The 114868-nt window shown below is 34.8% G+C and carries 131 protein-coding genes, 8 pseudogenes and 1 riboswitch (1 of these 140 running past the window's edge); of the genes and pseudogenes, 44 read left to right on the top strand and 95 right to left on the bottom strand.

The features are described from left to right. Positions 1-784, bottom strand: the 5' portion of a protein-coding gene (locus ACUXEY_RS03835; protein ID WP_429600784.1) for an alpha/beta hydrolase. It extends 134 nt beyond the left edge of the window; 784 of the gene's 918 nt are visible here — the first part of the coding sequence; its start codon is at positions 782-784; its stop codon lies beyond the left edge, outside the window. A gap of 168 nt (positions 785-952) precedes the next feature. On the opposite strand from ACUXEY_RS03835, the gene ACUXEY_RS03830 reads away from it, so the two are divergent. Continuing rightward, the gene (locus ACUXEY_RS03830) at positions 953-1498 is read left to right on the top strand and encodes a TetR/AcrR family transcriptional regulator (RefSeq protein WP_429600785.1); all 546 of its coding nucleotides are present in this window, start codon (positions 953-955) and stop codon (positions 1496-1498) included. 72 nt (positions 1499-1570) lie between these two features. Here ACUXEY_RS03830 and ACUXEY_RS03825 read toward each other — a convergent pair whose 3' ends face one another. The 6 genes from ACUXEY_RS03825 to ACUXEY_RS03800 all read right to left on the bottom strand — a co-directional run bounded on the left by ACUXEY_RS03825 (position 1571) and on the right by ACUXEY_RS03800 (position 7153). Then, on the bottom strand, positions 1571-2596 hold the full coding sequence (locus ACUXEY_RS03825; RefSeq protein ID WP_088092234.1) for an S-layer homology domain-containing protein: 1026 nt from the start codon (positions 2594-2596) through the stop codon (positions 1571-1573). Positions 2597-2680: 84 nt separating this feature from the next. Continuing rightward, positions 2681-2932 carry a hypothetical protein gene (locus tag ACUXEY_RS03820; RefSeq protein WP_048526595.1) on the bottom strand — a complete coding sequence of 84 codons (252 nt, stop codon included), beginning with the start codon at positions 2930-2932 and terminating at the stop codon, positions 2681-2683. A 112-nt stretch (positions 2933-3044) separates the two neighbouring features. Beyond that, complete coding sequence (locus tag ACUXEY_RS03815) at positions 3045-4577, bottom strand: fatty acid--CoA ligase family protein (protein WP_461300133.1); 1533 nt, start codon at positions 4575-4577, stop codon at positions 3045-3047. A gap of 161 nt (positions 4578-4738) precedes the next feature. Continuing rightward, positions 4739-5167 carry a hypothetical protein gene (locus tag ACUXEY_RS03810; protein WP_461300132.1) on the bottom strand — a complete coding sequence of 143 codons (429 nt, stop codon included), beginning with the start codon at positions 5165-5167 and terminating at the stop codon, positions 4739-4741. A 252-nt stretch (positions 5168-5419) separates the two neighbouring features. Further along, complete coding sequence (locus tag ACUXEY_RS03805) at positions 5420-6409, bottom strand: lipoate--protein ligase (RefSeq protein ID WP_000897268.1); 990 nt, start codon at positions 6407-6409, stop codon at positions 5420-5422. Between the two features lie 9 nt (positions 6410-6418). Next, positions 6419-7153 (bottom strand): MBL fold metallo-hydrolase, encoded by a 735-nt coding sequence (locus ACUXEY_RS03800; protein WP_429600789.1) that lies wholly within the window; start codon positions 7151-7153, stop codon positions 6419-6421. Positions 7154-7333: 180 nt separating this feature from the next. Here ACUXEY_RS03800 and yhfH point away from each other — a divergent pair, with 180 nt between their 5' ends. Continuing rightward, entirely contained in the window at positions 7334-7462 is a 129-nt protein-coding gene (gene yhfH / locus ACUXEY_RS03795; RefSeq protein WP_000567010.1) for a protein YhfH, read from the top strand. 39 nt (positions 7463-7501) lie between these two features. Here the strand turns inward: yhfH and ACUXEY_RS03790 are convergent, their stop codons facing one another. Further along, positions 7502-8515 (bottom strand): LacI family DNA-binding transcriptional regulator, encoded by a 1014-nt coding sequence (locus tag ACUXEY_RS03790; RefSeq protein WP_000103726.1) that lies wholly within the window; start codon positions 8513-8515, stop codon positions 7502-7504. A 197-nt stretch (positions 8516-8712) separates the two neighbouring features. Here ACUXEY_RS03790 and ACUXEY_RS03785 point away from each other — a divergent pair, with 197 nt between their 5' ends. Then, positions 8713-9654, top strand: a complete 942-nt coding sequence (locus ACUXEY_RS03785) for a helix-turn-helix transcriptional regulator (protein WP_461300131.1) — start codon at positions 8713-8715, stop codon at positions 9652-9654. A gap of 92 nt (positions 9655-9746) precedes the next feature. Further along, positions 9747-10247 (top strand): DinB family protein, encoded by a 501-nt coding sequence (locus ACUXEY_RS03780; protein WP_166703619.1) that lies wholly within the window; start codon positions 9747-9749, stop codon positions 10245-10247. A gap of 118 nt (positions 10248-10365) precedes the next feature. Here ACUXEY_RS03780 and ACUXEY_RS03775 read toward each other — a convergent pair whose 3' ends face one another. The 3 genes from ACUXEY_RS03775 to ACUXEY_RS03765 form a co-directional block, all read right to left on the bottom strand. After that, positions 10366-10875 (bottom strand): GNAT family N-acetyltransferase, encoded by a 510-nt coding sequence (locus ACUXEY_RS03775; protein ID WP_429600792.1) that lies wholly within the window; start codon positions 10873-10875, stop codon positions 10366-10368. Between the two features lie 91 nt (positions 10876-10966). Next, positions 10967-11272 (bottom strand): DUF2087 domain-containing protein, encoded by a 306-nt coding sequence (locus ACUXEY_RS03770; protein WP_429600793.1) that lies wholly within the window; start codon positions 11270-11272, stop codon positions 10967-10969. A 36-nt stretch (positions 11273-11308) separates the two neighbouring features. Next, complete coding sequence (locus tag ACUXEY_RS03765; protein ID WP_429600794.1) at positions 11309-11524, bottom strand: hypothetical protein; 216 nt, start codon at positions 11522-11524, stop codon at positions 11309-11311. Positions 11525-11864: 340 nt separating this feature from the next. Between ACUXEY_RS03765 and ACUXEY_RS03760 the strand changes: the two genes are divergently transcribed. Further along, complete coding sequence (locus ACUXEY_RS03760; RefSeq protein WP_429600795.1) at positions 11865-12575, top strand: hypothetical protein; 711 nt, start codon at positions 11865-11867, stop codon at positions 12573-12575. Positions 12576-12665: 90 nt separating this feature from the next. Here ACUXEY_RS03760 and ACUXEY_RS03755 read toward each other — a convergent pair whose 3' ends face one another. Beyond that, on the bottom strand, positions 12666-15269 hold the full coding sequence (locus tag ACUXEY_RS03755; RefSeq protein WP_461300130.1) for a YhgE/Pip family protein: 2604 nt from the start codon (positions 15267-15269) through the stop codon (positions 12666-12668). Positions 15270-15484: 215 nt separating this feature from the next. Further along, entirely contained in the window at positions 15485-16057 is a 573-nt protein-coding gene (locus ACUXEY_RS03750) for a TetR/AcrR family transcriptional regulator (RefSeq protein ID WP_327957915.1), read from the bottom strand. Positions 16058-16383: 326 nt separating this feature from the next. Between ACUXEY_RS03750 and ACUXEY_RS03745 the strand changes: the two genes are divergently transcribed. Next, entirely contained in the window at positions 16384-17238 is an 855-nt protein-coding gene (locus ACUXEY_RS03745) for a hypothetical protein (RefSeq protein ID WP_353841396.1), read from the top strand. A gap of 113 nt (positions 17239-17351) precedes the next feature. Here ACUXEY_RS03745 and ACUXEY_RS03740 read toward each other — a convergent pair whose 3' ends face one another. Then, entirely contained in the window at positions 17352-17651 is a 300-nt protein-coding gene (locus ACUXEY_RS03740) for a hypothetical protein (RefSeq protein ID WP_461300129.1), read from the bottom strand. A gap of 101 nt (positions 17652-17752) precedes the next feature. Next, on the bottom strand, positions 17753-20119 hold the full coding sequence (locus ACUXEY_RS03735; protein ID WP_461300128.1) for a DUF6359 domain-containing protein: 2367 nt from the start codon (positions 20117-20119) through the stop codon (positions 17753-17755). A gap of 241 nt (positions 20120-20360) precedes the next feature. Here ACUXEY_RS03735 and ACUXEY_RS03730 point away from each other — a divergent pair, with 241 nt between their 5' ends. Next, entirely contained in the window at positions 20361-21713 is a 1353-nt protein-coding gene (locus ACUXEY_RS03730) for a DUF4026 domain-containing protein (protein WP_461300127.1), read from the top strand. A 39-nt stretch (positions 21714-21752) separates the two neighbouring features. Here ACUXEY_RS03730 and hemY read toward each other — a convergent pair whose 3' ends face one another. From hemY to ACUXEY_RS03710, 4 genes are all read right to left on the bottom strand, one after another. After that, positions 21753-23174, bottom strand: a complete 1422-nt coding sequence (hemY, locus tag ACUXEY_RS03725) for a protoporphyrinogen oxidase (protein ID WP_461300126.1) — start codon at positions 23172-23174, stop codon at positions 21753-21755. 19 nt (positions 23175-23193) lie between these two features. After that, positions 23194-24129, bottom strand: a complete 936-nt coding sequence (hemH, locus tag ACUXEY_RS03720) for a ferrochelatase (RefSeq protein WP_461300125.1) — start codon at positions 24127-24129, stop codon at positions 23194-23196. Positions 24130-24143: 14 nt separating this feature from the next. Beyond that, positions 24144-25190: a uroporphyrinogen decarboxylase gene (hemE, locus tag ACUXEY_RS03715; protein WP_461300124.1), complete on the bottom strand. Its 1047-nt coding sequence runs from the start codon at positions 25188-25190 to the stop codon at positions 24144-24146. Positions 25191-25367: 177 nt separating this feature from the next. After that, positions 25368-27485 (bottom strand): transglycosylase domain-containing protein, encoded by a 2118-nt coding sequence (locus tag ACUXEY_RS03710; RefSeq protein WP_461300123.1) that lies wholly within the window; start codon positions 27483-27485, stop codon positions 25368-25370. A 128-nt stretch (positions 27486-27613) separates the two neighbouring features. Here ACUXEY_RS03710 and hmoB point away from each other — a divergent pair, with 128 nt between their 5' ends. Then, entirely contained in the window at positions 27614-28117 is a 504-nt protein-coding gene (gene hmoB / locus ACUXEY_RS03705; protein WP_002150035.1) for a heme-degrading monooxygenase HmoB, read from the top strand. Between the two features lie 148 nt (positions 28118-28265). Here hmoB and ACUXEY_RS03700 read toward each other — a convergent pair whose 3' ends face one another. The 6 genes from ACUXEY_RS03700 to ACUXEY_RS03675 form a co-directional block, all read right to left on the bottom strand. Continuing rightward, positions 28266-29684, bottom strand: a complete 1419-nt coding sequence (locus tag ACUXEY_RS03700) for a PH domain-containing protein (protein WP_461300122.1) — start codon at positions 29682-29684, stop codon at positions 28266-28268. Further along, positions 29677-30153, bottom strand: coding sequence for a PH domain-containing protein (locus tag ACUXEY_RS03695; protein WP_461300121.1), 477 nt, complete (start codon positions 30151-30153; stop codon positions 29677-29679). The genes ACUXEY_RS03700 and ACUXEY_RS03695 overlap by 8 nt, the downstream gene beginning before the upstream one ends. Positions 30154-30226: 73 nt before the next feature. Continuing rightward, on the bottom strand, positions 30227-30523 hold the full coding sequence (locus ACUXEY_RS03690; protein ID WP_429600806.1) for a protoporphyrinogen oxidase: 297 nt from the start codon (positions 30521-30523) through the stop codon (positions 30227-30229). Positions 30524-30772: 249 nt separating this feature from the next. Further along, entirely contained in the window at positions 30773-31762 is a 990-nt protein-coding gene (locus ACUXEY_RS03685) for a hypothetical protein (RefSeq protein WP_429600807.1), read from the bottom strand. Positions 31763-32417: 655 nt separating this feature from the next. After that, positions 32418-32807: a hypothetical protein gene (locus tag ACUXEY_RS03680; protein WP_461300120.1), complete on the bottom strand. Its 390-nt coding sequence runs from the start codon at positions 32805-32807 to the stop codon at positions 32418-32420. Positions 32808-33173: 366 nt separating this feature from the next. After that, on the bottom strand, positions 33174-34766 hold the full coding sequence (locus tag ACUXEY_RS03675; RefSeq protein ID WP_461300119.1) for an S-layer homology domain-containing protein: 1593 nt from the start codon (positions 34764-34766) through the stop codon (positions 33174-33176). A 280-nt stretch (positions 34767-35046) separates the two neighbouring features. Between ACUXEY_RS03675 and ACUXEY_RS03670 the strand changes: the two genes are divergently transcribed. Further along, the gene (locus tag ACUXEY_RS03670; RefSeq protein WP_461300118.1) at positions 35047-35430 is read left to right on the top strand and encodes a hypothetical protein; all 384 of its coding nucleotides are present in this window, start codon (positions 35047-35049) and stop codon (positions 35428-35430) included. A gap of 74 nt (positions 35431-35504) precedes the next feature. Here ACUXEY_RS03670 and ACUXEY_RS03665 read toward each other — a convergent pair. The 7 genes and pseudogenes from ACUXEY_RS03665 to ACUXEY_RS03635 all read right to left on the bottom strand — a co-directional run. Continuing rightward, positions 35505-35648, bottom strand: a pseudogene (locus ACUXEY_RS03665) (CPCC family cysteine-rich protein); the annotation flags it as partial. A 22-nt stretch (positions 35649-35670) separates the two neighbouring features. Next, complete coding sequence (locus ACUXEY_RS03660; RefSeq protein ID WP_429600814.1) at positions 35671-37122, bottom strand: PH domain-containing protein; 1452 nt, start codon at positions 37120-37122, stop codon at positions 35671-35673. Beyond that, complete coding sequence (locus ACUXEY_RS03655; protein WP_461300117.1) at positions 37115-37591, bottom strand: PH domain-containing protein; 477 nt, start codon at positions 37589-37591, stop codon at positions 37115-37117. Before ACUXEY_RS03655 ends, ACUXEY_RS03660 begins: the two co-directional genes overlap by 8 nt. 79 nt (positions 37592-37670) lie before the next feature. Continuing rightward, positions 37671-37838 (bottom strand): hypothetical protein, encoded by a 168-nt coding sequence (locus ACUXEY_RS03650; RefSeq protein WP_000783807.1) that lies wholly within the window; start codon positions 37836-37838, stop codon positions 37671-37673. Positions 37839-37840: 2 nt separating this feature from the next. Continuing rightward, positions 37841-38422 carry a TetR/AcrR family transcriptional regulator gene (locus ACUXEY_RS03645; protein ID WP_061672948.1) on the bottom strand — a complete coding sequence of 194 codons (582 nt, stop codon included), beginning with the start codon at positions 38420-38422 and terminating at the stop codon, positions 37841-37843. A 201-nt stretch (positions 38423-38623) separates the two neighbouring features. After that, positions 38624-38920, bottom strand: a complete 297-nt coding sequence (locus ACUXEY_RS03640) for a hypothetical protein (protein WP_001137435.1) — start codon at positions 38918-38920, stop codon at positions 38624-38626. Positions 38921-38934: 14 nt separating this feature from the next. Beyond that, complete coding sequence (locus ACUXEY_RS03635; protein ID WP_461300116.1) at positions 38935-40182, bottom strand: lipase family protein; 1248 nt, start codon at positions 40180-40182, stop codon at positions 38935-38937. 62 nt (positions 40183-40244) lie between these two features. On the opposite strand from ACUXEY_RS03635, the gene ACUXEY_RS03630 reads away from it, so the two are divergent. The 3 genes from ACUXEY_RS03630 (at position 40245) to ACUXEY_RS03620 (ending at position 41435) form a co-directional block, all read left to right on the top strand. Further along, positions 40245-40574, top strand: coding sequence for a DUF1433 domain-containing protein (locus ACUXEY_RS03630; RefSeq protein ID WP_097907656.1), 330 nt, complete (start codon positions 40245-40247; stop codon positions 40572-40574). 110 nt (positions 40575-40684) lie between these two features. Next, the gene (locus ACUXEY_RS03625; protein ID WP_461300115.1) at positions 40685-41002 is read left to right on the top strand and encodes a hypothetical protein; all 318 of its coding nucleotides are present in this window, start codon (positions 40685-40687) and stop codon (positions 41000-41002) included. Between the two features lie 115 nt (positions 41003-41117). Then, positions 41118-41435, top strand: coding sequence for a hypothetical protein (locus ACUXEY_RS03620; RefSeq protein ID WP_127813678.1), 318 nt, complete (start codon positions 41118-41120; stop codon positions 41433-41435). Positions 41436-41504: 69 nt separating this feature from the next. Here ACUXEY_RS03620 and ACUXEY_RS03615 read toward each other — a convergent pair. Further along, positions 41505-41735, bottom strand: a pseudogene (locus tag ACUXEY_RS03615) (peptide ABC transporter substrate-binding protein); the annotation flags it as partial. A gap of 167 nt (positions 41736-41902) precedes the next feature. On the opposite strand from ACUXEY_RS03615, the gene ACUXEY_RS03610 reads away from it, so the two are divergent. Then, the gene (locus tag ACUXEY_RS03610; protein ID WP_071729444.1) at positions 41903-42226 is read left to right on the top strand and encodes a hypothetical protein; all 324 of its coding nucleotides are present in this window, start codon (positions 41903-41905) and stop codon (positions 42224-42226) included. A 55-nt stretch (positions 42227-42281) separates the two neighbouring features. Here ACUXEY_RS03610 and ACUXEY_RS03605 read toward each other — a convergent pair. Then, positions 42282-42607, bottom strand: a pseudogene (locus ACUXEY_RS03605) (lipase family protein); the annotation flags it as partial. A 64-nt stretch (positions 42608-42671) separates the two neighbouring features. Here ACUXEY_RS03605 and ACUXEY_RS03600 point away from each other — a divergent pair. The 4 genes and pseudogenes from ACUXEY_RS03600 (at position 42672) to ACUXEY_RS03585 (ending at position 44343) form a co-directional block, all read left to right on the top strand. Beyond that, a pseudogene (locus ACUXEY_RS03600) lies at positions 42672-43005 on the top strand (hypothetical protein). A 258-nt stretch (positions 43006-43263) separates the two neighbouring features. Beyond that, positions 43264-43584 (top strand): hypothetical protein, encoded by a 321-nt coding sequence (locus ACUXEY_RS03595; protein ID WP_202283694.1) that lies wholly within the window; start codon positions 43264-43266, stop codon positions 43582-43584. Positions 43585-43694: 110 nt separating this feature from the next. Beyond that, entirely contained in the window at positions 43695-44015 is a 321-nt protein-coding gene (locus tag ACUXEY_RS03590; protein WP_461300114.1) for a DUF1433 domain-containing protein, read from the top strand. A gap of 64 nt (positions 44016-44079) precedes the next feature. Beyond that, complete coding sequence (locus ACUXEY_RS03585; RefSeq protein WP_461300113.1) at positions 44080-44343, top strand: hypothetical protein; 264 nt, start codon at positions 44080-44082, stop codon at positions 44341-44343. Between the two features lie 129 nt (positions 44344-44472). Here the strand turns inward: ACUXEY_RS03585 and ACUXEY_RS03580 are convergent, their stop codons facing one another. After that, a complete protein-coding gene (locus ACUXEY_RS03580; RefSeq protein WP_098133216.1) occupies positions 44473-44772 on the bottom strand; it encodes a hypothetical protein in 300 nt (99 codons plus the stop codon). A 13-nt stretch (positions 44773-44785) separates the two neighbouring features. Further along, a complete protein-coding gene (locus ACUXEY_RS03575) occupies positions 44786-46018 on the bottom strand; it encodes a hypothetical protein (RefSeq protein WP_461300112.1) in 1233 nt (410 codons plus the stop codon). 59 nt (positions 46019-46077) lie between these two features. Between ACUXEY_RS03575 and ACUXEY_RS03570 the strand changes: the two genes are divergently transcribed. Both ACUXEY_RS03570 and ACUXEY_RS03565 read left to right on the top strand, forming a co-directional pair. Then, positions 46078-46398, top strand: a complete 321-nt coding sequence (locus tag ACUXEY_RS03570; RefSeq protein WP_461300111.1) for a hypothetical protein — start codon at positions 46078-46080, stop codon at positions 46396-46398. Further along, entirely contained in the window at positions 46385-46648 is a 264-nt protein-coding gene (locus ACUXEY_RS03565) for a hypothetical protein (RefSeq protein ID WP_461300110.1), read from the top strand. Before ACUXEY_RS03570 ends, ACUXEY_RS03565 begins: the two co-directional genes overlap by 14 nt. Positions 46649-47285: 637 nt before the next feature. On the opposite strand, the gene ecsC is transcribed toward ACUXEY_RS03565, so the two are convergent. From ecsC to ecsA, 3 genes are read right to left on the bottom strand one after another with little or no spacing between them, the layout of a single operon-like run. Further along, positions 47286-47993 carry an ecs operon protein EcsC gene (gene ecsC / locus ACUXEY_RS03560; protein ID WP_461300109.1) on the bottom strand — a complete coding sequence of 236 codons (708 nt, stop codon included), beginning with the start codon at positions 47991-47993 and terminating at the stop codon, positions 47286-47288. 13 nt (positions 47994-48006) lie between these two features. Next, positions 48007-49218, bottom strand: coding sequence for an ABC transporter permease EcsB (ecsB, locus tag ACUXEY_RS03555; RefSeq protein WP_001089118.1), 1212 nt, complete (start codon positions 49216-49218; stop codon positions 48007-48009). Further along, positions 49211-49954, bottom strand: coding sequence for an ABC transporter ATP-binding protein EcsA (ecsA, locus tag ACUXEY_RS03550; RefSeq protein WP_001292603.1), 744 nt, complete (start codon positions 49952-49954; stop codon positions 49211-49213). The genes ecsB and ecsA overlap by 8 nt, the downstream gene beginning before the upstream one ends. A 559-nt stretch (positions 49955-50513) precedes the next feature. Here ecsA and ACUXEY_RS03545 point away from each other — a divergent pair. From ACUXEY_RS03545 to ACUXEY_RS03535, 3 genes are all read left to right on the top strand, one after another. Further along, positions 50514-50948, top strand: a complete 435-nt coding sequence (locus ACUXEY_RS03545; RefSeq protein WP_001016833.1) for an HIT family protein — start codon at positions 50514-50516, stop codon at positions 50946-50948. Positions 50949-51133: 185 nt separating this feature from the next. After that, the gene (locus ACUXEY_RS03540; protein WP_087957636.1) at positions 51134-51496 is read left to right on the top strand and encodes a YtxH domain-containing protein; all 363 of its coding nucleotides are present in this window, start codon (positions 51134-51136) and stop codon (positions 51494-51496) included. A 298-nt stretch (positions 51497-51794) separates the two neighbouring features. Further along, a complete protein-coding gene (locus ACUXEY_RS03535; RefSeq protein WP_000834920.1) occupies positions 51795-52352 on the top strand; it encodes an HTH-type transcriptional regulator Hpr in 558 nt (185 codons plus the stop codon). A 5-nt stretch (positions 52353-52357) separates the two neighbouring features. Here the strand turns inward: ACUXEY_RS03535 and ACUXEY_RS03530 are convergent, their stop codons facing one another. Further along, positions 52358-52693: a DUF1878 family protein gene (locus tag ACUXEY_RS03530; protein WP_000383646.1), complete on the bottom strand. Its 336-nt coding sequence runs from the start codon at positions 52691-52693 to the stop codon at positions 52358-52360. A 118-nt stretch (positions 52694-52811) separates the two neighbouring features. Here ACUXEY_RS03530 and ACUXEY_RS03525 point away from each other — a divergent pair, with 118 nt between their 5' ends. Together ACUXEY_RS03525 and prsA are read left to right on the top strand one after the other, a co-directional pair. Beyond that, entirely contained in the window at positions 52812-53006 is a 195-nt protein-coding gene (locus tag ACUXEY_RS03525) for a hypothetical protein (protein ID WP_048656387.1), read from the top strand. A 423-nt stretch (positions 53007-53429) separates the two neighbouring features. Then, complete coding sequence (prsA, locus tag ACUXEY_RS03520; RefSeq protein ID WP_429600821.1) at positions 53430-54293, top strand: peptidylprolyl isomerase PrsA; 864 nt, start codon at positions 53430-53432, stop codon at positions 54291-54293. Positions 54294-54370: 77 nt separating this feature from the next. Here prsA and ACUXEY_RS03515 read toward each other — a convergent pair whose 3' ends face one another. After that, the gene (locus tag ACUXEY_RS03515; RefSeq protein WP_086409445.1) at positions 54371-54616 is read right to left on the bottom strand and encodes a cytoplasmic protein; all 246 of its coding nucleotides are present in this window, start codon (positions 54614-54616) and stop codon (positions 54371-54373) included. Positions 54617-54895: 279 nt separating this feature from the next. Between ACUXEY_RS03515 and helD the strand changes: the two genes are divergently transcribed. Both helD and ACUXEY_RS03505 read left to right on the top strand, forming a co-directional pair. Then, on the top strand, positions 54896-57232 hold the full coding sequence (helD, locus tag ACUXEY_RS03510) for an RNA polymerase recycling motor HelD (protein WP_429600823.1): 2337 nt from the start codon (positions 54896-54898) through the stop codon (positions 57230-57232). 81 nt (positions 57233-57313) lie between these two features. Next, entirely contained in the window at positions 57314-57877 is a 564-nt protein-coding gene (locus ACUXEY_RS03505; RefSeq protein ID WP_166703647.1) for a hypothetical protein, read from the top strand. Positions 57878-57971: 94 nt separating this feature from the next. On the opposite strand, the gene ACUXEY_RS03500 is transcribed toward ACUXEY_RS03505, so the two are convergent. The 3 genes from ACUXEY_RS03500 to ACUXEY_RS03490 are packed head-to-tail and all read right to left on the bottom strand — an operon-like array spanning position 57972 to position 60190. Next, the gene (locus ACUXEY_RS03500) at positions 57972-59237 is read right to left on the bottom strand and encodes an FtsW/RodA/SpoVE family cell cycle protein (protein WP_461300108.1); all 1266 of its coding nucleotides are present in this window, start codon (positions 59235-59237) and stop codon (positions 57972-57974) included. A gap of 7 nt (positions 59238-59244) precedes the next feature. After that, on the bottom strand, positions 59245-59652 hold the full coding sequence (locus ACUXEY_RS03495) for a PadR family transcriptional regulator (RefSeq protein WP_461300107.1): 408 nt from the start codon (positions 59650-59652) through the stop codon (positions 59245-59247). A 4-nt stretch (positions 59653-59656) separates the two neighbouring features. Further along, positions 59657-60190 carry a sigma-70 family RNA polymerase sigma factor gene (locus ACUXEY_RS03490; RefSeq protein WP_429600826.1) on the bottom strand — a complete coding sequence of 178 codons (534 nt, stop codon included), beginning with the start codon at positions 60188-60190 and terminating at the stop codon, positions 59657-59659. Positions 60191-60588: 398 nt separating this feature from the next. On the opposite strand from ACUXEY_RS03490, the gene ACUXEY_RS03485 reads away from it, so the two are divergent. After that, positions 60589-61035, top strand: a complete 447-nt coding sequence (locus tag ACUXEY_RS03485; protein ID WP_046945949.1) for an aminoacyl-tRNA deacylase — start codon at positions 60589-60591, stop codon at positions 61033-61035. Between the two features lie 210 nt (positions 61036-61245). Here ACUXEY_RS03485 and ACUXEY_RS03480 read toward each other — a convergent pair. Further along, positions 61246-61374: pseudogene (locus ACUXEY_RS03480) on the bottom strand (DUF2283 domain-containing protein); the annotation flags it as partial. A gap of 138 nt (positions 61375-61512) precedes the next feature. On the opposite strand from ACUXEY_RS03480, the gene ACUXEY_RS03475 reads away from it, so the two are divergent. Beyond that, entirely contained in the window at positions 61513-61677 is a 165-nt protein-coding gene (locus ACUXEY_RS03475) for a hypothetical protein (protein WP_000561154.1), read from the top strand. 199 nt (positions 61678-61876) lie between these two features. On the opposite strand, the gene glpD is transcribed toward ACUXEY_RS03475, so the two are convergent. The 12 genes from glpD to ACUXEY_RS03415 form a co-directional block, all read right to left on the bottom strand. Then, entirely contained in the window at positions 61877-63559 is a 1683-nt protein-coding gene (gene glpD / locus ACUXEY_RS03470; protein ID WP_336569819.1) for an aerobic glycerol-3-phosphate dehydrogenase, read from the bottom strand. A gap of 133 nt (positions 63560-63692) precedes the next feature. After that, positions 63693-65183 carry a glycerol kinase GlpK gene (gene glpK / locus ACUXEY_RS03465; RefSeq protein WP_461300106.1) on the bottom strand — a complete coding sequence of 497 codons (1491 nt, stop codon included), beginning with the start codon at positions 65181-65183 and terminating at the stop codon, positions 63693-63695. 12 nt (positions 65184-65195) lie between these two features. Next, on the bottom strand, positions 65196-66017 hold the full coding sequence (gene glpF / locus ACUXEY_RS03460; RefSeq protein ID WP_166703652.1) for a glycerol uptake facilitator protein GlpF: 822 nt from the start codon (positions 66015-66017) through the stop codon (positions 65196-65198). Positions 66018-66245: 228 nt separating this feature from the next. Beyond that, a complete protein-coding gene (glpP, locus tag ACUXEY_RS03455) occupies positions 66246-66806 on the bottom strand; it encodes a glycerol uptake operon antiterminator GlpP (RefSeq protein WP_060629825.1) in 561 nt (186 codons plus the stop codon). Between the two features lie 97 nt (positions 66807-66903). Further along, positions 66904-67353: a helix-turn-helix domain-containing protein gene (locus ACUXEY_RS03450; protein ID WP_166703653.1), complete on the bottom strand. Its 450-nt coding sequence runs from the start codon at positions 67351-67353 to the stop codon at positions 66904-66906. A 350-nt stretch (positions 67354-67703) separates the two neighbouring features. Further along, entirely contained in the window at positions 67704-68555 is an 852-nt protein-coding gene (locus ACUXEY_RS03445; RefSeq protein WP_144613329.1) for a DUF2935 domain-containing protein, read from the bottom strand. Positions 68556-68729: 174 nt separating this feature from the next. Further along, positions 68730-68930 (bottom strand): sporulation YhaL family protein, encoded by a 201-nt coding sequence (locus ACUXEY_RS03440; protein ID WP_000449227.1) that lies wholly within the window; start codon positions 68928-68930, stop codon positions 68730-68732. 76 nt (positions 68931-69006) lie between these two features. Beyond that, entirely contained in the window at positions 69007-69879 is an 873-nt protein-coding gene (locus ACUXEY_RS03435) for an alpha/beta fold hydrolase (protein ID WP_461300194.1), read from the bottom strand. 237 nt (positions 69880-70116) lie between these two features. Continuing rightward, on the bottom strand, positions 70117-70389 hold the full coding sequence (locus ACUXEY_RS03430; protein ID WP_078417627.1) for a hypothetical protein: 273 nt from the start codon (positions 70387-70389) through the stop codon (positions 70117-70119). Further along, positions 70389-71477: a response regulator aspartate phosphatase gene (locus ACUXEY_RS03425; protein WP_078417628.1), complete on the bottom strand. Its 1089-nt coding sequence runs from the start codon at positions 71475-71477 to the stop codon at positions 70389-70391. The genes ACUXEY_RS03430 and ACUXEY_RS03425 overlap by 1 nt, the downstream gene beginning before the upstream one ends. 257 nt (positions 71478-71734) lie before the next feature. Further along, positions 71735-72712, bottom strand: a complete 978-nt coding sequence (locus ACUXEY_RS03420; RefSeq protein ID WP_461300105.1) for a ring-cleaving dioxygenase — start codon at positions 72710-72712, stop codon at positions 71735-71737. 44 nt (positions 72713-72756) lie between these two features. Further along, entirely contained in the window at positions 72757-73701 is a 945-nt protein-coding gene (locus ACUXEY_RS03415) for a ring-cleaving dioxygenase (RefSeq protein WP_461300104.1), read from the bottom strand. 367 nt (positions 73702-74068) lie between these two features. Between ACUXEY_RS03415 and ACUXEY_RS03410 the strand changes: the two are divergent. Then, positions 74069-74185, top strand: a pseudogene (locus ACUXEY_RS03410) (N-acetylmuramoyl-L-alanine amidase C-terminal domain-containing protein); the annotation flags it as partial. Positions 74186-74229: 44 nt separating this feature from the next. Here the strand turns inward: ACUXEY_RS03410 and ACUXEY_RS03405 are convergent. The 5 genes and pseudogenes from ACUXEY_RS03405 to ACUXEY_RS03385 form a co-directional block, all read right to left on the bottom strand. Continuing rightward, positions 74230-74487, bottom strand: a complete 258-nt coding sequence (locus tag ACUXEY_RS03405; protein ID WP_087985658.1) for a hypothetical protein — start codon at positions 74485-74487, stop codon at positions 74230-74232. Between the two features lie 55 nt (positions 74488-74542). Beyond that, positions 74543-74926, bottom strand: coding sequence for a hypothetical protein (locus ACUXEY_RS03400; RefSeq protein ID WP_087957616.1), 384 nt, complete (start codon positions 74924-74926; stop codon positions 74543-74545). A gap of 190 nt (positions 74927-75116) precedes the next feature. After that, a complete protein-coding gene (locus ACUXEY_RS03395; protein WP_071737263.1) occupies positions 75117-75374 on the bottom strand; it encodes a hypothetical protein in 258 nt (85 codons plus the stop codon). Between the two features lie 18 nt (positions 75375-75392). Then, positions 75393-75536: a hypothetical protein gene (locus ACUXEY_RS03390; protein ID WP_236805537.1), complete on the bottom strand. Its 144-nt coding sequence runs from the start codon at positions 75534-75536 to the stop codon at positions 75393-75395. A 14-nt stretch (positions 75537-75550) separates the two neighbouring features. Further along, a pseudogene (locus tag ACUXEY_RS03385) lies at positions 75551-75646 on the bottom strand (restriction endonuclease); the annotation flags it as partial. A gap of 49 nt (positions 75647-75695) precedes the next feature. Between ACUXEY_RS03385 and ACUXEY_RS03380 the strand changes: the two are divergent. Then, a complete protein-coding gene (locus ACUXEY_RS03380; RefSeq protein WP_461300103.1) occupies positions 75696-75851 on the top strand; it encodes a hypothetical protein in 156 nt (51 codons plus the stop codon). Between the two features lie 36 nt (positions 75852-75887). Here ACUXEY_RS03380 and ACUXEY_RS03375 read toward each other — a convergent pair whose 3' ends face one another. The 5 genes from ACUXEY_RS03375 to ACUXEY_RS03355 all read right to left on the bottom strand — a co-directional run bounded on the left by ACUXEY_RS03375 (position 75888) and on the right by ACUXEY_RS03355 (position 82371). Continuing rightward, the gene (locus tag ACUXEY_RS03375; RefSeq protein WP_461300102.1) at positions 75888-76145 is read right to left on the bottom strand and encodes a hypothetical protein; all 258 of its coding nucleotides are present in this window, start codon (positions 76143-76145) and stop codon (positions 75888-75890) included. Between the two features lie 408 nt (positions 76146-76553). Next, a complete protein-coding gene (locus tag ACUXEY_RS03370) occupies positions 76554-76886 on the bottom strand; it encodes an immunity protein Imm33 domain-containing protein (RefSeq protein ID WP_242255649.1) in 333 nt (110 codons plus the stop codon). Between the two features lie 336 nt (positions 76887-77222). Then, complete coding sequence (yhaM, locus tag ACUXEY_RS03365; RefSeq protein WP_461300101.1) at positions 77223-78167, bottom strand: 3'-5' exoribonuclease YhaM; 945 nt, start codon at positions 78165-78167, stop codon at positions 77223-77225. A 41-nt stretch (positions 78168-78208) separates the two neighbouring features. Then, entirely contained in the window at positions 78209-81133 is a 2925-nt protein-coding gene (locus ACUXEY_RS03360) for an ATP-binding protein (RefSeq protein ID WP_461300100.1), read from the bottom strand. Continuing rightward, entirely contained in the window at positions 81130-82371 is a 1242-nt protein-coding gene (locus tag ACUXEY_RS03355) for a metallophosphoesterase family protein (RefSeq protein WP_461300193.1), read from the bottom strand. Before ACUXEY_RS03355 ends, ACUXEY_RS03360 begins: the two co-directional genes overlap by 4 nt. 168 nt (positions 82372-82539) lie before the next feature. Between ACUXEY_RS03355 and ACUXEY_RS03350 the strand changes: the two genes are divergently transcribed. Further along, entirely contained in the window at positions 82540-82725 is a 186-nt protein-coding gene (locus ACUXEY_RS03350) for a YhzD family protein (RefSeq protein WP_001970593.1), read from the top strand. Between the two features lie 26 nt (positions 82726-82751). Here the strand turns inward: ACUXEY_RS03350 and ACUXEY_RS03345 are convergent, their stop codons facing one another. Beyond that, on the bottom strand, positions 82752-83114 hold the full coding sequence (locus ACUXEY_RS03345; protein ID WP_461300099.1) for a hypothetical protein: 363 nt from the start codon (positions 83112-83114) through the stop codon (positions 82752-82754). 153 nt (positions 83115-83267) lie between these two features. On the opposite strand from ACUXEY_RS03345, the gene ACUXEY_RS03340 reads away from it, so the two are divergent. Continuing rightward, complete coding sequence (locus tag ACUXEY_RS03340) at positions 83268-83408, top strand: YflJ family protein (protein WP_000273536.1); 141 nt, start codon at positions 83268-83270, stop codon at positions 83406-83408. 65 nt (positions 83409-83473) lie between these two features. On the opposite strand, the gene ACUXEY_RS03335 is transcribed toward ACUXEY_RS03340, so the two are convergent. From ACUXEY_RS03335 to ACUXEY_RS03320, 4 genes are all read right to left on the bottom strand, one after another. Next, the gene (locus ACUXEY_RS03335; RefSeq protein ID WP_461300098.1) at positions 83474-83872 is read right to left on the bottom strand and encodes a hypothetical protein; all 399 of its coding nucleotides are present in this window, start codon (positions 83870-83872) and stop codon (positions 83474-83476) included. A gap of 107 nt (positions 83873-83979) precedes the next feature. Beyond that, a complete protein-coding gene (locus tag ACUXEY_RS03330) occupies positions 83980-84414 on the bottom strand; it encodes a hypothetical protein (RefSeq protein WP_429600835.1) in 435 nt (144 codons plus the stop codon). 159 nt (positions 84415-84573) lie between these two features. Beyond that, a complete protein-coding gene (locus ACUXEY_RS03325; RefSeq protein ID WP_000876838.1) occupies positions 84574-85218 on the bottom strand; it encodes a response regulator in 645 nt (214 codons plus the stop codon). Beyond that, positions 85208-86425: a sensor histidine kinase gene (locus tag ACUXEY_RS03320; RefSeq protein ID WP_461300097.1), complete on the bottom strand. Its 1218-nt coding sequence runs from the start codon at positions 86423-86425 to the stop codon at positions 85208-85210. The genes ACUXEY_RS03325 and ACUXEY_RS03320 overlap by 11 nt, the downstream gene beginning before the upstream one ends. A gap of 103 nt (positions 86426-86528) precedes the next feature. On the opposite strand from ACUXEY_RS03320, the pseudogene ACUXEY_RS03315 reads away from it, so the two are divergent. Both ACUXEY_RS03315 and ACUXEY_RS03310 read left to right on the top strand, forming a co-directional pair. After that, positions 86529-86713: pseudogene (locus ACUXEY_RS03315) on the top strand (hypothetical protein). Positions 86714-87040: 327 nt separating this feature from the next. Beyond that, the gene (locus ACUXEY_RS03310; protein ID WP_461300096.1) at positions 87041-88033 is read left to right on the top strand and encodes a zinc-dependent alcohol dehydrogenase family protein; all 993 of its coding nucleotides are present in this window, start codon (positions 87041-87043) and stop codon (positions 88031-88033) included. Positions 88034-88054: 21 nt separating this feature from the next. On the opposite strand, the gene ACUXEY_RS03305 is transcribed toward ACUXEY_RS03310, so the two are convergent. Next, the gene (locus tag ACUXEY_RS03305) at positions 88055-88822 is read right to left on the bottom strand and encodes a transglutaminase-like domain-containing protein (protein ID WP_461300095.1); all 768 of its coding nucleotides are present in this window, start codon (positions 88820-88822) and stop codon (positions 88055-88057) included. A gap of 166 nt (positions 88823-88988) precedes the next feature. Between ACUXEY_RS03305 and ACUXEY_RS03300 the strand changes: the two genes are divergently transcribed. From ACUXEY_RS03300 to ACUXEY_RS03290, 3 genes are all read left to right on the top strand, one after another. Continuing rightward, positions 88989-89669, top strand: a complete 681-nt coding sequence (locus ACUXEY_RS03300; RefSeq protein ID WP_461300094.1) for a FadR/GntR family transcriptional regulator — start codon at positions 88989-88991, stop codon at positions 89667-89669. Between the two features lie 70 nt (positions 89670-89739). After that, positions 89740-90930, top strand: a complete 1191-nt coding sequence (locus ACUXEY_RS03295) for an MFS transporter (protein ID WP_461300093.1) — start codon at positions 89740-89742, stop codon at positions 90928-90930. A 56-nt stretch (positions 90931-90986) separates the two neighbouring features. Beyond that, a complete protein-coding gene (locus ACUXEY_RS03290; RefSeq protein ID WP_461300092.1) occupies positions 90987-91292 on the top strand; it encodes a hypothetical protein in 306 nt (101 codons plus the stop codon). Positions 91293-91717: 425 nt separating this feature from the next. Here the strand turns inward: ACUXEY_RS03290 and ACUXEY_RS03285 are convergent, their stop codons facing one another. The 4 genes from ACUXEY_RS03285 to ACUXEY_RS03270 all read right to left on the bottom strand — a co-directional run bounded on the left by ACUXEY_RS03285 (position 91718) and on the right by ACUXEY_RS03270 (position 93215). After that, positions 91718-92029, bottom strand: a complete 312-nt coding sequence (locus tag ACUXEY_RS03285; protein ID WP_000637511.1) for a YbjQ family protein — start codon at positions 92027-92029, stop codon at positions 91718-91720. A gap of 136 nt (positions 92030-92165) precedes the next feature. Then, a complete protein-coding gene (locus ACUXEY_RS03280) occupies positions 92166-92369 on the bottom strand; it encodes a DUF4028 family protein (RefSeq protein ID WP_461300091.1) in 204 nt (67 codons plus the stop codon). A gap of 138 nt (positions 92370-92507) precedes the next feature. Then, positions 92508-93038 carry a general stress protein gene (locus ACUXEY_RS03275; protein ID WP_461300090.1) on the bottom strand — a complete coding sequence of 177 codons (531 nt, stop codon included), beginning with the start codon at positions 93036-93038 and terminating at the stop codon, positions 92508-92510. 39 nt (positions 93039-93077) lie between these two features. Then, positions 93078-93215, bottom strand: coding sequence for a hypothetical protein (locus ACUXEY_RS03270; RefSeq protein WP_000359816.1), 138 nt, complete (start codon positions 93213-93215; stop codon positions 93078-93080). A gap of 208 nt (positions 93216-93423) precedes the next feature. Here ACUXEY_RS03270 and ACUXEY_RS03265 point away from each other — a divergent pair, with 208 nt between their 5' ends. The 3 genes from ACUXEY_RS03265 to ACUXEY_RS03255 all read left to right on the top strand — a co-directional run bounded on the left by ACUXEY_RS03265 (position 93424) and on the right by ACUXEY_RS03255 (position 97444). Beyond that, the gene (locus tag ACUXEY_RS03265; protein WP_071758380.1) at positions 93424-93675 is read left to right on the top strand and encodes a hypothetical protein; all 252 of its coding nucleotides are present in this window, start codon (positions 93424-93426) and stop codon (positions 93673-93675) included. Between the two features lie 204 nt (positions 93676-93879). Continuing rightward, on the top strand, positions 93880-96570 hold the full coding sequence (locus tag ACUXEY_RS03260) for a response regulator (RefSeq protein ID WP_461300089.1): 2691 nt from the start codon (positions 93880-93882) through the stop codon (positions 96568-96570). Between the two features lie 16 nt (positions 96571-96586). Beyond that, positions 96587-97444 (top strand): CheR family methyltransferase, encoded by an 858-nt coding sequence (locus ACUXEY_RS03255; RefSeq protein WP_461300088.1) that lies wholly within the window; start codon positions 96587-96589, stop codon positions 97442-97444. A 39-nt stretch (positions 97445-97483) separates the two neighbouring features. Here ACUXEY_RS03255 and ACUXEY_RS03250 read toward each other — a convergent pair whose 3' ends face one another. From ACUXEY_RS03250 to rsbV, 5 genes are all read right to left on the bottom strand, one after another. Beyond that, on the bottom strand, positions 97484-98626 hold the full coding sequence (locus ACUXEY_RS03250) for a SpoIIE family protein phosphatase (protein WP_461300087.1): 1143 nt from the start codon (positions 98624-98626) through the stop codon (positions 97484-97486). 175 nt (positions 98627-98801) lie between these two features. Next, positions 98802-99242 carry a ferritin-like domain-containing protein gene (locus tag ACUXEY_RS03245; protein WP_429600846.1) on the bottom strand — a complete coding sequence of 147 codons (441 nt, stop codon included), beginning with the start codon at positions 99240-99242 and terminating at the stop codon, positions 98802-98804. Between the two features lie 68 nt (positions 99243-99310). After that, a complete protein-coding gene (gene sigB, locus ACUXEY_RS03240) occupies positions 99311-100087 on the bottom strand; it encodes an RNA polymerase sigma factor SigB (protein WP_461300086.1) in 777 nt (258 codons plus the stop codon). Continuing rightward, on the bottom strand, positions 100050-100532 hold the full coding sequence (gene rsbW, locus ACUXEY_RS03235; protein WP_060489146.1) for an anti-sigma B factor RsbW: 483 nt from the start codon (positions 100530-100532) through the stop codon (positions 100050-100052). Before rsbW ends, sigB begins: the two co-directional genes overlap by 38 nt. A gap of 6 nt (positions 100533-100538) precedes the next feature. Beyond that, on the bottom strand, positions 100539-100877 hold the full coding sequence (gene rsbV, locus ACUXEY_RS03230; RefSeq protein WP_429600848.1) for an anti sigma b factor antagonist RsbV: 339 nt from the start codon (positions 100875-100877) through the stop codon (positions 100539-100541). 197 nt (positions 100878-101074) lie between these two features. On the opposite strand from rsbV, the gene ACUXEY_RS03225 reads away from it, so the two are divergent. Beyond that, positions 101075-101275: a hypothetical protein gene (locus tag ACUXEY_RS03225; protein WP_000391008.1), complete on the top strand. Its 201-nt coding sequence runs from the start codon at positions 101075-101077 to the stop codon at positions 101273-101275. Between the two features lie 181 nt (positions 101276-101456). Here ACUXEY_RS03225 and ACUXEY_RS03220 read toward each other — a convergent pair whose 3' ends face one another. The 3 genes from ACUXEY_RS03220 to ACUXEY_RS03210 form a co-directional block, all read right to left on the bottom strand. Continuing rightward, complete coding sequence (locus ACUXEY_RS03220; RefSeq protein ID WP_000522902.1) at positions 101457-101708, bottom strand: GlsB/YeaQ/YmgE family stress response membrane protein; 252 nt, start codon at positions 101706-101708, stop codon at positions 101457-101459. Between the two features lie 75 nt (positions 101709-101783). Further along, the gene (locus tag ACUXEY_RS03215) at positions 101784-101984 is read right to left on the bottom strand and encodes a CsbD family protein (protein ID WP_429600849.1); all 201 of its coding nucleotides are present in this window, start codon (positions 101982-101984) and stop codon (positions 101784-101786) included. A 50-nt stretch (positions 101985-102034) separates the two neighbouring features. Then, complete coding sequence (locus ACUXEY_RS03210) at positions 102035-102424, bottom strand: YflT domain-containing protein (protein WP_000448812.1); 390 nt, start codon at positions 102422-102424, stop codon at positions 102035-102037. A 193-nt stretch (positions 102425-102617) separates the two neighbouring features. Between ACUXEY_RS03210 and ACUXEY_RS03205 the strand changes: the two genes are divergently transcribed. Then, on the top strand, positions 102618-103085 hold the full coding sequence (locus ACUXEY_RS03205) for a hypothetical protein (RefSeq protein WP_429600850.1): 468 nt from the start codon (positions 102618-102620) through the stop codon (positions 103083-103085). A gap of 176 nt (positions 103086-103261) precedes the next feature. On the opposite strand, the gene ACUXEY_RS03200 is transcribed toward ACUXEY_RS03205, so the two are convergent. The 4 genes from ACUXEY_RS03200 to ACUXEY_RS03185 all read right to left on the bottom strand — a co-directional run bounded on the left by ACUXEY_RS03200 (position 103262) and on the right by ACUXEY_RS03185 (position 107782). Next, entirely contained in the window at positions 103262-104170 is a 909-nt protein-coding gene (locus ACUXEY_RS03200; protein ID WP_461300085.1) for an alpha/beta fold hydrolase, read from the bottom strand. A 793-nt stretch (positions 104171-104963) separates the two neighbouring features. Then, the gene (locus ACUXEY_RS03195; protein ID WP_461300084.1) at positions 104964-105575 is read right to left on the bottom strand and encodes a DUF2812 domain-containing protein; all 612 of its coding nucleotides are present in this window, start codon (positions 105573-105575) and stop codon (positions 104964-104966) included. A 13-nt stretch (positions 105576-105588) separates the two neighbouring features. Continuing rightward, positions 105589-105903, bottom strand: a complete 315-nt coding sequence (locus ACUXEY_RS03190) for a PadR family transcriptional regulator (RefSeq protein ID WP_001078066.1) — start codon at positions 105901-105903, stop codon at positions 105589-105591. 142 nt (positions 105904-106045) lie between these two features. After that, entirely contained in the window at positions 106046-107782 is a 1737-nt protein-coding gene (locus ACUXEY_RS03185) for an S-layer homology domain-containing protein (protein ID WP_461300083.1), read from the bottom strand. 1102 nt (positions 107783-108884) lie between these two features. Here ACUXEY_RS03185 and ACUXEY_RS03180 point away from each other — a divergent pair. Then, positions 108885-109100, top strand: a complete 216-nt coding sequence (locus ACUXEY_RS03180; RefSeq protein WP_137014997.1) for a hypothetical protein — start codon at positions 108885-108887, stop codon at positions 109098-109100. Positions 109101-109272: 172 nt separating this feature from the next. On the opposite strand, the gene ACUXEY_RS03175 is transcribed toward ACUXEY_RS03180, so the two are convergent. Then, complete coding sequence (locus ACUXEY_RS03175; protein WP_088121474.1) at positions 109273-109554, bottom strand: LCI fold-containing protein; 282 nt, start codon at positions 109552-109554, stop codon at positions 109273-109275. A 401-nt stretch (positions 109555-109955) separates the two neighbouring features. Here ACUXEY_RS03175 and ACUXEY_RS03170 point away from each other — a divergent pair, with 401 nt between their 5' ends. Beyond that, complete coding sequence (locus ACUXEY_RS03170) at positions 109956-110066, top strand: YjcZ family sporulation protein (protein ID WP_000540371.1); 111 nt, start codon at positions 109956-109958, stop codon at positions 110064-110066. Between the two features lie 153 nt (positions 110067-110219). Here the strand turns inward: ACUXEY_RS03170 and ACUXEY_RS03165 are convergent, their stop codons facing one another. The 5 genes from ACUXEY_RS03165 to ACUXEY_RS03145 all read right to left on the bottom strand — a co-directional run bounded on the left by ACUXEY_RS03165 (position 110220) and on the right by ACUXEY_RS03145 (position 114603). Then, a complete protein-coding gene (locus tag ACUXEY_RS03165) occupies positions 110220-111344 on the bottom strand; it encodes an HD-GYP domain-containing protein (protein ID WP_461300082.1) in 1125 nt (374 codons plus the stop codon). A 504-nt stretch (positions 111345-111848) separates the two neighbouring features. Then, complete coding sequence (locus ACUXEY_RS03160; protein WP_048551443.1) at positions 111849-112130, bottom strand: hypothetical protein; 282 nt, start codon at positions 112128-112130, stop codon at positions 111849-111851. Positions 112131-112452: 322 nt separating this feature from the next. Continuing rightward, entirely contained in the window at positions 112453-112581 is a 129-nt protein-coding gene (locus tag ACUXEY_RS03155) for a hypothetical protein (RefSeq protein WP_461300081.1), read from the bottom strand. A 14-nt stretch (positions 112582-112595) separates the two neighbouring features. Continuing rightward, entirely contained in the window at positions 112596-113552 is a 957-nt protein-coding gene (locus tag ACUXEY_RS03150; RefSeq protein ID WP_461300080.1) for an ATP-grasp domain-containing protein, read from the bottom strand. Then, positions 113545-114603: an LLM class flavin-dependent oxidoreductase gene (locus tag ACUXEY_RS03145; protein WP_461300079.1), complete on the bottom strand. Its 1059-nt coding sequence runs from the start codon at positions 114601-114603 to the stop codon at positions 113545-113547. The genes ACUXEY_RS03150 and ACUXEY_RS03145 overlap by 8 nt, the downstream gene beginning before the upstream one ends. Before the next feature lie 82 nt (positions 114604-114685). Beyond that, a riboswitch (SAM riboswitch) is annotated at positions 114686-114792 on the bottom strand. Positions 114793-114868 lie beyond the last annotated feature (76 nt).

Here is a 114868-nt window from a genome sequence, read left to right as displayed (position 1 = left end):
ACAGCTCATGACCATCTTTATAAGAACCGAATGCGCCTTGCTTGCTTCCGACAATAATTTGTAACGGCTGTGTTAATAATATATCTGCTAAATGGAACGCATCAAAACCAATTACCGATCCCATGCTCGTAAAATTTAACTTATTTGGAGAGTTAACACTTTGCCCACGCGGTGTTGTATAATACTCAACTGCTTCTACAATATCTATATCCGTCATACCTGCTGCCTTTAATTCCTCTTGATTTTTAGGAATCCAGTTTGTAATCATCGCCTCTGCTCCGCGCGCTTCAGCAGTACGTTGTTTACCGATGGCCTCTAACACCCCGATTGGATCAGCTTCACGATTTAATCGGCCGATATTTGCACCAACAACTGTGCCAACTGCTTTAATACGGCGCTCCGTCATTGCGGCATTTACCGCATATCCTCCGCCCGCACAAACACCTAATACACCGATACGTTCTTCATCTACATAAGGAAGAGTAGTTACATAATCTACCGCTGAGCGAATATCTTCAACGCGCGCAGCTGGTTCTTCCATATATCTCGGTGCCCCTTCACTTTCACCTTGATACGATGCATCAAACGCAAGCGTTACATAACCTTGTTCTGCTAACTTCTCCGCATATAATCCTGCCGTTTGATCTTTACAGCTACTACCTGGATGCACACAAACAATCGCTGCATTTTGTTTCTTTTCCTCAGCACCTACAGGAATATTTAAAATGCCTGCAACTCGTAATCCTCTTGCATAAAAATGAACATTTCTCTTCGTAACTGCCATATATAAAACCACCCTTACTTTATTTTTAATTTACACTTGCGAGAGTTAATACTCACGTGTATATTTATGATAAAGCGAGCAAGCACTTGTTTCAATGACCACATTTATGCATTTGGGTGATAATACACACATAACGAAATATGTGTATCAACAACGGAGGAACACCATATGGAGAAAATCGATAGAAGAATTATAAAATCACAAAACGCCATTCAATCTGCATTTATCGAAATGTTAATTGAAGATGGCTTTGACGAAATTACAGTAAAAAACATTACAGAAAAAGCAAACATCGGAAGAAAAACTTTCTACCTACACTACTTAGATAAATACAATTTATTAGACAAAATTGTGGACGATCATTTAAATCAATTAAGAGAAATATGCGATATAAAACAAACAAAAGGCTATATAGAAGGAACTGTCATATGGTTTGAATACTTCAAAGAACATAAACCATTTTTCGCGTCGTTATTTAGAAGCAATAGCACATTATCATTTCAGAAAAAGCTCCTAACGTTCATCATGGGTGAACTAGAAAAAAAATTAAACACAAATACGTCAGTAAATAAAAACATTGATACACACATCGTTTTAAAATTTTTAGGAACAGCTGTCATGGGCATTTTGGAATCTTACGTGTTGGATGAAATTGATAATGATGTTGAGTATGTTGCGATGCAGGTTGGGGAGTTAATGAAGAGGAATATATAACAATGCAAAAAGGAAGATTTGAAGTTCAAATCTTCCTTTTTTATTTATACAAAATCTAGTATACGTTTTAATTTATTTCTTTAACTTATCCGTCTTCGCAATAAATTGTGCTGCTTCCGCACGGCTTACTGCTTTATCTGGAGCCCAGCCATTATCTGTTCCAACTGAAATGTTTTCTTGGATTAAAATATTGGCATACTTCGCACCCCAATGATTTTTTAAGTCAGCAAATTCTTTTGGTAGTTTAACATTTTCATTTCTTTCTAATTTATATGCATTTACTAACATAGAAGCCATTGATGCACGGTTAATAATTCCATTCGGATTAAAATTACCCTTCTCATCACCTTTTACAATACCTGCGTTTTCAACAGCAGCGATATATGGAGTTGCCCAGTGATTTTGTGCGTCAGGGAATGATGGCTTTGCATCTTTATTAATTTCTAACCCTAAAACAGTTGCTAATATTTTTGCAGCTGAACTACGATCGATATTTTCAGCCGGAGCAAATGTACCGTTTGGCTTACCGTGCACTGCTTCTTTATCTACTAAATATTGAACTGATTCTTGTGCCCAAGCTGGTACATCTGAGAATTTAGGCTTCTGTTCAATTGCACTTGCATCGATTTCAAACTGTAGTTGATATTTATGATCGTATTTAATTGCTGGAATTAATATATGCATTTGCATATTATATTTTTTCGAGAACTCACCAATTTCAAATTGAACCACTTTCGTACCGTTATTCGCTTTATCTTCGGAGATTACTTTTACATCATGGAATGTCCCTGCTTTATTTGGATCTTCTACTCTAAGGTACTGAAAATAGCTACTATCTTGAACTGTTAACGTAACGATTTTCTTATCACCTTGAATGGTTACTTTTGGATTTTTTAAATATGTAGACGCAACTGATGTATCATTCGTTTGATCTTTATAAGTCTTTAAAATAACGTCATATGTGCCATCTGCTAGTTTACTATTTGCTTTCATTTCTACTGCCGCTTCTGCTTTCGCAATCGGTGCCATAACACCACTAAATGGAACTGCTAAAGTTGCCGCTATAACGAATGCATTGATATATTTTTTCTTAATCATTATCAACATAACCTCTCTCTTTATATGATTATACCCAACATAACCATCATATTGATAATGATTATCAATGTCAAATAAAAAATATCATTTCCTACACAAATACGCCTTTCGTTCATTTTTAAATAGTAAATAATGTGCCGTATGAACTTTCCGTTCTAAATAATCGATAGAATACGAGCTTGATGGATCAACTAAATCACCTATCGCACCTGAAAGATGATCAATGACTTGCTGCAGTATTTCTAAGTTTTTCTTTTCACTTTCAGAATTCATTTCATCCATAATGTCACAAATCAGGTATTGAACTCTCCGTAAACGTAATTCCTTTTGCTCCACGTATATCTCCTCCTTATTAGTCATATTACGGTTTAAATATATGGGGTTATAGCTTAACCAATTCTAAAAAATACAAAGGCAACCACCTTCAGAAAGATGGTTGCCTCTATTTTTAAACTTGCATCGCTTTCTCTTTTAACGCTCTTCTTAACAATTTACCCGTCGTATTCTTTGGTAACTCTGTTAAAAATTCGATACTCATTGGCACTTTATATTTTGCTAAATGTAACGTGCAATAGTGCATAAGTTCCTCTTCTGTTACGTTAGCTTGTTTCAAAACGACGTAAGCTCGCACTGCTTCTCCTAAGTTTTCATCAGGAACGCCGATTACGACAACTTCTGCTACTGATTCGTGTGTGTACAATACTTCCTCTACTTCACGAGGGTATACGTTATAACCGCCAACTAGGACGATATCTTTTTTGCGATCAACGATATAGAAGTAACCTTCTTCATCCATTTTCGCTAAGTCTCCTGTATACAGCCAGCCGTCTTTTAATGTCGCAGCTGTATCTTCTGGTGCGTTATAGTATCCTTTCATAACGTTAGGTCCGCGAACAATTAATTCACCGACTGCCCCAACAGGTACTTCTTCCCCAAGTTCGTTCACAATTTTATTTTCTACATGCCAAATATTTGTACCGATCGACCCTGGTTTACGCGGACGATCGAGCGGGTTAAAACAAGTTACTGGTGATGCTTCTGATAAACCGTATCCTTCTGAAACGATAACGTCAAAACGTTTTTCAAAGTTTTGCAGAAGAGCAACAGGCATGGATGCACCACCTGAAATACAAAGGCGAAGCGTCTTCACATCTTCTGCGCCTGCTTCTTCAAATAAATATAAATAATTGTACATCGTCGGTACACCAGCAAAAATCGTTGGTTCGTACGTGCGACAAATACGGAATACTTCTTTCGGACTAAATTTCGGTAACATTAAAATAGTTGCCCCGTTCACAATCGGTGCATTGACCGCCACTGTTAAGCAGAACACGTGGAACATTGGCAGTGCCGCAACGACGCGATCATCAGCAGTAAATTGTAAATAGGACGCAACATCGTTCGAATTACTATATAAATTTTTATGTGTTAACATAGCGCCTTTCGGTTTTCCAGTCGTGCCTGAAGTGTATAGAATAACCGCTACATCTTCTTCATCTAGCTCAGGGCCTTCGTAAGTTAAATCTCCAGCCCCTATCATTGTCGTAAACGTTTTCATTTTTTCGGTTTCTGTATGGTTAAAATCTGATGAGGTTTCACATATGATGATGTTTTCAAGTGAAGGAAGTCTTGTTGTAAGAGATTGTATAACAGGTAGAAGGACGTCGAGTACGATGATTGTTTTTACATCTCCATTTTGTAAAATGTAATGCATTTCGTCTGCTGTATAAATTGGATTAACCGGAATAACAGTTGCTCCAGCTTTCATTGTTCCATATAAACCGACCAAAAAATGTGGTGAGTTTCCAACAACTAATGCGACATTGTCCCCTTTTCCAATGCCCATTGCTGCTAAATTGCTAGAAAACCTTGTGACCATTTTGTTTATTTGGTCATACGAGACCGACTGATCCATAAATATATAAGCCGGTTTATCCCCCTTCTTTTTCGCCGTTTCAGCCAAAGATTGAACGAGATTCACACAAACCCCACCTTTATAAAATTTAGAATATTTAAAAATTCTAAATTAATTATATTAAAAGAAAATTAAAGTAGCAAGTGATATTCCATTAACTGCATATACAACGATCACCTCCTTTTGAATCTCTTTGGAAGGATAAGGGAATTCTATTTGTTAGCAAACTATGAAACGAGTGCTAAAATCATTTCAGGATAATATGCATTCATCTTTTCACTAAGTTTTTTTAGCTCCTCTTTATTCAAGCTCGTATGCTCCCCATACAAGTTGATTGCATCCGCTCCATTTTCATGAAAAAACAATGTAACATATAACGTTGGTATTCCTTTATTGTCCTCATCTATCGAAAAGACAAGATCTGGCGTTTTATTCACCGTACTAAACGTTTCATTTCTTTTCCATTTCTTATTTTGAAACATAGTTTGTATATCAGCTATCTTTCGTTTATTATCCGTATGCGTAAAATATATAACATGATCCTTCGCTGGCTTTCCAATAGATAAAAGTGTGCGACTTGAAGACGTTTCATCGTTACAGGCTGTCATTCCGATAACGAAGCTGAGTAGTAATACAACGTACATTATCCTCTTCATTTCAATCCGCCTCCTTTTGAATATATATATGCCTTTACGAGGGGCAAATGTCCTGTGATTTTATGGTGAATGAAATTATATCGGCGATTTTTCAGATATATCAGCGCAACTCAATTTATATCAGCGATTTTCCAAATATATCGACCGTAACTCGAAATATATCAGCGATTTTTCTAATATATCGACTTACCGACAAAACGCGACAATCTACGCAAAAAAAAGAGGCTGCCGTTACGGCAGCCTCCCTTATTTTTAGAAGAATAAATGTAAGAAATCTTCTGTTGTAATATTACCGAAGTAGCGTTTAATATCTACGCCTTCTAAAGCTGCAGTGAATGCATCTTTATCAAATTGTACACCTGTTAGACGCTCTTCAATGTCATGCACATCTAATGAACCGAAGAAATCACCGTAAATTTTACATTCTGTTACTGTTCCTTTTTTCACTTCAAGACGAACGTCAACTTGTCCAACTGGGAATCGGTGTGAATGTTGTAAGTTGAACTTCGGAGATTTTCCGTAGTTCCAATCCCAATTTTGGTAGCGCTCTTCAGATAGTTTATGGATTTCTTTCCAATCATTTTCTGTTAATTCGTACGTTGGAATTTCTGTTTCCCCTTCGAAAATTGTTTCTAGAAGAAGTTGTCTAAACTCTTCTGTCGTCATTTTTTCGTTTAAAAACTCTGTAATGTTCGCAACGCGGCTACGGATTGATTTAATACCTTTTGATTGAATCTTATCCATTTTTACTTTTAACGCTGATACGACGTGATCGATTTCAGAGTCAAATAGTAACGTACCGTGACTGAACATACGACCTTTCGTTGAGAACTGCGCGTTACCTGAAATTTTTCTACCTTCAGCTAAAATGTCGTTACGACCACTTAATTCTGCATTTACGCCTAATTTACCAAGCGCTTTCGTTACAGGCTCTGTGAATTTTTTGAAGTTGCTGAAACTGTCTCCATCATCTTTCGTAATAAAGCTGAAGTTTAAGTTTCCTAAATCGTGATATACTGCGCCTCCGCCAGATAGACGACGAACGACATGAATCCCTTTTTCTTTTACGTAATCTGCATTAATTTCTTCTACTGTGTTTTGGTTTTTACCAATGATAATGGAAGGTTCATTAATGTAGAACAGTAAGTATGTTTCGTTAATATCTAAATTCTTCACACAATATTCTTCAATTGCTAAGTTTATTCTAGGATCTGTAATTCCTTTATTATCAATAAATAACATCATATCACCTCATGAGTTCCATACGTAGCCACTATGCGCTAGCGTAATATGGCCACTGAAAATTTGTTTTGCTTCTGTTACTAAATCAGATGGGTTGCCTGTATGCGGTAAGTGCGTTAATAAAAGCTCTTTTACGTTCGCATCTTTCGCAATACTTGCCACTTCTGTACTATTCATATGTCCTGCTTTTGCTGCTTCTTGATGTGCATACATATTACACTCACAAATGAAAAGATCAGCATCTTTTGTGAATGGAATAAATTCAGGAATATAACTGGAATCAGCGCTATATACTACAGCCTCACTACCAGCTGTAATACGCATCGCAAAGCATGTAACAGGATGAACAGTTTTTAAGAATGAAATCGAGAACGGTCCAATTTGAAGTGCTTCTTCTGGATTGTACGCGATTCCTTTCGTATGTGGTTCATGCGTTAAAGAATGGAATCCATTCTCGTCAAACGTATGACCGTATATTGGTAATTCCGGTAGTTGCCCCTTCGCCCCGCTCATAATTAATCTCGCATATTGCAATACCCCAATGTCTGCAACATGATCGTGATGATAATGCGAAAGTACAACTGCATCTATATCAGATGGTGTTATATATTTTTGAAGCTGTGCTAGTACACCACTACCACAGTCGACAAGTAAACGAAAACCATCGTGTTCAAACAAATACCCCGACGTTGCTTCTCCCGCTTCAGGAAAGCCGCCCCAAAAGCCGACAACAGTCATTTTCATATGTATCCATCCTTTCTAAAACCGAGTAGGAATGCATGTTTCACTTACATCCTACATTGTTAACTATAATCCATTTCCTAAACTTTTTCATTAATTTTCAATTTTGTTATAAAACAGTTGTTGACTTTTATTTTTTGTACTAATACAATGATAGTAAGAAATGGAAATGGAGGGATTGACATGATCGATCAACCAATGGAGTTTTTCAGAAATTTGCCGACGAAAACTTGTGCGCACTGCGGGAAAGAAATTGATGAGCAACACGAAGCATACCATAACAAATGTGATGACTGCGTTCACGAAGAATAGTAGTTTGTGAACATAAAAAAACCTAGCAGACATAGTCTACTAGGCTAATAACATCGTATCCTTCATCGTTGAACCTTTCACCAAGAGCTCCAGTTCAAACTCATACAATTCTTTTTTTCGATAATTTTTCGTATGGATTTTATCCATCATCAGGTCGACAACTTTTCGGGCCATCTCATCGATTGGCTGTTCAATTGTCGTAATACCTGGCTCTGTAATCTGTGATAAAATTTGATTATCAAAACCGATAACAGCTAGATCATCTGGAATGCTCCAGTCATGGCGTTTCGCCTCTGAAATAATTCCAGCTGCTACTTCATCGCCTCCTGCCAAAATCGCGGTAGGATTTTTTTTGTCCTTTAATACTTCATGGAATATTCGTTTTCCATCCTCCCAAGAGAAAGCGTTTTCAAGAAAATCGATCGCTTCTACTTGGCGGCTCTTCTCTGTTATGGCACGTAAAAAGCCCATTTTTCGCTGTTGACTAACCACTTTGGTTTCGTTACCACGACAAAAAATAAGATTACGATATCCTTGTTCTAACACATGCTTCGCAGCTATGTATGCTCCTTGTGCATGGTCAAACTTCACTGTCGGAACATTTGCTTCCTCAATATATTCATTACATAACACGATTGGACCGTGCTGTAAGTATGGCTCTACATCTTCCCACGGATTTTCTAGTGAACATAGAATAATCCCATCTACTTGTTTCGTAGATAATAATTGTAAATACTCCATCTCTTTTTCCGGTAAATATCTTGTTTGACAAATAATCAGTTTATATTTATGTTCAGAAGCAGCAATCTCGATTGCTTCGATAAATCTACTGAAGAAAGGATTTGTAATCCTTGGAACTAGCACCGCAATTGTTTCCGTCTTTTGTTTACGAAGCCTTCTCGCCGCAGAATTAGGAACGAAGCCTAAATGCTTCATTGCTAATTGAACCCTTTTTTTCTTCTCATCTGAAACATATGGATGATTATTAATCACCCTAGAAACCGTTGTCCTTGATAACCCCGCTAATTTCGCCACGTCCTCTATAGTCGACACGAAATTCTCCCCCTTTGCATGAAAACGTTTTCTTAAATTGATTATATAGTATATTATTGGAAACTGCAACATGGGTTGTTATGATTTTACTATATTAATATTATACATAGGGAAAAGTATGTTAATGGGAGGAGAATTTATACTACTTTTAGAAGTTTACAGGAGGCATATTTATTAAAGATAAAAGGAGATATTTCATGAATCGGACGGATCGTTTATTAGCTATATTAATTGAATTACAAAGAAGACAAACTGTTACAGCACAAAACTTAGCGGAAAAATTTGAGACAAGTATAAGAACGATTTATCGAGACATGGATGCACTTAGTGAATCTGGCGTCCCACTTTTCGCCATGCCCGGCCACGGCTACTCATTAATGGATGGTTATTTCTTACCACCCATTCAACTTACGCCTGAAGAGGCTGTTACTCTTTTATTAGGCGGTGATTATATCGAGAAAACTTTCACTTCTTCTTTTTCTGTACATGCACGATCAGCAAAAGAGAAACTTGAAATTGTTCTCCCTACTGATCAACAAAAGAAAGCCCAGGAATTACGAGGAACTTTTCGTTTCCTTTCTCCTATATTTTCACATCAGCAATCTGAACAAGAAAAGCTGGAAAATCAAATTCTCCTATTGCAAGAAGCTATTCAAAAAGAACAGGCTATCTCTTTTTCTTATCTGAAACCGAGAGAAACTACAAAAATAAAACGGACCGTTCATCCTTACGGCTTAGTCAATATTTCAGGAATTTGGTACATCGTTGCCTACTGTTTACTTAGAAAACAAATACGTAATTTCCGCTTAGATCGAATGGAGAAATTACAGCAAGAACAAGAATCCTTTACAAAACCCGAAGACTTTTCTTTGCAAGAATATCAGCCCGCAAGCAACCGTACTGTGATGATTCATTTATTATTCCCATCCCGTATTGCACATAAAATTATTGAATCACGATACTTCTTTATAGATTCATACGAACATAGAAATGATGGTTTTCACGTCTTTTTGAAATCAAGAAACATAGATGAAGTGTTTCAATGGGTATTGAGTTGGGGAAGCCAAGTGCAAGTACTTGAGCCAAACGTTCTATCTGAAAAAATCCGTGATGAAGCAAAGAAAATGTTACAACTTTAATTTTTGCATTTCACTACTGACATAATGTTGTCAGCATTACTTCTTTATAGTAGGTATTAACAAATACATTTTCATAAAAAGGAGTTAGTGATATGAAGAAATTTGAAGAGTTAGCAACGTACTACATAGAGGAATTAGAAAAGTACTCTATAGAACAATTTAGGACGAAGCCGTCTAGCGAAGAATGGTCTCTTGGTCAAATGTATAATCATTTAATTGCCTCTACATATATGCAGTTAGATGCCATTGCGAAATGTAAAATTGAAACACCATCAGCAACAAACAAGAAAACGGATATGGGTGAAAAAGTATATAAACTTGGTGCTTTTCCAAATATACAAATCAAAGTACCAAATCATCCTGGATATACACCTGAAAATCCCTCTAATAAAGAAGAAATACAAAAACGTATTCTAGAATTAATTACAGTTGTTAAAGATATTGAGCCAACACTTTCTTCTATTCCAAGTGATTGTAAAGTAAAGCACCCTGGGCTTGGCTACTTACATGCAGCAGAATGGTTCCAGCTTATTTCTATGCATTTTGCACATCATCTTCGTCAGAAAGAGCGATTGGAATTTAAGGTTTGCTAAGTGTAAACCTTCCACTAAAAAAAGACTGCCAATATTGGCAGTCTTTTCAGTACAATATGCACCGACTATACAATTACTCATAAAATCCCACTTTCTATCAATAGAAAACTCCTTTATTTCATTCAATGTAAAAACCCATCAATACGTCATCTCCATAAGATCCATCTTCATATTTAATTTGCTTTCTTTGTCTTCCTTCTTCTACAAATCCCATACGTTTATACACCTTAATCGCCCTATCATTAATAGAAACTACGCCTAAGCAAATTTTCTCTAAACCTTCCTGTCCTTTAGCCCAGCTAATAAGAAATTCAATTAGTTTTGTACCAATGCCTTGATTACAGTACGCCTCTCTAATCCCCATTCCCATTGTACCTACATGCCGTAGACGTTCTAGTTCGTAGCGATTGAAAAGTAAAAAGCCAACCACCTTACTATCTGCTTCATAAACTATATAAAGATTCCCTTTTCTATTGCCTTTCCGTATCTTTTCTTTTTCTGCATCAATATCATTTGGCAATTTATTTGGAGATACTATAAAAAACTTTGTAGTAGTTTCCGATAATATAATTTCTTTTCTAATATTCATAATGGATTCTGCATCAATCTCTTTTGCTAATCGTATCACTGAATCACCTCTTACCTTTTTCTCGAAAGAATAATGCTAAATGCATAACTAGCGTGAACTCATCATCAGTAGGGATTCCCCCGCTAATTCATTATTTTAACTCCTCCCACTTCGTCCACACTTCTCTCCCGTTTATATGGTACATATTATCCTCTCGCTCCATAAACCCGTGTACAATGAACTCGCGTCTAATCGTACAAAAATCATCGTGATACTGTTTTATAAAAGTATTAATTTCTTTTTCCGTATATTGATTTCCAGCGTGTAACTTGCTAATTAAATGCTCCAACAATACTAGTTTTTTCTTCTTTTGACCTGGAATCGATTTTAGACGGTCCTCTTTATCGAAAAAGTTACGAATCGTCGTATCTCTGAATTTTATTTCATTTTCGGTCATTTTGTTATCCTCCATCGGTTTTTAAATAATACAACTTTATTGTTTGTCCTTATTACTTTTCTTCATTCTTTTACTTACAACATCCATAAGGTAATATCCGCTAATTAGCACATAGTAAACTGCAAGTATTCCTAATGCATCTTTTATATTTATATATTTTTCTTTATGAAACAAGATAGGTGAAAGGGCGTAAACAAGAAAGATGATTAGCGGATTTACGATAAAATAATAAGTAAGATTTCCTTTCATCATATCAACTCCTCTATTCTAGTTTTCTCTGTAAATTGTTGTAATTCCTTTTCTTTCGTTTAGACTGCAATCAGAAATTAAAAGCAAGAGCTCCAAGGACAAATTAATTGAGCCTCTGGAATAGCTGAATTAATACAGAAAATAAAAAATCTATTTTCTAAAACATTGGTGTTATTGCAAAGGACTTTTGTATTATTAATGTATAGTAAAAAATTTATAGGAGTATAAGTAAATAGAATACGAAATTGTTGATGACGAAAAAATCCCACAAAACATTCGTTTCCATTTATGAAGAGGTTCAAATTTCGAGTTAGTTTTAAATATAATGAATGGAGAATACATAATGGACAATTTATTTAATCAAATTGCAACTTTTTTTAACATATCATTACCTCAAGAAATGATGAATGCTTTCAAAAATCCAATCTATTTGCAGCACAAGAATGACTTTTTAATACGCTTATTATCCTTTGAAGAAGCCATGGAAGTGTATTTATACCTACATGAAGATGTTAATATTTCAGAAGTTTTCCCATTATGGACAGATGATAATTCCAATTATGTAGGTGTTTACATGTTAGGGCCACTAACAGGAAAAGTTTGTTTTATAGACCATGAGGAAATAGATTTATCTCCAGTATATCCTCATGTACAAACGTTAATAAAAGCTCTATTAGAAAATCCTGAAAGCGATTGGTATGAACTTCCAAGATATTATCCTTGTTCCAAAGAGAATACGGATAAACTGCAACTAAAGCAAGATGTACAAACCATTAATGAATTGAAAAACCTTCTTAAAAACGATGAATTAAATGAAGCTAAAAGAACTCAATATTTATTTTCAATTATGGCTTTAACTCCTCGCGCACAATTACATGAAATACTTCCCCTCTTGGACGATTCGGATATGTGGGTACAAGAGAGAGCCGCTGAAATTCTAGGTTTCCATAGATACGTGCCAGCTAGCGAAAAACTAAATTGGGTTAAAGAACATGGCCAACATAACGGGAAATTAGCAGCTGAATTAGCATTAAAAAGAATAGAAATGGAATGAAAGAACGAAAACAAAAAGTAACACTAACATAGTAGACTACCTATAGAAACGATAAGTTAAAAGAAAAAAGCACCACAAAGGTGCTTTTTCCTATGCTTCAATCGATTGATTTTCCGCAATATTTCTAAATTGTCGTTTGTGCATCCAAGTTAATGCAGCAATCGTTCCAAGTGATAATACAACGATGAAAATCATGAGTACTCCTACGTTTTGCCACATGAAATTAAAGTCTCCACTTGATACGACTGCTTTCAATCCTGATACAGAGTATGTCATCGGTAACCAAGCATTGAATGGTTGTAAAAACTTCGGAATCAATTCTAGCGGGAATGTTCCAGCACTTGTTGTAAGCTGAATAATTAGTGTGATGATAGCAATGAAACGCCCTGCATCACCGAATGCTGTTACTAAACATTGAATTAATGCGATAAATGCTAAACTTGTAACGATGCTAAAGAGTATGAAATACGGAATACTTTGTACTTCTACACCTAATCCGAATAGTAATATAATATCTGCTACTATCGCTTGAATAATACCAACTGATAGTAACACGCCGAACTTACTAATAAACCAACTAAATCCTGATTTCGGAACGCCCACTGTATCACGTAATGGATATACGATAGATAAGAGTAATGCCCCAACAAATAAACCGAGTGATAAGAAATACGGTGTAAATCCAGTTCCGTAGTTAGGAACTTCCGCCATTTTCTCCGTCTTCACTTTTACAGGACTTGCAAACATATCATACGTTTTATCCGTCCCTTTCACTTCACCAGTTTTCTCTGCCCCTTCGCCAAGTTTCTCAGCAAGTTCACCTGAACCATCATTTACTTTTACGAGGCCATCTGTTACTTTACCAGATCCGTCTGCCAGTTTATTTACTCCATCGATTAGCTGGGTTGAGCCAGTTGACATTTTATTTAGACCACCATTTAGAATACCTAAGCCAGTTGTTACTTGACTGGATCCATCTGCTAATTGATTTACTCCACCTGCCATTTGGTTTGCTCCTACAGATAATGTACCTAAACCGCCTGTTACTTGGCTTGAACCGTCTGCTAATTGGTTTACTCCTGCAGATAATTGACCTAATCCTGCTGTCACTTTTCCAGATCCGCTTTGTAATTGCGTTACTCCATCAATTAATTGAACTGATCCATCTTTTAATTTATCGGCACCTATTTTTGCATTATCTAATCCCTCACCAAATCCATGAAACTTACTAACAAATTCATTTTGTGCATTCGTTAGTTTCTCGATACCACCTACTAGAGTTTTCACCCCTGCTGGATTTGGTAATTTATTTTGCAGTCCATTTGTTTTTTGATGTATTTCGCCTTTTAATTGTTTTACTTCTTCATTTAATTTATTTGTTCCACCTGCTACTCCGGCAGCTTTTTGCTGAACTGTCGCTGTACTTTTTACAGCACTTGTTATGAATGGTTGTAACTGCTCCTGATATTCTTTCGGTAAACTTTCAATTTGCTTTTGTAAATTCGCTACATCTTGCGCTGCATTTTTTGCATCTCCTGCTGTTGATTGCGTAAGTTCATTTAACTGATTTACATTCGCCCCAGCTCCATCTATTTTCTCATTTACTGTATTCAATATAGAAGGGCCTTTCGACTGCATTTCCTCTAAAGCTGCAGCAGAATTTTTCACTTTACTATTTAAATCTTGCAAACCTTTTTCAATTTTTTGAGAAGCTTCCTCTAATTGGCTTTGTCCCCCAACCAGTTGTTCCATACCATTTGATAGATCAGTTGTTCCTGTTTTTAATTCACCGGATTTACTTACTAATTTGTTCAAACCACCGGTCACTTTCTCAGATCCATCACGCAATTCACCCGTTTTACTATTTAACGTATTTAAACCGTTCGTTACTTTGCCAGATCCATCTACTAATTTCCCTATACCTATCTGCATTTCACCTGTTTTGCTATTTAGCGTATTTAAACCATTTGTTACTTGGCCTGACCCATCTACTAATTTATTAGATCCATCTGCTAACTTCTGAACCCCATCCTTCATCTCCCCAGACTTCCCTTGAAGTGTATGAAGGCCGTCCGTCACTTTACTTGAACCATCATGCAGCTCGCTTGATCCGTCGTGTAGTTTATTTGCTCCTTCCGCCCCATCTGCTAATCCTTTTGAGACGTCTTGAATGGAATCAAACATTTTCTCTGCATATGTTTTCGTTAACGTACTTGATACTTCACCTTTAATTTTTTCAATGGCTGTTCCGCCAATTTGTGAAGATAGGAAGTTTAAGCTTTCGTTTGGAATGTATTCTAAGTTTAATGGTTTTGGTTCATCTTTTAATAACGTTGTAGCGTTACTTGAGAAGTCATCTGGAATGCGTACTAACATGTAATACTTTCTACCTTCCATTCCTTTTTTCGCTTCTTTTTCACTTACAAATTCCCATTTAAAACTTGTATTGTCTTTTAAGTTATCAACGAGCCCTTTTCCGACCTCAATTGGTTTCCCATCAAATACTGCACCTTTATCTAAATTGACTACCGCAACTGGCAAATCATCTAACTGTTTATACGGATCCCAAAAGGCCCATAAAAACATACCTGCATATAAAATTGGCACGAATAAAACCGCGATAATTGGAATTAATATTTTTTTGCTTTTTATAATTTCAGTAAACTCTTTACGAAGTAACTGATTCCATTTCATCATTTCTCCCCCTTTTCTAAATGACCAAATCGTTCATTTAGTCATTTTCTCCCAAATAAAAAGGCTATACCTATTCATACATATGCCTTATCCCCGAATTTATACTATGCAACTTTTACTCAATATAAAATTACTATTTCTATTTTCCCTCCTTAAATTAAATATATGACCACTTTGTTCATTTGGTCATATTTTATAATAATAAAAGGATTATCTTAGTTTGACAATCCTTTTAATAAATAAAGTTCAAATAATTCTGCGATTTTTTCTTTTTCTAGCGGTTCATGATTTTTTTCCCAATCAAAAATAAGCGATACGTATAAGCGAAGCATAATAAATGCAGTAATTTCTGGATCACATTTGCTAATCTCACCTTTTTCAATCGCAATCCTTAAATACGATTGAATGACAGAAACGATTTCCACATCTACTTGTTGCATCACTTCTTGTACTTCTTTCGTTCCCATATCGCGCTCTTCTTGAATTAACTTAATCATGAGCTGATGTTCTTTTCTGAATTCTAATATGCTATATAATGCTCTATGTACATTTTCAAAAAATGAAACATCTGAACGAATTGCATTTTCTGCAACTTGCTTCATTTCTGTAATTAAATTAGAAATAATTTCACCAAATAGCTCTTCTTTATTTTTGAAAAAAGTATAAATCGTTCCTTTTCCTACATTCGCTAATTTCGCTACTTGATCCATCGTTGTTGCTTTATAACCGAACGCTGAAAAAGACTTTGTTGCAGCTTCAATAATAGAACGTTTTCGATCTATCGCCACATCGTCACCTCCAAAAATGACCAATTGGATAATATAGTCAATCAGTACATCTTTGATATTACCACACGCTTACATTCTATACAAGTTCTCTTTTTTATTATTTCCAGTATAAAAAAAATCCAGTCAAATTATATAATACTGTCATAGTGTATCAGAAGAAAAGCGAAAAAGAAAAGATGTTCTTAAGATGTGCAATTAAACCTTACTTAACGACAACGAATTTCCCTTTTTTCAAATAATCAAATAAAAAAACAAGAAAATGTTTACATTTAATAGTAATATAGAAAATAGACAAGTTTATCAAAATAGTGGAGGCTTTTTCAGTCATGATGCGTGCGCTTCGTTTAAATATAAAGCAAGCTTTTTGTAGTCGTATTTCTTTAATTATGATGTTTAGTGGATTCGTTCTTATTTGTATTTATCACTATTACTATGTCATTCGTTATTTAGGAGACGCAGCGAATGGTCCTATATCAACAGATATAAAATGGATTGGATTTCGCGACAATGAAATGGATGTTTATTTATTATTAATGCCAGTTATTGCGAGTATCCCCTTTAGTACAAGTTACAATTCGGATAAGTCAGATGGTTTTAAACCGTTTGTGAGCAAGGGGATTTCTATATTTCCTTATTCAGTAACGAAATATATCGTTACGTTTTTTTGCGGAGGATTTCTTTATACGCTTCCATTTATTTTATCGTTATTATTTTGCAAATTAACCATTCCAGACGGAACACCTACGGCTGGTTCAGGCATCATAAATGATGATGGAATGTTCGCAAACCTATATTTAGATGCGCCTCTCACTTACATTACTGTATATATCGGAATTAATTTTTTATTTGCAGGTTTAATGGCCCTTTTAGGACTTGCTGCATCTGTATGGTCACAAAAGGACTATATGGCAATTCTCTTTCCATTTGCAGTTGCCTCCATTCCGTACGTCCTGCTAAATACAATACTTCCTTCAATAGGCGGAGCACCTATTCATTTATATGATCCGAAACAACCATTACAAGGCATGTCACCGTACATTTTAATGATGCAATGTACTTTCTTCCTTCTCGTTAGCTTATTTATGTATATACAAGGAGTAAAGCGGGATAGAAAAAAATATAGAAGAAGAATACAAAAAAGAGAACGGTGTAGAAAAGCATTTCAAGCAATTTCAAACTAAATCGTTGAACGAATAAGAGCGTAATTCCCTAAGCTAGCTTAGAGAATTACGCTCTTATTATCAGTTACATCTATCAACCTTTTATTTTCTATACTCATATAATCCTCCCCCCTTTACGGCGTACCTGCCAATCCCCATAAAATTACGACTACCGCAAAGTACATCGCTTTAATACCTACAACTAAACATAATGAAATAATTGCATATTTACTTAGTTCCCTCCTTGCACCTATTAAAGTAAAAATCACTGCCAAACTAAACGTTACATAGGACAAGGCTGTATGTATTAAGTTATACGTAAGGTCTAAATTTTGAGTAAGTCCTGTTACATCAGCTACAAATTGTAGCATGACGATCATACTAAAAAAAATTGCAAGCTGATTTATTAATTTTCCATTTAACCATGCTTGCATCTTTAACCTCCTCGTTATAAAAACTGAATTTTTAATTAATTTTAACATGATTTTTACAGAAAAAAACGCTCAGTATATTTCTAAGCGTTTTTTACAACGATTTAAGAAGCTTTCTTCAAATCAATTTGAGCAAGTACTGGGTCGTGGTCACTTACACGTCCATGTTCTTTCATAATGTTTGAGTTTAAATGTACTGGATCTACAATTGTGTATGGTGCGATGTTGTTTGTTACTAAAATATGATCTAACACTTGTGCATTTCCTTCATGAATGTACGTGTAGCGGTTCTCTTTCGGCACTTTGTTTAACATATTTTTTAAGTTTGTTCCTTCTAGTGCTTTTAGTGGTTTAGCAAACTCAAAATCGTTCATATCCCCTAACACAACAACTGGTGCATTCGTATTCTTTTTCTGAATACCTTGTACGAAATTGTTTACTTCTTGTGCTAATTGAACTCGTTTTTCTTCACTCTTTAATACGAGTGGCTGCACTTTTCCAAATGGCGTTGCATCTCCTATTTTTGAGTTTAAGTGATTTGCAACGACAACAACATTTTGTCCTTGGAATGTAAATTCTGCCGCAAGTGGTTTACGTGTACTTTCAAACAATGGGTTTTCGTCTCCAATGCGAACGACATTTTTATTAAGTAACTTCGGTACTGCTGCTAATTTCACGCGTGATGGGTTGTAGAAGAAGCCGACGCGAATATTCGCTCCTGGTGCCCCTCCGTCTAGATTGTTGTTTGGAGCAATTTCTACATACTCATACTTTGGCCCGCGAATCTCTAGCACTGCATCAATAATACGTTTTGCGCTTAACGAAGCATCTGTTGTACCGTCATTAATCGTTCCGTTATTATCTTGCATTTCCTCTACACCGATAATATCTGGCATTTTTAAATTGTATTTAATAGAATACGCTAACGCTTTTACTTTTTCATCTGTTGTTTCTTTTTTATTCGCCGAGAAATTTTCAATGTTATATGTAGCAACTGTTAACTTATCAAGACGCGGCTGAATATTTGCCCCTACTTGCTTAAATCCGCCGTCTACTACAGATGGTAATTCCGTTATTGGCGCAATGCGGAATGAACCGTAATCATATCCGACTACTCCTGTTATATCTCCAGTGAAAGTATCTCCTACTTTTGCTACATAATCACGAGGTACTTTTACAGAAAGACGTTCTGGGTTTAATTGATTTTCATCTAATACAGGTGTGCCATATTTCGTTACGACTTTATCTCCACCATTTTCTACTGTTACATATAAATTCCCGTTTTTCTGAGGTGCAATAATTTTTGGCGTTGGCATCGTAACGCGCATACCTTCAATACTTTCATAAAAGTCGATTGCATCTTCATTTGGATCAAATAAACCGAATGCATCATTATCGATAATTTGATCAGGGATTTTTACACCGTTTTCTCCAAGTACAATCGGTGCTGGTAAAGGTTGATCTTTTGCAATTACAGCAACGCGGCTCGCTTTAATTTCAGTCGTCGTTAAGTCTGTGTCAAACCTTTCTGCATATCCAGGTCCAACATATTCTTCTACTTCTCCATCAACTTGAATAAGATCTCCTACTGCTACATTCGCATCCTTTTTGTACACATACATACCTTCTGAAGTAGCTAGATCATTATCTGGCTGATTATCTTCTATATAAAAACCGTTTTTATCGAGCGCTGTTACAACGCCTTCCACATTGTATACTTTCTTCCCTTTGTAAGGAGAAATATGTGATTTCCCTTGAATATCATGAATACGAACTTGTTCATTGTTTACGATAATAAATGAAAATGTTGAAATCGCTGAAGAATTAAGCCCTTCTTTCTCTGCAATTGCTTTAATCACACTGTTTTCATTCACTACAATTTGTCCGTTATAACGAACACTTTTGTTTGTTGGGTTAGAGCCATCTAACGTATAGTAGATTGTTGCTCCTTCTGTATTCGTTGTTAATGTTACCACTGTTCCCTTCGCAACTTCTCCACCACCAGGCGAAGCTACTACATCGCTAACACGGTTTTGTCCTTCCCCTTGAAACTTATGAGCTGTTACCGATTTTAAACCTGGGCTACTAAAATATAATTCAAGCGTCCCTGTTAAACTAACTTTCTTCCCTATATTTTCAGGATGATCTTTCACGTTTACTGCCGCTCTCACATCGCCTTTTGGCAACTGAACAGGCATGATTTTGTCTGGATTCGTTTCATTTGGCGAATCTGCAATTGCTACGTTTGTATCATCAAACTTAGCCGGATCTTTCGTGTATTTAGAAGGACTTTGCGTATATCCAACGATATATCCTTCCACTGTCCCCTTCGTTTTCCCTTGCTGCTTAAATACTTGAATTGCTTTTTCTACTGACATAGAAGTCGTTTCTTCTGCTTGTACTAAAGTTCCAGTAAATGAAAGCAATAGTATGAATGATAAAAAGACACTTAACAATTTCTTCACAGCCATTTTCCTCTCCCTATTTCATATTTTCTCAGCATTTCTATCATATCAAATGATTCGTTATATAGAATGATATTTCGACAAGTTTTACAAAAAATTTATTTAATTTACAAGCTTTCAAACTATAATACAAAATAATAATTTTACACTTTCTACAAATGCGTTTTATAATATGAAAGAGAAAAAACAGAAAATATCGAAATTTTATTGGCATGGAAAATGAATTCATTTGAATAGGAGTGATTGGATGGAAGTGCAAACAGAAACATACCGCGCAGCTATGAATGGAACATTAGAACGTCATTTTTCAGATATGATTGCCGTTATACCAACTAGAATTACAATTGAGCATTTAAAACAGCGGCTAGAAACGATCTCTACTAAAGTTGATGAGTTAAAAATTGTTTTTAGTGATGAGACAAGCCTTATTGTTGAGTTACATATGGATGAAACAATCATACCGTATGAACTGCATATTGATGAGGCGAATGACCCTGAAGAATATAAAATGTACAATAGACAAGATGCTACAATCGTAGATCGTCATTTTGAAGATGCTGCTTATGGCACTGAAATTTTTACTCGTACGCTATTTGTAGGCGATGTGCTGAACTGCTTTTTCCAGCAGTTACAGTTTTTATGGCACCTGGCTCCAGACTTGTTATTTGTAATCGATTCAAGTGCCGCAATGAAAGTGATATCTAGAAGCTATATTGAATATCACGTTGAAAATGAATTGTTACCTGACATTCCTGACTTGTACGTTATTCATTCTGTTTATGAGGACGATAAAGAAGGTGCGCCTACGCAATATTGGTTTCATACACACGGCCTTTTAAGAGCGGGCGTAACAGAAATAGAATTAATTATTCCAAATCGCATTTCTTCCTACTACGGTATTGGCGATCTTTTTCAAACATTTGCTAATAATGCCGTTGAGAATGGACAAGTCCCTATGAATGAGCCTATCGTTATCGCGCATAGTCAGCAAGGTTCTATACATACAGTAGCTGTTCCATGGGAAAAAGGATTATCTTATATTGGGCATAAAACGAGTATGGCTCAATTATCTTCAATTGAGGATGAAGAAGTGAAACTACAACCAATAGATGCGCAAAATACTTTCTTAGGTGGTATGGATGACCGAGATGAATACCATCAATCTCCATCCGTTCTCTTATTCCAATTTAATACTTCAGAAGAATATATTGAAAGCTTTTTCCAAGAACACGAGGAAGCTACAGGGCTCATGTTCTATAAAACAAATAGTGAAACCGATCGTATGGCTTACAATGCGAAGAATACTTTCGGATATTTCAGCAACATTTTTCACATTGAACAATCAAATGAAGATTTTCGTTTCCTCGCTAAGTTTGGTGTCTCCTACGAAGAAGGAAAAAGTGAACATATGTGGTTTGAAATGCAAAGCATTACGGAAGATTTCATTCAAGGAATACTCATTAATGAACCATATTTTATAAAAGATATGAGTGAAGGAAATAGTTATCATTTAGATTTTGATAACTTAACAGAGTGGGTTATTTATGCGGGAGATGCAGTGATAAAGCCAAATAACTTATATATGTTTATTGGTGAATAAGTAACAAAACGCCTTCAATGTGATTGAAGGCGTTTCACTTTATTGTGCAATTAATTCGGTATCCATTACTTTCTCCAAATGAGAGAGTACAAGCTTTGCGGCTTTCTCACCTTGATCAATACAGTCCGGAAGACCAGAACCAGCGTAAGAACTACCTGCCAAGTATATACCTGGCAACTCTTTTTCCATAAATGTTGTGAGTTTCTTCATTCGCTCGTTATGGCCTACTGTATATTGGGGCATTGCTTCTTTCCAGCGGCTTACGACTGTAAACTCTAGATCCTCTGTAATATCCATCGTCTTTCGTAAGTCTTCTAGTACGAGCTGAACGAGTTCCTCTTCTGTTTGTTCTACAACCGCTTCATCACCAGGTCGTCCAACGTAACAACGAAGTAGCATTTTTCCTTCTGGCGTTGTATGTGGCCATTTTTTATGTGTCCACGTACACGCTGTAATGGTGTAATCACTATTTCGAGAGACGACAAACCCTGTGCCATCAATATCGCGCTGAATGGCTGATTTTTTGAAAGCCATTGCTACATTCGCAACTGATGTGGACGGAATGTTGCGGAAGAAACGAAACTGCTTGTACTGCGCAAACATAGACGGCAATACTTTATGTGAGCTTGCCACTACGACCGCATCCGCTTCTATTTCTTTTCCGTTACTAAGAGTAATCGCATAGCCATCACCCTGTTTTGCAACTTTTTCAATGCGAGTTCCCTTTATTATCGTACCTTCATGCATCTTCACTTCGAGAGATTCTACGATAGATTCTAAACCTGTTTTCACTGTTTGGAAGATTCCTTTTTTCGGTTCAGATATCTCTTTTTTCGGGGCAAGTGTACGCATACCGAGTGAAATACTGCGATGTTTCTGCTCAATTTGATACATTTGCGGGAATGTTGACATTAAGCTCATTTCATCAATATCCCCTGCATAAATACCAGATAGTAATGGTTCGATTAAATTTTCAACCACTTCGTTTCCGAGGCGATGTCTGAAAAAGTGCCCGAGTGATTGATCAGATACTGGCTTTGATCTCGGCATTAATAGATCAAAACCAGCTCTTAGTTTCCCAATTGGGGAGAACAGCCCGGAAAATAGAAACGGCGTAATTTGCGTTGGAATTCCCATCATTGATCCGCTCGGCATTTTATGTAACCGATTGTTTACGAGGACAAATGATTGACCGGCCTTATTATTTACAAGTTCATCGCCAAAACCTAATTCTTTCGCTAATGTAGCTGCACTTTCTTTTCGTGCTAAGAAAGAGTCCGGTCCGCGTTCAATTGTAAATCCATCTTTTCGAACGGTTTGAATTTTCCCGCCAAGTTTACCCGATGCTTCTATCAGTAATGTATCGATCGGCAAGTTCTTGTCACGAATATCTTTTTGTAAGTGATACATTGTTGTTAATCCTGTGATGCCACCGCCGATGATTACAACTTTCTTCCTCAAGCATGCTCCCCCTTTCTTCTTACATTACAGATTCTTTTTTCTTTAATACAACGTCTGTTAAGCAATCAATAAATGCGTCCGATGCATTTGGCATTTCTGGACGATAATATTTCGCGCCAATTTCATCTGTTACAACTTTACACTCAAAGTCGTTGTCATATAAAACTTCTAAATGTTCCGCAACAAATCCAACTGGTGCGTATACGAATGAAGTATAACCGTACTTTTCATTTAGTTCTCTCGTTAAATCTTGTACATCTGGACCAATCCAAGGATCTGGCGTATTTCCTGCACTTTGCCAACCTACTGCATAGTTCGCTACTTCAGCACCTCTTGCAATATAATCAGCTGTTTCATTTAATTGATCTGGATATGGATCGCCAAGTGCGATAATTTTTTCTGGTAAGCTATGTGCAGATACGATTAATACTGCTTTTTCACGCTCTGCTTCTGACATACCGTTATATATACCTTTCACTGCATCAACCCAGTACTGAATGAATTTCGGCTCTTTATACCAGCTATCAATGCCGTGAATTGTTAAGTTTCCAAGTTTCTCAGCTTCTTCTTGCGCTCGTCCAACGTATGATTTTACGCTAAACGTAGAATAGTGCGGAGCAAGAACAAGTGCGATTGCATCTTGTATACCGTCGTTATGCATATCTTTCACTGCGTCTTCAATGAACGGTTCAATATGTTTTAAGCCAAGATACATATGGTACTCGACTTCATCTTGTACTTCATTTAAACGCTGTTCTAACTTTTTAGCTTGCTCTAATGTAATAGTAGCTAAAGGAGAAATACCACCAATTGCACGGTAACGCTCTGTTAAATCTTCTAGCATTTCAGGACTTGGCTTTCTTCCTCTACGAATATGTGTATAGTAACGTTCAATATCTTCTTCTTTATATGGCGTTCCGTATGCCATTACAAGCAAACCAATTTTCTTTTTCATACAGCAATGCTCCTTTACTTCGCTAACTGCCCTTTAGAGTATTCATGAATAAATGTAGTTAAACGTTTTAATGTATCTGGATTTACTTCTGGGAATACACCGTGTCCTAAGTTAAAGATATAACCCGGCTGTTTCATCCCTTGATCTAAAATACCTTTTACATGTTCTTCAATAACAGACCATGGCGCAAGTAAGAATGACGGATCCATATTACCTTGTACCGCCTTATGAACGCCGCGTGCACGTGCCTCTTCGATCGGTAAGCGCCAATCTAATCCTACTACATCAAGCGGTAAGTCGTGCCATTCATTTACTAAATGTGCAGCTCCTACGCCGTGCATAATCATTGGAACACCCATCATACGAACTTCTGCAAAAATACGCTCCATTGCTGGTTTAATAAATATGCGGTAATCCGCTACATTTACTGTTCCAACCCAAGAATCGAAAATTTGAACTGCTTTTGCTCCTGCGTTAATTTGCGCTTTTAAATATGTAATAACCATATCTGCTAACTTATCCATTAATGCGAACCAAGCTTTCGGCTCTGCATACATGAACGCTTTCGTATTATGGTAGTTACGAGATGGACCGCCTTCAATCATATAGCTCGCTAATGTAAATGGAGCTCCTGAAAAACCGATTAACGGTACGTCTAACATTTCCGTCGTTAATAAACGAATCGTATCTAATATGTACGGTACGTCATCTTCTGGATTAATTTCCCCTAGTTTTTCTACGTCTTGTAAAGAACGGATTGGATTATCAATAACTGGGCCAATACCCGATTTAATTTCTACATCCACACCAATTGCAGGTAGTGGTGACATAATATCTTTATACAGAATTGCTGCGTCTACGTTATATTGATCAACTGGCAACTTTGTAACGTAAGCACATAACTCTGGATTGTGTGTAATTTCAAATAAAGAATACTTTTCTTTTATCTTTCTATATTCCGGCTGCGAACGACCTGCCTGACGCATATACCATGCTGGTACATAATCAGTACGTTCCCCCCTACATGCTTTTAAAAATGTCTCATTTATATTTCTTACCAAGACCCTTGCTCCCTTCCTTACCAATGCTTCGAATACGTTCGATATTTATCTTTTTTTACTATACAGCTTGTAAAAACAAAATGCATAATATTATGTACGTTGTTCATTAAATTGACACAAACATTCTTAAAAACGCTTACTATTTTCACAACATTCTTATTATAACACAGAGAAAAACTATGGTTTAGCTACTTTTGACTTTTCTCCCTCGCGATTCGTTTGTTTGTTATATGGCACAACATAAAAGCTCGGTTTTGAAAAGATGTTAACGAACTTTTCTTCATATTCTCCGGCACCATTTACAGTGCCTACATGCGTATGGACTCCATTTTCCACTCTATAAATACGATACATAATTCTATCATCAGGAAGTGGTGTCCAGCTTAATTTCGCTTTAAATAAACCGAAAGGGCTAAACGCTAATTTCATTTTCACATCTTCAATTTTGCGCAGACGAATCGGAGCACCGATTGTTTCCACACCTTCTGGCTTCATAAACTGCTCTTTCTGTTCTACATTTGCCTTCGTTAAAATTTTCTTAAACAGTTTCGTTGCTGACGCACTTTCTCCTTGCAACTGATGCTCTTTATCTATGCGGTCATAACCAATCCAAACAGCGCCTACTAAATTTGGCGTATAGCCAACGAACCACATATCTCTCGCTCCATTATCGTCATTTGGCAGTGAAGTTGTACCTGTTTTTCCAGCTAACGCCCCGTTATATACACCTGCTTTCGCTGTCCCTTCCTTTACAACTCCTTCAAGCATTTTCGTCATATACCAAGCCGTTTGTTTTGAGAAAATGTTCGTTTCTGCTTTTGGCGATTCTCCAATAACTGCGCCGTGTCTATTTAACACTTTGTCAATAACGTGCGGCTCAATAATATCACCATTTGCTAAAAACGCACGATACATTTTCACAAGATCAAATGTTGAAACACCATTTTTCAATCCGCCAAGTGCTGTACTTAAACCAGCATCGGCAATATGAACATTACCTTTCTCTAAATATTGCTTTCCTTCTTCTACCCCTAATTCGTTTAATAAAGAAACTGCCGGTACGTTTGCTGATTCTAAAATTGCATCGTACATCGTCATTTCTTTCGTATATTGACGATTGTAATTGCGTGGTTCATAACCTTCAAAAGAAGTTCTTTCATTCTTTAATAAAGAATACGGATTATACTTTTTCGTTTCGAGTGCTGGTGCATAGACGATAAGTGGTTTTAGCACAGAACCGGGTTGTCTTTTTGCGAAAACACGATTAAAGCCCCTCGGGACATACTTCCTTCCGCCAATCGCCGCTTTAATTCCGCCCGTACGATTATCCATTAATAAAAATGCACCTTGCGCCCCCTCTTCTTTACCAGGGAAATTCTTTGCATCTTGAAACTGGTTATATGCTACCTTTTGAATTTTTTCATCCATCGGTACGACAAACGTATATCCTCCGCGAAGTACTTCTTGATGAGACAATCCGTATATACGTGCGGCTTCATCTATGACCATATCAACATACGGCATATATGCGAGCTCATTTTCGTCTAAGTTTTTATATAGTGCAATTGTCTTTCCTTGATAACGTACGCTATCTTCGGCAGTCAAATAACCTTGTTTATGCATAAGTGACAATACGAGATCACGGCGCTCCTTACTTTTCTCTGGAGAGAAATAAGGTGAATACCCGTTTGGCGACTTCGGAAGACCTGCAAGCATTGCTCCTTCTTCTACTGTTAAATCCTCTACATTTTTATTAAAATACAACTTTGCTGCTGCTTGAATACCGTAAGCCCCATGACCAAAATAAATATGATTCATATACATTTCAAGAATTTGTTGCTTCGTATATTTTTGCTCTAATTGAAGAGAGATTGCGACTTCCTTCAATTTACGCGTAACTGTTTTTTCACGAGTTAAAAAGACGTTTTTCGCGAGTTGCTGCGTAATCGTACTACCGCCTTCGATCTTCTCTCCAGCTAACGTATCTTTATAAAGAGCACGGAATATAGACGGATAATCAATTCCTTGATGCTCATAAAAACGAGAATCCTCTACCGCAACAAACGCCTGCTGCACGTATTTCGGAATTTGTTCGATTGGCACGAGGTCTCTATTTTCTACATATAATTTCGTAATTTCTTTCCCTTTCTGGTCAACGATACGTGATGAAGAGTGGAAAACGAGCTGCTTTTCATCCATCATATAGCCACCAGCTAACACGATAAGTTTATAAAGTACAATCGCTAATACGAGCGTTGCTAACCCACCTAATAAAGTCCACTTTACTTTCTTCATACATCGGCCTTCTTTCCAAATGATGGTACATTTATTATTTGAAAAAGAAGTATCTTTATGTATATAATCTTCGAAGTTTTTTAAGAGAGTTGATATAATAGAAACAAATAATTAAAGGGGGCATTAAAATGAAGGCTATTATTTCATACGAAACACCTCTAGAACAAGCACATTTCACTGCAAAAAATAATGAAAAAGATATGTTTTATAAAGAAAATACAGAAGAATCTGTAGAAGGTTCTCTTCAGTATGACGTACTAGACGCTGTTGGAGAATTTAAAGGACAACCTGGCTATATCGTTTGTAACAACATTTCTGTAACAGACGAAGGTCGCCCAGTATTTGAAAACCGATTCAAAAACCGCGCAGGCCTTATTGAAAACGAACCAGGATTTCAAGCGATCCGCGTTCTACGCCCATTAAGTAACGATACATATGTCATCTTAACGATGTGGGAAACGGAGCAAAACTTTAAAGACTGGACAGAATCACGTTCATTCGAAAACGCTCATAAAAAACGCCCTGCACAAGCAGAAGGGCAAGCTCAGGCTCAAGCACATCCCCATGCAGAGCAGCAAAAAAGTATTTTCTCTCGTCCTTCATTTGTGACTACTTTTGATGTGTTAGTTTAGTTTTTTTGTACTGTGGTTCCTCCAGGAATGCGGTAAATGAAATTATATAGGCGATTTTTCGAATATATCGGCGCAACTCGAAATATATCAGCGATTTTTCAGATATATCGACTTATCGACAAATGACGACACAAAAAAGGAAACACCATTATGCACCGGTGTTTCCTTTTTCTTTATACCAATTATATATACGTAGCGCGTCTTCTTTTCGCATATGCTTCACTTTATATACATGCCCTGCTACTGATACGACAGCTGTACATAGCTCGTCTTTCTTTTGAAAATGCGACTGACTATATCCTACTGCTTGAACATGCCTTCTTCGCATAATCCCCGTATATTTCGCGATCCCTCGGTGCACCATGACTAACTGATTGTTTCGTATCATATATCCACCACTTTTATACCGTGCGTATGCAAGTAGTGTAAATACGATAAATAATGGTATTAGAGTGAATAACGCAACATTTTGTTTAAAATATATACTCGCGCCGGCGATCGGCACAGCAAGCACTGCACTTGTAATCCAGCACATTATTACGTAACGACGTAATGCAGCCTTCGGTAAATGAACGATTTCCTCTTCCATTTCATACGGTAACTGCAAATACGTAAGTAACTGCTGGACATCTTTCTTTTTCATAAAGGGATGTAGCATTACTTCATTTCCAGCCGCTTCTATACTTTGAATAACTTCTACTTCAACAGAACAATAACCGAAAGGCTGACGGAGAATGCCTTCTTTCACCGTGATCGCTTGAATGCGGTGTAATTTTAAAACGAACTCTTTCTTATCAAATAACCCTTGTACGATGCGAATTTCATTTCCTTTTCGCTCTATTTTAAAGTTCGCATATTTTAACGCATAACCAGCTGTTGAAATGACCCACGAAACCGCCATTAAAATCGCAGCCATAACGATTAATTCATATACACCGTTATCCATTACATACGCTTCTACTTTATCGATGAGCCATTCTGGTAGAAACTGATTAAACTCTGTGTAAAGGATGACTAACATAGAAAATACTAATCCAAATCTACCAGATGTAATAGAGGCGAATAAAATTTCTTTCGCTGTTAACTGATAAATTGTCTTATTTTCTGTCGTCGCGGGCTCTTCTTCAGTCACAATGCTTCTCTCTTTATGTAATAAAGAAATCAGTTCCTTCGCTTCACTTTCTCTAATGCCAGCTAACATCACTTCCGGCTCAGTACCACCGCCGGCTACTTCTATGTTTAATTTCGTCAATCCAAGCACTTGATAAATGATGTTAGAAGACGTACTAATATTTTGCACACGTTCTTTATTTAAGTAGCTTTCCTTCTTAACGAACACACCGTGCTTTATATGTACAATATTATTTTCAACCCAGTACACTTTGAAATACCATTTTATAGCTGAGAAAATTGCCATAATAAATAATATGGCCAAAAGAACGAGATGAAAGAAATACCAAGGTTTTACTTGGCCATCTGATTTAAATAAAACAAGAAAAATAAAAGGTAACAAAGTTGCAACTCGAATACCTAATAAAATCGTGATTGGATGTTGCCTCTTATACATCCTCATCACTCACTTTCGCAAGTTCTCCAATTTGTTTTTTCAGCTGCTCTGCTTCTTCTTTCGTTAAGCCTGGAATACTATGCGAAGTTGCCGCTGTTGAAATATGTAATTCTGCTAAATTATACTTTCTCATAATTGGGCCCTGTTCAATCGTTACGTGTTGCACACGAATCATCGGAATAAGTACGCGTTTTACAACGAACATTCCCTTTTGAATCTCAATCTCTTCTTCATTTAATCTGTAACTATAATAACGTTGACGTAAATTTGGAAACACAAAATAATCAAGCGGGATAAATAAAATAGCGCCTGTTACTAATAAGCCAAACAACCAACCCCACCAATTAAAATTGATCATAAAAAAGAAATATGCAATTACGACTGCTAGTATAACTGCCACCCCAATTAAAGCGTGAATTCGCCACACTTTCAGCATATTAGAATGAATCTCCCTTTCTAACGGCTGCATCTCATCACTCCAATTATATGAATTTATTAATTACATATTAGTTGGTATATACATATTTGTAAAATTATAGTTTTTACATCGTATCCATCATTTCTTTAAAATTGCCTTCATGAATCGAATACACTTGAAACTGAATGTAATCTATTTCATTTGTATTCGGACAGGCATATGGCAAAATGGTGAATTTAGAAGCTGATCTTCCTAACATATCTACAATCATTAAAGAAACGTCAATATACTCGAAGTCTACACGGAACACTACCGCTTCCCCCGTAAATTCATAATCTTTAATCGCATCATACGACTTATTCGCACTAATTAGCATCACTTTTAATAGTTGGTTTAAATTTTCTGGTTTAACATTAATCATATACGTAGCTCCTTTTTTCAATAAAACACTATAAAAACAGTGTAATCTTATTATTTCATAGCTTTACACATCAATGATATAAAAAATAAAGCTAGTTTTTTATAAATTTTTTGATATAATTACTTACGGGAAACGGGAAGATATTTATTTTCCCTTGTGTTTTTATTTGCATCTAGTACTTTTGCTAGATGCCTTTTTTTATGCTAAAAAAGGTACCCTCAAATACTTTGAGGATACCTTTTCATCGATTTAGTGCATTTCAATAATTGTACCGTCTTCGAATACTTTGAATACGCCAGTAAATCCTGCTCCAGCTGCGCCTTCTATTTTATATGTTGTACGCACTCTAATTTGATAATATTTCTTTCCATTTTCTACTTGCGTATTCTCTAGCGTGTAATCATAATCTTCTTTATATTCATTTTTGATATATTCTTTCGCTTTCTCAAAAGTAAATGCATTTTGATTCTTTCCTGTTTCTACTTTTTGGTTCTTTTCTGCTTCTACCTTTTGATTCTTTTCTGTCTCAGTTTTTTGGTTCTTCTCTGTTGCTACCTTTTGATTTTTTTCTGCCTCAGTTTTTTCGTTCTTTTCTGTTGCTACCTTTTGATTTTTTTCTGCCTCAGTTTTTTGAGTCTTTTCTGCTGCTACCTTTTGATTCGTTACTACATTTGTTTTTTGTGCTTTCGCTGCTTCACTCTTTGCAGTTTTTTCTTCTTCATTCATTTTAGTAACTAATGCTACCGCTTTTTTATTATATTCTTCAAGATTCTTGTTATCTTTTGTTTCTCCAACTAGCTTATTTAAGATCTCTTTCGCTTCTGCATAATTTTTCTTACTTATTAACTCTTCACTTTTCGTCAATTGCTCACTATACTTCTTTTTTTGCTCTAAGATGGCTAGTAATGCTGTGCGTTCTTCCTTTGCTTGTTTTACAAGCGTAGCATTTCCATTCTTCATGTTCTCTACTTTTTCAAATGACTTGATTGATTCTTCTATCTTTGTTTCCTCTTTTAACTTCACTGCTTCAATCATTACTTTCGTTTGTTCTACAAGCATCTTTGCATCTGAATCGTCTTTTTTCTCATCTAGCGCTTTTTCAAATGATGATAGGGCATTTTTATATTCTTTATTCGTTAACGCTGTCTTCCCTTCATCCATTGCTTTGTCAAAATTTCCATTACTACATCCAGCTAACATTAAAAACGTAAGTCCAATTACCATTAATAACTTTTTCATTTTTTCTCCTCCTATATATCCCTAAAACGATAACAGCATATGTATAAAAGTCTGTGTAGTAATTAGACTGAAAATAAAGATGTACTTTGTGTGTGGGAAAGGAAGTACATTTCATTTACTATCATTACTTAAAACTCCTAAATAGTTGGTAGTTGGTTTTCTTCTTCTTTTAAAGACAGAAAGGAATTTTAATAATGTGCGTAAAGCTCTCACCAGGCTCTTTACTACACACACTCTTATACACATAGAAAAACTATTTTTAGGTTGCTATTTTTTTAACTTTACATGTTCTCGATTAATTGAATACGAACCTCATTTCGTAACATACCGAAAAACAAAAGAAAACAAACCGTAACATAAGTTACCGTTTGTAACTTTTCTGTAACACAAATGTAACATAAGGTTTTTGAATATACAATAGTTTTTTTTACATTATTTTCCCCGGTCTATATTTTTAGAAAACAATAAACTTCCAATCCTTAGTGTAAATAAGGATGCAAAGGATCTCTCCTCATTATCAGCAAGTTGAAAAATAAACAGTACTCTGAAACAAAAATCCCTTACGCTAAATAAAAAAGCCAACTTCTTTACATGAAAAGAAATTGACCTTTTATTTTATTCACTTTAATCCCTATGTATTCAAACATTTATTGTACTACTGATACCTTTTAGCGACTAAAAATTCGATAAAAGGCAAAGTTATCATTGATATTCCTAGTAATAACAACAAAAAAATATTTGTTGTCCCATTTATAAATTTATCAGCAAATACAGCTCCTAAAATAAAAAATGTAAGAATGAAATAACTTACTTTTGAGCTTTTTTCTGTAATTCTTTGTCCAAGTTCTTCCTCTTGTAATATTCCATCTTTTTCTTCTTTTGTTCCCCAAGTAACCGATGAGAAAAATATCATTACTAAACAGCCAATAGTAATGACTTCATTAAAACCGACATCTTTTCCTACTATAATCTTATAAATTGTAAAAGCTATTACGATTAAAGCAGCTATCCCAAATATGATTGAACCGATTGTCCGCGTTCTCATTACTACACATCCCTTTCATTTGTTAATACACTATGAACTTACATTACAAAAATCCGCTACTTTCTCTATACTTCCTTAATCGATTACATATTGTTTTTTCAACCAACATATGTAAAATACTTTTTACATACTAAAATTGTAAAAAACACTAAGTTAATTGTCAAATACTTTTTACACATTTATCAGAAGATTTATTCTTTAACCTCTAGAAATTACAAACAACCGTTTATGAAACCTGCCTAACGTATCGTAAATCCAAGTTTTTAATGAAATAATCCATTAGCGTTTGAGATTAACAAAAAAGCCTACTAATGAAAGTAGAATTAAAATAATGCCGTATAAATTATATTTTTTTAGAGTATCAAATTAATAATTTGTCAGTTCATTTTCAGGAGTTTGAATAATAACGGGATTTTTCTTTGGATCAATCCATCTTAAAATATCAATAACATTTTGTTTATCTACACCTGTACACCCTTCTGTCCATGAAGTAGAGACGTGGAAGAAGATTGCGCTTCCTTTGTATGGTGTACGTGATTCGGTATTATAATTAATTACGAATCCATAATCATATGCTGGAATATACATATTTTCAGCTGATTTCCATCTACCTCTTACTGGCTTTTCTTGCAGCGTATTATAGTATGGGGATTTAGAATCATCTACCCATACATGATTTGGTGTTAAATTAATAAAGGGCAGTTTCGTGCCTGGATTCCCTTGTCTACCGAACGCTGAACCAATTGTGTATTTTCCTCTAGGCGAACTCATACCACTTTCACTCATCTCAACTGCAAAACCTTTTTTCCCAATATATCCATTTATATTCTTTTGCTCTCTCCATTTCCCATTTGAATTTTCAAATGTACGAATTTGAGCTTGATTCGTATGATAGCCTTTTGTTGTAACTAAAATAACTTGTTGATTATTTTGGATCGTTTTTAAGTTATCAATAACTGTTCGAGATTCATTCGTATTCATCCATTGTAGACCAGCACCAGTTCTTATACGCAACCACGTACCTCTTTCTTCCACTACTGTCACCATTTGCGGTGTATATTTTAACAGTACATTCGCTGAGTCTGCTGGATAATCATATGTAAAAAAGTCTCTATTAATATGAATTCTTTTCTCGTTTAATAAAATCCATTTAAGCCCTTGGTATGTATTGATTTTAACCCAGCCATCTCCTCTTTCTTCATACACTGTTACAGTTTGCGGTGTACATTCAAAAGCGATTCCTGAAGATAATGAGGCATCGTGATAAGCAAAGAAAGATTTGGACATTTGAATTTGTTTACGCTTAAACTCTTTATCTTTTGAAGTATCTGTTCGAGCGACTAAACTTACAGTTTCAGCACGAGTAATCGTTTGATCCGGCTTCCAATTATCATTACCGTATCCACTTGAAATACTTAATTCAACCAAGGTATTTACATGTTTCTCGCTCCAGTGCCCTTTTAAGTCTGTAAATACTGTTGGAGGATTCCCTGTCACTTTCTCTTGCAACTTGTATGCATTTACTAACATAGAAGCCATCGCACCTCTCGTTAGCTTTCCATTCGGGTTGAACTTCCCGTTCCCATCCCCTTTAATAACACCAGCTTTTTCTATAGCGGCAATATATGGAGCTGCCCAGTTCCTTTTGGAATCCTCAAAAGTAGGCGTTGCCGATTGATCGACAGGAAGGTTCAATATTTTCGCCATCATTGTTGCGGCTGCGCCTCTATCTATCTCTAAATTTGGTGAAAACGTGCCATCAGGCATACCTGACAATACATTTTTATTTATAAGATAATCTACTGACGGCTTTACCCACCCCGGGACATCAGGGAAACTACTTGGAACTACTTGTGCTTCACTCTTCGTTACGTTTTCCATTTCAGCTAAAGAACTTGAAGAAATAGAAAGAGATCCTACCGCAATCATACCTATCGTTGCTATTTTTATAAGTTTCATATTTATACATGTTCCCCTTTTCTTAATTAAACTAACTCATAGCACTCTTGTGATTCATTTCACAAAAACTATCGTAATGACAGATCAAACAAATGTTAATTATAACCTTTTATCCTAAATATTCCAATAGTTAATTTAAAAGGAAAAAATGTATGTTTATATTAGAAGCAAAAAAATAAAGCTAGTTTTTTCTATACTTGATATAATCACAGATAGAAGATTTTCATTTGCGTCTAGTTCTATTGCTACATGCCATTTTACATAGTCTCGGGGGATAATAATGAAGAAATTTACTGTTAGCTATATAGCATGTTTACTAGCTTTCTCTACTATTGTGAATGTTTTACAGTATACAAGCGTTCCAAATTATGCGGATTCATGGGGACCGATTTGGGTATCTATTATTATGTTTTCAATTCTTGGAAGCATTCCTGTTCTTATCGGTTGTTTATTAGGTGAATTTTGTTATAGAAAAATAAAAAGAAGTCACGAATTAAAAATTGGGATTCCTTTATTTATATTGTTAGGTATTTCCTACAGTCATTTATTCTTTATGTGGTTTAACGACAGAGATTTTCTATCCTTTACTTTAGAAACCTTTCTGAATACTGGCCTTCCTATTACTGTATCATCTTTAATGTTTTATCTTATAAGACGCCGTTAATTCTTTCATCATTACATAAAAAAATGTTATTACTCCTGTTTACATCGAGTAATAACATTTTTATTTCAAGCTATTTAACAAATTGGCTTCCAACTAGCATCCTTCACATCTTTACTAGTCGGCTTTCTAACTGATTTCACAAAATATTCCTCACAAGCATCAAATGCAATGAAGTTTTTCTGTGCTTGTCTTAACGAGACTTCATTTGCCCCGCCTTCCGCAAAAGACGAGCCATTCTATTTAATCCTCACTTAATTCCTTCTTATACCAACCCTGCATTCTCTCCGCATCTTCTACTCTCGTATGCTCTAATTTATAATCCGATGATGCGTTAGAGAATTTATACGTACATAGATTTGCACGGCGCTGGAAATAGGATTGTGTCTTTTCCATTGATTGGACGTGCCTTCTTCTAACAAGTCCTGTATATTTGCCAACGCTGCGATATACAAGCGTAATTTGCTCTCCGTTTACACTGTAACCATTTGTTTTAAATGTTGCGTATCCAAGTGTAAAGATGAGAATCGCTAGCGGAATTAATGCCCACATGATGAAGTGCTTTTCAAAGTATATACTTATTCCAATAAGCGGGATTGCTAGCATAGCGAAAAAGATGAAACTATCAATGAGATAGCGGCGTAATGCTGCTTTTGGTAATGAAATAATGTTTGTATTCAGTTCGTATGGTAATTGTAAATGCGCGAGTAACTGTTGTACGCGATCTTTTCGAATGATTGGGTGCAGTGTAACTTTTTCTTTCTCGTCACCCAGTCCTTTACTTTGAATCACCTCTACTTGTACAACGCAATAACCGAATGGCTGACGTAAAATACTTTCTTTTATCGTAATACCTTGAATACGGTGCAATTTTAGGACGAGTTCTTTTTTCTCAAGTAATCCTTGCGAAATGCGGACTTCGTCATTCCTTCGATTCACCGTGAAATCTCCATGTTTTAGCGCATAACCGATTGTCGATATAATCCACGAAAGGACAATCAAAATGGCTACCATGAAAATCAAGCCATATATATCATGTTCCATTACATACGACTTGACGCCATTCTCTATCCATTTCGGAATGTACTCATCTACTTGATGATACACGAAAAAGATTAATGAGAATAATAGTCCAAACTGACCAGATGTAACAGACGCTAGTAAAATTTCTTTCCAAGTTAATTTATATTCAGTCGCTTGTTTTTCTTCTGTAATGATTTCTTTTTCTACTGTATTTTCTGTTGCTTCGTCTAACGTTTCTTCTGCTTTCACTTCTGGAGTTGGCTCATTTAGCATTGTAATAAGCTCTGTTGCTTCTTCTACTGTAATACCAGCTAAGCTTACTTCTGCATCATCACCCCCGCCAGCTGTTTCAATTTGAATCTTTTTTAAGCCAAGCATTTGATATAACACGTTAGAACTTGTATTAATCGTTTGCACACGTTCTTTATTTAAGTAGCTCTCCTTCTTCACAAAGAGCCCTTGCTTCACATGTAATACGTTATTTTCAACCCAGTATGTTGTGTAATACCATTTTTCAAACGCTGAAAAGACGGTGAGTAAACCGAATGCAGCGGGAATTAAATACCAAAACGGGAACTTTCCGTTTAAACTAAACATGAAAATAATGAGTGGTATAAAGTCTGTTATTTTTAATTCTAATAACATCGTGATCGGATGCTGCCTCTTATACATCCTCATCACTCACTTTCGCTAATTCTGCGATTTTTGTTTTCAACATTTCTGCTTCATACATCGTTAAGCCTGGGATGCTGTGAGAAGTTGCCGCTGTAGAAATATGTAATTCTGCTAAACCATATTTTCTCATAATCGGTCCTTGTTCAATTGTCACGTGCTGCACACGAATCATCGGTACTAATACGCGCTTTACCACAAAAAGACCGTGCTGAATTTCAAGTTCTTCTTCATTTAATTGATAACTGTAATAACGTTGACGTAGTTTCGGGAATAAGAAGTACGAAAATGGTGTGAACACAACTGTTAGCCCAATCATCACATACAAAATCCATGCCCACCAATCAAACTTTATCATGAGGAAAAGGTAAGCTAAAATGACGAGAATACCGATCCCTTCTTCAATTACAGCACGAACTTTCCACACCTTGACCATGTCAGGATGAATTTCATTTTTCAATGGATCCATGTAACCACTCCAAATCTAGTAATCTAATATACGAATACTCTCAATCTATATTTTACATAACTTTACAGAAAATTGTAATTTAATTATCTTTCTTCTCAGGAATAAAATATCCGAACCAAAGTAGCCAAATGAAGCCGATTAACTTCATCCAGCTTCCATCTGCCTGAAAAGCTTCAATCATACCTGGAATTTTATAAATCCCAATGAATCCAAGAAAACCGAGCCACCAGTTTTTTTGCATTTTCACTTCTATTCCTCCTTCATAACGTTTTTCACATTTCGAATCCAAATTTCTTTATACTTTAACTCGAATCCCATTAACATGTAATTACTCATATTATCGATCACGAGCGCTAACGTATGAGCATTTTCTTCCGTTGCCTGCTGTGACACAACGTCAAGTTCTACACCTTTCTTCAATAAATCGTGGAAACCATTTAAGAAATCTTCTTGTATTTCAAATAAGCGTTTCTGATACTTTTCATTTCGCGATGCAGTTACGATGAATTCATTTATAACGCGTAATATTCCTTCTTGTCCTTCATACTCAGAAAGCATATGTAAACCATCTGAAATTAACTTTTCTGCAAAGTTTTCTTTCGTATATTGTTCTTTATCGAAATAACTCACGAAATGATACCCAGAAAAAATTTCTTCAAATAAAAAATCGACTAACGCTTCTTTAGAAGAAAAATGATAATAAATAGCCGGTTTTGAAATACCTACCTCTTTCGCAATCATGGAAAGGCTCATCTTCTCAATGCCATGCTCTGCCATAAGTTTAAATGATGCCTCGACAATGTTTTGCGATGTTTGTAAATTCTTTGTCATACTGTACCTCACTTATTTTTACTTACCGGTCGGTAAATAAATTGTAAAATAAAAAATAATCATTTGCAAGTTTGATTCAAAACTGTATATTACTTTTTCAATCTACATTACGGATTTAGAATCATATTCCTTAATAATGACTACAATAATCTTGAATCCAGTTAAACTACAAAAAGCACCTTTGTGAGTGCTTCTTGTAATTTAATATTTAGGCCCCATGTAATCATAACTTTGATCTAGCGCTTTTAATAAATCAATCGCACCCTTTAACTCTCTTTTATCAGACTCTAATTCTTCCATCCTTCTTTCGATATCTTTTTTAAAAGATTCTAAATCGCTAATGGCCTTCTTCCCCACTCCAAGTTGCGACCAGCTTGAAAGAAGTAAATTATGTACATTACTTACAACTCTTTTATTATGATTTAAGTCTTGAATCATATGGTCAAATTGTTGTAAAGCTTGGTTCAATGCTTCTTCATTTAAGTAAATTCTCGGCATCTTAATCTTCTCCCTTAATATTGTTGATCCGTCTTCTTATAATCATCGGCTTTCTTCTCAATAAAATCTGAAATTTCCGTCGCTGTTCGTATGTACCAAAAACTTAAATGCTCTACATGTGCACGTATATTATTTACTTTAGCTTCTACCCGTCTACTTTCAGCCGTTTCTAATAATGTCATCATATTAGAAATTAACCTCGGTACTCTATCTTGAAATTCTTGCGCGTTTCTCTTCATATCTCTTACGGCTTGTTCTAAATTCTCTACCACTACACGAATCTCTCCCCCGCCTAATAACGCGCCTGGTGAATCATAAACTCTTTCATTCGTGTCTACATTTAACAAGTATTTATTGGATAAAGACCCATTCTCTCCAAACCGGAAGTTTTGATCTGTTTGATAATGATAACCAGGGCCACTTATCGAATTTAAAAATCGAGTAACCTCCATCCCAAGCTTTTGCTGTAATGATAGCTTTGACATTTCTTCTTTCGAAATTGGTGGGGTTACCGCATAAGTAGAGCCTATATGACTTTCATATGCACCAAATGGTCCATAGCCAATTGAATCATTTCCGTGAACAACACTTACAATTCTATTATTAAACTCACCATTATTTGCTCTTTCTTGTAAATCAGGCGGTAACAAATGTTTTGCACTCGGCGCATTCCATGACATACATCTTACATTATCATTAGATGCCGCTGCATACTCTGCTAAAGCCCCCCCTAACGAATGACCCGTCGTATATATCTCTACATCATCCCTGTCCTTGTATGTATCCGTTACTTGTTTCATGACCCTTTCAGCTTGTTCGAATTGATTATGTGTTTCCCAGCGCTGATTCTCTTCATTCCAATATTTCTTTGAACCTTCATTCTCAGTCCCTGCTACAGGAGGTGCTGCTGGTTCATGAACACCTTCTCGTAATACAAAATGATTCGTATCCGTTTTTAAATCCTTCATACCTTCCCCTGGTTTCATCGGAATGCCTAAAGAGTTTTTCTCTATAATTTTATCTCCTTCTGTTCCTCGGAAAGATACCATAACTTGCTTTTTCCCATCAACATCTCGTTCAAAGACTACTGCGTCCATTCCGGTTTGTTTGTCGTGGAATGTTTCATTTACGCCCCACTCTTGCATTACATTATTGCTACTATCTTTAATATAAACTCTATCTTTAAGTTTCTTATCATTATAATATGCCATATTAGATAATTGATAATATGTACTATCTAAAACTTGATTATTTCCAGTCATCTTTTCTCCTCCTATAAAAAAAGTATTATAATAATTAAGATAACATTTTTTGGAGGGTAATTATGGCAAATAAAAACAAAAAAATTAGTTTTTATTTAGTTTTAATTCTTATTCTTACTATATTAGGAGGGTGTACTGTGAAACAAGAACAAGAAGAACAACAAATAATTGAAAAGGCCAAAGAAGAAACCATTCAATATTTCAAAAAAACAGAGGGCTTAGATGTATCAATTACTGATCATGAATTTGGACCAAAAGACTTTCAAACTATCTCTATATCAGGCTATGTGACTAATGATAAAACTAAAGAATTTACTGCTTCAGTTGAATACGCAAATAATTATCATATCGGCGCTATTTCAACCACCAAAAATTTAGAGCTTAAAAACTAATAATCCAGGCACTTTAGAGTGCCTTTTCTTTATACTTCACCACACAATGTTCAGTGAATATAAAATTTATTGAAGAGGAATATAACGCAACATTCATGGAGTGATTATTCGTGAAAAAATATGCTATAAGATTATTCTTTATCTTTACACTTATCCTTTTAGGAGGATGTACGATAGATCAAAAAAATACTGAACAACAAATAGTTGAAAAGGCACAAGAAAGAACAATCCAATACTTCAAAGAAAAACAAGACTTAGATGTAGTAATCACTGATTATAGATTTGGTCCAAGTGATTTACAAGGTATCTTTATCTCCGGCTATATAAAAAATGATGAAAGCAAAACATTTAATATTACAATAGAATACGGTGGAGATGAATATACAATAGTTTCTATCTCTACAAGTGAAAATTTACATTTAAAATAATAAAGAAAAGGCACTCTTTTAAAGAGCCTTTTCTTTATACCCCACCACACAATGTTCTGTGGATATAAAATTTAGTAAAGAGAAATATAACGCAACATTTATGGAGAAATAATAATTGAAAAAATATTATTTAGGACTAATCATAATTTTTACACTAATATTTTCAGGGGGATGTAGTATGAATACTGATAAAAAAAATGCAGAACAAAAAATAGTAGAAAAAGCAAATGAAACAGCCATTAAATATTTTAAGGAAAAAGAAAATCTAGATGTAGTAATTACTGGATATGAATTTGCTCCGAGTGATTTTCAAACTGTTTTTATAAAAGGACATGTTAAAGACGATAAAACTCAAGCATTTACAGTGCATGTCGAATATGGAGATAGTGATTATAGAGTCACTTCTAGAACATATTCTGAAAGTCTAGAATGAAAAAACTAGGTCATTAGATACTCACTAGAGTTTCTTTTTTAGTTACCATCATACCGCAATGTCATTTCATTATTTAACTTCAGTCCATTTAAAATTAAATTCTCCCTCAAAATCATTCGTCACAAGCCCTTTAATAGACGAGCGTTATAAGTATGAGCGTCCCGTTTGATAGAAAGGAGTTACTGCACCATCTTCTAACAAGATTTTTCCCGCTTGTATCATCGCTTCCCAACATGCTTTTTCATCACTAGATAAATCAGTTTTCCCCTTATGAATTAGTTCATCAATTACCTTTGTTGTCGGTGACCTCAATACTGTTTCCTAAATTCTCATCACCACGATAAGCAAACCTTGACAGCTGATAATAACTAGAATCTAAAACTTTATCATTTTCCTTCAAAACATCCCCACCACCAGATAATTTAATATATTCTAAATATAAAATAACATTAATGGAGGGATTTTGATTGAAAAAAAATGGTATAAGGTTATTCATTATCCTTACACTTATACTTTTAGGGGGATGCAGTATGAATAATAAAACAAATGAAGAAAAAGAAATAGTAGCAAAGGCAGAAGAGGTAACCATTAAATATTTTAAAGAAAGAGAGGAGCTAGATGTAGTAATTACAGGACATGAGTTCTCCCCCAATGATTTTCAAACTGTTTTTATAGATGGACATGTTAAAGGAGATAAAAGCAAAACGTTTGGAGTAGGTGTAGAATATGGGGGTGGAGAGTATAATATAAGTTCTAGATCATACTCTAAAAATCTAAAATTAAAAGAATAATCATTAGACACTCACTAGAGTGTCTTTTTTACGTAAAATATTTTAGCATATGAATTTCTTTCTTAACAAAATAATTTGTATCTGTTTTTAAATCCTTCATACCTTCTCTAGCTTCATCAGAACGCCTAAAGAGTTTTTCTCTATAATTTTAGTCCCCCAGAAAGCTATCATAACTTGCTTTTCCCCCATTCACATCTCTTACAAAGACGACTGCGCCTATTCCAATTTATCGTGGAATGTTCCTCCCTTTTCCTATGTTTGTAAACTTCGACCTTCTTTATTGGTAATAACAACTTCTTCTTCAATATCTTTATCAGATTTATACGTTGTGTCTACTAATTGATAAAAAGTAGAATCTAAAACTTCATTTTTGTTACTCAAAACATTTTTTTCTACAACATTTGATATATTCTTATAATTAAGATAACATTTCCGGAGGATAAATATGGATATTACAATCAAAAAAATTAGTTTTTTTCTATTCTTTATATTTATTTTAAGTATTTTAGGGGGATGTACTATGGATCAAAAAAAACAATGAAGAACAAATAGTAAAAGAAGCAAAAGCGACAACCATTACATACTTTAAGGAAAAGCAAGATTTGGACGTAGTAATTACTGGGCATGAGTTTGGTCCTACAGACCTACAATCCATTTATATCTCTGGGCATGTCAAAGATGATAGAGACAAAACATTTAATATAACTATTCAATATAGCGGAGATAAATACACGATAGGTTCAATTTCTAAAAGTAAAAGTTTAAAATTAAAATACTAACGCTTCCAATGATTTTCAAATATTTTTTATAAACTGACATGTTGAAGATAACAAAAATAAGATTTTTTCTGTGGACGAAGAATATGATGGAGGAGATTATCATATAAGCCGTATATCTCATTCAAAAAATTTAGAGCTTAAAAACTAATAATCCGGGCACTTTAGATTGCCTTTGCTTTATGCTTCACCACACAATGTCCAGTGAATATAAAATTTATTAAAGAGGAATATAATGCACTATTAACGGAGTGATTATTCGTGAAAAAATATGCTATAAGATTATTCTTTATCTTTACATTTATCCTTTTAGGAGGATGTACGATAGATCAAAAGAATGAGGAACAACAAATAGTTAATAAAGCTACAGAAACTACAATTCAATATTTTAAAGAAAAAGAGAATTTAGAAGTAATAATTACAAGTCATAAATTTGCTCCTAATGATTTTCAAACAGTTTTTATAAATGGACATGTTAAAGATGACAAAAGTAAAACTTTTTCTGCGGATGTAGAATATGGGGGCGGAGAATATCATATAAGCTCCATGTCTCATTCAAAAAATTTAGAGCTTAAAAACTAAGTACCCGGGTAATTTAGAATGCTTTTCTTTATAACCCCACCCCACAATGTTCAGTGAATATAAAATTTAGTGAAAAGGAATATAACGCAAGATCCATGGAGTGATTATACATGAACAAATTCGGTACAAAATTATTCTTTATTTTTACACTTATCCTTTTAGGTGGATGTACGATAGATCAAAAGAATGAGGAACAACAAATAGTTAATAAGGCTAAAGAAGAAACTGTTAAATACTTCAAGGAGGAGGAAAACGTAGATGTAACTATTACTAAACATAAATTCACTCCAAATGATCTGCAAACAATTTTTATATCTGGTTATGTAACGGATGACAAAAACAAAGAATTTAGTGTTGCAGTTGAATACGCTAATAACTATCACATCGGTTCCATTTCAACCACCAAAAATTTCGAACTAAAACACGATTAGTTAACGATTCGTTTTATATTATTTCTTTATAAAAAATAATATAAAGAAATTTCAGGAGATACATATGGATCAATCAAAAAAGAAAAGGGTTATAATTTTAATCATTTTAGCAATTATAGTTTTAGTCTTAGGTTGTACTACATCCTATATTCACGATAGAAATATAACTAAAGAAAAAGCTACTGAAGTTGCAATAGAAACTATGAAGAAAGAAAAAAATATAGACTTTGTGGTAACCAATGTAAAAATTCAACAATTAGAACTTGCGGGCTTTATTAGAGTTAGAGGGTATGATAAAAACAATAACAAAAAAAACATTACGTTGTAATAAATAAAACCCAAAATTATAAAGTTGCATATTGGGGCGGAGAATAAAGTGAAACTTTAATCAGTGGGGTTTTGTTCGTCCACATTGATTATTAGCAAAAGAAGCACTTTTATAAGCGCTTCTTTTAATTTAATATTTAGGACCCATCATCATAAATTGATTTGAGAAAGCTTCCATTGCTTTTCTATATCTCTCTAAATCATCTTGTATTTTTCTAAACTCATCAATTCTATAGACTAGTTCTTTATCCACTTCACTTAATCTTCTTTCAATTTCTTTTGCTGTATTCCCTTCCCAGCTATGTGTCAATAATACTTTAATTGAATTTACGTTTTTTCTATGATTTTCCAAATCTGAAATGCATGATTCTAAATCATTTTTTGCGCCTATCACATCAACAGCATGTGCAATAACGTCATAATTTTTCACAAAAATCCCTCGCTTAATTTTGTTCGTCCACATTTTTAAAGTTATCTGCGCGTTGTTCAATAAAATCGGCTTCTGAACGAATACGCTCCATATATCCCCTTTGGAATCCGTATACGCTATATGTAACTGTATTAATTAAATTCCCTTCTACGCTAGCTGGTGATTGCTGTAAAATATTAATAATTTTGTTACTCGCTTGTACTAACTTTTGATTAATGTCATCAATTTCTCTTTTTAAATCTTTAGCAATTTGGTTTACCTCTTCCACTGATAAACGAATTGTTATTTCACCAGCGCGAGGTGAAGATAAAACCCTTTGACCAGTTTCTGCATCATACATATTTGGCATATTAAAATAACCATATTTATCTTGGCTAAAGTTATCCATAGAATGAAATTTCGGTCCCATAAATCCCATAAAAAAACGAACAGCATTATAACCATTTATTAAAAATGACGAATATGGAATAAAGCCACTTACATCGTGCAACTTAGAATCATTTTTCGCATCTGGTTTATCTGTATAATACAAATGTCCTATACGGCCTCTATTTTTATTATCATTCCCTCTAAAACCTGTAAACACTGTATCATTAGGGTTTCCATAAGTCGTGATTAGATTTTTATAATCTCCTCTTAAAGCCTTCTCTTTTTTATCTTTATGTAATAAGTCTATTACATTAGGTGCTTCAAAACTTACAACTGGTACATCATTCATAACCCCTGCATATTCACCTAAACCACCACCTAAAGAATGACCAGTTAATGTAAGATCATACCCATCTAAACCATTTTTAGGATCTGCTATATAATTTTTTACGTCTTTTGCTAAGTCATCTGCATTCGTAAATTGACTTTCTTCTACTGCTTTTTTAGCCCTTTCTTTAGCTGTGGCAAAATTAAATTGCTCAGTTAAAGGCAGTGATGAAGTATCAATTTTATTTAAATTATCTAAACTATCTTGATTTTTTCTAACACGCCCCCCCACAACATCAAATAAATCCGCATCATAAAAATCAGGTGCCTCCCAAGAACCACGATAAGCAATAACGATTTGTTTCGTTTCATCATTTTTATAAATGGTTGCATCAAAACTATTTTTTGTATTATGAAGAACTGCTCCATCAATTTCTACTGGTTTCCAAACCTCCTTGTGATTTCCAATTTCTACTTCTACTCTTTCCGCTTTTCCATAACTCTTACCAGCTAATTCAACCAAAGTTTTATCACTAATAGAACTTCCCATACTCTTCTCCTTTGTAAATGATTTATAATGTTATTATAAATTATTTTAGGAGGAAAAAAATGGGTAAAGCAAAAAAAAAGAATATTATAATATTTATAATGATAACGGTTATTATCTTAGCCATAGGCTGTACTACATCCTTTATTCACGATAGAAATATAACAAAAGAAAGAGCTGCTGAAGCTGCTATACAACATATAAAAACAAAAGAAAATATAGATGTTATAGTAACTAAAGTCGATATTAAATCCGCTTTTCAAGGGGGGTTTATTGAAGTTAGAGGATATGCGGAAAATGATAAAAAAAGAAAGTTTTATGTCACAGTAAGCAAAAAACAAAATTATTCTATCATGGGTTGGAATTTAGATGATTCTCAATAAGAAACAAAATATTTTCATATTATTATCCGTAATAATTATGATGTTAATCATAGGTTATATAGCAAAGTTTATTCATGACCAAAATGCTGCAAAAGAAAAGGCTGCTGAAGTTGCAATAGAAACTATGATGAAAGAAAAAAAAATAGATTTTGTGGTAACCGATGTAAAAATTCAACAATTAGAACTTGCGGGCTTTATTAGAGTTAGAGGGTATGATAAAAACAATAACCAAAAAAACTTTACGTTGTAATAAATAAATCCCAAAATTATGAAGTTGCATATTGGGGCGACGAATAAAGTAAAATTTTTATCAGTGGGGGTTTTGTTCGTCCCCACCTAACTTCTGTGCTCCAGACGAATTTGGGGCGAGATAAGATTATAATGAACGCCTAAATAAACCCATACCACCAAAAACACTCATAGATTGTATCTATAAGTGTTTTTTGCATCCCTTAAGTACAGTCGAGAAACATACAAACTATTAAAAAACGTAAGGACACCTAGTACATCAAATGTGTCCGCATCATAAAGCAAACTCCGAAAAGCAATAACAATTTATTTTGATGCAACTATTTATAAAATTATGTAATGATACAGAACTAGATATTTCAATAGCTTCCCAAGTTTCTTTATGATTCCAAACTTATTCTTGATAAACAAACAAGGGAATTTGAAAGTTACTATTACAAGTCACCGATTTCTTCTAATGATATCAAACCGTTTTTACAACTAATCAATAATTAGTTTACAACTTCAATCGATTATCAAAATAATATCGGTTCTACCTAAAACGCTGAAAAGACAATCTGAATTATACCTTCTTCTTTTCAAGCATTAATCATTAAAACAAAAAAGCATCCTAAATCACAATTTAGGATGCTTTCTTGTTAATCCTTATTCAACAATCGCATACGATAACAATTCATCGTTACTTCTCCAAGTCGTTGCAATAATTGATAGTTCGCATAGGCGCCGACCGGGGCACCGATTATTGGTACGAGCTGAAGCATTTTTGCTAAATCGATATAGTCTCGGTACTCTGTTTGGAACTTTTCCCAGTTCATATGATTTTCTTCTTCTGTGTCCCACGTTTCGATTGCTTTCCATATTTCTTTTCGGTGATCGTCACTTGAAAAGGCAAGCTGAAAGACGTGAAGGATAAAAAGGCGCTCTTCTTTGTCGCTCGTATCAAATCCGTACAATGTTGCTGCATCGAATAAAAATTTAATTTTAATGCCGAGTAAAAGCGGAAAGTCAGCAAGGCCAAGGAGAATACCGCCAGCTCCCGTCCCTGCTCCTTCTGCCGCTGCTATTTTTTTGTACTCATCCATTTTTTTACGTACTTCGTCGTCTCGTCTTTGCAATGACCAGTTCGTCTCTTTTAATTTCGGCTTTATAAAGTTTGATCCGGCACTAATCGTTTGCACCATCATCCGAATCGTTTCTGTTAATACTTTTTGCACTTTCGCCGGAATAAGCTGTTGTACTTTCGTCTGCACTTTCTTAGAGAACCGCGTCATCATAGAAGAATCTTTCATGAATGTAGCTTTCCACTGCTCCAATTCTTTTATAACCTTCTCTTCGTATGTAATCATAGGTTCATTCCCTTCAATTTAAACGCTCAATACGTTTCGCCCCGTATTGATAAACGAAACCGATACTAAATATTATGCTTACGACTAATAAAATTCCCGTCATCATGAAATCTTTCGTCGCAAGGGCAAATATAACTGTAAATACAACGCTGCCAGTAAGAAGAATTGCATTTAATAAAGTAAGAAAATCTTTCTTCTTCTCTTCTCCCCCGACCGGATACAAATCAAGCCAAATCTTCATGCGGTGATGTTTCCATAAAGTTAATAGCTGATAACCGATTAAGTATAGGAAAATAAGGCTTACGATAAATCGTCCATATAAAAACGGAATAAAGTAAAGAATAACTCCTCCAAGAGCAAGCAGACGCACATACAAACCGAAATAGTTACCAGATCGTAAAAACGTTCTCGTATATAAGTATAAATATGTACGCTTTTCACCAATCATTGAAAGAATGAAATCGAGCCATTTTCGACGTGCTACTCTTTCTTTTAATGCTGGTACATCAACGAACATATTCGCGATGCGATACAGCAGCATCATCTTCTTACCCTCTTCAGAAATTAAATACTCCCAGTTTAGCGGCTTTCCCTTCACCATTTGATGCAGTACTACGAGGTATAACACCATGAGAAGGATGATTCCGCCAATAAATATAACGGAAGTACGCTCTACAAGGAAGTACACAAATAAGCCGTTTAAAATAAAACGAATGAACCAATCAGCTCTTTGTATATTTTGGTCTGTTAAAAATGATTTTTCCCACGCGACGAATAAGTTCCACGCTTTTACAATGACAAACGCGAGTACAATCCATATGTAAGCCGCTCCTGTTTGCTTCATTTGCTGGAAGTATAACGGGGCAAGCGCTGCCGCTACGATTGCGATTATGTATAACTGAATCATAAACGTAAAAAGAAATGCCTTTGTGAAGTAAGGTTTTAATTTTTGTTCAACTGGCAGCAAGTAAACGAGATCCGCTTCTTTTAATAACGTTTGAATGGATCCGGCCGTTAATACGAGACCAAGCAACACTGCCATAACGAGTGCTGTCGGAAACGAAGGTGTTAACGTTTGTAACCATTGCTGGTAATAATACGCTCCTGCGCCGATGATGAATACGAAAATAAATTTCAAATGATCATTAAATACGTATTTACTATATGTACGAACTTCTTTTAGAAAGTGACGAAATCGTTCTTTCCATAATGCTGTGCTATTCATAATCTTCTTCCTTCGTTAATGCAATATAAATATCATCTAACGTTGCACCTGGCATATTAAACTGTGATTGCAGTTCAGATAATGTTCCCTTCGCTCTCACTTCACCTTGATGCAGAATAATGAACGAATCACAATAACGCTCTGCCGTCGCTAAAATGTGTGTACTCATTAAAATTCCTGCACCACTCTTTTTCATTTGATCCATCATTTGAAGGAGTGATTGAATTGCTAACGGATCAAGCCCAACGAATGGTTCGTCCACAATGTAAAGAGATGGCTCCACTAAAAATGCACTCATAATCATTACTTTTTGTTTCATCCCTTTTGAGAAATGAGACGGAAACCATTTTAAACGATTTTTCATGCGAAATTCTTGTAATAGTTGTCCTACACGTTCTTCATATTGTTTTTCATCGACACCGTACGCCATCGCTGTTAACTTCAAATGTTCTTCTAGCGTTAGCTCATCATATAATACTGGTGTTTCTGGGATGAATGAAAAACTAGAACGGTACGCTGTCATATCGTCACGAATTGTTTTCCCATTAATTGTGACAGTTCCTTTTTTCGGTTCCATTAAACCGATAATATGTTTAATCGTCGTACTTTTACCCGCTCCATTTAAACCGATTAAGCCGACAAGTTCGCCTTTATTAACAGAGAACGAAACATCTTTTAGTACAGGTCGTTTCGTATATCCTCCTGTAACATTTTCTACACGCAATAACTCGCTCATACGACACCACTTTCTTCATTTATAATCGTTCTATATTCATCTTACCAAAAATTACGCTGTACTACATAGTATCGATGCGTTCAAAAAAAATTTAAATTTGTTCGCATATATTTTTATGAAAGCGGACATCATAATTAGTGAAGAAGGAACACATTGAAAAAGCGACCACCAATTGATGAGTACAACAACATAGTGAAGTCATCATGAAATGGGGTGTCCATGTTGGACAAAGAAATTTACACATAACCAGATCATTTGTTTCATTTTCGAAACGGGGTGTCTCCGAAAGAGCATATACTGTTTTAAAAAATAAACAATTTCCCTTTATAAAGATTGCAATTCATTTCACTTGAAAATGGGGTGTCTACGGCAGAAACTTTAGCCGATTTACCGTGCATTTCTTAAATAAATGAGGTGTCTGCGAAACGTAAATTACGATAATGCTTTTTCAATCCCTCTTCAGAAAACAGGAAGCTGAGTCAGCTTCCTGTTTTTCGTGTTTGTTCTCTTATGTAATTATGGTAAAATACGGCTAAGGATATTCGAAAGGATGAGATCAATGAATCATACAGCGGATAATTGTATTTTTTGTAAAATTATTGACGGGCAAATCCCTTGCTCAAAAGTATACGAAGATGAACATGTGCTTGCATTTTTAGATATTAGTCAAGTAACAAAAGGACATACCCTTGTTATTCCAAAAGTTCACAAACAAGACATTTTTGCGTTAACGCCAGAAATCGCATCACACATTTTTTCTGTCGTTCCGAAAATCGCAAATGCGATTAAAGCAGAGTTTCATCCAGTTGGCTTTAACCTACTTAACAATAACGGTGAAAAAGCTGGACAAACTGTGTTCCACTTCCACCTTCATTTAATTCCACGCTACGGTGAAAACGATGGTTTCGGTGCTGTTTGGAAATCACATCAAAATGAATACACAATGGAAAATTTACAAAACATCGCAAGTACAATTGCAAATAGTGTGAAATAGTGACACTATAATAAGAAGTAATACATAACAAGCCACTTTCCTAAAGTGATTAAATATTGCACGGCTTGTTTCTTCACTCAAGATACCAGGGAATGTGCATCGCACACTTTTCTTTCCCTTGTCTTAAAGATATGCATATTTTTTCACATCATGAATACGAACAAAAAATAAGGAGGTTTCCTTTTATGTCAAAAGCTAAATCCTTTATTACAGGTGTCATTTGCGGCGGGGCAGTTGCTGGATTAGCCGTTCTTTTCTCTACTCCTTCTTCTGGCAAAGCTATGCGCGGTAAGTTAAAAGAAAAAGGAAATGATATTAAAAAGACTTTAGCTGATATTACAGCTGATACAAAATTATTAAAACGTCAAATCGTTGAAACTGCTTCAGAAGGTAAAGAAGTGTTTCAAGAATTAAAAGACGATATGCACGATACGATTTCTAACTGGAAGCAAGACATTTCTCAAAACAAACGCCATATTGAGCAAGAAATTTTGGACATTCAAAAATCAATTGAGAAACTACAAGAAGCTGTTCCGGAAAAAGCGTAAACAAATTCCTGCTTAGTTTTTTGCATATAACAAATATTTTTTATATAAATGGACCTTAACACGGCATATCACACAGATATGCCGTGTTTTTATGCATTTACAATATATGTTATCAATTAACATGTATGGACAACGCATGTATTTGCGACTCATAAAACGCTTCCATAGTTATGCATGATTTGTATAGAATGTCATTTTTCCAAAAAATTTTCACAATTCTCACAAAAAGACTTTATTAATTTTTATTTTACTGGCATAATAGATAGTAATGAAAAAGAATGTTAAAGTGGGTGAGTAAATGAAAAGTGGAGAAAAAGATTACTCGGTAAAAGAAGCGATGATTTTCAGCCAACGCATTGCTCAATTATCGAAAGCGTTATGGAAATGTGTAGAAAAAGATTGGCAACAGTGGATTAAGCCTTACGATTTAAACATTAATGAGCATCATATTTTATCAATCGCTTATCATTTAAAAGGGGCTTCTATTTCTGAGATTGCTAAGTTTGGAGTTATGCACGTATCAACGGCGTTTAACTTCTCGAAAAAGCTGGAAGAACGCGGCTATCTTGTATTCTCGAAAAAAGAAGATGACAAACGAAATACGTACATTGAGATTACAGACAAAGGGGAAGAATTACTACTTCGCTTAATGGAGGAGTATGATCCTGAAAATAATTCTGTATTTAATGGGGCTCTTGCACTTCGTAATTTTTACGGTAAGTTCCCAGAAAATATCGAACTTATCGCTATCTTGCGCAACATTTACGGACAAGACTTCATCGATATTTTTGAGAAATCATTAGAAAATATTGAGGAGAACTTTACGGAATCCGATCAGAAGTTAGTTAAGAAGTAATCTATTTATTTTTTCGCAATCATGCTTAAGAATTCATTCATAAGCGGCTTAAATAAACCTTGTTTTGCTAGCGCTTCCGCAGTTTCGTGTACTTCGAGCTGATGTGGAAGCGCTTTTTCAAATTGATCTAACAGCGCATCGAACAGAAGAAGCCCTTCTGCTTTCTCCACTACATATTGCTCGTTCAGTATTTCACAAAGATGTAGTATACGTTCAATATCTTTTTTACGAGCTTTTTTCTTTATGATTAAAGAATAAAATGGACACTTTTCTTCATCAATCATTTTAAATAGTAGGTCTACGTAGTATTCAGCTTGTTCTAATCTTCTAACAACGTCCATTTTCTCCCTCTCTTTCTAACACAAAGTCTTCTATTTCTGAATTTTATAACACGAACAAAATATCGTATGATACAATATATAAAGTATATGTATTTCAGCCAAAAGGAGGTCTCGCCTCATGACACTTATAACAGTTGTTTTTGTCGCATTCGCACTTCTTGTTATATTTTACACGAATTTCATGACACATACACTGTGTGAACGAAAACAAATAACTGCGAGCCGCCAACCCGGTGTCTTTCGGGTTATTAATGTATGTATAACAATTTTATTAATTTCTAGTTATATAGAAATTATATTTCATGGAAAGTGAGGAAGGAAGCCCCTTCCTCACTTTTTTCCTCTATAAGCAAATTATACCTACTATAACCAATAAAATAAACAGTACAAGTAATAAAATAAGTTGAGAATTCATCCCCATCCCCTCCTCTTTTCTTTATATGCGACATGCGCCCAATAGGCTACACCTTCAAAATCTGACACGCACTGGTTAATTTTTCTTTATCAATATGAAATCGAGTCGAAATATGATATATTAAATTTTGTACATATTGCTTATACTATGAAACAAATGACACGCATCTTAACTTTATCCTCAGCCTCGGTAAGCCCTGTTAAGCGCGCTTTACCAATATAAAAAGCAAAAGTATCAGTGAGACTTAATCGGGCTCTTATGAACTAAAATTCATTGGTGTAGGATAAATTAAAAATACATAATAGTAGGAGTGTTTATCGAATGAAGAAAGCTATGCTTGCCTTAGCCGCAACAAGTGTAATCGCATTATCAGCATGTGGAACAGGATCATCATCAGACAAAATCGTTACATCTAAAGCTGGTGACATTACAAAAGAAGAATTCTACAATCAAATGAAAACACAAGCTGGTAAACAAGTACTAAACAACATGGTTATGGAAAAAGTACTTATTAAAAACTACAAAGTTGAAGACAAAGAAGTAGACAAAAAGTTCGATGAAATGAAAAAACAATACGGTGATCAATTCGATACACTATTAAAACAACAAGGCATTAAAGAAGAAACTTTAAAAACTGGTGTGCGTGCTCAATTAGCGCAAGAAAAAGCTATCGAGAAAACAATCACTGATAAAGAACTAAAAGATAACTACAAGCCTGAAATTAAAGCAAGCCACATTCTTGTAAAAGATGAAGCAACTGCTAAAAAAGTTAAAGAAGAACTTGGACAAGGTAAATCTTTCGAAGAGTTAGCGAAACAATACTCTGAAGATACTTCAAAAGAAAAAGGTGGAGACTTAGGATTCTTCGGACCTGGTAAAATGGTTAAAGAATTCGAAGATGCTGCTTATAAACTGAAAAAAGATGAAGTAAGCGAACCTGTAAAAACACAATTCGGTTACCACATCATTAAAGTTACAGACATTAAAGAACCAGAAAAATCATTCGAGCAATCAAAAGCTGACATCAAAAAAGAACTAGTTGAGAAGAAAGCACAAGATGGCGAATTCATGAACGATCTTATGATGAAAGAAATCAAAAAAGCTGACGTAAAAGTTGACGATAAAGATTTAAAAGATCTTTTCGAAGAGAAAAAAGCTGACGCTAAGAAAGACGAAAAGAAATAATGAAAAGCTCGGGATTAGCCCGAGCTTTTTTTATGTATCCTCTTCATTAACGAAAGTTTATTTTGTCATTCATTTAACTAAAACCATCTTTTATGCATTTCACTTAAAAACGTTTCTGTTATTTTACATCCAGAACTTTCTCCGATAATAGAGTCAATCCCGCAATGCGGACAAACTGCTGTGTTATCATCATCCCACCACTCTGTAATTTTTTCTGGATGGAAAATTTCTAAACAATAGAAACAACCACATATAACATCCTTTTCTAAGTGCTTTCTATTACGAGAACAAAAACAATGTGCTTCCTCAAAATATTTTTCCATCAGTATCCCCCTATTCCTGATTTTCTGCTTTGGTTTACTTACATTCTCCTTAATAAAATTACAATTCTCCCTTAAAGAAAAACACAAAAAAACCTCGATTCACGCCAAACGGAACCAAGGTTTATCTTATTATCATTGATTAAATGAAAAAACTATGTTAAATTAGTACAGAAACACGTTTTACAAAATACAAAAAACGTATTTATCCGTATCTTAATTGTACACCAAAACACATCTTCAGTCAACCTCTATTTTTCACTTTTAAAGGAGTGCTTACGTATGAACAAAAAACTTGATTTAGAGCAAAAACGATTGGATACCGTAATCGAAACGATTACGCAGCAAATTGATAAACTGGAAAACGAAACTGGCAGACGCCGGGCAGAAGTAATCAATATTCGTAAACACTTTTGGGATGACGTAAAAGTGAATACTGATACTTTTGATGATTACCTTGAAACAGTTATCAACTTAAGACAACAAGCTCAGTCACTAGCTGTTACACAAATTACCCATAAGCACACCTTTAATCGACTTGCCGCATTAAGACGTATGCATAAAGCACCTTATTTCGGAAGAATTGATTTCAAAGAAGAAGGAGAATCTGCCGCAGATCAAATTTATATCGGCGTAGCTACACTTACTGATGCAAGCGGAGAAAACTTTCTTATATATGACTGGCGCGCACCTATTTCGAGTGTGTACTACGATTATCCACCAGGACCGGCTGAATACAGTACACCAGGCGGCGTAATCCACGGTAATGTGGAGAAAAAATTACAATACATTATTCAAAATGGCGAGATTGATTCTATGTTCGATACGAGCCTTACAATTGGTGATGAAATCTTGCAACAAGCGCTCGGAAAAGGTACAAACAAACATATGCAAAGCATCGTTGCTACGATTCAGCGCGAGCAAAATGAAATTATTCGTCACGATGAAGGCCGACTCCTTATCGTGCAAGGAGCTGCTGGTAGTGGTAAAACGTCAGCTGCCCTGCAACGAATCGCCTACTTACTATATAAATATCGCGAATGGCTAAAAGCGGATCAAATTATTCTCTTCTCCCCTAACTCTATGTTTAATAGCTACGTTTCTAACGTACTACCTGAACTCGGTGAAGAAAATATGCAGCAAGTTACATTCCAAGAATATTTAAACCATAGACTAAGTAAGTCATTTGACGTTGAAGATCCTTATGAACAATTAGAATATATGTTAACTGAAACGAATAGCCCTACCTATAAAACGAGAAATGCGAGCATTCGATTTAAAGCATCTACTCAATTTTTCGAGATGATTAGAACGTACAGACAATCTCTTGAATCTTCAGGCATGCTATTTAGAGGAATGAAGTTTAGAGGAAAGTTAATTGTTTCTGCTAAAGAAATTACAGAGCAGTTTTACAATACTGATTCCTCCCTCCGCTTCCATAATCGAATTGAAAAGTTAACAGATTGGCTAAATAAACAAATAGATGAGATTGAAAAAACAGAACTGAAAAAACCTTGGGTAGAAGAGGAAATTGAATTACTTAGTAAAGATGAATACCAAAAGGCTTATAAATATTTACAGAAAAAGGGCGAGTTTGACGACAACTCCTTCCATGATTTTGAGAAAGAAACGAAAGTACTTGGACGTATGATTGTCCGTAAAAAATTGAAGCCCCTTCGTAAAGGTGTTCAAACTTTACGTTTCATCAATTTCACAGGCATATATAAACAACTCTTCACAGATGCATCATGGGTTACTGGGGAAAAACCGAAAGAATGGGATGACATTTGCTCATTAACAGTAAACATGCTTGATGAAGGAAAGCTATATTACGAGGATGCGACGCCATTTTTACTTTTAAAAGAGTTAATTGAAGGCTTCCAAACGAACAGATCGATTAAACACGTACTCGTAGACGAAGCGCAAGATTACTCGCCGTTTCAATTTGAGTTTTTAAAACGCCTCTTCCCTGCTGCAAGAATGACTGTACTCGGAGACTTTAACCAAGCGATATTTGCCCATGCGAGTGAAGCAGTGAATTTCAACACACTTACTAGCTTATACGGACCAGACGAAACGAACGGCATCAACTTAACTCGTAGCTATCGCTCAACAAAACCAATTATTGAATTTACACGTGCTCTCGTACCAGAAGGAGAGAACATTCACGCCTTTGAACGTGACGGCGAGAAACCTACAGTGACGAAAGTAGCGATTGTCAGCGAACTGCACGAACACATTACTGCAAAAGTTGCGGAACTACAAAAAGAGCAGCACAATACAATCGCAATTATATGTAAATCTGCAGCTGAAAGCGCCGCTGCCTACGAAGCTCTTCGTCATATCGACAATATTAAACTCGTGAAAAGTAACTCAGCCGAGTATGAGCAAGGCATTGTCGTAATCCCTGCTTACTTAGCGAAAGGTATCGAATTTGATGCTGTTATTATTTACAACGCTTCTAAAGATGTATATAGCGACGAGAGCGTTCGTAGATTGTTCTATACCGCTTGTACGCGCGCAATGCATGAACTGCAACTTTACAGCGTTGGCGAAGTTAGTCCTTTTATACTTGGGGCCGATTCGGAGAGTTTTGAGCTTGTAACTAAGACACCTTGATGATTCAAGGTGTTTTTTTATGCAGGATTTACACCATTAAAGTAGAATATACCACTTTAGAAAAAGCTAAGGAGTGACAAGATGAATCATTATTTTATCGCTATTTATGACGGCGTGTTTCCTACCGAAAAATTACATACCATTTTACAATCTAATCCTATCTTTACCGACCTAAACGTCCGCCCTCTCGAAATCTCATCACCAAGACCTTTCACATTATTAGTTGGCGCAGAACACGATGCACTTACAACTGGACTTACAGATACATATCATTTATTAACGAAAGAGTTGCAAAAACTAGAAGAACAAGAAAAGTACTATTACGTATACGATTATAAAATTAGAAAGACTATCGATAACCCTGGCGAAAAATGCTTTCCACTAGCGACAATCCATATAAGTGTTACGAAATTCTATAAGATGATTCAAAAAGTAAAAGACTTAAAACGACCTGTATTTGCAGGTTATAACATCACTTCTCATGATGCAGACATACTTACACTTGATGTACTCCTATCTTCACCTGTATTAAATCCTAACATTTGCGAGAAAGATGCGGAAGAATACTCCTATTTACAACAACTAACTGAATCGATATCTCGTTCTGAATTATGTATTTCTATTAAAGAGAGTGCACTTATTTAAACACGAAAAGAGGGGTATTTATCATAACCCTCTTCTACTATCGTTTGTACTTGATCATAATAATGCATTCTTTTACATGCAACTTGTATAAGTATCAAGGTGTTTTTCTAATTCTGAATGAAATACCCTTACACCTATATACACTCAGCACAATCCCCATTATAAGCGCATGAAATACAGTCGGCGTTAATCCGTAACTAATAAAAGGTAATGATATAGCAGCAAGCGGCAATAATCCTAGTATCATTCCAACATTATAAATGAACTGGAATACAAAAAGAGTCAATCCACCAACGAGCAGCAATTTACCGTACCTATCATTTATTTTATAAGAGATGACTATTAATCTTGCTACAAAAAGAGAAAGAACGAAGACAAGAATTAACGCAAGCCAATATCCATAATAGTAAGTCAAACTTGCAAATACAAAATCAGTATCCGGAGCAGGGATGAATTTTATATCTCCATATGTACCAAACCAACCTGCTGATGACATTACCTCTTTTAATCGTATATACATAAATCCTGCGCCACCTGCATCACTCTCAGGATTTAAATACCCTAAAAGTCTATCTAAGTGGTATCCTGAAGACCATGATAAGGATACCTTAATAATAAATAAACAAATAGGTACCACTGTAATAATCAACGACGTTTTCTTTCCTAGCTTACTCCACCAAAGCATAACGAATACCATCGTAATATAGATAAAAATTGACGAAAGGGTGGATACAATCAAAAATAAATACAAAGAAAATAAATATAAAACCACAAGATGTATAATCTTTAACCTACTATTATTAAAAAAAGAAGCCCAAGCTAGAAAAAAGAAAGGCACTGCCATTAGACAGTCAATTGCAATTGGACCGATTTGTATTAACGGTTCTCCAATCATTGAAGCGTTTGAAAAACAGTATAGCATTAACAGGACAACTACTCCGATTATATAAAACAACCATCCCATTCTCTCTAATTTCCGATAATCAAGTAACATCATCCCGATCGCTGTTACAACACCGAGAATAACAAATATCACCTTATTTATTATTACATCATTCGTATATCCAAAAACTAAAACCGGTAAAAACCCTAACCCCATAGCAGCCACTAATAAACCAATTAAAAACCAATCCACCTTTGGCTTATGAAGTTTATTAAGTTCTTGCCCTAGTTTAATCGGACTTCCCATTTGTTCCACCGCTTTATTTTCAGCGACTTCCTCACTCAAACCTTTTTTTATCCATGTATCCTTCGCCTGTTTTAAATGAAACTCTAGTTCAGTTGCTACAAAGCTCTTTGCTTCTTTTGATTTAATATGATTCGTAACTTCGCTTACAAAACGATCTCCTTTTTTATTCAATTTTACCTCACTCCTGTACTAAGCCTTTTAATATAAATTGTACCTTCTTAGCATTTTTTTCTGCCTTTCGCAGCATCTTTCTTCCTTTATCATTTAATTGATAATACTTCGCTCCTTCATGATCCCAGCTCGATTGGATAAAACGGTTCTGTTCTAAACGATGTAATACGGTATATAAAAAGCCTTCATTTCCTTCGAATTTCCGAATCCCTCTGCCTCTTAGTAGCTGCGACAATTCGTACCCTGTTTTTTCATTACTGAGGAGCTGTAAAATGGCTAAAGAGATGTCCTCTTCCTTTTCGTGTGATGCATTGATTTTTTCGCGCACCCGCTTTCGGTGTTGATCAGAAAAACTCAAATGTTTAAACGTTGTATTCTCCATTGATTTTCGCAGGCCTTTTAATCGATTTTCCATTTGATTATTCCTCCAATCCTTTCTTCAAAAGCTCCTTCGCTTTTTTCAGTCTCGTTTTTATCGTATTTTCCTTCACTTCTATTACTGTAGCAATCTCTTTAATTGATAATTCTTCATAATAAAATAGATAAATGACCTCTCGATATTTTATCGGTAAATTCATTACCGCAGAAGCGAGCTCACGGTCCTCCGCATTTTGAATGACAGTTTGTTCGACACTATCATTTTGAATCCCTATATAAGCAGATTCATCCTCTGTCACGATCACTTTTTTGTTATACCAACTTTTTATATAGTCCTTACATTGATTAATCGCAATTCTCCATAACCACGTTTTCACATTCGACTTCCCTTTGTATGTATGAAGAGATTTATAGCATTTCACAAATATATCTTGCGTTACATCCTCAGCAACCTCTTTATTGTTTACATATGAATACACAAGCTGTAGCACTTCTTGTCCATACTTGTTCATAATTTCATCGATAAGAAGTTCCTTATCCTCTATCTCAAACGCTTCTACCGTTAATTCATCCACATCATTTCCTCCTTCCCATATATTAGACGACGCACTGTATGGAAAAGTTTTATAAATGTATAAAAAAATACGGATGGCAATAACGTTTTTTATAAAACACTTTCCAGCTACTTACATATAATAATCCGAATAATCGTTACAATACATTCACTGAAAGAGCGCCTCTCTCCCAAGGCGCTCTTTCAGTTTGTGATAAGGGTTTTATCGTAGTGCTCTAGTAGTTCTGGATCTTCATAAATGTTTTTATCAAATTCATCATCCAAAAGCTTCTAGGTAATTTTCTTTGAGCAGGGTGTATCCTCCGCTAAATTAAAAAGAGAACTCATTTAATTTAATAGTACGCCTTTTAAATATTACCGCAATTTTCTATGTTAAAATTAATGTTGGAGGTGTTTCTTATGGAGGAATTGCAAGAAATTTTAGAGAAAAGCAACTATACATATGCAATAATTCAACACGAAAAACCGATACACTCAAGACAAGAGGGCTCAGAGTATTTTGGGATTGAAGTTGGGCAAACAGCTCCAACGATGATACTAAAAACCGATAAAGGCTTCTTTGGGTTAATTGTATCCGGAAGCCGTAGTAAAATTAATTTTGAGAAAATAGCTAATATTTTAGGTTGTAGTAAAGTGAAATTAGCATCTCCAGAGGAAGTTCAAAAAGTTACAGGCTTTCAGGTAGGAAGTGTTCGTATGGTAGGTCTTGATTTACCTTGTGTGATAGACAAACGACTTTTCCATTATGATTATATTTACGGAGGTACTGGTCAATCAACATTTACTTTAAAACTTGAACCACAGGCCTTAAATGAATTAAATCAAGTAATCGCAACTTTCGATTAATAGGGAATACTACATTTTCTTGTTTAACAAACGGGTGCCATTTTTTGAATAAAACCTAAATTTCCAAACCACTTTATTGTTATATTTTTTTAGTGTAGTAAAGTATCTTACATCAAGATTAAACAACTATATTTTTAACCCCGTCCTAAATTTAGAACGGGGTTATACTTGTTTGGGCTTTTAAATTAAATAACTTTATTGTCATTTTACAATATCTACATTTAGTTTTGGATTTTCTGCTAACTCTTCAGTCGATTCAACCTCAATTTCTGAAGTGAACGGAATTACATACAGATATACCATCTAGATTTTAGGATCATAAGTAATTAATTTTTTCATGATACACCTCATATCCGTATCCATTTGTCTTGTTCCCTATTTTAAAACATAATACAATTGAAATGTAACTTAATAAGCTATAACTAGTAGGTGTGGTAATCATCTCTTCCATTTTGAAAAAAGGGGGGAGGTGATAAAATGATCGCGATGTTTGTCATTAAATTAGTGTACGGTATCCTAACCGGAGCTGGCGTTGTCATCGGTAGAAGATACGTCGGTCCGTGGCTAATTTCTGTATACAAAAAAGCGAGAACCACCCTGCTTCGTGGAAAAGGTAAGGGCGGTTCTCGGCTAAAACGTTAATGTAATTGTCTTATAACCGCACCTACTACCACCACAATAGCAAGTTAGGTTACACAAGGCAGAAGTTTCTCAGGCTTCTGTCTTCTTTATTTTATGCAAAATTCATACTATATACTCTATCATCATTGTAACACATTTTATTTATTTTTAGTCAAGATAAAAAACACCTGAAGGGGTTCTCTTCAGGTGTTTCTCTATTTTACGCTAACGCAGCTGCCTGCTCTTGTTGGTCTACAGGAATGACAGCGTCTGTTAATGCTTTTTCTAATTCAGCTGTGTATTTCATTTGCTCTTCTTTGCTCCAGCCTAGTTTCGCAGCCATGTAGTTGATTACTGCTTCTTTCCACTCGTATACCCAGTGGATGTTGAAGAATACAGCGCCTCTTCGGCGTACGAAGAAGTCAACTGGTTTCGCTGTCATTTCGTAATCCATTGCGTATACAAGCGGGATTAGAACGTCAAGCGGCATGTTGTATTCTTTCGCTTCGTCTTTATGTTTTTTCGCTAAGTCGAACAGTACATCTACGTTAGAGCCGTAGAATTTCGCGAATTCTTCTGCTTGCGCTGTCGTTAAACCGTATTTCGTACCTTCGCCTGCTTTTTTCGCAACGAATGCTGGGAATCCGTGTGAACCACTTACATGTCCACCAGAGATTGGCATATGTTTCGTGTCGCTCTTCGGATATGCACTATGACCTTCTTTTTGTAGTAAGTTCGTTACATAATCTACTACCATTTCAGCCATTTTGCGGTATCCTGTTAATTTACCACCTGCGATTGTAATTAAACCAGATTCAGAAGTCCAAATTTCGTCTTTACGAGAAATTTCAGATGCACTCTTACCTTCTTCGTAAATCAACGGACGAACACCAGCCCAGCTTGACTCGATGTCTTTTTCCGTAATTTTTACGCTTGGGAACATGTAGTTAATCGCATTAATGATGTATGTGCGATCTTCTGTTGTCATTTGTGGTACAGCTGCGTCTTTATCGTAGAACGTATCTGTTGTACCTACATAAGTTTTTCCGCCGCGAGGAATCGCGAACACCATACGTTTATCTGGTGTATCGAAGTAAATCGCTTGACCTAATGGGAAACGTTTTTGATCAATTACTAAGTGAACACCTTTTGATAACTGAAGTACTTTTCCTTTTTTCGAGTTATCTTTTTCACGAAGTGTATCTACCCAAGGACCAGCTGCATTTACAATTTTCTTACCGTAAACTTCGTATACTTCACCGTCTAGTAAATCGATTACACGTACACCACATACTTTTCCATCTTTATATAAGAAACTATCTACTTTTGCGTAGTTAACAGCTTTTGCACCGTGTTCAATTGCTTCTTTCATTACTTCAATTGTAAGACGCGCATCGTCTGTACGATATTCTACGTAGTAACCGCCGCCTTTTAATCCTTCTTGTTTTACAAGAGGCTCTTTGTTTAATGTTTCTTCACGGTTAAACATTTTTCTACGCTCGCTTCGTTTTACACCTGCTAAGAAGTCGTATACACGAAGACCAATTGATGTACTGAATGATCCGAACGTACCGCCTGTATGGAACGGAAGTAACATCCACTCTGGTGTTGTTACATGGGGACCGTTCTCATATACGATCGCACGCTCTTTCCCTACTTCTGCTACCATTTTCACTTCAAGTTGTTTTAAATAACGTAGACCACCGTGTACAAGCTTCGTTGAACGACTTGATGTACCTGCTGCAAAGTCCTGCATTTCAAACACAATTGTTGATAACCCGCGTGTTGCTCCATCTAATGCAATACCAGAACCAGTAATACCTCCACCAATTACGATCACATCTAATTCTTGTTTATTTACTCCGTTTAATACGTCTTTACGTTGCTTACTTGAAAATTTCATGGTAATTCCTCCCTTTGATAACGAAAAAAGAGACCACAAACTCCGCTATAGATTTCGCCTCTATAGCGTGTTGTGGTCTCTCCAAATCTCCTACCGAATTATTAACTTGTCACCATTATAACACTGTTTATGATTATTTGAAAGCTTTTGTTGCTTCAATTGCTTTTTTCCATCCAGCATATAACTCTTCGCTTGTTGCCGCTTCCATCGTTGGTTCAAAGCGTTTGTCCATATGCCACTGTTCTTTAATTTCATCTTGGTTTTTCCAATATCCAACCGCAAGACCTGCTAAGTACGCTGCACCTAAAGCTGTCGTTTCGTTGATTACTGGACGCTCTACAGGAACATCTAAAATATCACTTTGGAACTTCATTAAGAAGTTATTTTTAACAGCTCCGCCATCAACGCGTAACGTTTTTAGTTCAATACCTGAATCTGCTTCCATTGCGCATAATACGTCTTTCGTTTGGTAAGCTAAAGATTCTAGTGTTGCACGAATGAAATGCTCTTTCGTCGTACCGCGTGTTACGCCAAACATAGCCCCGCGTACTTCACTATCCCAGTACGGTGTACCTAAACCTACGAATGCTGGTACAACGTATACACCTTCAGTTGATTCAACGCGAGAAGCATATACTTCACTCTCACTTGCATCTTTAAACATGCGCATTCCGTCACGTAACCATTGAATTGCAGAACCTGCTACGAAAATACTTCCTTCTAATGCGTAATTTACTTTACCATCTATTCCCCATGCAATTGTTGTTAATAGGCCATGCTCAGAAGCTACTGCTTTTTCACCTGTGTTCATTAACATGAAGCAACCAGTTCCGTACGTATTTTTCGCCATACCTTCACCGAAGCAAGCTTGTCCAAATAACGCTGCTTGTTGGTCACCAGCTACACCTGCAATCGGTACATTTTGACCGAAGAAGTGATAGTCAATTGTTTCGCCATAAATTTCAGATGATGGACGTACTTCTGGAAGCATGCTCTTTGGCACTGTTAACATATCTAGAAGCTCATCATCCCACTGTAAGTCGTGAATGTTAAACATTAATGTACGTGATGCATTTGAATAATCTGTTACGTGCGCTTTTCCACCAGACAGTTTCCATACAAGCCACGTATCAATTGTTCCGAATAATAGATCGCCGTTTTCTGCTTTTTCTCTTGCACCTTCAACGTTATCTAAAATCCATTTTACTTTCGTACCAGAGAAGTATGCATCAATTAAAAGACCTGTTTTTTCACGAACCGTTTCGCTATATCCTTTTTCTTTTAACTCATCACAAATTTCAGCTGTTTGACGAGATTGCCATACAATTGCGTTGTAAATTGGTTTTCCAGTCGTTTTATCCCATACAACTGCTGTTTCACGTTGGTTCGTAATACCGATACCAGCGATTTGTTCTGGTTTCACATCTGCTTCGCTTAAGCAAGTTGCGATAACTGCTAAAATAGATCCCCAAATTTCTTGCGCGTTATGCTCTACCCAACCTGGCTTTGGAAAATGTTGTGTAAACTCTTTTTGAGCCGAATGAACAATTTCACCTTTTTTATTGAAAAGAATTGCGCGTGAGCTAGTTGTTCCTTGGTCTAAAGAAAGAATATATTTTTTCATATCGGTTTCCCCCTATGCTACTTTTCTACTATTTGTGTTGTTTTCACTTTTTTTACTTGTCATATAAGAGATTGCTAGTACAATCACAGTTGCAATAATTACATAAATAAGTGCTGCATTTTGTTTTCCTTCAAATACAACTTGATGGAATAATCCTGCAAGTGATCCACCTAAAATTGGACCAACTACTGGAATCCATGCATACTTCCAGTTTGAACCGCCTTTTCCTGCAATCGGAAGGAAGAAGTGTGCGATACGCGGACCTAAATCACGAGCCGGGTTGATTGCGTATCCTGTCGTTCCACCTAATGATAAACCAATACTTACAATTAAGAAACCTACGATAAATGGATTTAATCCATCTGCAAATTTATTTGCTCCAATTGCTAATATACCAAATACTAAAACGAATGTTCCAATCATTTCACTTAAAAGGTTTGCGAATGTGTTCGGAATTGCTGGACCTGTTGCAAATACGCCTAACTTTGTTCCTGGATCTTCTGTTTCTTTCCAGTGTGGTAAGTAATGTAAATATACGATAACTGCACCGATAATTGCCCCAATCATTTGTGCTGCGATATAACCAGGTACGTCACTCCATGGGAACGCTCCCTTAAATGCTAGTCCTATCGTTAAAGCTGGATTCAAATGTGCCCCACTAATTGATCCAACCGCATATGCTGCAACCGCTACCGCTAAGCCCCAGCCCATTGTAATTACAATCCAACCAGAATCTTTCGCAAACGACTTCTTTAAACTTACACCCGCACAAACGCCGCCACCAAGTACGATTAACAACGCAGTCCCTATTAACTCTCCTAAAAATGCTGACATAGTATCCCTCCACAATCAATTTAAACGCTTTCAAATGTGATAGAGGTAAAATGAATGGCCATTCGTTTTTTTCAAAAGAAAAAGACCCACAGCTTTGCATGCTTCTATATAAATTTATATAGAAACAATGAAATGTGGATCTCTACTTTTCTCCGTCACGTTTATTAACTTGTCTATAATGTTAACCTCTTATGAAAGCGGTGTCAACAGAATTATTTCACATTTTCGTCACTTTTTTTGGTAATGTTTCCATAGTTCGCGTTTTGATGTCGTAATTGCTGTCGCACCAGCATTTAACGCTTTCTCCACATCATCAACTGTACGAATAAAACCACCCGCCAAAATCGGTACACCAGTACGCTCTTTCACTTCAGCGATAATGTCCGTCATTGCCCCTGGAAGCACCTCAATATAATCCGGCTTCGTCTTTTCTAACAGATTGCAACTCTTCTCCATTGCACTAGAATCGATTAAAAAGATACGCTGAATTGCCACAACACCTTTTTGTTTCGCCTTCATAATGACGCTCGCCTTTGTTGAAAGTAACCCGTACGGTCTAAACTCTTGGCATAAATACTCCGTCGCATGCCCATCACTCTGCAAACCATGAATTAAATCCACATGTAAAAATACCTTCTTACAATATTGCTTCGCAAGTGATATAACACTCTTCAATTGACCGACATGAATATCTAAAATAACGATATACTCATACGAACTATGTAATAACTTTTCCAAATCTTTAATTTGCCTCACTGCCGGCAAAATCTTCTGTTCATGAAATTCCATTCTAAATGTCCCCTTCTTTATGTCATCCTATCCTTTATAGTACACAATTTAAGTGAAAAGAACAGCTAGTGTAGGGGATTTCTTTCAAATCTTTCCTCTATTTATATATTTTCTTCAACTTATCAGAAGCGGTACCACTTATAACCATTAATATGAGTGGTAAAAAATTCATTACATACGGCGCATCCGCTAAAATTGTAATGCTCGCCCCAGCAAACTTATTTAACATCCATACAACGATTTTTGTAAGAAACAAAAATACGCCCATCATAAAGAGACTATCGAAAAACACCTTCCATTTTGGATATGCTAATTGCTTACTATCTTCGATTACTTTCTGCGTCAACTCTTCATCGCTCCTTAACAACTCATCAATCGTAATACCGAACAAATCGCTTAAATGAATAATAATTTCAATGCTCGGATAGTTCTTTCCCGTCTCCCATTTCGAAACAGACTGCCTACTGACATGAATTTTTTCAGCCAAATCACTTTGCGACCAATTTCGTTTCTCTCGTTCTTCTTTTAAGCGTTCACTAAAAATCATACTGTGTTTATCACCTCTCTACGTCTAGTATGGGCAAATCACTGATGAAGAGTAAAGCGAGTTGTCGTTGCGTAGGTGGTGCAACTTTTGCGTTACAGGTTGTCATGGCGCTATGTAGTGTGTCGATTTATATATATTTTTCTTCTATAATAATTTCCCGAACAATAATACAATGAACGGATGCTAGTTACAACTAGATTAAGCATAAAAAATACGCCATCCTTTCTTATCATTCTCCAGAAAGAATGGCGTAAAGTTTCATTTTTAAACATTTTCATCAAAAAGAAAAGAAGCTAACAATACATTGTTAACTTCTCAGCTGAAAGTAAAATATTATCTTTCCTTATCTTCTAATATCTAGGTTGTGATTGAATATTTGTAAGATGAACATCATACATATCAATGATTTCAAGAAATCTATCAGCTTCACGAAAAACGTGGTCTGCTAATAATGGATGAATGATACTCTTTATTTTACATTGCTCAATTAAATCACGTGCTGTTTTCTTAAAATCCCGAAGAGACGCAACCGACACACGATTTTGATCTAAAAATTGATCTAAAAGAGGGACTGTTTGGGATTGTGGTTTCATAGATTCTAAGTCAATTGCTTGATACATCAATGCATCAAAATCATTGCTAAAATTCCGTGCTGTATCTACAAGCTTTCTTTCCGATGGATCAAGAAGATGACCAATAAATTTAGCATGGTCTGCCATAATCCGTAAAAAGAAAACATTTTCTTTAATAATAGCATCAGGAAGGGCATCTAATTTCCCTTCATTTAATTGTATTAAACGTTTTCTAAAATAATCAGCTTCCCTACTCGTATGGTCAACTAACAGTGGAAAGTTATTTTGTCCTGGCAATTTACACGTGAGAATCAACCCTAAAATTTTTCGTTTAAATCCCCAAATATTAGTTGCGGCTTGTTGTACTTCTGAATTAAATCTTTTTATTTGCTCAGGATCTGTTTCATTTGTGTAGGAATGCGCTATTTGTTCAATATGTTCAAACAATCGATAAAATTGATTCGCCTCTTCGATTAATTGAGTATCCTCGCATCTAAACCCTAAGCGAAGAAAAAGAGAATGCTCCTTCATGATTCTAGACCAAAAACGAATTTCATTTAATGAACGCTCAACAAACATTACAGATGTAACACCTGTATCAGGATGTAATGAAGTTTCATCCCTATGCATTGTTAATCCCCCCCCAGTAAAATCCCCCGCTAGTTCCATTCTTATGAGGAAACATATATATAAATGCCACCAATTAAAGTTCATGATGAATTTCGTATACATGCTCCCCAAAAAGAAAAAAGGCTACCACCTAGATGTAAACTTCTACTAGTTGGTAGCCTTTCAAAATTTCTATTAAAGTAATACCGAATCTTTATCACTATCCTGATTCCGTTTCTCTCGCTCTTCTGCTAAGCGCTTCATATACACTTCGCCTTCTTTTTCGATAAACTCATTATCCATCTCTTGCTCTTTTTTCGAAGTATATAAAACCATGTAGCCACTTAATACGATCCCAACGATTACAAGATACACCCACCATGGTAAAGTTTCCACTCAACTTCATTCCTTTCCTTAGACAAGCCTTATTAGTTTCACTGTATGAGGAAAGAAGTGGATTTATGCTTAAAATTTATTGTGGATTCTTCGCGAAGAACGCTTGTACATATTCCATAAATTCGACTGGTTCCTGGCGAAACGGTGCGTGGTATCCTTTTTCAATGATATGGAACGTACTATTCGCAAATAGCTCATGATACAGTTCACCATTTTTCCAAGGAACGCTCTTATCGTTTCGTCCCCATATAATTAAAGTCGGAACCTTAATTTTATCGGCTTCCATCGCGATGCGGCGCTCTCTCATTTTCGTAAGCTGATTATAATGCTCTTTATCGTCGCGGCTATTTTTTACCGCATTTTTATTATAATCTGTAATCTCTGTTACAGTTTGTAAGTCCGTTGATAATGGCGGCACTTCATAACTTTCTTTTTGCTGGAAAGACTCTATCCCTGTAGAATCCGCTAAAACGAGATGCGTGACTGCATCCGGATATAAATACGCTAAATTCAGAGACATCTCTCCGCCCATCGAATGACCAAGTACTGCGAATTGATCATATCCGAGCTTCTTCATTAACTTATAATATAAATTCACTTGCGCAGGAAATGAATACTGAAAATCAACCGGCTTAGAAGAACGCCCAAACCCTAAAATATCAACTGCGATAATCGTATGTTCCTTTACAAGTTCCGGATAAATATCACTAAATCCATCAGATGAACCACCAAACCCGTGAAGCATAAGTAAAGGCGGTTTCCCCTCGCCAATTTGCTTAAAATAAATCGTCTGCCCATCAATCTGCGCCATACTCTCTTTCGTATGCAGCTTCATCATAACAGTATCTTTCACTTCTCCAACCTTCGCAATCGGCTTATCAACGAAGTTACATACAATTAACAAAACGAGCACAATACCGCTAATCAAATAAAACTTAAACCGTTTCAACATTCCCGTCTCCTTTCTCTTGTTGCTATTTAAAGTTTTTACATTATTTGGTTGTTTTATAATTAATTTTAATTGTAACTGTAATAGTTACAATTATATTAAAAAAATATTACTCACTTCTATTAGCGATGGCTATTTTGTAACTATTATAGTTACATATTTAAAGTAAGTCAATTCTTTTTAGTCGTAAAAAGAAAAGGGACCTCATTATGAGGTCCCTTTTCTTTATTATTTAATTTAAAAATGGTCAGCGTGTGAGTCTTGTTTGCTAATACCGCCACCTTCACCTATATTGAAGTTGGCTGGTGCTCCGCCTGTTTCACCAATGTTAACATAATCTGGTCTTGCTGGCGCTCCACCAGTATCTCCCTTATTAAAGCTAACATAATCTGGTCTTGCTGGTGCTCCACCTGTGTCTCCCTTATTAAGAGCAACAGCATTAAAATCGTGGGAACCTAAAACTGAGAAAGTAAATGCAAATCCAATTACTGTTAACACAATTTTCTTCATTATTTTAACGCCCCTTTTTCCACCTGTTTTTTCCTTGATTCGTTACTCATGTGATAATATTTACTAGCCTTTTCATGATTGTTTACATTATAAAATTTATCTGCTAAGCGTTCTGTATATTCCTGAATACAATCAAACAACTCTTCTCTTTCAAAGTAAGAAACCCCCGCTATAACAGCCTCTTCTAATGCATCAACATTTGTATTCATTTCATTTAAAACCATAAATCGATATTGATATTCCTGATTCTTCAACTGATTACAAATATGTAATCCTTTACTTATTATGACACTTGCTTTTTCAAATTCATTTATTTTTAAATATTCATCAGCTTCCAAGTAAAGTGCTCTAAAATGATTAGGTGCTTTCTTTGTTACTTCGGATAAATGCCGAATTGCTAATTCTGATAAATTCTGATTTGCATATAGCAATCCTAAGTTAGTTCTAACCATTAAAATATATTTTTCGTGATTAATTTGCTGGAAAATATTTAATGAGTGATTAAATATCTCCTCTGCTAACTCAAATTGGTTTAAATCAACATAGCATAACCCTAAAATATTTTCACATAAAGCAAAATTTATCTCATATCCTTGTAGTTTCGTAAAGTCTTCTTTTGCCTTTTTCAAATAATCAATTGCATTGATTTGTTGATAGGAATGGTAATAGAAATTCCCCATCCGATAATGAAACTCCGCATGTTCTATCGGGTCTGCAATATATCGCAATAACTTCTCCGCTTGTTCATACTGTTCTTTCGCTTCGTTATAATTTGAAATTAATGTGCAATGAAATCCTTTGAAAAAGTGATAATAATAAGCTAAAAAGCCTTCTGTTGGGATTTCGAAAGACTCCACTTTATCGAAACTATCTTCTCTAACCCCAATCCAATCAACTAATGCATCATATCTAAAATTCAATAATGTATGATAAAGTAATACATCTTGATCCACGTCCAACCCACTAATCTTACTATCAATCTCTTTCTTCATCTCCGTTGCTTTCTCTATATTTTGCTGCAACATTACACGATACCAATCATCTAAAGAATGTTTCATTTGCTCCCTTGTTACTACATCTGCTCCCATACACTCGCATCCCCTTTTCTCCAAACTTACAAAATTAGGATATTTATACAATTATCCAAATTGTATATTACCACCTCTTTTCTATGTATTGAAAAATAATTATCAGAAAATTAAATATTTTAATTAATTATACCAAAGTTTTCCTTTTTGATAACTTGAGAAAAAATTATCAGAAAACTTTATGGAACAAATAAAAAAAACAAGCAGTTCCAGCCATCCGCTAAAACTACTTGCTCTCCTACTTATACTCTCTATTGTTACTCTTTAATAAATTCCTTCGTACTTCTCACTGTATCAATTGGACGAACTAATTTTTCAATCTCTTCACGTTTTGGCTCTAAGAACGGAGGTAAAGATAATTTTTCACCAAGTGTTTCGTATGGCTCATCTCCCATAAATCCTGGACCGTCTGTTGCGAATTCAAATAAAATTTGTGGTGCAACTCTTGCGTATAATGACTCGAAGAAGTGGCGATTTACATATCCAGATGACGGAAGTCCAACGCTACTGATTCTCTCAATCCATTCTTCTAATACAGCACGATCTTCTACACGGAATGCGGCATGGTGCACCGTACCAAATCCTTGTTGCGCTTCAGGAAGGACCGTATTATGTTCTACAATAACAGAGGCACCGTTTCCGCCTTCGTTTACTTCAAATAAATAGAATTCTCCTTCTTGCGCAATCTCTTTAAATAATAAAACTTTTTCTAGCACTTCTTTAAAGAAACTAAAGTTTGCAATACGGATAAATACAGGTCCTAAGCCAGTAATTGCGTATTCTAATGGAACTGGACCGTTTTGCCACGGTGTACCTGATTCTATTCCATTATCTAATTCATCTGAGATTAATTGATAGTGTTGATCGTCAAAGTCAACGAACGAAAGAGTTTTCTTACCGAATTGCTCTTTAATGCCTGTATGTTCTACTTCAAGACGGTCAAAACGTTTCACCCAATACTCTAACGCCGCATCAGTCGGCACTCGGAATGAAGTTTTTGAAATTTCATTTGTACCGTGTACTCCTTTTGGAATACCTGGGAAGTCAAAGAATGTCATATCTGTTCCTGCACTACCTTTATCATCTGCGAAGAATAAATGGTACGTTTGAATATCATCTTGGTTTACTGTTTTTTTAACTAAACGCATTCCTAAAACGTGAGTGAAAAACTCATAGTTCTTTTCTGCACTACTTGTAATTGCTGTAACGTGGTGAATTCCTTTTAATTGGTTCATTTTATATTCCTCCAATGGTTTTAAATTGTATATTTTCTCTTCTATTATTTCTCTTCAATAGGTGCTAATTTCGCTTCAATTTCTGCCCGCTTTTCTTCTAAGAACGGCGGTAAATCAAGTTTTTCTCCTAAATGTTCCACATCTCCATCAACTGTAAATCCTGGTCCATCTGTTGCAATTTCAAATAGGATTCCGTTTGATTCGCGGAAGTATAAGCTTTTAAAGTAGAAACGGTCGATAATACCTGAAGAATGGAAACCTTTTTGTATTACCTGTTCTTCCCAGTAAGCAAGCTCCGCATCATTTTTCACACGAATTGCTAAATGATGAATGCTACCACGGCCCGGCTTTTCAGTAGGGCCATCTAAATATTTCACAACGATTTCTCCGAAAGCTTCTCCTTTCATAGACTGGAAAATCGCTTCTTCATCGCTTCGGCTAACCTCTGTATAACCAAACATCTCTGTAAGTGTACTCGCCAGTTTATCAATTCTACGTACTGTCATTTCCACAGAACCCATTCCTTGAATTTGATGCTTTGCAGGAACTTCTGATTTCTCCCAAGTTTCCCAGTGCTCCACTTTTTCTCCGTTTGAAACGAGTAGCACGAGGCGAAGACCTTCCGCATCCTCAAATTGCAAAGCAGGACGATTTGCATATGTTGTTATTTCACTATGTTTCACACCAAACTTCTCAAATCGTTCTTTCCAGTAATGTAAACTTTCCTCTGACGGAATGAGTAATCCAATTCGCGTAATTGCATTCGTACCGCGGTACGTTTTTCCTACTAAAGGAATTTCAAAAAACGATAATTCCGTGCCTGGACTTCCTGTTTTATCTCCGTAAAATAAGTGATACATGGATGGGTCATCTTGGTTTACCGTCATTTTCACACGGCGTAAACCAAGTACATTTTTATAAAAGTGATTATTCTCACTTCCGTTTTTTGTAACCATTGAAATGTGATGGTGCCCTTTAATTTCATACATTGATAATTCCTCCGTTTCATTTTACTAGTCAAGTGATAACTAAAAAAATAACATTTCCCACAACTAATATGGTTTTTAGCGTTTCAATTTATTCTCATTATGTTTTTGTAAATTCATCTTAGTTTTTACTGCATAAGTTACTTTGTTTTGTAAGTCGAAAGCAAGTGAGTGTATGTTTTTCATATGACTCAATCGCTTTCGTTACTATCACTTTACAACTCAAGTGATTAAAAAGCAAGAGAAAAATCTCAAATTCGAGATATTTTTTTAATGAATAACATTTTGGACTGGAGAATGGTTTAGTAAATATAAAAAACATTAGTGGAGAAAAGAACCGTCAATCTAGATTAAAGTTGCAACGCCATCAGCAAAACAAAACATCATCAAATCAGGAGCTTTCTCACCCTATGAAACACCTGATGGGCAACTTAATGGAATGAAAAGATACCTTGATCGTAGATGTTGGTGGTATGAGGTTAAGTAAGATAAGATCCTTCCTGTTGGGTGGCTTTTTTTATGTTCGTTTCATTATGCTTCATATGCCATGCTATCTGGAAATTCTTCGTTCTTTCTAAGACATCGCACAATCCTAGTACACGCACAATTAAAATAATGTTCTCTCATATTTAAGGAATCCACTGGAGCTTGCTCTATGTCATAAAACATTCGTTCCTTTTTATTATAGTGCATCTTACCTATTTTAGCGGGTGATTCAGAAGGATAGTATTGATAAACAACTATCTCTTCATTCTCAAATTCTTTAGTCATTAATAAACATATTGCCATAAATAAGGCCCCCTTTATTTATATTGAATTTCATGTTTGGAGTTGTGGAAAATAACTAGCCTTCTTTTACAAATTCAATATTGATTCTATCAACTTCAATTTCAACATACTTGTTAAAGTATTCACTGTGTTCCGGGAATATTTCATCTTCGTCTGTAATAATAATCCCTGCATCAATAAACTCAGGATTTAATATTCCACTAATACGATACTTGAAAGAATTATCAATTCTCTTTAAATTTTTCACTCCATCTATTCCTTCATTTATTTCAATATCATCAAAAACTGTAATGTCGAGAATAACAGGATAATTTTTTCCTTCTTCAATTTTATATGGACAAACAGTGGAGAATCCCGTAAACACTACACCGTTAATATTTATTGTAACTGCCTCTTCGATTAGCTCATCGATTTTTTCTACATATGCCATGTATTTCATATTTTTTCCTCCTATTATTAATCAACAGGGTTTATAGATTAATAATCTACGTTTCAATAATACTCTTCTTGGCAGGGGAAAGATGTTACTGTAAATGAATTCTATTTATAAGTCTATTAACCTAGTAACAGTATGAAAAAAAAACGACTCTTTATTTGAGCAGGTTTTTTTTATATCTTTGTTTGTTGTTCTATACTCCATATGTCATTTCGTCCAAAAATTCTCCGCCATTCCTCAGGCATATTACTATCCTAGAAATCGCACAATTAAAGTAATGCTTTCTTGTTCCGATTGATTCTTCTGGAACAGGTTCTAAATCATAAAACATTTCTTCTTTTTTATGAAAATACATTTTCCCAACTTTTTCTGGTGATTCAGATGGATAATATTGATATACAACTATCTCTTCATCTTCAAATTCTTTATTCATTGTTATATGGATTGCCATAGTGTATCTCCTCCATTTTTATTCTGCATCTATATCAGGTATTTTCCAAGGGCGACCAGATCTTAAAGTTGCATCATGTGCTGTTTTATAATCAGTTTTAAAAATTCCTTCAAATCGAGATTCGAATATTTCATGACGAATTAAGTCCATATCTGATTTCAAAAATTCCCCACATACTAAATTCGTAACTTCATCATATGAATGAGCGCATCACCATCGATTAACTCAATGTTTTTGTTCGCGGCATATTGCCATGTGTTTTTATTAAAATGAATTCAGAAACTTATATTGTGTGGGCTGAAAAAGGGAGTTACTTAAATCTTGATACAGGATAAAGATGTTGCTAGCACTGTAGGTGTAGGATTTACAATTGATGCAAAGGTAAATGTTAAAGGATCACTACAATATAAAGTATATAATAGTAAAGGCGAAACATTCTATATTACTGCAAGTCCGACATATGTAATAATAAAATAAAAACAAGCTCTCAATACTGAGAGCTTGTTCTTATTTTTACGATTGTGAAAATAAGAATTCAGGGAATTCAACTAAATTAGGTGAATTTCTTACATGTTTTTGTATAGCGCCAACTGCTTTAAGAAAATAATAATTTGCACCTTCACCTTTAGCTGGTTCTAATTCTACAGATCTTTTTTCTAGTTTATTAAATTGAATTTTCCCTGCTTTTTCTTCATCTTCACAAGGAAAAAAACGATAAACGACTTCCTCTTTATTTTCATATTCTTTAAATAAGTCTACACAAACTCCCATATTATCAATCTCCTTACTGGTTAAAATTATGAGACAAAAAGAAAAAAATGTAAATACAGAAATTTTAGATTAGTACAACAATGTGTATATAAAATAAAATCTGCTTAATTGCAAATAGAACCTATGTGTGTGCAATTACGCTAATAAAATAAAAGGGCATCCCCAAACGGAAATGCCCTTTTATTTCAGGTTTAAATTACACCCATCCCTTTTAATATCTCAATTAAACTAGTATAGAAGTATTCACATGCCTCTGTCTCAGAATTAAATGTCTTAAGATTACTCTTTGTTCCTTGCTCACTATAATATTTTATATTCTTTTCGAAGATATTTAATGAACTCACACTTGTTAAATTTACATCTCCTCGAACTATTTTACCTTGTTGTCTTTAGATTTTCGTATTCTCATCAAACTTCTTTACCAGTTAAATTATCAACAAATCTTATTTTTCCATTTTCAGAAACTAATTGTAAATCACTACCTATTGGTAGTTCGTATATTCCCAGAATGGCCGGTTCAATATTTGCTACAGTATTAAAATCACATACTACTAAATTATCAGGATCATTAATATAATCATCATCATCAATTTCTGAAAAAAATCTCCAACCATTATCTACCGCATCTATTGATTGCTCTCTCAATATCCATTTCAATTTTCCTGTTTCATTTATTATATTTTTTGAAACAATACAGGCCCCAGCTTTTTCAATAAATTCAATAGGCTCTTTTTGATTCATATTTTTTCCATCCTTTCAATTAAACTTGATCTATATGGGAATTTTCTAGCGTATTCAATAGCTGAAAATCCTGTACTATCTTTAGAAGACTTCCCATACTCCATTCTGTTCATTTAAACAATACGATTCGTTTGATAATCCACCCTTTAAACTATATAAATCCTTTGACACCTCTTCTTGTAATAATTTCTGTTCTAACCCATTTTTTCACATGTTTAGAACTTACCCTTTTCAATGATTCTTCTTCAATTATTTCCTTTTAACTATTTCATTTTTAATAAAAAAACAGCCTCACTAAGCGTATTAACACTTAATGAGGCCACTTTATTCACACTATTAATTATGGAACGACGGTTTATAGAACGAACGATTATCAAGAGCAAAGACACGTTCTGTGTATTCGCCTGGTTTTGTGCGTCCTAATGCACGGTCCATCATATTCATTTTTGCATCTAAGTTATCGATGTAGTGCAGAATTTCTGCCTCTTTTACTAATGGTGGTTTTGGGCTACCCCATTCTGCTTTTCCGTGGTGAGAAAGGACGATGTGTTGAAGAATTAATACTTCTTCTGCATCGATTTGCAGCTCGTCTGCTGCTTTACCAATTTCGTTCACCATAATAGAAATGTGGCCTAGTAAATTTCCTTCTAACGTGTACGTCGTAGAAATTGGGCCAGATAATTCGATTACTTTACCAAGGTCGTGTAAAATAACGCCTGCATATAGTAAGTCTTTATCTAATGATGGGTATAGATTTGAAATAGCTTTCGCTAAATCAAGCATCGATACGACGTGATACGCTAATCCAGATACGAACTCGTGATGGTTCTTTGTCGCTGCTGGATAGTCTAAAAATTCGTTTTGATGCTTATTTAATAAATGTCTCGTTAGACGTTGAATATTCGGGTTTCTCATTTCAAATATGTATTGCGTAATTTTCTCGACCATATCTTCTTTTTTCACTGGCGCTTTTTCTACGAAATCTGAGATGTCCGTTACTTCATTTTCATTCGCAACTCGGATTTGTTTCACACGTAATTGAATACGTCCTTTGTAGTTTAAAATGTCACCAGCTACTTTAACGATCGTTTCCGCTACATATTGTTTCTCAACTTCTGGTGATACGTCCCATAGCTTCGCTTCAATATCTCCACTTGGATCTTGTAAGATTACTGTTAAAAACGGCTTTCCATTGCTTGCTAGACCTTTTGTCGCTGTTTTAATTAACAAGAAAACATCGACTTGTTCACCAACTTCATATTCTGCAATTTTCTTTTTCATTCGAATTCCTCCACCAAATCAATTACTTTTAGTATAGCACACTACAACTCATTTTCTTTACGCTTACGCACTAATTTTATAATCTGTTTTTCTGTAAAATACGTTAGTAAATGCGCATGACATGTAAAGAAGATGACTTGTCTATCTTTTGCGATTTCCTTTATTAGTTCAATTGTGCGATTCGTCCTTACCGCGTCAAAGTGCACGAAACTATCATCAATAATAAATGGATAATCATGCTCAAATGTTTTCGCTAATGCAAATCGTAACGATAAATATAACTGCTCCGCTGTCGCTTGGCTTAGTTCATGACTGTAAAAACGCATACCGTCATTACGCTCAACGATGAATGGCTCTGCCTCTGACGGTGAAAAAATTTTACTATATCGTCCGCCTGTTAAATACACAAAATACTCTTCTGACTTTTGTAAAATACGAGGAAGATGTACTTCGTGATAATATTGCTTCGTTTTCGTTAACACTGTCTTTGCGGCCGCATACGCAGCCCACTTCTTCACTTGTTCACGCACTTGCGCTTTTTTCATTTCCCATTCGTGTAGTAAATCACCGTACGTACTTCCTTCTTCTAAATTCGCAATTTCCATACGATGCTTCGCAATGCGCTCTGTTAGTTCTTTTTCCTTCGTAAGACAGTTTTGTGCGGCTGTCATTTCTTGCTTTAATTTTTCATCATAACCGTCAGCCTCATAATGTTCATCTAATGATAAACTCGTTAAACGCTGTTCTAACAGATCAATTTGCGGTAATAAACGCCCTACTTGCTTCTCAGCATCTTCACGTTTTTCCGCCAGTTTACCTGCTTCTAAAAACATCTCTTCATCTGTAGAATGTGCGATATGCCATAAACTATCTCGTTCTACTAACAGTTGTTTCAATTGCTCTTGCATGAACGCATATTCTTCTTGCCATTCAGCTAGCTTCTCTTTTAGCTGCTTACAAGTTTGGCGCTTTTCTTTCTCATTTTGCATACGGATTTGCGCCTCGTGCAACTTACTATACTCCGCACTACCGATAACAGTTTCTAGTTTATGTTCAAAATGCGAAATCATTTCATATAATGAAGATTTACGCTCACTTTTCTTCTCTAAATCACGATATAATTGTTGCATTTTTTCCATACGCTCAAACGCTGGCAATATGTGCGCATACGTATAAAAATCAGGGAACGTATAGCGCATTTTATACACATTTACTTGCTCGCTCGTGCGGAACGTTTCTCGCTCCCATTCCTCATACGATGAAACGACTTTATCATACGATCGCTCCATTTGCTGCAACTTATACGACTCGCGCTCAAATAACTTCCGAATCTCTTCATCCTTTTCTAACTCATAGCGTACAGACATTGCTTCTTCACTTTGTCTTCCGCCAGCACTTTGCTGAAGAGTTAGAAGTTCTTCTTGTAATCCACTTGACGGATCTTTATATAAAACGAGGGCAAGAACAATTCCTACAAAAACAATGACACTAATAAATAAGAGCGGGCGGTTGTCCATAAATAAGCTCGTGAATAAAATGCCTGTGTTAATAAGAAGTAACAGAAGACAAATTCTTTGCCACTGTTTTTTCTTTTGCATCGCTGCTCCTGCTTTTTCCTCATACTTGCGCTTCATTCTCTCTGCGCCCATACCGATAAACGCCGCATCTTGGAACGACTTCTCTTTCTCAGCTAACGCATTTCGCTCTTCATCCGCTAACATTTGTTGCTTAATTTGTCTTATATTTTCTTCTTGTTCTTCTAACTGCTCCTGCGCTACTTTAAAACGATCATCAAGCTGTGTTTTTTGCGTTTCTAATTCACGCGCCTTTTGTACTGTTTGCGTAATTAACTCTTTCGTTGCCAAACTCATATCAAACGACAGGACTGTTTCTTTTTCAAAAGTAGCACCGATTTGTTGCTCTAGTTCTGTCAGTTCTTCTTTTATATTCGTAATCGTTCCTGTCAGATCACGCATTTCTTGGCGTGCATTTTCATAAGACATGTGCTGCATTCGAAGTTCTTCTACATAACTTTCTTTTTGTAAAAACTCTTCATCTATTTGAATCGATTCCATTTCCGATTGCACAGTCTCTATTTTTTTATGGAGTGAATCCACTTGTAATTGAAGCGGCTCCATCTTCGCCTTAATCGCTTCATAACGCGCCATTCCGTTTACAGGAAACTGCCCGTTCTCGTTTTCTAACACTTTCTCATGCGCACGCTTTTCAATAACGAGAGGCTCTAGCGCTGCTAATATTTCATAATCTTGCTTTCGTTTTTCTACACTCTCTTTTTCCATACGAACAGAAGCAAGTTTCTCTTCACTTTCTTTTAACTGCCCCACTTGCTTTTCATACGTGCCAATTTTCCCTTGCCACTCTTTCATCTTCTCTTCAAGCTTCTTCATTTCTTGCAGTGATACATTAATCTCTGGCTTACGCCCACTCGGCTTAAAGCGCTGATCCATTTCTTTTTCTAGCTTTTTATCTAGCTGCAACAATGCATCACTTCCGACTGCGCTTGCTGAAAATAAATAATTTCCGATATCCGCTTCGCCGAGCTGATGAATGTTTTGAAGACCGTGCATATCAAATGAAAAGACAGATTCAAATAAACTTTCATTCATCCCGCTTAATATATCGTGTAAAATTTCCTCGCCGCCTGTTTTCCCGTCTTCAAAATAAACGGTTACCTCGCCAGCTGCTGTCTTTGGCAACCGCTCAATTTTCAAACGACCGTACTTCTCTGTTTCCACAGTCATCGCACCGCCATACTTGCCGCCTTCTTTCGGCTCATAACGGCGCTGTCCTCTCGTCGGAAAACCGAATAAAATACTTTTCATAAATGAGCGAATTGTCGATTTCCCCGCTTCATTTTCACCGTATAAAACAGTCAGCATTGACAGATCCATTTCCACATTTTCTAATTTTCCGTATCCATAAATATGGAGTTTTTCCATTCTCATTTCTTATCCCTCTCTTGCTGGAATAATTGTTCTAAAATAATATTTTCTGCTTCCTTTTGAATCTCTTTCTTCTCTTCTTCTGTAAAAGATTCAATACTATTACGCGCTACAGGAGATGTCCAAATCGTGCGCAACACGCCATCCATATTAGTGAAGGCTTCTAACTCTTTTAGCACACTACCGACGAAATGATTTTCTTCTTTCAAACGCTCGATTTCTGCAAAAGAAACTGTCTCATTTTTCCACTTCATCGCATATACGAAATCTTTTCGCTCTTCGCCCGCTGCTAAAATATGAAAAATCTCTTCCACACGTTTTTCATCGCGTAAATAAGGAGAAAGTGTTCCCTGACCTGTAAATACGACGGTTAAAAGCGTCCCTTCCTCTTCTCTTCGGCATTCATTCATCGCACTCGATACGCTCGTCATAAGTTCATCAACAGTTTCAAATCCGTCAATATTTACTTCTATCTCATCCCACACAACATCCGCCGTATGGAAAAATGAACAGTGCGTGCCTTGTTTCGTAAGTTCAATAAGGTACGCACCCTTCTCGCCCGTTTCCTTACGATGACGTCCTTGTATATTACCTGGATAAATAATGCACGGCTCTTCTGATAAAATTTCACGTTTATGTATATGGCCAAGAGCCCAATAATCAAACTGCTTTTCTTTCAGCTCCCGAATTTGAAACGGTGCATAGCGATTATGCTCTGCATCCCCTTCCACACTTCCGTGAAGCATACCAATATGAAAAGGCGCATCACTCATTTTCGTATACTGCGCTGTCATATTATCCGTTACCGCTTGCTGCAAATAACTAAAACCGTAAATAGAAGCTAACAACTCACCATTTTTATAAAATGATTTCTCTTCTACAAAAGGCTCCATAAACACGTGAACATTTTCCGGAAACTCAATTGCTGCCCAGCTTCCCCCTAAATGATCGTGGTTACCGTGAATAATAAAAACAGGGATATCGTACTGCGAAAGTCTCTTCATTTGCTCGCGCACAAACACTTGCGCTCTCAAACTTCTCGTCTCCGCATCATACAAATCCCCGGCTAGTAATACGAAATCAACGCGCTCTTGAATCGCTTTATCAACAATACGCTCGAACGATTCAAACGTACTCTGCTTCATTCTTTCCCAAACAGACTGCGGTACATTCATCTCCATCCCTTTAAACGGACTATCCAAATGCAAATCAGCCGCATGTATAAACTTCACTTGTTTCACAAATAACGATCCTTTCTTTTTCCGTACTTTACTACGAATAGTAAATCTAGTACCCATAAAACTTCCCCTTTATTTTAACACGCAATGTCATATATTTCTTTGCATATTCTATTGATTTATGCCAAAATAGTTATAAGATTCTGATTTTTATTATTGGAGGGAATTTTCATGGGAGTATACGTTCTAACAGTCTTTGAAAAAGATGGTTCAAAAGCATTAGACGAATCATTCGAGGCGGCAACTGAAAAAGAAGCGAAAGCAAAAGGTGAATCTATTTTACATGAAAAAGGATTGTATGAAAAAACACATCGCTGCACATCTTCTGCAGGTAAGCTCGTTTTATTCCAGCGCTAAAAAAAGAAGCGTCATCCGCTTCTTTTTCACTCTACTATATCTTCGTCACACCACGTAAACGTCACATCTAGAATGCGATTACCGATACGTACGCGCTTATTCCATTTTCCTGTTTGGATCTGATGTTGCAATTCTGCTTTCATCTTTTCCGTCCAGTCGTGAATCGTTTCACTACCGTTGTACGGATATACGCTTGGAAACTCTTTCTGCAGTAGATGCAAGCTCTCTGCATCAAAATGAAAATGGAAGAAGTAGTTTGCTGTAAGCGATGGTTCTTGCAATCGTAAAAAATGATCATCAATTTGCTTTCTATTTCGATAGAAAGTAAAGATATTCACTTTACCGCTCGTAATTTGGTCAATTTGAATTTCGTGCTTCTCTATAATCACGTCTTGCCCACCTCGTTATATACTACCTTTAGTATATATGTCTTTTGCAACAAAGTTAACCATTTTCGCGCGAAATTCATTTCCTTCATTATATTACCTGTACCTCCATATGCAATCAGAACAAATAAAACAAAGTTGAAGGGGAGCGATCACATGTATTTCGGAAGCAAAGGTTGGTATGTAAAAGAACTTAAAAAATTAGGTATTCGTACTTATGAAGGTAAAAAACTAGAGTCGTATCGTACGCATGTGTTATCTAGTTTACTTGAGAGAATGAAGAAGGCTTCGGCTTAATTAATGTAGGAAGCAACTACGGTTGCTTCCTTTTTATATAGTGGAAAAAAAGAAATAATCCTATCTTAACGTTCTATCTTTACCGTTATACTCTCTTGATAAAAACCATCCATTATCAACTGAATCTCTATTACCAAAACTCTTTCTAGATAATCATTCGTACATACTTTAAATTCCCCATACTTATTAACCCGTCCGCTTCCAACATACATATCACCACTTGTTATGACAATTGTTGAATGAGGTTCTGCACGACCCAACACAAAATTATGACCATATTCCACAGAAGCTATCGTTATTTTTTGATGCATATTATTAATTGAACCTATACATTTCTTTTTACACAAATTAACATTACTTTCTTCAGTCCTCGAAAACGCCAGATTCCTGTTAATCTTTTCTGAAGACGAAGCAACATTCCCCAGCCAAATAAACCTATCAAATGTAGTAATAGGTAGAAACATCTACGCTAACTCCCCCATTCTTCCTTCTCGTTTTTATCGACTACAATCTTTTGTTGAAATTACATCGTTAATTTATATATAAATATAAAAAAATATTCTTTTTCCATTCAATTTCGCACTGTTAATTTGTATAGAATACATAGAATACTATTTTTCACCCCAGATGCAATGACAACACTACACAAAATAATCCACAATCCATTAAAAGTAAATCCACCTTCAAATGTGTTAATAATAATTATGTTGCCGATTATTAAAAGAATCCATGAAATGGAATACTGTTTTCCATTTGTAATATATAAAATTCCATCCTCATAACAAACTGTAATTCCTCCACCTTGCCAAACACCGATAGCGAAAGAAAAAAGCGTAACTGCCAATAACTCTGCTTGTAAATCTCTAGTCATCGGTTGCGGCGCCGTATAAGTAATAATCCCTATCATCATGAGAAAAGTAATAATATGTATCCAGTTTAATTTTGTTTGTTTACTTTGCAGCCAAATAAAGAAAATTACTACAGAAATTAAAAACAAAGTTGCCATTTAATTATTCTTCTTCCTTTCCCACATTAAAAACGTCTGTGTAATGCAATTAGAGCGTTCTTAAATCTCTCATACTTTCTAAAGCATAACATGAGAAAATAATAAAAAAATCGTACAAAAGGGCAAGCCTATAATGTACGATTGGGCATATATAATGTTTTAAAAATGAATTAACTTCCTTTCAATAGATACAGCTACTGCTTCTGACCTTGAATTAACACCTAATTTATTGTATATATTTGTTAAATACGCTTTTACTGTTCGCTCTGCTATTCCCATATCGAATGCAATTTCTTTATTCTTATTTCCACGCGCAATAGCTTTCAACACAAACAATTCTTTTTCTGTTAAGTTATTTTCTTCAACCTTATCAGCATATACTTCTTTCCTTTTATAATTCACTATTTTTTCCATAATATTGGGTTGTAGTAAAATCTCACCTCGAATAGCCGCCTCCAATGTTCGAAACAAATTCTCACGATCCGTATCTTTTAGCAAATATCCTTTTGCTCCTAACTCAATTCCCTTTAACATTAATTCGTCTTCGTTATAAGTAGTTAATATAATAATCGGCGTATGATTTTGTTTTTTATTTAAAGCCTCAATTGTTTCTAAACCACTCATTTTAGGCATATTTAAATCCATTAAAATAACATCAGGTTTCTTTTTTTCTATGAAAGAAAGGGCTTCTTCTCCGTTTGCAGCCTCACCTATAATTTGAAATGAATCACTCGTTTCTATTATTAATTTCAGACCTTCTCTTACAACGAAATGATCATCCACAATTAATACGTTATACTTCATCGCTATCTCCTTCATTATTGATAGGTACTTGAATACACACTTTCGTACCCTTCATCTTTTCACTCAATATATGTATTTCTCCATTAATCAATCGAACTCGTTCATTTAAGCCAATTAAGCCGTAATGTCCAGGATTCTTACCGATATATCCAGTGTCAAAACCAATTCCATTATCTTCAACTTCAATAGTAAGTTTTTCAAGGTTATCGCTATATTCAACTTTCAAATGTACATCTGTTGCCTGCGAATGTTTTGCGATATTCGTTAAACATTCCCTAATTACATATAAACAATGTTCCTTTACTAATCTTGAAATATGCGGGGGGCTTTGAATAGTAAATCTCACATGTATAGACGTAGCCTCAGAAAAACGTTGAACTTCTTCCTCTACAGCTTTATTAAATGAATTAGTAGTATGACGCAAATCATCAATAACCAGCCTGGCGTCATGTAAAGTTTGTCTCGCTCTTATCATAGTTTGTTTCATAATCTCTTGAGATCGCCTTGTATTCCCTTTTTGCATATGGGCGTCTATTGCTTCCAATTGCATAATTAAGCTCGCTACACCTTGCGCTAATGTATCATGTAAATCCCTTGCCATTCGCTGCCTTTCATTAGCTAATGTCAATTCTTCTACTCTCATATATGCAGACTCTAACTCTTGAATGTAGCTCTGTATACGATTACGTGCATCATATTGCTGCTTATTAATATAAGAAAAAGGAATAATAATTGCTAGTACTAAAAGGAACATAGAGATAAGAATAGCTACTTTATTCACACCATAATTCATACTAATCGCAGTACAAAATATCGCATACATGAGAGTAAAAACTGCCATTACTTTAAATATATTGTTATAAACATATAAACTTTGGGCAATTAAAATAGGGGTTAATCCAACAAAAATTGCTATTGAACCATTTGGTACAATAAATGCAGCAAGAAACACAATGAAGAGTTGTACAAAAAAGAAATACAACAATTGTCTATTCTTTAATGAACTTGCATACCAATGAAAGATAGTATGAATAACAATAATTATTGTGAAGAAGAAACTATCCATTGAGAGAATATTATTACGAAATTCTAAAAGCATTGAAGCTATATATACGAGTGTAATCCATAAAACAATAAACCTTCTTGGAATAAATACCGCTTCCAATACATTTGTATCCACGTCTATATTTGAATTCATTTTTTTCATATTCGACCTCCACCATTATATTATACAAGATGCAGCTTACATTTTGATAAAGTGAAACTTTAATTAGTGGGGCTTTTTCCCATCCCCATTACAGAATATAAATATGAAATATTGCATATCGAAATGCATTGATATAATTGTAAGCGCTTACTATAATAAGCGTATAAAGATTTATTGCATCTTACTATTAAAAAAGGAGGCACTCATATGGAAATCGCAATGGCAGTTTTAAAATTTGTAGGTGGAGTAATTCCATTAGTTCAAGAACTTTTAAAAGCATTCATGTAAGGTTATCATTCAGCAATTATCTATAATAATTATCATACAAATGATCTGTATATCAAAAGCAAATTGATACACAGATCATTTGTATGATAAAACTTTATACGAGAACTATGTAACCTAGTAGAACAATACTGATACATCTATCTCAAGTTAGAAAAAGATGCTCACAAGGGCGTCTTTTTCTTATATTACTATGTATTCAGAAGACATCGATTTTATCAAATAGATAAACGACGAATTTCTGTTCCCTTTTATTTTTTGATAACGAAATAATCACTCCAACCAAAAATGCTATAATAAACCCAATCAAACTAAGGGGGCACATTTATCTTGCACGGAAAACACATTCAATTTCACAAGTTTGGCAACCCAAAAGACGTATTACAAGTTGAATATAAAAATATAGAACCATTAAAAGATAATGAAGTTCTCGTTCGTATGTTAGTTAGGCCGATTAATCCATCTGACTTAATTCCAATAACAGGAGCGTACGCTCATAGAATCCCATTACCTAACATACCTGGTTATGAAGGTGTCGGTATTGTAGAAGATGTTGGTGCGGGCGTTACGAGAGACCTTATCGGTAAACGTGTTTTACCGTTACGCGGAGAAGGTACTTGGCAGGAGTATGTGAAGACATCAGCTGATTTTGTAGTCCCTATTCCTGATTCCATCGATGATTTCACAGCGGCACAAATGTATATTAATCCTCTTACGGCGTGGGTTACTTGTACAGAAACGTTAAACTTACAGAGTAATGACGTTTTATTAGTGAACGCTTGCGGATCCGCTATTGGACATCTATTTGCGCAGTTATCACAAATTTTAAACTTCCGATTAATTGCTGTTACAAGAAATAATAAGCATACAGAAGAATTACTGCGCCTTGGTGCTGCATATGTAATTGATACTTCCACTGCCCCGCTTTATGAAACCGTTATGGAATTAACGAACGGGCTCGGTGCGGATGCTGCGATTGACTCTATCGGAGGACCGGATGGAAATGCATTAGCTTTCTCCTTACGTCCAAACGGGCACTTTTTAACGATTGGTCTTCTATCAGGAATACAAGTGAACTGGGCAGAGATTGTCACGAAAGCAAAAGTGCACGCGAACATATTTCATTTACGACATTGGAATAAAGAAGTGTCACCATATAAATGGCAAGAAACGTTCCGTCACTTAATTCACTTAGTAGAAAATAAACAATTACGTTTTATGGAAGTCCATTCTACGTATGATTTAGCGGATGTGAAAACGGCGGTTGATGTCGTGCAGTCTGCTGAGAAAACGAAAGGGAAAGTGTTTTTGACGAGTTATTGAATGTAAAGGAAACGTATACGTTTAAATAACAGTATTCGTTAAAACTTCTTGTTTTAATTTAAGATACAAATTGGTAAAACGTTTTATTTCATTTTGATATTTATGGAGGTTCCTATGTCCGCTATAGGTTTCTATTCCTACTTCGGTTAGTTTATTAATTACTAATTTCCATTCCTCCCATACTGTTGTTTCGCTTAACATTCCATTATAAAATTTATCAAATTGATCAATAAGATAGAAGTTTGATAATATCTCTGATACATCCCTTTTTGTGTTTAAGGCAACAATACAAAAAGGGATTATTTTTTGTGTCGTTGGTATAGATTCTCTAGTAAAACTCATTCTCTTTTCTAACCAATGATTGATATCCAAAACACCAAATGCTGTATCAATAGGAATCCATTGTTTGAGATTATTGTTGTAGTACTCCAGCCACCTATGATCGTTATGATTCCAACCAAATATCGAATAGAAATCCCCATGTTTTTCAATTAAATTAAGCGAAAAGTTTTGTCTTTCCATACTTTCGGAATGAGAATTTATTTCCAAGATCCACCTAGTTTCTATTCCTATATGAGTTAATACTTTTTCGACTACCTTTGCCTGCTCTGCGCAATTCCCTGCTCTTCTCGCTAAAATCTCTTCTACTGTCCTTTCCACGTAATCAGTTTGTACCCATTCAAACTCTTCATTTAACCAAGCAAAGATTGTATTCACTTTTTCGCTTTCATCTTTTATTCCTTGTATTCTCTCATTAATTTCATTACATATTCCAACATTAAATTCCAACTTCAAGTTCCCCCTTTACCTTTTCATCTACAATATTTTAACATATTTATTAATTTTCAAATATCGATAGTCTCATTCTGCTCCATACTTACATTGTCTAAAAATAACATTGTCAATCGAACTTAAATTGGTTATCATAAAAACGAATATAACAGGAGATGAGCAGATGAATATGAACGAAAAGAAATCTTTTTCAAAAGTTTCTCGGCGGAAATTAGTCGATGAAGTGCTGGAACGTCTACAAGAGAAAATCTTTTCTGGCGAGTATGAAGTTGGTGATCGCCTCCCTACAGAGCCGCAGTTAATGGAAGAGTTAGGAGTTGGACGTTCAACATTGCGAGAGAGCATAAAGATATTAGTACATGCCGGCATATTAGAAGTTCGCCAAGGACAAGGTACTCGTATTGTTTCACTCAATACAACGCAAGATTCATTTGAAAAACGACTGCAAGCAGCTAATATACATCATGTGTATGAAGCACGAAATATGTTAGATAAAGAAGTAGCGATGTTAGCGGCACAGCGCCGAACCGACGAGGATCTTTTATACTTAAAAGGACATTTGAGTAAAAGAAAAAATGCCCTTCAAGAAGGAAATTATGTAGCATACATAGATGCAGACATTCAGTTTCATCTAGCCATTGCAAAGGCGAGCAAAAACGAAGTTCTACTTGATTTGTATCAATCTTTCGTACCTGCCCTTCGCCACATTTTAAGCCAATTCATATTAAATACAGTGGACTATGAAGATAACTCAGACATTCATGAAAAGTTATTCCAAGCTATTTTAAAACAAAATGCCGAAGAGGCACAAACATACGCCATTCAAAATTTGGAGCTGAAATAAGCTCCTTATCTATTACATCAAAACATCAGATGATATACTGAATAACATCTGATGTTTAAGAGAGGAGAAAATGGAATTGAAACATCAAGAACGAACTTATTTGTATATACTAGCACTATTTTTTGTTTCTATTAATTTGCGTATCGGAATTACATCTGTTTCACCTGTATTAGAAACAATCCGACAAGACTTAAATATAAGCAATTTTTCCGTTAGTTTTTTAACAGCTATTCCTGTTTTTTGTATGGGGACATTCGCCTTACTGACTGGGAAGGTAATAAAAAAATATGGGGCAGAAAAATCAATTATGGCTTGCCTTATTTTAATCGGCTTGGCAACATGTATGAGGGCTTTTACCTTTTCCATTTCTACATTATTTGCCAGCTCTTTATTTATCGGTATTGGAATTGCACTTGCAGGTCCGTTACTATCAGGGTTTATTAAAGAAAAATTCCCTACGAAAATCGGCTTAATGATTGGCATATATTCAGTAGGTATGGGAACTGGCGCTTCTTTAAGTGCAGGGTTAACGATTCCTTTACAACATGTGTTAAAAGGATCTTGGAATATGGCACTCGCTTTTTGGGGTGCACTAACTATTATCGCTATTATATGTTGGTATCCCGTTATGAAACGAAAAAAGAATACGAGTACACAAAATAAAAAGAATAATAGCTTGCCTTTAAGAAATAAAAAAGCATGGTTGTTTACAATCTTTTTCGGGCTACAATCAGGAATCTTTTACTCTATTACAACTTGGCTTGCGCCGGCAAATCAAAGTATGGGTGTCAGTGGCGAACATGCGGGGACTCTTATAACTGTTTTTACAGTGATTCAAATGATATGTAGCTTTTTAATTCCAACATTAGCGGATATTTATAAAAACAGAGCACTTTGGTTATTAGGGAGCATATGCTTTGTACTCGTAGGTTTATCGCTTATGATTTACCCACTAACTACACCATGGCTTCCTTCAATTTTACTAGGTATCGGGCTCGGCGGCGTATTTCCACTCGCTCTTATGCTGCCGCTATATGAAACAAAAACTTCAGGAGATGCGAGTGCATGGACTGCTATGATGCAGTCAGGAGGATATATTATGGGCGGATTCATTCCTGTCCTAGCAGGAATCGCTCGTGACTATTTTAATAGTTATACGCAAGTTTTTATTATAATGGCACTTTTAAGCTTCGTTTTATTCCTATTAACTTTAGTCATGAATAAAAGAAAAAGTGAAGCGAAAGATCTTATTTCCGCTTAAATTTAAAATGTTAATATATGGTATAATTTAATTAAAAAACGAAAGGAGCTTCTAACATGTGGTTCATTTCGGCAATTTGGCCTGTTATACTAGTCGGGGGAATTGTAGTATTTGTAATAAAAAGATTGGAACATAAATATAAGCACGGAAAATTGGGTAAGAAAAAATCAAAAGAAGCTCAAATTTTATTAGACAGTTTCATACCTATAGGAATGCTTGTTGGCTGTATAATCGGTTTGATTTTCGGCATGTTTTTCCCCGATTTCTCACTGCTTTTAGTTAGTTTAGGAGCTGGAATAGGCTATTTATTTGGATTTTTCGCCTATGAATTTTATAGCAAGACAGGAAACAACTTTTCATAATCCAAAAGAAATAAGCGGGACAGTGCATAGCGGTCATACAACATATGTACTGTCCTTTATTTTTGCATCAACGTTATCACCTTACCTTTCACATCCTATACACCTTTTTAATTGATTTTCCTCTCCTCCCTCTTTTGTATATTCGCTTTTTTGTTTTCATTAGATCTATATCCATAGTAAAGTAGAGCACATGTGATAACAGATCCTACAATGTATCCTAAAAAACATCCTAACCAAAACATAATGTAATCGCCTCCATTCATAATAAATTTTATGTACTATAACTCTTTACATGCTCAATCGTTTATTTCTATAAACTATACACTCTTTAAAGCGTTCTTGGTATCTCCATTTTAACTGTAGTCATAAAACAAAAAAATCCCCTCAAAGCATAACTTCAAGGGGCGAGCCTGTTTTTTATTTACTTATATACGTACAGCTGTACCACTTACAGCAACCATTAACATTCCATCACGAACAACCTCGTAATCTACGTCAACGCCAACGATAGCGTTCGCACCTTTTTGTTTTGCAAGTTCTTTCATTTCATCCATTGCAATATCACGAGCTTCTTTTAGCTTGCTTTCGTAAGAACCAGCACGACCACCGACAACATCACGAACAGATGCGAATAAGTCGCGGACAATATTTGCACCCATAATAGCTTCACCATTTACAATATCAATATACTCAATAATTTCTTTACCTTGAATTCCAGAAGTTGTTGTTACAATCATGACTGACACTCTCCTAATAAGTTGTAGTTTGAATAAGCTTTCTTATGTCTTTATTATGACATGGAAAAAGTAACTAATCTATTGAATTACCTTACAGGAGTGTGACAATTTTGTAAGAATAAAACGACTATTATGTTTAATAAAGCGCTTTTACATTCGGATACATAAACGATTCTCTATTTTCTTTCCAATCCTTTTCTACTTCTTTAAAAGTTGGTCGTCTTAATTCTTCTTTGTTTTCCTGTTTCCTAAACCATTTCTTTACGTACTTCTCTCCATTTTTATTTTGCACTGTACAAAGGAAGCTATTACTACTATCCTTTAATATTTTTACAATCACGACAAGACACCCCTTCTCTCTTAAACTTGATCTTTTACTATAAGCCCTTCCTCTCTTATAGTCATACGACTCCTCGGCCGCGCCAAAGTTGTAAGATCAAAAAACGATATTCACTATGTTTAATATGTGACGTACATATTATTTAAAGAAATCAGAGTTATACGCATTGTGCTTATCAAATATTTTATAGATTTCTAACTTATCATCTAATTTTGCATCTACTAAAATTAATATATTTCCATCGTAAATATATTCTTCATATTTCTTAGCATGCTCTTCAGGGATTCCTAAGCCGATAAATGCTCCTATTAAACTTCCAGCTCCTCCGCCAATACCGGCTCCCCCAATGGCTGCCGCGATAGGTCCCGCTGCTACAATTGGGCCCAGTCCAGATACGGCAAGTACACCAAGACCTGTTAATAAACCGCCGAGTCCACCTGCTACTCCTCCAGCTACAAGCCCTGTCGCTGAAAAGATATCCCCCTTATGTGCAGTTTCATGATTCACTTTTTCACCCGATTTTTCTTCTAAGTGTTCAATTTCCTTTTGATCCTTTGCAATAGCTGAAATGTTATCAGCTGCATACCCTTTATCTTTTAAATCATTAATAACGAGTGCTGCATCATCAATTGTTCTAAAAATACCTACTATTTTTCTATCTACATTCATAACTAGTAACCTCCTAAAGTTTTATATCATTTATCTTTATTACTCTTCGTTTTTATATACACTAATTTTTTTATTCACATAACCATTTACGAAAAATGCTAATAATAAAAGGACTACAAGAGAACTACTTAACAAGTAAATGAAATCAAATGTAATATCCGTTATCATTTTATCCATATGTAACAGTCTCCTTTTTATTTAAAGTAAAAGTATAGAACCTTACAATTCATCTTCGTTCAATCTCTTTATGGTATATGTATACCCTTCCCACCCCTTTCTAAACGTAAAAAACTATAATTATATTTTTTTAATTTTATAGGTTTAACATTTTTTAAAACGGGTACGTTTATATTGTTATGCTTACTATACAGAAAGGAATATTACGATGAATGCCATTCAATCTACTACTATTCTTTATAATGAAACACCTACAATAACGCAGATTCATCATTTTTATGCTTTAATGACAACATTTCAAACGAATGTATTTATAGGTAAACATGGAGCACTTACTTCTATTAAAAACTTAAGCACATTAGTATCATTCTTTCTTACTGTCAAAAAGAAAGAACTTGTATTATTTATCTTTGAAGGAATAGATGCAAAAAAAGCTTTAAGAACACTCTTTCCTTCTTAAAAGTTTTATGATCCCCCTATTCCCTCGATTGTTACTTTTCATATATAGTTTTATATTTCAAAATGATTTCCTCTATGAAAAACGAACCCCCTAATACAATAGGGGGATTTCTAGTTTGGCCTTACGAAAACTGATATAATATATATTACGTTTTCATTCTTTACGGTTGAAAACTTTTAATAATCTTGAAGGTAGGAATTTTTGATGAAATCGAAAGCAAAATTTAGTATTCGTTACAAAATTATGGCTGGTTATTTAGTTATCATTTTGTTCTTACTTATTTCTTTCATTATGCTAAACAATGGGATTTCCAATTTACAAAAATCTCGTAATTTTATTATTGATCACGATTTTAAAGTGCTTAATTTAACGAATCAAGTGGAGAAAGATTTACTAACAATTGAAAATAAAGTGAAAGGATTTATCACTTCTAATGATGCAAATTACGTTCAATCCCTTAACGCTGCAGAAAAGGATTACGAAAAACATTATCAAGATCTTTTAGCTCTATTAGAGGATAACCCCTCTCAGCAAGAAAAATTAAAACAGATTAATGAAAACATTACTAGTTGGATTAATAAAGAGATTCACCCATTCATTGCAAGTAGCAATAGTAATAACGTACAAGCAATCGACACGACTCAAATTCAGTCATTACAATCGCAGCTAACGAACTTCCGTAGTGTAGAAGAGCAACTAACGAAAAAAAGGGCTGCACAATTAGATACTGAAAATAATAAATTAGAGCTTTGGTTATACAGCTTATTGTTCTTACTTTCTTGTATTTCCATTATCATTTCACTCTATATTTCGAATTCCATTACAAAAACGATTAAAAATGTAATTCAAGCTATTAAATCCATTTCTTCTAAAGAAAAAATTACAGAAAGAATTCATGTGAACAGCCATGATGAAATAAAAGATCTAGCTCACACAACAAACCACTTACTAGACGAAATATCGAAAAGAGAGTGGTTGCAAACCGAGCTTGCAGAATTAATTTTAATGTATCAAGGTGTATCTTCTATTGAGATGTTAGGTAGCAAAATTCTTAGTGGGGTTATACAAAAAACGCAAACTTCTTGCGGTGCATTTTATGTTCGTGAAGAAATTGAAGACACTGTCTACTATGTGAAGAAAGCTTCTTTCGCAGAGCAAGGTGCTGATATTGGGAAACAATCCATTAAAATGGGTGAAGGTTTCATTGGACAGTCTGCTTTAGAAAAGAAAAGTTTTATTCTCAGGGACATACCTGAAGAATTCCGTTACGTTACTACTGGATTATTAGAAATACGCCCTAAAAACCTACTAGTCATCCCTATCTTATTTGAGGATGAAGTAATCGCAGTCATGGAGTTAGTAAGTGTAACTGAGATTTCAGACTTGCATCAAGATTTAATTCAACAAACTGTTGATAATCTAGGTTTAACAATCCATAGCATTATGGGACGTATGCGAATTCAAACCCTTTTACATGAATCACAAGCAATGACAGAAGAGCTGCAAGTTCAATCAGAAGAATTGCAAACGCAAGCTGAAGAACTACAAATGCAAGCCGAAGAATTACGAACAACGAATGAACAACTAGAGTCTAGAACGGAAGAGGCGGAGCAAAAGACAGCTGACTTACAAATTACTAAATTAGAATTAGAAGAAAAAGCAAGTGAGTTATTACGTAGCTCAAAATACAAATCTGAATTTCTAGCAAATATGTCACATGAATTACGCACACCGTTAAATAGTATTTTACTATTATCTGAAATGTTAAAAGAAAATCATGATAATCATTTATCCGATGATGAAATTGAATTAGCAACCGTCATTCATTCATCAGGGAAAGATTTACTTACTTTAATTAATGACATACTTGATTTATCGAAAGTAGAAGCTGGGAAACTAGATGTGATTTTTGAAGCAACAAATATAAGTGACATGGCAGCAAGTATGCATCAAAACTTTTTACATATCGCTGCACAAAAAAATGTCGAATTTACGATTGAAGACAGTGATACAATTCCTGATCTATTTTATACAGATGCAAAACGGATTGAACAAATTATTAAAAACTTATTATCCAATGCATTTAAATTCACGGAAACAGGATCCGTTTCTTTACATTTCGATTCAATAGAAACAACTAATTTAAGTCATGATATGCAGTCTATCAGTAATGATTGGATGAAAATTTCGGTAAAAGATACTGGTATTGGTATCGCTAAAGAACAGCATCAACTTATTTTCGAAGCCTTTCAACAGGCAGATGGTGCAACGATTCGAAAATATGGTGGTACAGGCTTAGGATTATCTATATGTAAAGAGTTTGCTAGATTGTTAGGTGGTTGGATTACGTTAGAGAGTCATGTAGGAGAAGGTAGTACTTTCACTGTATATATTCCTAACCTTCCAAATGGGTTAACTGATATGCAAATATCCAATTTAGAAGTCGCAGCAACGATAGAAGATGTTATTCCTGCTGAAGTTGTGGAGGAAACTATCGTGACACCAGAAACAAATACCGTCTTCCAAGAGAAAACTATTTTAATTGTCGATGATGATCACCGAAATATATTTGCGTTACAAAATGCGTTAGAAAAACAACATGCCAACATTATTACTGCACAGAACGGCATAGAGTGTTTAGACATACTAAAAAACAATACAAATATTGACCTTATTTTAATGGATATTATGATGCCGAATATGGATGGTTATGAAACGATGGAACATATCCGAATGAACTTAGGGTTACATGAAATACCTATTATCGCATTAACTGCGAAAGCAATGCCAAATGATAAAGAGAAATGTTTATCTGCTGGTGCTTCAGATTATATAAGTAAACCATTAAATTTACATCAACTCTATTCGGTAATGAGTGTATGGTTAATAAAATAAGTGAGGTTTAGTTTAAGTGGAAAATAAGTATTATAATTTTGATCCATCTGTAGATATGGATAAGCGTACGAACTTAGAAATTGAATTACTATTAGAAGCGGTATTTAAACTATCTGGCTTCGATTTCCGCCAATATGCTCGTACATCTATTTATAGAAGAATTTGTAATCGAATGCAGATCTCTAATATCCCAACCATTTCAAAGTTAATTGAAAAAGTAATTCATGAGGAAGGGTTTTTAGAACAGTTATTAAATGATTTCTCCATTAACGTAACTGAAATGTTTCGTAACCCTAACTTTTTTAAAGCGCTAAGAGAGCATGTCATTCCTGAATTAAAAAAGTATCCTGAAATTAGAATTTGGCACGCTGGATGCGCAACTGGTGAAGAAGTATTATCAATGTCCATCTTACTTCACGAAGAAGGGTTAAGTGAAAAAGCTGTTATTTACGCAACAGATATGAATACAGATGTGTTAGAAAAAGCAAAACAAGGAATTCTTCCATTAAATAAAATGCAAACTTATACGAAAAATTATTTACAAGCTGGCGGTACACAAGCATTTTCTAACTATTATTCAACGGATAGTCGTTTTGCTTATTTTAATCCTTCACTGTTACAAAACATTATTTTTGCACAACATAATTTAGTAACCGATCAATCTTTTAACGAATTTCATATTATACTTTGCCGTAACGTTTTAATTTACTTTACAAGTAAACTTCAAAACCAAGTACAGCAACTATTTTATGAAAGTTTAAGTCACAACGGATTCCTATGTTTAGGAAATAAAGAAACTCTCCGTTTTTCACATATAATGCCGCATTATATTCAATTTAATCCGAACGAACAAATCTATCAAAAAATACAATAAAAAGCGTATGAAATCCTCTGTTTGGATTTCATACGCTTTTTATTTTGCATTCGTTTGTATCATAATGAGGCACATATCATCTGATTGTTCTTTCTTCTGTTCTTCCTTATAAAACCCTTCTATCTCTTCTTCTAAATCTCCCCATTTTCTTTCGGTAAAAGCACGTAATTTCTCTTCAGACTCAAATTCATCATTTGCAATTGCTTCAAGAACACCATCTGTAAACAATACGATTTGAGCGTTCTTCTCAAAAGGTATAACGGTCTTTTCAACTTTTATTTCATCAAAAAACCCTACCGCACAACTCCCGCGATTTAGTTCAACTACATTTGTTTCATCAACTAAAACATATCCAGAAGGATGTCCTGCATTTACATATTCAATCGTTCTATCTTCTGTATTAACTACTAAGTATATCGCTGTAAAATAATATGGAATATTGTCATTCTCATTATGTAAAAGAGTCATATATTTATTTAAGTCTTTAATGACAAGTTCTGGATCGATTAAACATTTAATCGTTTCACGTAATACAGACGAAATGAACATGCAAACTAAGGAAGCAGATACACCATGTCCCATCACATCTAATAATATAATACCGTAGCGGTTTTCATCGATTTTATACCAGTAATACATATCTCCAGCTAGTTTGAATGAAGGTAAGTAACTTGCTTCAATTTTTATATGCTCTTCTCTTAATGGGCTACTTAATAAGTTTCTTTGTACTTGCGTAGCTAAATCTAGTTCATTCCGAAGATTCTCTTCCTGTTCTTTATGCCAATTTAATTCCGATTTCAAGCGTAATGCTACACGCATACGTGCTAACAATTCAACTTTATTTATAGGTTTCGTAATATAATCCATTGCCCCCATATCAAGAGCTTCAGCTAATTTATTTGCATCTTCTAAAGCTGTAACAAAAATAATAGGAATATCTTTAAACTTCTCCTCTTTTTGTAATCGCCTACAAACTTCAAGTCCATCAATTTCAGGCATCATAATATCTAATAGTATTAAATCAATTTCATTATGCCTGGAAGAATCTTTTCCAAACTGTATGTATTCGAAAAGCTCTTGTGCAGAATTAAGCGATACAAGATCCTGATATCCAGCTTGTTTTAAAATCTTTTCAATTACAAAGATGTTAACCGGATTATCATCTACAATTAAAATGGACACAAGTGATTTCCCCTTTTCTTATTTAAAATGTAAATCTGTTATCATTTTCTATTTTTCTAGTATTACATACTCAGTTATAAAATGAAAATTTCCTACTCATACCTATTTTTTATACAGCAAAAGAACAAACCCCCAGAAATGAGAGTTTGTTCTTTCACTCTATAAATTTCCACTTTTAATTTAACACCATTGCTTTACCACTTAAAAGACGATCTAACTCTTCCATATGATTTGTTTCATCTGCAATCATATCTTCTAACTTTACAACTAACTCTGTCATATTTAATTTCGCAGCCTGTTCTTTTCTCGTTTCATAACGCTTAATTGTTTCATATTCTGATTGCCTAGCTTCTTCTAACATTTCTCTAACATCTTCTACTTGTTTCACTGGTAAAGGGATCGTAGTAGGTGTACCACCTAACGTCTTAATTTTCTCCGCTAAATATAGGGCATGTCCTTGTTCATCACTAATTTCAGATTCAAAGAAAGGTTTTAACACTTGTCTATATATACCAGAAACTGTAGCTGCATTATGGTTATACATAATAATTGCTGAGTATTCTCCTGCTAAATCTTCATTCAATCCTTCGATTAGTTCTTTCACATCGTGTGACATTTAATATCTCCTCCTATACTTAATAACTACCCCTTTTCTCATGTTTTAAACATCATTATTTAAAATTTTTATGTATCTAAAAACGCTGCTTGCTTCAATTTACTTATCGCTTGTCTTTTAATACGAGAAACGTGCATTTGTGAAATACCTAACCGTTCCCCTGTATCCTTTTGATTTAAATTCTCTTCAAATATATAATGAATAACACTCTTTTCCGTATCATTTAATACGTTAAAAATATCATGTAAAACGAGACGCCTTTCTGTCTCTTCATATCCTTGCTCTACTTCACCTACAGATTCAATTCTCGCTACCGAACTGCCATCAGATGCATTTTCAACTACATCATCTAAGGAAGATACTCGATAATTATTTTTCGCATCCATAATTTCTAGCACTTCCTCTTCGGATAGTTCTAAATGATCCGCAATCTCTATAATCTTCGGTGAACGTTGCAGTTGATCTGTTAACTCCTCTATCGCAAGTTTAATCTTCCCGCCTAAATCTTTAATTCGCCTTGGAACATGAATACCCCAAGTTTTATCACGTAAATACTTCTTTATTTCTCCTACTATCGTAGGTATTGCAAACGGCTCAAAAGCATTCCCTATCGAATAATCATACCTTCTTATTGCGCCTAAGAGCCCTAACATCCCTACTTGTATAATATCCTCATGCATCGGTCCACCTTTTGAATAGCGATATGCAATGGAATGTACGAGGTTTTTATAGTGATGAACCAATTTTTCCTGTGCTTCATCACATTGGTTTTGTTGGAAGTCTGCAATTAGTTTAATAACTTCTTCTTTAGCAAGATTTGTAGGTTGAGATTGGATTTCCATCATTCTCCACCTGCTCTCTTTGTATATATTTTGTCATTAAAACTGTCATGCCCTCATCATGCATAATTTGTATATCATCCATTAACGTATTAATTAAATATAAACCTAAACCATTTTCCGGCAAATGTTCTACTGGTTTACTAATATCATACGGACCAACTTTCTCTTTTAAGGTACTAAAATCAAAGCTAACCCCATTATCAGCAACCATAATTTCTAATCGATCTTCATATAGACCAAAGACAATTGCAATTTCTCCAACGTCTTCTTTGTATGCATGTTGTACAATGTTTGTACATGCTTCACTAATAGCAATTTTCATATCTTCTATATCGTCATAAGCAAAGCCCATTCGATTTGCAACACCAGCCATTGTTAAACGAATAATAGCCACATATTCTGCCTTTGCAGGAATTTTCATTTCTATCTTTTCAAATCTCTCCATCATCCCTAGTCACCTTCTTTCTACTTTTTCAAAATCCGAATTCAAATTTAATATTTCTGTTAGTCCTGTAATATCAAATAATCTTTTTAACCTTTTAGAGACACCAATAAATTCTAGTTTGCCATCATTTTTCTTAACTGCTTTTAATAGAGCTATAAATACGCCTAAACCTGTACTATCCATATACTCTACCTCAGTAAAATCTACTACAATATGAACCTCTTTTTCGCTTGCAATAGGCATCATCTTATTTTTTAAATCTGATGCCGTATACGCATCAATCTCACCATTAAGTTGTACCGTATAACCTACATCATTTTGCAAAATATTTATTGCCAAATTCATCATTTCCGCCCCCTTATCTCAAACTACTACTATGTTAATTACCCATAAAAATTAGTTTTAAACATATTTTTTTATTTTCATTATAAATAAATTTTCTACACCTTTCTCGGCTTAACACTTAAAAAATATTATCAAATGTTTAAACCTTATAAATTTGTGTATATATAATGTATAAACATTATTTTTAGGGGGATCTATCTATGGAAGAGCACAACTTTAAAAAGGGAGATTTCGTTCAATTTTCTTATCGACACGATCATGCTACAAAATTAGTTGGTTCCATTATTAACATACTAACGAATACAATTGTAGTGGATATAGGTAATAGCGAGGACTTATCTCATATAGAACCGAGACAGGTCGTAAGGATAAATAATTGTGAAAAAGTAACGATGGTTTAATACATAATAGAAATTGTAATTTTAATGAGTGGGGGTTCTTCATCCTCCACTCATTCCTATGCAGATTACATTAAAAAAGCATCCAAATTAGTTGAATTGGATGCCTTTTTATGTATATTTATCACTCTATTAACTTTATAGCTATATATAATAAACTTAAGATTACTATTCATTATCATACTTACGCTTTCCGTAGCATTCTAGAAAAGAATGTAACGATTAAAATAAAGACGATTGCACCTAATAAAGCTGGAAGAATAAAGATGCCTCCCCATTCAGGACCCCAATGACCAAATAACGCACTACCTACCCAAGATCCGATTAATCCGGCAATCACATTACCAACTATACCTAAAGGAAAGTCTTTTCCTGTAATCATTCCAGCCAATGCACCAATAAGTCCACCTACAATACACGTAATAATAAGTCCCACAATTAAACCTCCTATATTCGTTTTATATTGGATTTATCAAGCTTTGGTATGTAACCAAAGCTTGATAAACATATATTATTCTTTATTATCCAACTCATCACTTATCTTTTGTTTCACTTTTCCGACTTTTTCTTTTATAGTTCCCTTCGTCTTCTCCCACTTCCCTTCATTTTTCAACTCTCTATCTTCTGTGACTTCACCAATTCCTTCTTTTACTTGTCCTTTTTTCTTTTCAACTTTACCTTTAACTTGTTCTTTTAGCCCGCTCTCACTCATATTTACAATCTCCTTTTCGTAATAGATTTATAGATTTACAGGATACAAATTTAAATAGAATACATGCATCTTCTTTCTTGTAACCATTCACCGACTCTTTCTAAATCCTTAACGAATAACAAGATTTTTCCTTCATCCAGTTTTTCTTCGTAGAAGTTCGCTTCTTCCTCATTAAGTCCTAACTCTTGCATCTTATTTCTTAACTGATCTCCCGTGTTTTGAAAGACGTTAATAATGCTTGTACCAAGTCCCTCCTCTTTTATTCCAATTGTATTCACGTCTGCATTGTCTGCGATTCTATCTGTCCTTTCTTTCTCATGTGTTAATACGTAAATATCTTTTTGGTCTATTCCTTTCTTCACTAGATCATTCGCCGCATTCATGACCTCTTTCTCCGTAATAAATTCATATACAAAAGGTTTACTATACTTCGTTTCCATCTTTAACTTCCTCCTCTAAAATGAATTATTTGTTATATTATATGTAGTACACCCATTTTCGAAATGTTAAACATAAAATATGAAAAAAGTTATGTGAATTTTTTTCTATCCTAAAACTAGTACAATAAATCCACTTACAATAACTACCTAAATTAGAAGAAAATTGTTATAATTGAAAATGATGAGGGATACTATGAAAAAAATCATATCTATATGCACTCTAACCGCTCTATCTTTCACTTTAATAGGCTGTGCAAGCACCTCAGCTACAGACAAAGCTCCACAAGCTAAGCAAGAACATACACAAAATACCTTTCAATTAAACTCCGCAAATATTACAGATATCGAAATACTTCAGACAACCAATAATACTACTTCTAAATCTCAAACAGATAACGAAGAAATGATACAATCTATCGTTTCAGCAGTTCAAAACGGGACTCCTAAAGCAATCACACTAGATCAAAAAAAGAGAGACTCTGCACATTCTACTATTACCGTTACATATAAAGATGACGCAAAAGAAGAGTTTCTTGTGTGGGTTGATAATAAGGAACAAATTACGATTGCTAAAGATGAGAAGAAAGATAAGGTTGAAGGTGTGGTAGTGAATATTAAAGATGCGAAAATGATGAAGGATTTTTTTAAGAAGACATCTTAGAAGATCCCTTTTCTTTATACATGAAAAAAGGCCCACCTATTTCCGTAGGCGGGCCTTATCTTTATTACACAATAAGAAAGTATACTCTCTTTTCCCTTGAATTTTTATGTAATTATACATATTCATGAAAATAGAAGAAGGAAAATTGTCATTACAACATATTTTCCACTTTCAACTTAGTTATTAGTAGAATGTTTTTCTACAAAATCAAGAATTCTAGCATTCACTTCGTTAGAGAACTCACCATTAATTGCGTGAGATGCATTTTTCCAGTTCACTATATCTATATCTTTAACGTATTTTTTTCCAGTTTCAACTGCTTTTACTGAATTGTGCATTGTACTTTTTTCAGCCATTAAGGCAAGCACTGGAACATTGATATTTTTTAAGTCTTCTTTACTAAATAGATCAGGTGCTGGTGTTTTCAATTTATAATTACGCATACCCGACTCGATTAATTTAGCAATAGGTTCATCGTCATTTATTTCTGCTCCCCCAGAAACATAACTTAACATCTTTTCTCTTATAAACTTAGGTACAATAGGAACGGAAGCTGGAATAGATGCTAAAATCATCTTTATTGAGATTTGCACAAAGACAAAGACTGGGTCCAATAAACTAGCCGTAGCAATATGCTCAGGATTATATCTGGCCAAATTCATTGCTGTCCAACCTCCAATAGAAATACCCACGATATGAACTCTTTCTAAACCTAATCCTTCAATTACTTCATTTAACCATTCTGCTTGTTGTTTTTGATTTTCAATCACCTTCGTTTGCACACTCATTCCAGGTTCACCGAGTAAATCGATTGTGTAAACAGGCCTTTTCTCCCTTAATCCTTCTAAATTCGGTACCCACATTGGAGTAGATGCACCACGTCCAGGGAGTAAGAGTATTGGTTCCTTCTGTTTATTTTCCTCTTTAGTAAAGTAATACGTACGAATTGTGCCATATGTAGCTTTTATATCTTTCGTATCGTTAGGTGCTGGAAGAAGTGCCATTGATTCATCGTAGGCAATTTGAAAGTCTTTTTTTCCTTTTTCAGATGTAAAGTGACCGATCTTATTATCATCTCTCTTCATTTGAGTTCCTCCTTTCTACAAATATATGGATAAACTTTATTTATATATTCATGGGAATCATCCATTGAAAATTTATCTTCTTTAAGCCAAAACTGTCATTTAGAAAAAAGAAAAAGACACCCTAAGGTGCCTTCTTCCGACTTGAACCATCTTAATTTTAATAATATGTATATGTTGGACTCCCATCCAACTATTATTTTACCACATTAAATTGTTTTGTTTATTGAGAAATACAATAGTTTATGTATGCTGATCTTCTGTATTAGATATTTTTGTAATCCATGCAGCGAGTAACAAGAGAACAAGCTATTAATGAAAGGGAAAAACACATGCTAAGCCGATGTAACATACCAATAAAGTTTATACTGTGTAGCTTATATATTACGTAGGAACCAGAAGAAAAAGGAATTAGCACGTAATTATCGTGAAGAAGAAGCCATAGTGGTAATTCTAGTGAGGTTTTTACTAAATTAAGTTACGTACTTTTTCAAATTATATATACAATGAAATTAACCCGGATATAACAATCAATGGAAGGATTACTGCAAGTTTATTTTTTAGAGGGACACGTTTGTCTGGGACGCCTGGATGGATAACAAAAACAAGTAAAACAATTGCTCCAATAATACCTAAAAGTATATGAATGATAATCATCCTCCTAAGGAATATTATTATCAAAATTATATCACATTCAAACACAAACAAATGGGGTTAATGTAAATTATTACTAAATGTTCTGTTTATAAATTTTAAAAAATCCCCCAAAGCATCCGCTTTAAGGGGACTTCTCCTATCATCTTCTCTCTTCATACAACCGATTTGCTTTATACGAGCAAAAGAAAAACATACATGTCGCAACAGGGATAAACGTCCAAAAAAGTCCTCTCATTAATGCAAATGGCGTTTCAAATAAGAATGACCATAGAAATGATACACCTTGCTTATCCCATAGTCCTGGCGTCAAGTATAGTTCTTTCGGATTTACAAGTGCTCCTAAATTAATCGTTTCATTAAACGTAAATAGAAATAATATCGGCAAATAGCAGATCGCTAATTCTAAAAATGTTTTAGATAGACGTTTATATTTCCCTGCTCGTGACATTTGATCTGAAAAAATGTCATCTTCACTTTCCTCATTTACCTTTTTAAAATAGTACGTACCTGACCAACGATTACCAGCTATATGCTCCCAGCCACTATCTTCAAATAACGTGCAGTAATTAATAAATTCACTTTTTCTACTAAATACTCTATGGTCTATTCTAATCGTCGCATCTTCCGGATCTGTATATCTAAATGTATAACCAAATGTAGTGCTTTCTAGTTGATAGCCTTTCCAAGCCATCTCTTCTAACCATTTTTCCTCTTTCTCAAAGTCTAAAAAGAATTTCAATCTCCACATCATCGTTTCCCCCTAACTATACGTGTAATAAACTCTTTGTAACCTCAATAATGTGCTGCATTCTCATAAAGTCTAAGTGCAATACTTCTTTCCCGCGTTCCGTAATGACATACACTTTTCTTCGTTTATCTTCACTTTTTACCGATTCAATTAACCCTTGTTTTAATAAATTTTCAACCGCACCATACAATGTACCCGCTGCGATTTTCACTTGATGATTACTCAGTTCCTCCACCTTTTGCATAATTAAATATCCATGAGCTGGCTCTAATAACGCTAAAAGAACGTAATACGTTGTTTCCGTTAATGGTAAATTTTTATCTCTATTCATAAAGACCTCCAATGTAACGATAAATATATAGCCAAACTATATAGTTAAACTGTATAGTTTGATTTTATACAGTTTAACTGTATATGTCAAATTAAGTTATAAAAAAATAACCTAGATCCAACATGGGATCTAGGTTATTTTTTTACATAAACGTAATCGTCACTAAAGAATATCCTTCTTTCGCATTATACGGCTCCGCTTTATAAGAAACACGGTTTGCCCCTTGCGGATAACCGATTTCTCCAATTACTTTTTTCACATCTTGCAATGCGCCATTCATTGATTGCTTATAAAGGATTTCAATCTTTGCTGATTTTGCATTATAACGTTGCTGCATTTTATTTTTGAATTCATTGTAGTTGTTTGCAATGTATTCATTTCCTAAATAATTTAACTTTGTATCTTTTAATATTTGCTGATACGCAGAGGTTTTCGTGCTACCTGCCGCAATTTTATTTGTTAATGTACTATAATAATTTGTTGTAGCTTGCGGATAGTCCCCGCGGTTCCACTCATGATTTCTTGCGATTTGTTCATCTGATAAGTTGAAATAAGAATACGTTACGCGGCCCTGTTCATCTGGCACAGGATCATCGAATGTTGTATCAAGGTGATACCATTTGTTTTCGATTTTCACTAAATTCCAAGCATGAGGCTGACCGTCTCCAGTTCCTACTACAAAATGATTCTCAATTCCAGCTTCTTTTAATAATTGATAGGTTAATAGTGCGTAACCTTGGCAAACCGCAGAACGATTTACGAGCGCTTCATATGCTGTGTAAGCTTTATAAGACGTATCATATGAAACGTGTTTTACGACATAATCATGAATCGCCTTCACTTTTTCATGATCATCCATTCCAACTTGAGTAATCGAAGAAACAATTGCCTTTGCTTGCTTCATTACATATTCCGTTTGTTCCTTCGTTTCACGGTATGTAATCTTTAACGTAAACGTATAATTACCAGGTGATCCAGAAAGTCCATAAGAAACATTCGATCTATTATTATTTGTATACTCATTTTTACTTGCCACTTCTTTATAGGCGTTAAAAAGTGTATTCATCACTTCTTTTGTATTACTATTTTTCGTTTTATACGAAAGTGTAATATTCGTCTCATACGCATTAATACGCTTCTGCACTTCATCTTTGAATGCTGCTAATAATGCCGCATCTCCTGTATCTTGCACCGCAACTTCAGGCTTTTTATATTTCAACGTATTATATAAAAACTGCGCATATTGTTCACGTTTTACCGTACTATATGGCTCAAATTTCCCTTCACCTGTACCAGAAGCAATCCCATTTGATTGCACTGCACTAATTGCATTTTCACCCCAAAAACCGCTTGGAACATCGTTAAATGTATGCTTTTGTTTCGCAGAAAGTTGGAAAGCGTTTGTAAGAATTTGCGCCATTTCTGCGCGGCTAACAAAATCTTTCGGCCTAAATCCACCGTTTGCATCACCTTTAAAAATCCCTAATTTCGTTAACGTTAAAACCTCTTCAGGAAACAATGTTGCACCTGAGCGAATATCTCGATACGGATTGTTTAAAGTAGATCCATCTTGTAATACGTAACGAGCACTGTCATTACTAAACGTACCACCTTGCTTATTCGGTACTAACACACGATAAATTAAAGCTGCAACTTGTTCTCTCGTCGCAACATCACCGAAACCAAACTTCCCATTTCCATAACCGGAAATAATATTTTTACCCGCTAAATCTTTAATTGCTGGATACGACCAATGCGATGTAGGCACATCAGAAAAAATACCCGCCTCAGCAGCTCTCACATCACTGCCGTTTGTATACAGTAAAGCACCACCAATAAGTGATAATGATGTAATTGATTTTAATAGTTTTGTGTACATAATTCCTTCTCCCAATTCGTTCTCTATTTATGTTGTTTTTTGTCGAAAAATCTAAAAGAATATGACAAAACATATTATACAATTAAAACTTTTTGAAGGGTACACTAATTTTTGAAATATGCAAAAACTCATATTTTTATATTTTTCCGTATTAATATTATGTTGTTTTATTTATGAATATCTATAGGTAGTAGCTCGTTATAACTCCCCTCATGGTAATCTCTAATTTTATATTGAAATTCTTTAAAATAATTCTTCTTTATTTCTCAATATAAAGAGCCTTGGATTTTCATTAACACTCCTGTAATATTATTAACAAAGAGTAAGGTAAGAGTTACTCTTTGCCATTTTAGAAGAGGTTCTGTTGGAGACAACAGAACCTTTTTTCATATAGAGGTAGTTTTATTAAATTTTTCACCACTAACTATAAAAAAACATCTTATAATCATAATGTAACAAATTGATGCATTTAGGGTAGATCAACTACCAGTTACACTAGAACTCATTCTTTTCATTCTTATAGTAATCAATGCTGTTGGCTATTTAATAAAAGACTACCGACTATCATAATCTAATTTATAAAAAATGAACTCCTTCGAATAAAACTCAATATTATGTCCATAATGTTGATAGGCTGTATGCCAACATTCATTTAGTTTTCTCTGTATCTCCTTGTATTGAGCAGTTAGCCATTGCTAGCTGCTCTTTTATATGTAACCTTGTTAGATAAGTTTTCATATAATGTAGTCATTCCTTTCTTATAAAGTGAAACTTTAATCATTGGGGGTTTTGTTCATCCCCCACCTAACTTCTTTGCTTCCGCTGAATTTTGAGGTGGGGTCTTACTTCCCGCAAATAGCAGGATAAATTAAACTCGTCACTTGAATTATAAAAATTGAATTATATCCTATAACATTTTCAGAAATCATCCATATTTTATTTCTAAAAAAGTGCTTTGTTTTACTGAAAGGTGGTTGCGGAAACAACCGACTTTTTATTTATGGCAAAATGAGATTTCTATTAAGATTCATTACAAAGTATGTTATTACTGGTACAATCTAGTATAATAAATACAGATCAAACAATGAAAGGAAATATGACAATGAAAAGATATTTTAACTTCATTTCACTTTTCTTAACTGTACTTGTAATAATTAATCTTACAAATATACATACGAAGTACCAATTCTTTATAGGTGCATCTATAGCACTATGTTTAACTATTATTTCTACAAATGAAATTATAAAATTCCTTGCTACTAGTAGCTTATTAGTTTACGCATTTGCCGCTTTTACTCTTTTAAGTATCGCTTGCTAACTTTCAATGTCGCTTTTTATTAAAATAGCGTTTTTATGTAATTCTAATATTGAGGCACATACGACTTTTTTGTTTATGGGTTCTTACGTAATAGTAAGAACCCTTTTTTATCGAGAATCAGTTTAAAAACTTAAAATAAAAGAACCTCAATAAATGAGGTTCAAAAAATCTACTATTTTAAATTGCCTTCATAAAAAGCAACTCCATTTTGAACATGTTTTAAATACCATGTAATCGTCCCGCCACAAACATTTTCAGTAAAACTATTAGCATATACTCCATTTGAGTAATAAAGAGTTCTTTTGAATTTACCATTAGAATACTCATAAGGAATTGAGCATGTTGCTTGCTTCGGAGAACTCACAGCTTTTTGCGTATCAGCTGAAGCTGCTCCAATTCCTCCTGTTAATGCAATACCAGTTGCCAATAGCCCTACTACTAATTTCTTGAACATAATAAATCCCCCTTTAATAGTTTTTATAGCTTACAACTTAAATGTATCACTTTTGTAATTTATGTAAATATCTTGAATATTTATAAATATTTATTTAAATTTTATCAATATTGGAATTTTATTTTATCAAATGGAAAATAGAGGGAGATAAAAGTATGCAACAATGCATAATAAATCAATTAGATATTATGATATACTCACAAAGAGCTGATACAAAATTTCTTTAGATTGGAAAACTAAAGTCTTATCTACCTAAAAGGAAGGCGCCTAATGGCGTCTTTTCTTTATTTTCAAAAGGACCTGCTCAATTCATTCTTTAAAGCATAAGTTAAAGTGAACCCGTTAAAATCTATGGAATGAACTCTAGTTTTCCCCTCTTATCTAAAGGAGGCACTATTGTTATGGGATATGGTGGTAGTTGCGGCGAAGGCTGCGGTTTCGCTGGAGGATTTGCTTTATTAGTTGTATTATTTATTCTATTAATCATTATCGGATGCAGTTGTTTCTGCTAAAAAACTATTAGAAAAGGTACCTATATATAGGTACCTTTTCTTTATGTGCCTTATTCATTATCTGGTTCCAAATTTTTATCACGATTTGATTCGGTTTTTTCATTTTTCGCATTCGTCATACCTCAAATATGAATCGATGTAAGACATGAGGTTTTAACTAAAAGAATTTGGGACCATTTTCTCCCACAAAGGAAATACTTTTTTGAAAACCTCTACTATAGAAGGATCAAATTGTGTACCAGATCCTTCTATAATACGTCTATAAGCTTCTTCAGGAGATAGGGCTGAACGATATGCTCTTGAAGAAGTCATTGCATCAAATGCATCTGCTATTGCAACAATTCTTGCGCATAATGGTATTTGATTTCCTTTTAGTTTTTGAGGATAGCCCTTTCCATCCCATCTTTCATGATGAGAAAGAATTATGTCTTCACTACCTTTTATTAAAGATATATTTTTAAAAACTTCTAATCCTAATCGTGGGTGTGTCTTAATAAGATTATATTCTTCTTCTGTAAGAGAAGATGCTTTCTTTAAAACTTCATCAGGAATACCTATTTTCCCTATATCATGTAATAAACAAATAAAATGAAATTGTTTTAAAGAATTATCATCATATTCATTTGTTTCTTTAGCAAGAATAGTAGCATAATTTGCTACACGTTCACTATGTCCTTTCGTATATTGATCCTTTAATTCCATTATCCTCATTATCGATAAAGCTGTTTCTTTCATTTGTTTTTCATAGGATACTTTAATTTTTTGTACTAAAAATTTTAATGAAAGAAATACAAAAAATGACGTAACAAAAATTGTTAGAAACAATAATATTAATGATATTGGATAGTTAATTTCAAAATAATAAATAGCAATTAAAAATCTACATATCATACAAATAGATACCCATAGAAGATAATGAATACTTAAAAATAAAGGTGCAGAAATTACTAAGAAGCACTCTAAATAAGGGATATGTAAAGAAGCATCTGGATTACGTATAAACATAAAGTCGTATGCCAAAAGATAAATAATACTTACTCCAAGAAAAATATATTTTGTAAACATTTGTTTATTTATTTTTTGTAAACACTTATTATATAAAATAAATGAAATAAAAATAAATAAAAATACGAGTTCAAATAAAAGTTTCTGTAGTGAAAAATCCTTTCTAAGAATAAAATGTTGATAAATATTATCAAACAAAACAATACTACAGGGAATCAATAGAAACATTTTTATCGGTTCTTTAGTTTCAATATTTTTAATACCTGTAATCATTTTACACACCGCCAAACCTTTTTAATAAAAAAAATAAGTTCATATAGATATTATTAATAATATCCAAGAATAGATAATAGTGCAAAAAACATCATTTCTCATAACTTATAAACAGGGTACCGTCAGCATTTTTTAAATAATCAAGCTAAGAGTATGCAACAGTTTTTCGACTCATTCAGTAACAAACAAGAATCCTAAACGCACAATTTATAAAGAGATACATAGGGTTATAGAAAAAGGACATTACGTTAATCAAGCATGAATAAGTATTCATCACAAAAAATCCAGATCTTTGATTATCATTTTAAATAACCCCGTTGGTTTTTTCCCCTTTGCTAAGCTCTTTTTTATTACACGGTTCACTTCACTACAATCTCCCTCTATCTCATCAAACTCAAGTGACTTTCTCCGCATAAACACATGGACTCAACAAATCACTTCTAAAATTTATAAAAAGAAAAGACCTTTTATTTTAATTAAAAGGCCTTTCTTTAAACATATTTATTAAGATTTATATTTTTTGACTGTACAAGGAATAGTTACAATGTATAAATCTATAGCATAGATTGTAACCCAAATACCTTTACCTTCAGCCGCTAACTTTTCATTTAATTGTGATAAATGCTCTGAAACTTTTCTTTTACCCCATTTTCTAGGAAACCATTGAAAAACCTTAGGAACATTATGTTTTTTGTTATACCATACATTCAATCTCCAAAAAATCAAGAAAAATGAGACAATCACTACAATACAAAAAATATCAAAATATGAAATTCCTAAAATCATATAATATATCCTCCATTTCCATTAAAGCTCAAATAATTTTTTCTTATATAAAATCAGAGAAAGGATAGCAGCCTTCCGTCCTCAAAATATACAGTTATATACAGCTTATCATACAATTCTATTAGCGGAAATATCATCGAAATACCCTCAAATTATATCTATCTAAAAACAAAATATAGACCTATTCACTTTTACGATACATTTATATGTTACGTTGGATAAGTCCTTTTATAAGCTGTTTTTTTGATGCAGATGCCATTATTCTCAATACAATAGAAACAATTATTGGAATATATATAGGAGTAAGAAGATCCCCTCTAGCTTAAGCTAGAGGGGATCTTCTTACTCCTATTTCAAACTTACTCACAATTTCTTCAAACGCATGCGCACCTGCATCTGGATATCCTAAACTTGACCATACTCCCACGATTACTTTAACAAAGGTTTTCACTAGAACCTTCTATACTATTTAACTGACTCTACTTGTTTCTCTAATTCTCTTCCAAGAAATGTAGCAAGCTCAAGCATACCAAATTGATTCGCTACAGACTCTGCATCAGAATTATAGTTTGTATTTGTATTAATATCATACGTATAAATTGTTCCATCCGCACTGCGAATAAATTCAATACCAGCAACGGTAATTTCATTTTCTTTTAGAAATTCTTTGTATTGTTCAATAATTGGCTCTTGGAAGTCTGATATAATTTCAAATTTTGTTGGCGCTTCTGTCTTACTTTCTTCTCCTACTGGGCAAAAAGCATCTTGAATCGAACACGCATCTGCTGGACAAAGTTCAAATCCTTCTGATGTATCTACTTTAACCGCATATACAAACTGACCGCCTACAAACTCACAACGTGTAATATATGGTTCTGGTGCTTCAATATATTGCTGTATTAAAGTAATTCCATCAATGGGTTCTTCAAACGCCGGACCGTCCAAATATTGTTCTAAAGCATCAATGGAATGAAAGAGTTGAACACCAAGGCCTTTACCTGCACGGTTATGCTTTGTAATGAACGGTACTTCTCCTAACTCCCTTGCTGCTTTTACTATATGATCACGGCCAACAGCACCAATTGTTTTCGGCACTTGTATCCCCAATTTTCTTAATGCTGCATATTGATTCAATTTACTTACTTCAAGACGTAATGCTCGAGATCCATTAAATACTGTGCGCCCGTATCCCTCTAGCCAAGCAAGAACCCCTTCAGTCAATTCAGGTGCATATCGATGCCCTCTCGTATGCGAAGAGGCACTCATGCGGCTATAAAAAACACCATGGGGAGGTTCTTGTTCTAACGGAAGTGTTCCTTCATTTAAAAGCCATTCCTCATACGGTAACTCCAGTTCTTCCAGCCTTTTCACTAAATGATTCGTCCATTCCTTATTCTCATGTAATATGTAAATTTTACTCATTTGTAATCAATTCCTTTCTTTTTGCTTCAACTAATGGCATCACTTTTTCAGAAAATCGTTTCATCTCTTCAAGCTGTGGCGAAAATTGTAAAAGTAATAACGTCACACCTACTTTTTCAAAAGCAAGTATCCTTTCTGCAATTTGTTCTGGTGTTCCGATTAAATTAGGACGTAACCCGCGATTCGATACGGAATAATCATTGAGCTTCACTTGCTGTTCCAAATGCGATTTACTAATAAAATCTTGGTAACCCGCATAGCCTAAAGCATCATCTTTCACATCCGTTATGCGTCTCCATTCTTCTAACGCCTCTTCTTCTGTATCACAGCAAATGACATAAGCCGCAAGCCCGAATGATTGTAATGGCTCGTCTGTAACTTTTTTTCTACGATTCTTCATATCTTCTATTTTCACACATACTTCTTCCACTGTTCCGCCGTGCATTACATATGCATCCGCGTGATTTACAATGACCTCTTTTCCTCGCTCACTCTCACCACCTGCATAAAGCTTAATGCCTTGTTTCTGCACAGGTTTTGGACTTAAATGTGTATGCTGAAGCTCATAAAAGTTCCCTTTATAAGAAAATTCGTCTTCTTTCCAAAGCCCCTTCAAAATTGTTACAAATTCCTCTGTGCGATCATACCTTTCATCATGTGCGGTAAATACCCCGCCGTACTGTCTCGCTTCTTCTTCCCACCATGCTGAAACTACATTCAATGTAAAACGACCATTACTTAATTGATCGATATTTGCTGCCATTTTTGCTGTAACTGCTGGATTATGGAACCCAGGTCTTACAGCTGTCATAATCTCTAATTTATCAGTTACTGCTGCAAGTGCTGCCGCAGTTGTCCACGCTTCTAAACTTGGTGCTGAAACACCTTTTATATCATTTAAATTTAATTCTGCAATAAGTGTTGTTGAAAAACCTAATTGTTCTGCCGCTTGCGCTGTTTGTTTTGCATACTCAAACGTAGGCGGCATAGATTCATCATCCACATTTCGAAGCCATCCCCCAAAAATCGGCAACCAAAAACCATACTCCACTACCTATTCCCCCTTTAACTTTTAGCCATAAAAAAAGCTACTCTTATCGAAATAAGAGTAGCCTTCTTGACTAAGTGAACCGCTCTTATCTTTCAGATGTTTTTTCACCTGCAGGATTTGGCACCTTTCGTCTAAAACGAGGTTGCCGAAGTTTCATAGGGCCCGTCCCTCCACTTCTCAACATAAGAATTGTTTGATTTTCATTTATTATAATCATCAGAATAATAAAAATCAATCTATTAATACTTATTTTTCCGATATACAT

The sequence above is a fragment of the Bacillus sp. F9_6S_D1_P_5 genome (genome assembly GCF_054823925.1).
Note: the sequence above shows the minus strand (reverse complement) of the source record. Positions and strands in the feature narration are given on the sequence as shown.

Coding starts and splice junctions, on each gene's coding strand:
- ACUXEY_RS03215 (WP_429600849.1), bottom strand. CDS start 101,984: ATGAGTGAGAGCGGGCTAAAAGAACAAGTTAAAGGTAAAGTTGAAAAG.
- ACUXEY_RS03160 (WP_048551443.1), bottom strand. CDS start 112,130: ATGATTTTAGGAATTTCATATTTTGATATTTTTTGTATTGTAGTGATT.
- ACUXEY_RS03260 (WP_461300089.1), top strand. CDS start 93,880: ATGAAATCGAAAGCAAAATTTAGTATTCGTTACAAAATTATGGCTGGT.
- ACUXEY_RS03780 (WP_166703619.1), top strand. CDS start 9,747: ATGAAGAAATTTGAAGAGTTAGCAACGTACTACATAGAGGAATTAGAA.
- ACUXEY_RS03190 (WP_001078066.1), bottom strand. CDS start 105,903: ATGAATAGAGATAAAAATTTACCATTAACGGAAACAACGTATTACGTT.
- rsbW (WP_060489146.1), bottom strand. CDS start 100,532: ATGATGGAGAGATTTGAAAAGATAGAAATGAAAATTCCTGCAAAGGCA.
- rsbV (WP_429600848.1), bottom strand. CDS start 100,877: ATGATGAATTTGGCAATAAATATTTTGCAAAATGATGTAGGTTATACG.
- ACUXEY_RS03690 (WP_429600806.1), bottom strand. CDS start 30,523: ATGATTAATGTTAAACCAGAAAATTTAAACCAACTATTAAAAGTGATG.
- ACUXEY_RS03285 (WP_000637511.1), bottom strand. CDS start 92,029: ATGATTGTAACAACAACTTCTGGAATTCAAGGTAAAGAAATTATTGAG.
- ACUXEY_RS03640 (WP_001137435.1), bottom strand. CDS start 38,920: ATGCCGAGAATTTACTTAAATGAAGAAGCATTGAACCAAGCTTTACAA.
- ACUXEY_RS03540 (WP_087957636.1), top strand. CDS start 51,134: ATGTCAAAAGCTAAATCCTTTATTACAGGTGTCATTTGCGGCGGGGCA.
- ACUXEY_RS03295 (WP_461300093.1), top strand. CDS start 89,740: ATGGAATTGAAACATCAAGAACGAACTTATTTGTATATACTAGCACTA.
- ACUXEY_RS03770 (WP_429600793.1), bottom strand. CDS start 11,272: ATGACCGAAAATGAAATAAAATTCAGAGATACGACGATTCGTAACTTT.
- ACUXEY_RS03495 (WP_461300107.1), bottom strand. CDS start 59,652: ATGGAAAATCGATTAAAAGGCCTGCGAAAATCAATGGAGAATACAACG.
- ACUXEY_RS03545 (WP_001016833.1), top strand. CDS start 50,514: ATGAATCATACAGCGGATAATTGTATTTTTTGTAAAATTATTGACGGG.
- ACUXEY_RS03200 (WP_461300085.1), bottom strand. CDS start 104,170: ATGAAGAGAGATGATAATAAGATCGGTCACTTTACATCTGAAAAAGGA.
- ACUXEY_RS03150 (WP_461300080.1), bottom strand. CDS start 113,552: ATGAGTAAAATTTACATATTACATGAGAATAAGGAATGGACGAATCAT.
- hemH (WP_461300125.1), bottom strand. CDS start 24,129: ATGAAAAAGAAAATTGGTTTGCTTGTAATGGCATACGGAACGCCATAT.
- ACUXEY_RS03340 (WP_000273536.1), top strand. CDS start 83,268: ATGTATTTCGGAAGCAAAGGTTGGTATGTAAAAGAACTTAAAAAATTA.
- ACUXEY_RS03165 (WP_461300082.1), bottom strand. CDS start 111,344: ATGATTACAGGTATTAAAAATATTGAAACTAAAGAACCGATAAAAATG.
- glpP (WP_060629825.1), bottom strand. CDS start 66,806: ATGGAATTTCATGAACAGAAGATTTTGCCGGCAGTGAGGCAAATTAAA.
- ACUXEY_RS03675 (WP_461300119.1), bottom strand. CDS start 34,766: ATGAAACTTATAAAAATAGCAACGATAGGTATGATTGCGGTAGGATCT.
- ACUXEY_RS03450 (WP_166703653.1), bottom strand. CDS start 67,353: ATGATTTTTAGTGAACGCTTAAAAGAAGAACGAGAGAAACGAAATTGG.
- ACUXEY_RS03630 (WP_097907656.1), top strand. CDS start 40,245: ATGGCAAATAAAAACAAAAAAATTAGTTTTTATTTAGTTTTAATTCTT.
- ACUXEY_RS03695 (WP_461300121.1), bottom strand. CDS start 30,153: ATGCAGCCGTTAGAAAGGGAGATTCATTCTAATATGCTGAAAGTGTGG.
- glpF (WP_166703652.1), bottom strand. CDS start 66,017: ATGTCAGCATTTTTAGGAGAGTTAATAGGGACTGCGTTGTTAATCGTA.
- ACUXEY_RS03670 (WP_461300118.1), top strand. CDS start 35,047: ATGAAGAAATTTACTGTTAGCTATATAGCATGTTTACTAGCTTTCTCT.
- ACUXEY_RS03805 (WP_000897268.1), bottom strand. CDS start 6,409: ATGTTATTTATTGATAATAAAGGAATTACAGATCCTAGAATAAACTTA.
- ACUXEY_RS03185 (WP_461300083.1), bottom strand. CDS start 107,782: ATGTACACAAAACTATTAAAATCAATTACATCATTATCACTTATTGGT.
- ACUXEY_RS03195 (WP_461300084.1), bottom strand. CDS start 105,575: ATGATGTGGAGATTGAAATTCTTTTTAGACTTTGAGAAAGAGGAAAAA.
- ACUXEY_RS03800 (WP_429600789.1), bottom strand. CDS start 7,153: ATGAAAATGACTGTTGTCGGCTTTTGGGGCGGCTTTCCTGAAGCGGGA.
- ACUXEY_RS03825 (WP_088092234.1), bottom strand. CDS start 2,596: ATGATTAAGAAAAAATATATCAATGCATTCGTTATAGCGGCAACTTTA.
- ACUXEY_RS03175 (WP_088121474.1), bottom strand. CDS start 109,554: ATGTTCAAGAAATTAGTAGTAGGGCTATTGGCAACTGGTATTGCATTA.
- ACUXEY_RS03645 (WP_061672948.1), bottom strand. CDS start 38,422: ATGACAAAGAATTTACAAACATCGCAAAACATTGTCGAGGCATCATTT.
- ACUXEY_RS03755 (WP_461300130.1), bottom strand. CDS start 15,269: ATGAAATGGAATCAGTTACTTCGTAAAGAGTTTACTGAAATTATAAAA.
- ACUXEY_RS03735 (WP_461300128.1), bottom strand. CDS start 20,119: ATGGCTGTGAAGAAATTGTTAAGTGTCTTTTTATCATTCATACTATTG.
- ACUXEY_RS03270 (WP_000359816.1), bottom strand. CDS start 93,215: ATGGATAAAATGATAACGGATATTACATTTGATTTCATTTACTTGTTA.
- ACUXEY_RS03225 (WP_000391008.1), top strand. CDS start 101,075: ATGGAAGAGCACAACTTTAAAAAGGGAGATTTCGTTCAATTTTCTTAT.
- ACUXEY_RS03660 (WP_429600814.1), bottom strand. CDS start 37,122: ATGTATAAGAGGCAGCATCCGATCACGATGTTATTAGAATTAAAAATA.
- ACUXEY_RS03570 (WP_461300111.1), top strand. CDS start 46,078: ATGGGTAAAGCAAAAAAAAAGAATATTATAATATTTATAATGATAACG.
- hmoB (WP_002150035.1), top strand. CDS start 27,614: ATGAAGGCTATTATTTCATACGAAACACCTCTAGAACAAGCACATTTC.
- glpD (WP_336569819.1), bottom strand. CDS start 63,559: ATGAAATTTTCAAGTAAGCAACGTAAAGACGTATTAAACGGAGTAAAT.
- ACUXEY_RS03170 (WP_000540371.1), top strand. CDS start 109,956: ATGGGATATGGTGGTAGTTGCGGCGAAGGCTGCGGTTTCGCTGGAGGA.
- ACUXEY_RS03565 (WP_461300110.1), top strand. CDS start 46,385: ATGATTCTCAATAAGAAACAAAATATTTTCATATTATTATCCGTAATA.
- ACUXEY_RS03275 (WP_461300090.1), bottom strand. CDS start 93,038: ATGAATGTAGATAGAAAAATAGTAGGTATTTTTAGAACAATTGATGAT.
- yhaM (WP_461300101.1), bottom strand. CDS start 78,167: ATGAAAAAGAAAATTGCAGAATATGAAGTTGGTGAACAAGTCGATGTT.
- ACUXEY_RS03635 (WP_461300116.1), bottom strand. CDS start 40,182: ATGACTGGAAATAATCAAGTTTTAGATAGTACATATTATCAATTATCT.
- ACUXEY_RS03245 (WP_429600846.1), bottom strand. CDS start 99,242: ATGTCACACGATGTGAAAGAACTAATCGAAGGATTGAATGAAGATTTA.
- ACUXEY_RS03375 (WP_461300102.1), bottom strand. CDS start 76,145: ATGGGAGTTTGTGTAGACTTATTTAAAGAATATGAAAATAAAGAGGAA.
- ACUXEY_RS03370 (WP_242255649.1), bottom strand. CDS start 76,886: ATGAATCAAAAAGAGCCTATTGAATTTATTGAAAAAGCTGGGGCCTGT.
- ACUXEY_RS03300 (WP_461300094.1), top strand. CDS start 88,989: ATGAATATGAACGAAAAGAAATCTTTTTCAAAAGTTTCTCGGCGGAAA.
- ACUXEY_RS03700 (WP_461300122.1), bottom strand. CDS start 29,684: ATGTATAAGAGGCAACATCCAATCACGATTTTATTAGGTATTCGAGTT.
- prsA (WP_429600821.1), top strand. CDS start 53,430: ATGAAGAAAGCTATGCTTGCCTTAGCCGCAACAAGTGTAATCGCATTA.
- ACUXEY_RS03325 (WP_000876838.1), bottom strand. CDS start 85,218: ATGAAGTATAACGTATTAATTGTGGATGATCATTTCGTTGTAAGAGAA.
- ACUXEY_RS03710 (WP_461300123.1), bottom strand. CDS start 27,485: ATGAAGAAAGTAAAGTGGACTTTATTAGGTGGGTTAGCAACGCTCGTA.
- ACUXEY_RS03505 (WP_166703647.1), top strand. CDS start 57,314: ATGAATCATTATTTTATCGCTATTTATGACGGCGTGTTTCCTACCGAA.
- ACUXEY_RS03400 (WP_087957616.1), bottom strand. CDS start 74,926: ATGAAATACATGGCATATGTAGAAAAAATCGATGAGCTAATCGAAGAG.
- ACUXEY_RS03330 (WP_429600835.1), bottom strand. CDS start 84,414: ATGGCAACTTTGTTTTTAATTTCTGTAGTAATTTTCTTTATTTGGCTG.
- ACUXEY_RS03515 (WP_086409445.1), bottom strand. CDS start 54,616: ATGGAAAAATATTTTGAGGAAGCACATTGTTTTTGTTCTCGTAATAGA.
- ACUXEY_RS03360 (WP_461300100.1), bottom strand. CDS start 81,133: ATGAGAATGGAAAAACTCCATATTTATGGATACGGAAAATTAGAAAAT.
- ACUXEY_RS03535 (WP_000834920.1), top strand. CDS start 51,795: ATGAAAAGTGGAGAAAAAGATTACTCGGTAAAAGAAGCGATGATTTTC.
- helD (WP_429600823.1), top strand. CDS start 54,896: ATGAACAAAAAACTTGATTTAGAGCAAAAACGATTGGATACCGTAATC.
- ACUXEY_RS03265 (WP_071758380.1), top strand. CDS start 93,424: ATGAATGCCATTCAATCTACTACTATTCTTTATAATGAAACACCTACA.
- ecsA (WP_001292603.1), bottom strand. CDS start 49,954: ATGAGCGAGTTATTGCGTGTAGAAAATGTTACAGGAGGATATACGAAA.
- ACUXEY_RS03590 (WP_461300114.1), top strand. CDS start 43,695: ATGAACAAATTCGGTACAAAATTATTCTTTATTTTTACACTTATCCTT.
- ACUXEY_RS03680 (WP_461300120.1), bottom strand. CDS start 32,807: ATGAGAACGCGGACAATCGGTTCAATCATATTTGGGATAGCTGCTTTA.
- ACUXEY_RS03425 (WP_078417628.1), bottom strand. CDS start 71,477: ATGGGAGCAGATGTAGTAACAAGGGAGCAAATGAAACATTCTTTAGAT.
- ACUXEY_RS03730 (WP_461300127.1), top strand. CDS start 20,361: ATGGAAGTGCAAACAGAAACATACCGCGCAGCTATGAATGGAACATTA.
- ACUXEY_RS03210 (WP_000448812.1), bottom strand. CDS start 102,424: ATGGAAACGAAGTATAGTAAACCTTTTGTATATGAATTTATTACGGAG.
- ACUXEY_RS03395 (WP_071737263.1), bottom strand. CDS start 75,374: ATGGCAATCCATATAACAATGAATAAAGAATTTGAAGATGAAGAGATA.
- ACUXEY_RS03205 (WP_429600850.1), top strand. CDS start 102,618: ATGAAAAAAATCATATCTATATGCACTCTAACCGCTCTATCTTTCACT.
- yhfH (WP_000567010.1), top strand. CDS start 7,334: ATGATCGATCAACCAATGGAGTTTTTCAGAAATTTGCCGACGAAAACT.
- ACUXEY_RS03415 (WP_461300104.1), bottom strand. CDS start 73,701: ATGTATGAAATTAAAGGGCACCATCACATTTCAATGGTTACAAAAAAC.
- ACUXEY_RS03575 (WP_461300112.1), bottom strand. CDS start 46,018: ATGGGAAGTTCTATTAGTGATAAAACTTTGGTTGAATTAGCTGGTAAG.
- ACUXEY_RS03765 (WP_429600794.1), bottom strand. CDS start 11,524: ATGATGAAAGGAAATCTTACTTATTATTTTATCGTAAATCCGCTAATC.
- ecsC (WP_461300109.1), bottom strand. CDS start 47,993: ATGATTACATACGAAGAGAAGGTTATAAAAGAATTGGAGCAGTGGAAA.
- ACUXEY_RS03475 (WP_000561154.1), top strand. CDS start 61,513: ATGATCGCGATGTTTGTCATTAAATTAGTGTACGGTATCCTAACCGGA.
- ecsB (WP_001089118.1), bottom strand. CDS start 49,218: ATGAATAGCACAGCATTATGGAAAGAACGATTTCGTCACTTTCTAAAA.
- ACUXEY_RS03830 (WP_429600785.1), top strand. CDS start 953: ATGGAGAAAATCGATAGAAGAATTATAAAATCACAAAACGCCATTCAA.
- ACUXEY_RS03585 (WP_461300113.1), top strand. CDS start 44,080: ATGGATCAATCAAAAAAGAAAAGGGTTATAATTTTAATCATTTTAGCA.
- ACUXEY_RS03445 (WP_144613329.1), bottom strand. CDS start 68,555: ATGCATAGGGATGAAACTTCATTACATCCTGATACAGGTGTTACATCT.
- ACUXEY_RS03525 (WP_048656387.1), top strand. CDS start 52,812: ATGACACTTATAACAGTTGTTTTTGTCGCATTCGCACTTCTTGTTATA.
- ACUXEY_RS03760 (WP_429600795.1), top strand. CDS start 11,865: ATGGACAATTTATTTAATCAAATTGCAACTTTTTTTAACATATCATTA.
- ACUXEY_RS03655 (WP_461300117.1), bottom strand. CDS start 37,591: ATGGATCCATTGAAAAATGAAATTCATCCTGACATGGTCAAGGTGTGG.
- ACUXEY_RS03180 (WP_137014997.1), top strand. CDS start 108,885: ATGAAAAGATATTTTAACTTCATTTCACTTTTCTTAACTGTACTTGTA.
- ACUXEY_RS03320 (WP_461300097.1), bottom strand. CDS start 86,425: ATGAAAAAAATGAATTCAAATATAGACGTGGATACAAATGTATTGGAA.
- ACUXEY_RS03530 (WP_000383646.1), bottom strand. CDS start 52,693: ATGGACGTTGTTAGAAGATTAGAACAAGCTGAATACTACGTAGACCTA.
- glpK (WP_461300106.1), bottom strand. CDS start 65,183: ATGAAAAAATATATTCTTTCTTTAGACCAAGGAACAACTAGCTCACGC.
- ACUXEY_RS03430 (WP_078417627.1), bottom strand. CDS start 70,389: ATGAAGAAAATTGTGTTAACAGTAATTGGATTTGCATTTACTTTCTCA.
- sigB (WP_461300086.1), bottom strand. CDS start 100,087: ATGATGGAAATCCAATCTCAACCTACAAATCTTGCTAAAGAAGAAGTT.
- ACUXEY_RS03685 (WP_429600807.1), bottom strand. CDS start 31,762: ATGAAAAAGTTATTAATGGTAATTGGACTTACGTTTTTAATGTTAGCT.
- ACUXEY_RS03420 (WP_461300105.1), bottom strand. CDS start 72,712: ATGAACCAATTAAAAGGAATTCACCACGTTACAGCAATTACAAGTAGT.
- ACUXEY_RS03405 (WP_087985658.1), bottom strand. CDS start 74,487: ATGGCAATATGTTTATTAATGACTAAAGAATTTGAGAATGAAGAGATA.
- ACUXEY_RS03290 (WP_461300092.1), top strand. CDS start 90,987: ATGTGGTTCATTTCGGCAATTTGGCCTGTTATACTAGTCGGGGGAATT.
- ACUXEY_RS03335 (WP_461300098.1), bottom strand. CDS start 83,872: ATGTTTCTACCTATTACTACATTTGATAGGTTTATTTGGCTGGGGAAT.
- ACUXEY_RS03485 (WP_046945949.1), top strand. CDS start 60,589: ATGGAGGAATTGCAAGAAATTTTAGAGAAAAGCAACTATACATATGCA.
- ACUXEY_RS03350 (WP_001970593.1), top strand. CDS start 82,540: ATGGGAGTATACGTTCTAACAGTCTTTGAAAAAGATGGTTCAAAAGCA.
- ACUXEY_RS03810 (WP_461300132.1), bottom strand. CDS start 5,167: ATGAAGAGGATAATGTACGTTGTATTACTACTCAGCTTCGTTATCGGA.
- ACUXEY_RS03745 (WP_353841396.1), top strand. CDS start 16,384: ATGATGCGTGCGCTTCGTTTAAATATAAAGCAAGCTTTTTGTAGTCGT.
- ACUXEY_RS03785 (WP_461300131.1), top strand. CDS start 8,713: ATGAATCGGACGGATCGTTTATTAGCTATATTAATTGAATTACAAAGA.
- ACUXEY_RS03740 (WP_461300129.1), bottom strand. CDS start 17,651: ATGCAAGCATGGTTAAATGGAAAATTAATAAATCAGCTTGCAATTTTT.